The following is a 114191-nucleotide window of genomic DNA, read 5'->3' as shown; positions in this document are numbered from 1 at the left end:
TGTTCCTTCTTGCGCGAGGCCTGCTGCAGGTCGCGCCGGGTGAGGTCGATGCCGACGCCGTAGCCGTACACGCAGTCCAGCGCCCGCTCGGCGGCGATGTTGAGGCCGCCGCTCTGCAGCGCCACCACCAGCTCGACCTCGTGATGCATGTCCTTGGTGAGCGGCGGATAAGGAATCGTGACGCCGTCCGGCGCGATCATGTCGGCGTGCTTGGCGAAGAAGAACGGCGGCTGCCGTTCGTCGTTGCCCATCTCGCGGACGTGCTCGAGGTAGTTGCGCCCGACGCACCAGATCCGCCGCACCGGAAAGCCCCGGCTGTCGCCGCTGACGGCGAGGGTGGGCTGCGCGGGGGCGGGGATCACGGTGGACGATGCGGTCATGCTGGGGCTTTCGATGCGGGACAGGATCAGGCGAGCGCGACGCGATCGCCGGCGGACGACGGTGAATTACGCCGATGCAGCGATCGGCAGCACCGGCGTGGCCTCGCGGTGTTGCAGCCGGAAGAACGAGGCGTAGCGGCCGTCGCGCCGCAGCAGATCGTCGTGGCGGCCGCGTTCGACGATCTCGCCGCCCTCGATCACCAGGATGGCGTCGGCATTCATGATGGTGTGCAGCCGGTGCGCGATCACGATGGTGGTGCGGTTCTGGCACAACTTGTCGATCGCGGCCTGCACCAGCTTTTCGGATTCCGAATCCAGCGCCGCGGTGGCCTCGTCGAGCAGGATGATCGGCGCGTTCTTCACCAACGCACGGGCGATCGCGACCCGCTGGCGCTGGCCGCCGGATAGTTGGGTGCCGTGCTCGCCGACCGGGGTATCGTAGCCGAGCGGGAAGCTCATGATGAAATCATGCGCGCTGGCGGCCTTCGCGGCGGCGATGATTTCCTCGTCGGTAGCGCCGATCTTGCCGAACGCGATGTTGCCGCGAATGGTGTCGCGGAACAGATAGACGTCCTGGCCGACATAGGCGGTCTGCTGCCGCAGCGAGCGGCGCGACACCGACTGGATCGACTGGCCGTCGATCAGGATCTCGCCGCTCTGATACTCGTAGAGCCGCAGCAGCAGCGACAGCACGGTGGACTTGCCGCCGCCGGAGGGGCCGACCAGCGCGGTGACCTTGCCGGGTTCGGTGACGAAGCTCATATGCGACAGCACCGGCTCGTTGGGCCGGTAGCCGAAGTTGACGTCGCGCAGTTCGACGCGCGCTTCGCTGAGTTGCAGCGCCGGCTTGCCGCTGTCGTCGGGCTCCGAGGCCGGACTGTCGACGATTTCGAGCAGCATCTTGGCGCCGACCAGGCTCGAATTGAGCTCGATGTTGAGCCGCGCCAGCCGCTTCGCGGGCTCGTAGGCCAAAAGGAACGCGGTGAGGAACGAGAAGAACTGACCGGGCGTGGCGCCCATCGCCACCACGCGGTAGCCGCCATACATCAGCGAGGCGGCGATCGCGACGCCGCCCAGTGTTTCCATCAGCGGGCTGGAGCGGTTGGAGACCTTCGCCATCTTGTCGGCGGTGGCCTGCACCGCTGTGATGTTGGCGTCGATGCGATCGCGCATGGTCTGTTCCAGCGTGAACGCCTTGACGGTGCGGATGCCTTGCAAGCTTTCCTGCATGGTCTCCAGGATATCGGCATTGCCGGTGAACTGGTTGTGGGCGAGGCCCTTGATCCGGCGCACCAGCTTGCGGATCACCAGTAGCGCCGGCGGCGCGATCAGGAAGCCGAACAACGCCATGAACGGGTCCTGCATCACCATCACGGTGACGAGAGCGATCAGCGACAGCAGATCGCGGCCGACCGCGTTGATCAGCAGGCTCAGCACCTGGGTGACCGAATTGGCGCCGGCCGACAGCCGCGCCAGAAATTCCGAGGAATGGCGGTCGGAAAAGAAACCGACGCTCTCGCTCATCAGCTTGGCGAATAGCCGGCGCTGATTGTTGGCGAGGATGGCGTTGCTGATCTGCGACAGGATCACGGTCTGGCCGTAGGTCGCAGCGCCCTTCATGGTGAAGATCACCACGGTGATGATCGACAGCACGGCGATGTCGTGCACGTTGCGATCGACATAGGCCTTGTTGATCACCTCGCCGAGCAGGTACGCCGACAGCGCGGTGGCGGCGGCGGCGACCGCCATCATGCCGAATGCCATCAGATAGCGGCGCCAGTACACCGCGCCCTGTTCCATCACCAGGCGGCGGATCAGAATCATCGCGCCATAGGGATCGTCGGTTATCTTGCGTGGAGGTTCGGTCATCCGCGGTCCATCTGACGGCCAAGCAGCAAACGCCCGGGCGATCGCCGCGAACGCTCGCCTCCTTGCCCCCGATGGCGGGTTTTTTCAAGCCAATTCCGGGTTGTTGTCCGATGTCCGTCGGAGCCCGAGCGGACCCGTCACGAAGAAAAACGGGCTGTGGGCTCACGCCGTCACAGCCGAGGCTGCTAACGTTGTCGTGTCCCGGGCGCGATGCGGCACGCAGTGCCGCTTCGCAGAACCGGGACCGTTACGAGGGAAGGCCTCTGGATTGTCACGGTTGGATTGCTGGGAAGGCCACGTTCCGTAACGGCCCCGGCTCTGCAGCGCACCACGCCGCAAGCGCGGCGCGATGCGCTGCGTCCGGGGCACGAGCAAGTGGGAGGAGCGTTGCGCTGCGTCCGGGGCACGCCTCGCGGCAGAAAAAGCACGCGTCTCGTTGGATAGTCAGGCCGACAGTGCCTGCTGCAGCGTGCCGTGGCGGTCGCGCAGCAGCTTCTCTTCCCAGGCCAGCGCATGGGCCGCGATGGTGTCGAGATCGTCGTAGCGCGGGGTCCAGTCCAGCGTCGCACGCATCCGCGTGGTGTCGGCGACCATGGTCATGATGTCGCCGAGCCGGCGCGCGGCGGCCTGAACCGCGAAATTCCGCCCCGACACCCGCCGCACCGCGTCGATGGTCTCGAGCACGGAATAGCCGCGGCCATAGCCGCAATTCAGCGTCACCGGCGCGCCGCCCTGGCGCAGATAGGCCAAGGCCGCGCGATGCGCCTGCGCCAGATCGCTGACATGGATGAAATCGCGAATGCAGCTGCCGTCCGGGGTGGGATAGTCGGTGCCGAACACGTCGATCTTGGGGCGCTGGCCGGAGGCAGCCTCGACCGCGATCTTCAACAGGTGGGTGGCGCCGAGCGTGGCGAGGCCGATGCGGGCCTGCGGATCGGCGCCGGCGACGTTGAAATAGCGCAGCACGACGTAGCTGATGCCGTGCGCGGCGGCGGTGTCGTGCAGCATGATTTCGCTCATCAGCTTCGACGAGCCATAGGGCGACAGCGGCCGGGTCGGCGCCTGTTCGGGCACCGGCACCCGCTCGGGATTGCCGTACACCGCCGCGGTCGACGAGAAGATGAAGCGCGGCACGCCGCATTTCACCGCGACGGCGAGCAGGTTGCGGGTGGTCATGGTGTTGTTCTGATAGTAGCCGAGCGGATCGCGCATCGAGGCCGGAACCACGACGGAGCCGGCGAAATGGATGATGGCGTTGACGCCATGGGCGGCGATCACGCCCTCGACCAGGTTCTCGTCGCCGGCGTCGCCGATGAACAGCGGCACGCCCTGCGGCAGCATCGCGGAAAACCCGCTCGACAGATTGTCGATCACGACGACGTTCTCGCCGGCTTCGACCAGCGCGAGCACCATATGACTTCCGATGTAGCCGGCACCGCCGGTAACAAGCACTGTCATCAGGTTATCCCCGTGAAAATTTCAAAGCCGCGCGCCACTGCCACGCGAGGCTCAGCATAAATTCTCGCCGAACGGTGCAAGAGCGGTATATCGCTGCCAATCATGGCCGCGTTTGCCGACGAATACTTTCGGGAATCGACTTTATGGTTGCCAAACTGTAACGAGAACCGTCGCTGTTTTCGGGACTCCATCCGGTTCCGCGGCAGCATTTGTAAGTGTGTAGTTCATGGCGTCGATGACAGGCATTCTCTTGATCAAAACATCGTCACTCGGCGATGTGGTGCACCAGATGCCGGCCGTGACCGATGCCGTGCGGAACGATCCTGCCCTGCGGATCGCGTGGGTGGTGGAGGAGGCGTTTGCGCCTCTGGCCCGGCTGCATCCGGCGATTGCCGAGGTGATCCCGGTTGCAACGCGGCGCTGGCGCAAGCAGATTTTTCAGCGCTCGACCTGGCACGACGTCGCCGGCTTCGCCGCCCGCCTGCGCGAGTCGGATTTCGACAAGGTGATCGACACCCAGGGCCTGATCCGTTCGGCGCTGATGGCGCTGGTCGCCAGCGGCGAGCGCCACGGCTACGACGCCCGCAGCATTCGCGAACCGCTTGCCGCGCGGTTCTATGACGTGACTCATCCCGTAAGCCGCACGCTGCACGCGGTGATGCGCAATCGGCTGTTGACCGGGCTGGCGCTGGGTTATCAGCCGGAGGGGGCGGTCGAGTACGGCTTGCAGCGGCCGCCGCGCAACGACGCAGTGCCCTATGCGGTGCTGCTGCACGGCACCTCGCGGCTGGCGAAGGAATGGCCGGAAGCCGACTGGATCGCGCTCGGCACGGCGCTGCAGCGGCGCGGCATCGAGGCGGTGCTGCCGTGGGGCTCGGAGGCCGAGCGGCTGCGCAGCGAGCGGCTGGCCGCGGCGATTCCCGGCAGCCGGGTGCTGCCGCGACAGCCGCTCGACGGCACCGCCAAGGTGATTGCGGGGGCCGCGATCGTGGTTGGTGTCGATACCGGGCTGCTGCATCTCGCCGCGGCCTACCGCGTGCCGCTGGTGGCGATTTTCATCAGCACCGATCCCGGCCTGACCGGGCCGGTCGGCTCCGGGCCGATGACGGTGGTGGGCGGCAAGGCCGGCGCGCCGTCGGCGCCGCAGGCGATCGCCGCGGCCGAGCGGTTGCTGGATCAGCCGGCGGCGGAGGATTTGCCGAGCAGCTGAGCGACGAAGCCGTCGAGATCGCCGCCCGCGAACAGATGACCGGGGATGCCAGCGGCGTTTGCGGCCTCGATGTCGATCGCGCTGTCGCCAATCACGAACGAGCCGTCGCGGATCACCGGCCAGGACGCCATCAGGTCGAGGATCATCCCAGGCTGCGGCTTGCGGTGCTCGCTTTGCCGGCGATAGGCCGCGACCACGCCGTCCGGGTGATACGGGCAGTAGCGGATGTCGTCGATCCGGGCGTTCTGGCTGCGCAATTCGCCAAGCATCCAGCGATGCAGCGCCTCGACGTCGGCTTCGGAAAACATGCCGCGGGCGACGCCGGACTGGTTGGAGATCAGGAAAACGAAATAGCCGGCGTCGTTGAGCCGGCGGATCGCCGCGGCGACGCCGGGCATCCAGCGGAAACGCTCGCGGGTGCCGACGTAATGGTCGTTGTAATTGATGACGCCATCGCGATCGAGAAACGCCGCGGGTTTTGGCGCGACGCCATTCATGGCTGCGCCGCCGGCAGACCGGCGGCCGCGAGCGCGCGAAACGCGGCATCGGTGACGTCGCCGGCCGCAATGTCGCGCATGCACTTGTGATGCACCATGCGGCAGGTCGGCTTATGGCAGGGCCGGCACGGCACATCGGTCTTGGTTTCGATCACCGCGGTGATCGGATTGAGCGGCGCGTAATGCCAGGCGCTGGTCGGGCCGAAAATCCCGATGGTCGGCGTACCGATCGCGGCCGAGACGTGCAACAGCCCGGAATCGTTGGAGATCACCAGATCGGCGGCAGCCAAGGCGAGAATGCCGTCGCGCAGATCGGTGCCGGTGAGGTCGCGGGACTGAGGCCCAGCGGCGGCGACGATCGCCTCGGCCAGCGGCTTTTCGCCGGGACCGCCGATCACCCAGACCTCATAGCCCTGCGCGGTGAGCGCTCTCGCGGCCTCCGGATAATAGCTCCAGCGCTTGGAGGGGCCGACCGCGCCCGGCGCCAGCGCCACCACGGTGCGTTCGCCGAGCCCGCGGGCGTGCCGCCAGCGGGCGATCTCGTCGGCGGGCACCTTGAGCTGCGGCTCGGGCCAGTCCATCGGCAATTTGATACCGGCTGGCAGCGCCAGCGCGGCGCAGCGGTCGATCATCCGTGGCAGCGCGCGTTCGCCGCGGCGCCAGTCGTTCAGCAGGCCAAAGCGGACCTCACCGATGAAGCCGGTGCGTTGCGGGATGCCGGCGAGCCAGGGCGCGATGGTGGATTTGAAGGTGCGGGGCATCACCAACGAGGCGCCGTATTGCTCGGCGCTGAGGCGGGCGGCCAACGCCCGCTGCTGGGCGAGCGCGAGTTGGCCGCGCGGCAGGTCCCAGACGATGCCCTGGCGCACGCCGGGCATGTAATCGAGCAGCGGCGCGCACAGCTTGGTGGTCAGCACGTCGACCGGACGGTCCGGCCAGCGGTCCTTGAGTACCCGCACCACGGTATGGCAGCGCACGAAATCGCCGATCCACATATAGGGGACCAGCAGCACCGGGCTGGTTGCGGAACGATCCTGGGCCTGGGCCAATCCCGCTAACAATGAAGCGTAATTCATTATTTATGGATCCAGGCTCGGGCGCGCGGGAGAGGTAAGCCTGCCCGATAGCGCCTCTGCCGCCGGCCGTCCAGCCGGGATTTCGTCATGTGCCTGCCGCCGCGGGCGGCGCCGGCTCGGGTTGCCTGCGGCCGCGGACTGAGGCAAACCTGCGGCACTCAAGTTCCGAATTCACGTCAGGACAATGCATGCTGCTGGTGACCGGGGGGGCCGGTTTTATCGGATCGAATGTCGTGGCCGCGCTGAACGACGCCGGTCGCGCCGACGTCGCGGTGTGCGACGTGCTCGGCCATGACGGCAAATGGAAGAATCTGGCCAAGCGCCAGCTCGCGGATGTCGTGCCGCCCGGCGAGCTGATGGCCTGGCTGCAGGGCCGAAGGCTCGACGCCATCATCCACATGGGCGCGATCTCGGAGACCACCGCGACCGACGGCGACCTGGTGATCGAGACCAATTTCCGGCTCTCGATGCGGCTGTTGGACTGGTGCACCGCCAACCACGTGCCGCTGATCTATGCCTCGTCGGCCTCGACCTATGGCGACGGCGAGCAGGGCTTCAAGGACGACCAGTCCGTCGCCGCGCTGAAACAGCTGCGGCCGATGAATCTCTACGGCTGGAGCAAGCATCTGTTCGATCTCGCGGTGGCCGAGCGTGCCGCGCGCGGCGAACGGCTGCCGCCGCAATGGGCCGGGCTGAAGTTCTTCAACGTGTTCGGCCCCAACGAATATCACAAGGGCAGCATGATGAGCGTGCTGGCCAAGCGGTTCGACGACGTCAAATCCGGCCGCGTGGTGCAATTGTTCAAGTCGCACCGCGCCGGCATCGCAGACGGCGACCAGCGCCGCGACTTCATCTATGTCGACGACGTGGTGCGGGTGATGATCTGGCTGCTGGCGACGCCGTCGGTCAGCGGCATCTTCAACGTCGGCACCGGCCACGCCCGCAGTTTCCGCGACCTGATCCTGTCGGCCTATGCGGCGCTCGGCGCCAAGCCCAACATCGAATATATCGACATGCCGGAAAGCATTCGCGGCAGCTACCAATACTTCACCGAGAGCGAAGGCGAACGGCTGCGCGGCGCCGGCTACAATGGCGGCTTCACCGCGCTGGAAGACGCGGTGGCGCACTACGTCAAGGGTTTCCTCGACGCCGAGGACCGCTTCCGGTGACCACAACGGGATATTTGCGCTGATGCTCGACTTCGAAGCGGTGTTGCCTGCGATCGGCCGCCAGACCGTGCTGTGCGTCGGCGACCTGATGCTCGACGAATTCGTCTATGGCGAGGTGTCGCGGATCTCGCCCGAAGCGCCGGCGCCGGTGATCGCCGTGCAGCGCAGCGAGATCAACGTCGGCGGCGCCGGCAACGTCGCGCGCAATATCGCAGCGCTCGGCGCGCGCTGCATCTTCGTGGGCCTGATCGGCGACGACGACGCCGGCCGAATGCTGAGCGCGGCGCTGACCGCGGAGCCGCTGATCGAGCCGGTGCTGGTCTGCGACGAGAGCCGGCCGACCACCCGCAAGGTGCGTTTCGTGTCGGCGCATTTTTCCACCCACATGCTGCGCGCCGATTGGGAGATCGCGGCACCCGCGTCGCTCACGGTGGAGCAGGAACTAATCGATGCGATCCTGCAGCACCTGCCGGCGGCCGATATCGTGCTGCTGTCGGACTACGCCAAGGGCGTGCTGACCTCCAGGTTGATCCGCGACGTGATCGACGCCGCGCGCAAGCTCGGCAAGCGGGTGATCGTCGACCCGAAGAGCCCGAACTTCGCGCTGTATCGCGGCGCCACGCTGCTCACCCCGAACCGCAAGGAATTCGCCGAGGCGACGCGCAGCCGGGCCGACAGCCAGGCCGAAATCGCCGCGAGCGCGCGTGAGGCGATCGCGAGCGCGCAGTGCGAGGCGATCCTGGTGACGCAAAGCGAGCAGGGCATGACGCTGGTGCCGCGCGACGGCGAGGCGATCCATGTTCCGGCGCATCCGGTGAAGGTGCGCGACGTCTCCGGCGCCGGCGACACCGTGGCAGCGGTGCTGGCGGTGATGCTGGCGGCGGGCGCCGACTGGGACGTGGCGCTACGCGCCGCCAATGCCGGCGCCGCGGTGGCGGTCTCCAAGAACGGCACCGCCAGCGTCACACTCGGCGAACTGCGCCGCAAGGTGCTGCCGCCGGCTTCGCTTGCGGCTGAAGAGAAAATCATCGCCGCCGGCGGCGACCTCGGACCGCAATTGGCGGAATGGCGCGGCCAGGGGCTGCGGATCGGCTTCACCAATGGCTGCTTCGACATTCTGCATCCCGGCCACGTCAAGGTGCTGACCGCGGCGCGCGGCGCCTGTGACCGGCTGATCGTCGGGCTGAACAGCGACGCCTCCGTGAAGCGCCTGAAGGGGCCGACCCGTCCGGTGCAGGATGAACGTGCTCGCGCCGAGGTGCTGGCGGCGCTGGAGGCGGTCGATCTGGTGGTGATCTTCGAGGAAGACACGCCCTTGCAACTGATCACCCGGATCGTGCCGAGCGTGCTGGTGAAGGGCGGCGACTACACCCGTGAGCAGGTGGTGGGCCACGAGATCGTCGCGGCGCAGGGCGGCGAGGTGGTGCTGATCGACATCCTGCCCGGCCACTCGACGACCTCGCTGGTGGCGCGCGCGCAGAACGGCAAAGCGTGAGCGCATGAGCATCCTGGTCACCGGAGCTGCCGGCTTCATCGGCTTCCACGTCGCCCGCGAACTGCTCGCCGCTGGACATAACGTCGTCGGGCTCGACAGTCTCAACGATTACTACGATCCGGCGTTGAAACGTGCGCGGCTCGCGCTGTTGCAGGCCAACCCGCAGTTCGAATTTGTGCAGATCGACCTCGCCGACCGCGCGGCGACCGAGGCCCTGTTCGCGCGGGAAAAATTTCCGGTGGTGATCCATCTCGCGGCGCAGGCCGGGGTGCGCTACTCGCTCAGCCATCCGCACGCTTATGTGGACGCCAATCTGCAGGGCTTCGTCAACGTGCTGGAAGGCTGCCGGCATAATGATTGCGAACACCTGATCTATGCCTCGTCGTCGTCGGTGTACGGCGCCAACGCCAAATTGCCGTTTTCGGTCGCCGACCGCACCGATCATCCGGTCAGCCTCTATGCGGCGACCAAGAAGGCCAACGAGGTGATGGCGCACAGCTACAGCCATCTCTACCGGCTGCCGACCACCGGCTTGCGCTTCTTCACCATCTACGGGCCGTGGTATCGGCCCGACATGGCGCTGTTTCTGTTCGCCAAGGCGATCGTTGCCGGTCAGCCGATCAAGCTGTTCAATCACGGCAAGATGCGGCGCGACTTTACCTATATCGACGACGTCACCGCGGTGGTGTCGCGGCTGATCGAGCGCGTGCCGCAAGCCGGAACAGAAGCCTTCGGCACCGCGCCGGCGAAGATCTACAACGTCGGCAACCATCATCCGGAAGACTTGATGCGGGTGGTGGCGCTGCTGGAGCAGGAGCTCGGCCGCGAAGCCAAGAAGGACATGCTGCCGATGCAGCCCGGCGACGTTCCGGAAACGTTCGCCGATGTGACAGATCTGATTCGCGACGTCGGTTTCAGTCCGGCCACCGCGATTGAGGACGGCATCCGGAATTTCGTCGCCTGGTATCGGTATCACTACCAGGTGTGACGCCTGCAGGGTGAAACCCCGCACGATTGGGTTGTAATTTGCGCGGGTTCCCGCATGTAATCATTTGAATCAAAACGTGTATGATAACAATTGGGCGGCATTCGCCAGTTTCCGGGCGACGTGCTAGGACGGCGCAGGGTTCTATGGAACCGACCACATTAGTTCGAGGCTTGATATGATTTCCCGCGAATTCGACTTGGGCAAGGAACGCGCATTGCGCGTCGGCGTCGTCGGCGCTGGCGTGATGGGCACCAATCACGGCCGGGTGCTGGCCGGCTTGCCCGGTATCGTGCTGGTTGGAATCGTCGATCCGCTGCCCGATCATCGCGACCGCGCCAGTGAGCTGATCGGCTGTCCGACGTTCGCAACGCTCGATGAATTGTTGGACGCCGGCGTCGATGCCGTGACCATCGCAGCACCCACCCATCTGCATCATGATGTCGCCATCGCCTGCATCGATCGCGGCATTCACGTGCTGGTCGAGAAGCCGGTGGCTTCCACGGTGCAGGAGGGCCGCGAGATCGTCGCCGCGGCGAAGCGCGCCGGCGTGACGCTGATGGTCGGCCACGTCGAGCGCTTCAATCCGGCCGTGGCCGCGATCAAGCAGGCGATCGAAGGCGAAGATATTCTGTCGATCGGCATCACCCGGGTCGGTCCGTTTCCGCCGCGGATGTCCAATGTCGGCGTGGTGATCGATCTCGCCGTCCACGACATCGACCTGATCCGCTGGTTCACCGAATCCGAAATCATCGACGTGCAGCCGCAACTCTCCAGCGCCATCGCCGAGCGTGAGGATATCGCGCTGTTGCAGTTCCGCACCGCGTCGGGCGTGCTGGCGCATATCAACACCAACTGGCTGACCCCGTTCAAGGCGCGCAACGTCACCATCGCCACCCGCGGCAAATACGTGCAGGGCGACCTGTTGACCCGCCAGGTCACCGAATGCTTCGGCTTCCAGCCCGACGGCAGCTACTCGATGCGGCATCTGCCGGTCGGCCACGACGAGCCGTTGCGCGCCGAACTGATCGCCTTCGTCGACTCGGTTCGCAGCGGCGGGCCTGCCGCGGTGACCGGCGAGGAGGGCGTTGCCAGCCTCGAAATCGCGATCAAATGCCTGGAGTCGCGCGCCGTGCCTGCCGCGGCGACGTTCCGCAAGGCGCCGCGCCGCGCCGCCGGTTAGCGGATCGCAAGCAACGCGCGCGCCGCCGTCCTGCACACCGATGCGCCGGCGCGCGATCATTCCACACCAATCGCAGCAAGGCGCCATGAATCAGCATATCCGACCAGACCCCGTGGCTTTCATCGACATCGGCGCACAGCGCCGCCGGCTCGGCTCCGCGATCGACGAGGCGGTCGGACGGGTGCTGACGCATTGCCAGTTCGTCAGCGGCCCGGAAGTCACCAAGCTCGAGACCGAGCTCGCCGCCTACACCGGCGCCAAGCACGTCATCAGCTGCGCCAGCGGCACCGATGCGCTGCTGATGGTGCTGTTGGCGCAGGGCGTCGGCCCCGGCGACGCGGTGTTCTGCCCCTCGTTCACCTTCTGCGCCACCGGCGAGGCCGCGGCGCTGACCGGCGCATCGCCGCTGTTCGTCGACGTCGATCCGGTCACCTTCAACATGGACGCCGGCTCGCTGAAGCGCGGCATCGCCACCGCGAAACGGCTCGGTTTGACACCGAAGGCGATCATCCCGGTCGATCTGTTCGGCCAGCCCGCCGACCATGACGCGATCGCCGCGGTCGCCGCGGCCGAAGGCCTGTTCGTGCTCGACGACGCCGCGCAGGGCTTCGGCGCCACCTACCAGGGCAAGCGGATCGGCACGCTGGCGCTCGCCACCGCGACCAGCTTCTTCCCCGCCAAGCCGCTCGGCTGCTACGGCGACGGCGGCGCGATCTTCACCGACGACGACGCGCTCGCCGAGCGCTTGCGCAGCATCCGGGTGCACGGCCAGGGCTCCGACAAATACGACAACGTCCGGCTCGGTCTCACCGGCCGGCTCGACACCATCCAGGCCGCGGTGCTGCTCGAGAAGCTGAAGATCTTCGACGACGAGATCGCCGCCCGCAACAAGGTCGCCGAGCGCTACGCGCAGAGCCTCGGCAACCTCGTCACCGTGCCGCGCGTCGCCGAGGGCAATCACTCGATCTGGGCCTGCTACACCATCCGGCTCCCGAACGGCACCGACCGCGACGGCTTCGCCGCCAGCCTGAAGGCGCAGGGCGTGCCGAGCGCGGTGTATTATGTGAAATCCATGCATATGCAGACGGCTTACGCGAACTATCCGGTCGCCGACGGCGGCCTGCCGGTGTGCGAGGAACTGTCCGCCGACGTCATCAGCCTGCCGGTGCACGCCTATCTTGACGCTGCGACCCAGGACCGGGTGATCGCCGCGGTGCGCGACGCGCTGGCGTAGCTCTCTTCACCTCTCCCCGCTTGCGGGGAGAGGGAGAGCGCCCCGCGCGCTGTGGCGCACGGCGTCGCTCGGCATTCCGCCGTCATCCTCCGCGAAAGCGGAGGACCCAGTATTCCAGAGCGCTTGTGATCAAAGCGAGGCTGCGGCGTACTGGGTCGCCCGCTTTCGCGGGCGATGACAGCATTGCGTGACGATATCGCGTGCCCCATAACCAAATCCCGGTTTTGCATCCCGCGCCGATGCTGTAGAAGCGGCTGATGCTCAGGCGTATCTTCACCGTCGGCGGCTTTACCCTGTTGTCGCGGCTCACCGGCTTTGCGCGCGACATCATGCTGGCGGCGATCCTCGGCGCCGGGCCGATCGCCGACGCGTTTTTCGTGGCGCTGCGGCTGCCCAATCATTTTCGCGCGATCTTCGCCGAGGGCGCCTTTAACGCCGCTTTCGTCCCGGCCTATGCGCACGTCCGCGGCGACCATGGCGAGAGTTCGGCGCGGCTGTTCGCCGACCGCATCTTCACCCTGCTGTTCGCCTCGCAACTTGTGCTGCTCGTCATCGCTTTGTTCTTCATGCCGCAGATGATGAGCATCCTGGCGCCGGGGTTCTCCGACGATCCGGCGCAGCGTCAACTTGCGATCGAGCTGACCCGGATCACCTTTCCCTATCTGCTGCTGATCACCTTGGTGACGCTGTATGGCGGCATGCTCAACGTGATGCAGCGCTTTGCCTCCGCTGCTGCGGCATCGATCTTCCTCAACATCTCGATGATGGCGACGCTGGCGCTGGCCGCGTTCTTTCCCAGCGCCGGCCACGCCGCCGCCTGGGGCGTGCTGATCTCCGGGTTCCTGCAATATGTCCTGCTGGCCGGCGATCTGTCGCGCCATGGCGGGCTGCCGCGCTTTGCGCCGCTGAAGCTCGATCAAGACGTCCGCGGTTTCTTCCGCGCGCTGGGTCCGGCGACGCTGGGCTCGATGGGCACGCAGGTCGCGCTGTTCGCCGACACCATCATCGCCACCTTCCTGCCGGCCGGCGCGCTGTCGGCCTTGTACTACGCCGACCGGCTCAATCAGCTGCCGATCGGGGTGATCGGCATCGCGATCGGCACCGTGCTGCTGCCGGAAATGTCGCGGCAACTGACCTCGGGCGACGACGTCGCCGCCAAGGCGTCGCAGCGCCGCGCCTTCGAATTCACGCTGTTGTTCTCGGTGCCGTTCGTGGCCGCGTTCCTGACCGTGCCGGACGTCATCATGCGGGCGATGTTTGCGCGCGGCGCCTTTACCAAGGCCGACGCCGCCGAGGCCGGCGCGACGCTCGCCGCCTATGCCATTGCTCTCGTGCCGTTCGTGCTGATCCGCAGCGCGGTGGCGCCGTTCTACGCCCGCAAGGACACCGCAACGCCGATGAAGGCGGCGTTGACCGGGATCGCGGTCAACGTCGCGCTGAAGGTGGCGCTGGTCGGCGCCTTGGCGCAGGTCGGCCTCGCGCTCGCCACCGCGGTCGGCGCCTGGATCAATCTGTTGCTGGTGATCGGCTTTGCGGTGCGCGCCGGCTATCTGGAGATCGACCGCGCGCTGACGCTGGCGATCGGCAAATTCATAGCCGTCGGCGTCGTGCTCGGGGCCGCGCTGTGGGCGACCGCGCGGTATGCTGCGCCGTATCTGGCGCAGCTCAGCGCGTTGCGCGACGAGACGGCGCTGGCGCTGTTGATCGGCGTCGGCGCGCTGGTCTATGGCGCGGCGATCCTGCTGTTGTTCGGCACCCGCTGGCTGCGCGCGCTGCTGCGCGGCTGACGGATTTGGCCGCGGCTATTTCAGATTGCCGAGCACCATGGTGGCGGCGTCCATGTAGACCTTGACCACTGGGGCGACAAAGCGGTGCGCCTTGGTCTTCGACACCAGCGTGTCGTGCAGCACCAGATGATCGATCCCGGTGGTGAGGAAGCAGATCATGGCGTCGCGCGGCGTCTCGACGATCGGCTCGCCCTTGACGTTGAACGAGGTGTTGACCAGCACCGGCACGCCGGTCAGCGCCTCGAAGGCTTTCAGCAGCCGATACAGCTTCGGGTTGGTCGCCTCGGCCACGGTCTGGATCCGCGCGGTGCCGTCGACGTGGACGATCGCCGGGATCTTGTCGCGCCATTCCGGCCGCACCGATTTCGCCATCAGCATGAACGGGGAATCCCCCTTGCCCTCGAAGATCTCGTCGGCGCGTTCCTCCAGCACGATCGGCGCGAACGGCCGGAACGGCTGGCGATGCTTGACCCGGCTGTTGAGGATGTCCTTCATCTCCGGACGGCGCGGATCGGCAATCAGGCTGCGGTTGCCGAGCGCGCGCGGGCCGAATTCCGAACCGCCCTGGAACCAGCCGATCACCTTCTGCTCGGCGAGCAGTTGCGCGGTGACGGCGCAGATGTCGTCGTGGCGCACCGCCTCGGTCTGCGCCCGCACCATCACCCGCTTGGTCGCGGCTTCGATCTCGGCGTCGGGGTAGGTCTTGCCGATATAGGAGTGCTTCATCTCGAAGCTGCGCGGCTTGCCCTGCAGCGCGTGCAGGCCGTAATAGGCGCAGCCGATGGCGATGCCGTCGTCGCCGGCGGCGGGCTGGATCCAGACATTGTCGAAGCCGGCCTCGCGCGCCAGCCGGCCGTTGGCGACGCAGTTCAGCGCCACGCCGCCGGCGATCACCAGGTTCTTGGCGCCGGTGGTTTCGCGCAGCCAGCGCGCGCGTGCCAGCAGCACCTTCTCGGTGTCGTCCTGCACCCGCCAGGCGAGATCTTCCCAATGCCGCATCGACGGGCTTGCTTCCCACTTGCCGGGACGGTCCACCACATAGGGCTGGTTCAATTCGGCGGTCCAGCGCGGTACGCTCAGCACGTTGTCTTCGATCTGCAGCAGCGGCTTGACCTGATCGCGGCGGCCATAGGGCGCCAACCCCATCAGCTCGCCGCACTTGTTCCAGTCTCCGAAGATGTAGGTCGAGGCCCGGCTGTACAGCGCGCCGAGCCCCGGCATGTTGTAGAATTCGTCGCTGAAGAAGCCGCGGTCCGGCTCCATCCAGACCTTCTTGACGCAGTCGAGTTGCGTGCCGTTAAACGTGTAGTAGCTTTCCGACTCGCGCGCCAAGGGTGTGGCGATGTCCGACGCCGGAAACGGCTCCATCACGTCGGAGCGATAGCTGCCGACGCCGTCGACGATCATGATCGCGCCCTCGTCGAACGGCGACACCGCGAACGCGCTGTAGGCGTGCGCCAGATGGTGCGAGATGGTCACCACCTTGTCGGAACTGGCGCGGTACCACGGATGCGCCGCGGCCTCGGCCCGTTCGTATTCCGGCAGGAACCCCGGCATGTCCTGATAGGCGAGGCGCTCCTCCATCTCCGGAACCGGCAGGATGTAGCAGTTGCGCACCACCAAATCGATGTCGTCGCGCGTGATGCCCTCCGCGGACAGGCAATAGTCGATCGCCTCCTTATAGAAGCCGCTGGCGTGCTTTTCGCGGGTGATGCGTTCCTTGGCGATGCCGACCGCGATCTCGCCGTCGCGCAACAGGCAGGCGCTGACGTCGTGATCATAGGTGTTGAGGCCGAGGATGTAGTTGTGCTGCTTTGCCATGAACCGTCTTCTGAGAAAGAGCCGCGGCAGCCAAGTACCATATCGCTGCAGGGCAGGGGAGGGCGCGACGAACACCGCCGTCGCGTTGCTTATAGCGCGCCGGGCGCAACGCTCTAACCAATCTTTGGTTGCCAAGCTTCTTTAGTCGGTCCGGCACGCGCAAGGGTTCGCGTATCGCGAAATCTTTTCGCCGCATTCGTCATGCTGCATAGCACAGCGAGTTGCAGCGCAGCTCGTTCCACCTGTTCTCAACTGTCTGAACGAACGTTCATATCTAATCCAAGCTTGACCATCCGAGCGGCTTGATCTTAGTCTCTCGGTGAGGCCAAAGACACACCAAGGCTGATTTGGAATGCACTGACGGACGGCCTGTCTCGAGCCTTGACGTTGGGGACGACGACCACGGTTCCAGTGCTCGACCGGAGATTTTAACAATGGCTCAGAACGTCCCGCGCAGCATCCTAGCTCGCTGCCTCGCAGCGATCGCGCTCGTCGGCATTTATTGTGTCAGCATCGTCGGTACCTCGGCGGTTTTGCTGACGGCCAGCACCAGCACGGCTTCCGCCCAACGCGGCCGCGGTGGTGGTGGTCGCGGCGGCGGCGGCTTCCGCGGCGGTGGCTTCCGTGGCGGCGGCTTCCGTGGCGGTGGTCGTGGCTGGGGTCGTGGCCGAGGCTTCGGCTTCTACGGCGCGCCGATCGTCCGGCCGGGCTGTTACTTCAGCCGCCGCTGGGGCCGGGTGATCTGCCCCTATTGATGATGCTGGCCTGATCGCCGCACGGCGATCCGCCGAAAAGAGACTGTAAACGGGTGTGCCGGCGCTGCTGGCACGCCCGTTTTGCTGGGCGCTATTCGCTTGCTTGCTGGGCGCCTCTCGCTCGGCCCCGGGCTGCTCGGCGAATGCGGTTTGCGCCGCCTGCCGATCCGCTGCATGATGGATCAAAACGCCTTGCAGCGAACCGGAGGAACCATGGCTCCCATCAAATTCGGCGTCGGCCACAGCGTGCGTCGCAAGGAAGACGACGCGCTGGTGCGCGGCAAGGGCCGCTACACCGACGACCACGCGCCGCAGGCCACCGCTTATGCGCTGATGCTGCGTTCGCCGCACGCCCACGCCACCTTCACCATCGATGCCGCGCGTGCCCGCGGCCTGCCCGGCGTGCTGAGCATCCTGACCGGGGACGACGTCAAGGAGCTCGGCGGTCTGCCCTGCCTGTTCAACCTGCCGGACAATCCGTTCAAGGCGCCGGACTATCCGATCCTCGCACGCGGCGAAGTGCGCCACGTCGGCGACGCGGTCGCGTTCGTGGTCGCGGAGACGCTGCCGCAGGCCCGCGACGCGCTCGAGGCGATCGAGGTGGAGTGGACGCCGCTGCCCGCCGTGGTCGGCGTGGTCAACGCGGTGAAGTCGGACGCGCCGCAGGTCTGGCCGCAATTTCCCGGCAACGTGCTGTTCGACGTGCCGATCGGCGACAAGGCCGCGACCGACGCGGTGTTCGCCAAGGCCCATGCCATCGCCGAGATCAATATCGTCAATCCGCGCATCATCACCAACTACATGGAGACCCGCGCGGTGGTCGCCGAATACGACGCCAAGCGCGATCACCTGACGCTGACCATCGGCAGCCAGGGCAGCCATCGGCTGCGCGACATCCTGTGCCAGACCGTGCTGAAGATTCCGGTCACGCAGATGCGGGTGATCTGCCCCGACGTCGGCGGCGGCTTCGGCACCAAGCTGTTTCCGTATCGCGAATACGCGCTCGCCGCATACGCTGCGCGAAAACTGCGCCGCGGCGTGAAATGGGCCGCTGACCGCGCCGATCATTTCGTCGGCGACGCGCAGGGCCGCGACAACGTCACTAAGGCGCGGATGGCGCTTGCCGAGGACGGCAAGTTCCTCGCCATGGACGTCGACCTGATCGGCGACATGGGCGCGTATCTGTCGACCTTCGGCCCCTACATTCCATTCGGCGGCGCCGGCATGTTGCCGGGCCTCTACGACATCAAGACGTTTCACTGCCGGGTGCGTACCGTGTTCAGCAACACCGTGCCTGTCGACGCCTATCGCGGCGCCGGGCGCCCGGAGGCCGCCTATGTGATCGAGCGGCTGGTCGATGCCGCGGCGCGCAAGCTTGGCATGACCCCCGACGCCATCCGCCGCAAGAATTTCATCCCGCCGCGCGCGATGCCCTACACCACCGCGACCGGCAAGGTTTACGATTCCGGCGACTTCGCCGCGCATCTGAAGCGCGCGATGGAAGTCGGCGAGTGGAAGGAATTTCCGAAGCGCGCCAGGGCCGCCAAAAAGCAGGGGCTGGTGCGCGGCATCGGGCTCGCCTCCTATGTCGAAGTCTGCGGCACGATGGGCGAGGAGACCGCCCATCTGCGGCTCGATCCCAATGGCGACGTCACCATCCTGATCGGCACGCAATCCAGCGGGCAGGGCCACCAGACCGCCTATGCGCAGCTCGTCTCAGAGCAGTTCGGCCTGGCGCCGGAGCGCGTCCATATCGTGCAGGGCGACACCGACCAGATCGCCACCGGGCTCGGCACCGGCGGCTCGGCGTCGATTCCGTCGGGCGGCGTCGCGGTCGAACGCGCCACCGCCAAGCTCGGCGCGAACTTACGCGAGATCGCCGCCGACGCGCTGGAGGCCGGCGCCGCCGACCTCGAGATCAGCGACGGCACGGTGCGGGTCGCCGGCACTGACCGTTCGATTTCTTTCGCCGAGCTCGCGAAGCGCGAGGGCGTCGACCCGGCCAAGCTCGCCACCAGCGACAAGTTCTCCAGCGCCGACGGCACCTATCCGAACGGCACGCATCTGGTCGAGGTCGAGATCGATCCCGCCACGGGCAAGATCCAAATCGTCAACTACGTCATCGTCGACGATTTCGGCGTTACTCTCAATCCGCTGCTGCTCGCCGGCCAGGTGCATGGCGGCACCATGCAGGGCATCGGCCAGGCGTTGATGGAGCAGGCGGTGTACGATCCGCAGGACGGCCAGTTGGTCACCGGGTCGTTCATGGACTACGCGCTGCCGCGCGCCGCCGACGGCGCGCCGATCAGCTTCGAAACCCACAACGTGCCCTGCAAGACCAATCCGCTGGGCGTCAAGGGCGCGGGGGAAGCCGGCGCGATCGGTTCGTGCCCGGCGGTGGTCAATGCCATCATCGACGGGTTGTGGCGGGACTATCATATCGATTCGATCGACATGCCGGCGACCCCGGAGCGGGTGTGGATGGCGATCCGCGAACACGCGCGGCAGCATCGGCTGTAGTTCGCGGTCACGCACGATTGAACGGGCTCGTCACCACAATGGTACGATCATGGGGTGACAAGGGATGGCGCGCGCATTTCGCCGCAGCGCGGGGCGTTACGCGATGCGATAGCGTCGCGTCGGGAATTGTTCGATCGCAGATCGGACGTCAGCAGGGAGCGAATGAATGTTACGAGCCGCTATCGTGATCGGGAGCCTGGTGCTCGGCGCCAGCGTAGTCGTCGCGCAGCAGGATCTTGTCAATCAGACCCAGACGCTGATGAAGGGCAACGGCAAGAATCTCGCCACCGTGCTGGCGCCGATCGCAAAGGGCGAGAAGCCCTACGATCAGGCCGCGGTCGATGCGGCGCTGGCGCAGTTCGAAGACACCGCCAAGAAACTGCCGACGCTGTTTCCCGCCAGCGTCAAGGGCCTGAAGCCGGCCGACAGCGACTACTCGTCGTCGCCGAAGATCTGGGAGAACCGCGCCGACTTCGACGCCCATATCGCCAGCTTCGCCAAGGCGGTCGCCGACGCCAAGGCCAAGATCAAGGATCTCGACACGCTGAAGGTCTCGGTTCAGGCGCTCGGGAAGGAATGCGGCGGCTGCCACGAAACGTTCCGGCTGAAGAACACTTAAAACGTAAAACGCCTGCCCCCTCCAGGCCGTCATCGCGGGACGCCGGTTGCGTCGGCGTGATGACGGCCTGAGATCGGATTGCCGAGACGGAATGACAGTGCGGAAATCAATCGTTCGCGGCGCGCTTGCGATCGCACTCATCGGTATCGCGGCGTTCTGGTGGCTGACCATTCCGGCGACGCTGCCGGCGGACGCGTTGCCGCCACGCAGCGCTGATCTTGCCAACGGCCAGACCGTGTTCAATGCCGGCGGCTGCGCGTCGTGCCATGCCACGCCCGGCCAGCCGGATCGCAACCTGCTCGGCGGCGGGCTGGCGATCCCCTCGCCATTCGGCACCTTCCACGTGCCCAATATCTCGCCGGATCCCACCGACGGCATCGGCGGCTGGAGCGAGGCCGATTTTGCCACCGCGGTGCTGAAAGGCACCTCGCCGGCGGGCGCGCATTATTATCCGGCGTTTCCCTACGGCTCCTACCAGCGCGTCCGGCTCGACGACGTGCGCGACCTGTTCGGCTATCTGAAGACGCTGCCGGCGGTCGCCGGCAAGGCGCCGGGACATGAGCTGCCGTTCCCGTTCAACATCCGCCGCGCCGTCGGGATCTGGAAAGCGCTGTTCCTCGACGGCCAACCGTTCGCGCCGGATCCGGCGCGATCGGCGCAGTGGAATCGCGGCGCCTATCTGGTCAACGGGCTCGGCCATTGCGCCGAATGCCACAGCCCGCGGAATGTCTTGGGTGGCATCGTCGCGGCGCAGCGCTTCGCCGGCGGCCCCAATCCGGAAGGCCAGGGCTTCGTGCCGAACATCACCCAGAAGGGCCTCGCCGCGTGGAGCGACAAGGACATCGGCTATTTCCTCGAGACCGGGCAGACCCCGGAGGGCGACACCGCCGGTGGCTCGATGGCGCGCGTGATCCGCAACACCTCGCAACTGAGCGCCGAGGATCGCGCGGCGATGGCGGTCTATCTGAAATCGCTGCCGCCCGTCGACGGCCCACCGCGACCGCCGCGGACCAAGAAGGACTAAGCCGGACGAGCGCCAAGACTGAGCTTTGCCGCGCGGCTGCATGGAACGCAAAGCTCCGCCGTCATCCGCAGAGCTGCCTGAATATTCAATCGCGCTGTCTACGCCGGTGGCGTCTGGAAAATTCGCCAACCTCTCCGCGTCATGGCCGCGCTCGTCCCGGCCATCCACGCCCACGAGCGACGCGCTGGCTGTTTCCGTGAATGGCCGGGACGAGTCCGGCGATGACCTGGTGAGCGAAGTGCCCTATCGGCTTCGCGGCATTACGACTATTTCCCCCCGAACGCCTTGAAGGTGATGATGGTGTGGGTGTCCTGGATGCCGGGGATCACCTGGACCTTTTCGGCGATGAAGTGGCCGATGTCGGTGTCGCGATCGACGTAGAATTTCACCAGCAAATCGTAATCGCCCGCGGTGGAATAGATCTCCGATGCGATCTCGGCTTCGGCGAGCGCGTTGGCGACCGCATAGGATTGGCCGAGCTGGCATTTGAACTGAACAAAGAAGGGAATCATCGAGGTCTCTCCGGGGGCGTGACGCCGGCGCATCAAGCCAAAATCCGCCCGCCCTGGCAAGCGAGCTTGCCGCCGCAAAGCCGGCAGGATACGACCCGACTTGTCCTTGATGCCACAGTGTCGCAATGAGCCCACCATGACCCAGCCGATCGCCCTCACCATTGCCGGTTCCGACAGTAGCGGCGGCGCCGGCATTCAGGCCGATCTCAAGACCTTTGCGGCGCTCGGCGTCTACGGCGCCTCGGTGATCGCCGCCTTGACGGCGCAGAACACCAAGGGGGTGACCGCGGTGCACGACGTGCCGGCGGATTTCATCACCGCCCAGATCAACGCGGTGTTCGACGACCTCGACGTCAAGGCGGTGAAGATCGGCATGGTGTCGCAGCGCGCCGCGATCGAGGCGATCGTCGTCGCGCTGGCGCGCTGGTCGCCGCGCCTGGTGGTGCTCGACCCGGTGATGGTCGCGACCTCCGGCGACCACCTGCTGGCGCCGGACGCGGTCGACGCGCTGCGCAGCCTGTTGCTGCCGCGGGCGCAGATCATCACGCCGAACCTGCCGGAGGCCGCGGCGTTGCTCGGCGAGCCGGTTGCCAGCAGCGTCGGCGAGATCGAAGGCCAGGGCCGGCGCTTATTGGCGCTGGGCTGCGGCGCGGTGCTGATCAAGGGCGGCCACGGCCAGGGGCCGTCGAGCACCGATTATCTGGTGACCGCCAAAGGAACCCTGGCGCTGCCGGCGCCGCGGATCGCCACCCAGAACACCCACGGCACCGGCTGCTCGTTGTCCTCGGCGATCGCCGCGGAACTCGCCAAGGGCGCCGATCTGCACACCGCGGTGCGCACCGCCAAGGCTTGGGTGAGCGCAGCAATCGCCGCCGCCGGCCGGCTGCAGGTCGGTCACGGCCACGGCCCGATCCACCACTTCCACGCTTTCGACTAGAGGATGACGATTCTTCGAATCGTCATCCTCTAGCTTTTTGATTGAGCATGATCTTTGCCGAAAACCGGGATCCACTTTTCGGGATCATGCTCTCGGCGTTATCCACCGAATTGCTGAGCTGTCCGGCGGCGGCAACGGGCCCGGCGCCGCTCCATGTCGTCTGCGCGTCGCACTCGGCTGCTATCCCAAAAATCGTGGAAATGAACTTCGATTCGACAACAGATCTTTGGAAATGATGACTCCCGACCTCGACAAATCCATCGTTGAACACGCCTATGCCCGCTGGGCCCCGATCTATGACGCGATCTGCGGGCCGGTGATGTTGAAGGGTCGTCGCGCCGCGGCGGCCGAGGCGCGCTCACTCGGCGGCAAGATCCTGGAGGTCGGCGTCGGCACCGGGCTGTCGTTCGACGATTACGACCACACCACCGAAATTACCGGCATCGATCTGTGTGAACCGATGCTGGAAAAGGCCCGCGCCAAGATGGCGACCGGGCGATATCCGTGGGTCAAGGGCGTCCAGGTGATGGACGCGCATCGCATGGCGTTTCCCGACGCGACCTTCGATTGCGTGGTCGCGCAGTTCGTCATCACGCTGGTGGCGAACCCCGAGCAGGTGCTGTCGGAGTGCCACCGCGTGGTCAAGCCGGGCGGCCGCATCATCCTGGTCAACCATTTGTATTCCGAGGTCGGCGTCGCCGCCGCGGTGGAACGCTGGACCGCGCAGCGCACCCGCGGGCTCGGCCTGCGCCCGGAATTTCCGTTCGCCCGGCTGCAGGCCTGGGCGCAGTCCAACAAGGACGCCATTCTGGTCGAGCGGCGCAAGATCGCGCCATTCGGCATCTACACGCTGGTATGTTTTGAACGGACGCCTGCGCCGCTGGCGGCGTGAGCGTCATCCCGCTGCCGACCGCGGCAGCAGCTGCAGATGGGACGTGACGCCATGAGCGACCAGGGTCCGGAACGGCGATTTCGCACCTTATTCATCTCCGATGTCCATCTCGGCGCGCGGGGCTGCCAAGCCGCCAAACTGCTGGATTTCTTCCGGGTCCACGATGCCGACACCATCTATCTGGTCGGCGACATCGTCGACGGCTGGGCGTTGAAATCGAGCTGGTACTGGCCGCAGTCGCACAACGACTTCGTGCAGAAGTTGCTGCGCAAGGCGCGCAAGGGTGCCCGCATCATCTACGTGCCGGGCAATCACGACGAATTCCTGCGCAACTACTACGGCACGCATTTCGGCGGCATCGAGGTGGTGGAGAGCGCGGTGCACGAGGGCGCCGACGGCCGGCGCTATCTGGTGATCCACGGCGACATGTTCGACCTCGTGGTGCAGAACGCGCGCTGGCTCGCCCATCTCGGCGACAAGGCCTACGACTTCGCCATCAAGATGAACCGGCTGGTCAACGCGTTCCGGCGGTTCTTCGGAGTGCCGTATTGGTCGTTGTCGAAATGGGCCAAGCTGAAGGTCAAGAACGCCGTCAACTACATCGGCGCGTTCGAGGAGACGCTGGCCGGCGAGGCCAAGCGCCACGGCGCCGACGGCGTGATCTGCGGCCACATCCACACCGCGGCGATCCGCGACGATCACGGCGTGCGCTACATGAATTGCGGCGACTGGGTCGAAAGCTGCACCGCACTTGCGGAAAACGAAGACGGCCGTTTCGAAATCATCACTTGGACGCATGAGACCTCGACGCGGGCATTGCTCGCGCCGCCGGTCGCGGCGCGCGCCGCCTGAATGCGTATTCTGATTGCAACCGATGCCTGGCATCCGCAGGTCAACGGCGTGGTCCGCACGCTGACGATGATGGCCGAGGCGGCCAAGTCGCTCGGCGTCGAGGTTTGCTTCATCACCCCGCAATCGTTCCGCACCGTCGGGCTGCCGAGCTATCCCGATCTGCGGGTCGCCTTGCCGGGCCCGAGCAAGATCGCGCGGCTGATCGGCGAGGCGCACGCCGACTTCATCCACATCGCCACCGAAGGCCCGATCGGCATCGCGGTGCGGCGCTATTGCCGCAAGCGCGGCCTGCGCTTCACCACCAGCTTCCATACCCGTTTTCCGGAATACATCTCGGCGCGGTTTCCGATCCCGGAATCCTGGATCTGGGCCTGGCTGCGCCGCTTCCATGGATTGAGCCAAGCCGTGATGGCGGCAACGCCGGCGCTCGCCGACGAATTGCGCGGCCGCGGCTTTCGCAACGTGGTGCTGTGGCCGCGCGGCGTCGATACCAAGCTGTTCCATCCGCGCACGGTGTCCTCGGATCTGCCGCGGCCGTTGTTTCTCTGCGTCGGCCGGGTTGCGGTGGAAAAGAACCTCGAAGCGTTTCTCGATCTGAAATTGCCGGGCACCAAGGTGGTGGTCGGCGACGGTCCGGCGCGCGCGGCCTTGCAGCGCAGCTACCCCGAGGCGGTGTTTCTCGGCGCCTTGCAGGGCGAAGCTCTGGCGCAGGCCTATGCGATGGCCGACGTGTTCGTGTTTCCCAGCAAGACCGACACCTTCGGACTGGTGATCCTGGAAGCGCTGGCCAGCGGCGTGCCGGTTGCGGCGTTCCCGGTGACCGGGCCGCGCGACGTGATCGGTTCGGCGCCGGTCGGGGCGCTGAACAACGACCTGCGCGCCGCCTGCCTCTCGGCGCTGCAATTGTCGCGACAGGCCTGCCAGGAGTTCGCGTTGACGCAGACTTGGGAAGCTTCGGCCGCCGCCTTCATCGACAACGTCGCCACCGCGCAACTGATGGAGAGCAGTCGTGCGGCGCGGGCCTGGCGGCGTCCGCAGATCTCGGCGTGATGTTGCAACGCGATTGAGACTTGCTCGCGCGCGGCGCGGCGCGTTAGACAAGCCCCATGACAGATGTTCTGACGTCGCTGCCGGTCGGTTCTGCGGATATCGAGGCGGCCGCCTTGGTACTTGCGCCCTATGCGGTGCGCACCCCTCTGCTCTCGTCGCCGGCGCTCGATCAGCGCACCGGGGCGCGGGTGTTTCTGAAGCCGGAGACGCTGCAGCGGACCGGCTCGTTCAAATTTCGCGGCGCCTTCAACAAGATGTCGTCGATCCCGCGCGAAGCGCGCGGCGGCGGCGTGGTGGCGTTCTCCTCCGGCAATCATGCCCAGGGGGTCGCCGCCGCGGCGCAGATTCTCGGCATGCAGGCGACCATCGTGATGCCGGCCGACGCGCCGCTCTCGAAGATCGAACGCACCAAGGCCTACGGCGCCGAAGTGGTGCTGTACGATCGCGACCGCGAGGACCGCGAGGCGATCGCCCGCGGCATCGCCGAGAAAACCGGCGCGACGCTGGTGCCGCCCTATGACGATCCGAAGGTGATCGCAGGCCAAGGCACGGTGGGGCGAGAGATCGTTGAGGATCTGGCGGCGCTGGGGCTGGTGCCGGATATCGTCGTCGCACCCGCGTCCGGCGGCGGCCTGATGGCCGGCACCGCGGTGGCCGTCCGCGCGCGCTGTCCGCAGGCCACCATCATCTGCGCCGAACCCGAAGCCTATGACGATCACGCCCGCTCGTTGCAGGCCGGGGAGCGGCAGGCGCATGGCGCCACCGAGCGCACCATCTGCGACGCGCTGATGGCGGCGATGCCCGGGCAGTTGACGTTCTCGATCAACCAGCAGCTGCTGGCGCGCGGCGTCACCGCGTCGGACGCCGAGGTCGGCGCCGCGGTGGCGCTCCTGTTCCGGGAGTTGAAGCTGGTGGTCGAGCCGGGCGGCGCCGTGGCGCTGGCGGCGCTGTTGTCGGGCGCGATCGACGCCCGCGGCAAGACCGTGGCGATCGTGCTGTCGGGCGGCAATGTCGACGCCGATGTGTTCGCTCGGCTGATTCAGGGATAGTTGAGCACCCTGACGTCTCATTGAGAACCGTGCCCCGGACGCTGCGCAGCGCGCCGCGCTTGCGGCGTGGTGCGCTGCAGAGCCGGGGCCGTTACGAAATGCGGCGCTCGCCAAATCAACATTTGGAACGGTCCCGGCTCGCGTCGCAGCGCCAGCGCGCTGGTCGCGTCCGGGACACGGGTTCGACAGGAACAACCGTTGATTTCGTCGAAGTCGCGCGGCGCGACTTGCGATCAGGAAAAGAACGCCAGCTTCTCGGCCTGGGACATGCGCCGGATCGCCGCCAGGGGATCGACGCCGGAGCCGAGCGGTTTGCGCACCATGCCGCGCGCGATCAGCGCTTCGCCGAGCGAGGCCGGTTCGGCGGCCGACATCGTCGCTGCGGCGGGGCCGATCTGAGCCGCGTCGTCGGGGCTCGCCGCCGATATCGCCACCGCGACCGGCGGAGCCACGGGCATTTCGACCGGCTGCGACGGCAAAGCCGCCGGTGGCGCGGCCTCGAGCGTTGCCGGCTCGGCCGGCGGCAACTCGCTCGCAGCCAAATTCCTCGTTGCCACCGCGCTGGTGGGCAAGTCGCTCATCTCGGCTTCGGCCATGGCGATCTCGGCCAGCGCGGCTTCGATCTCGACCGGCTGCTCCATCGTGTCGACGGCCGTCATCGAAGCCTGCTCCCGATCGGGGGCGGCCATTTCCTGCGCGACCATGTCGAGCACGGCGATATCGTAGGCGGTCGCGGCCTCGTCGGCGATGATCTGGTCGAGCGTCGGCAGGTCGGCGTCCACGGCGCCTGAGGCAATCGGTTCGGCGGCGACCGGGTCTGCCGCCATCGGGGAAATGGCCATCGTGTTGGTGGCCATCGTGTTGGTGGCGACATCATCCGCCACGATCTCGTCGCGCGGCGCCGGGGCAGCCTGTGGCGCGGGCCTCGGCGCCTCGGGCGGCGCGGCAACCTCAGGCTCGGGCGGCGGCGCCGGCGGCACGAAGGCAACCGGCTCGGCGCGCTCCGACGTGGCAGGCGTCGGCACCGCGGGCGGGGCCGCCTCGGGGGCCGCAGCCGGCGGCGTGAAGCTCGGTTTGGCCGCGACTTGGGCCACCGGCAGCGGCGCTACGCCGACGGAAGCGACCGGCGCCGAGACGATCGGCGCGGATGCGGCCGGTGCGGTGGCGGCCGAATGGGCCTTCGGGGTTGGCTCGGCCGGCGCGGCTTCGGCGACCGGCGGACGCGAGTCGCTCATCGCATGGACGGTGGCGGAGGGCGGCGACGGCGGAGCCGGGCGCGGCGACGGCGATTTGCTCGCCGCGCTGCTGCCGAGATCGACGATCTGCTGCAACAGCTGATCAAAGGTCGCCAGCACCGCGTCGCGCGCGCCGACGCCGGCGATGTCGCGGTGGCCGGCTTCGATCGCGGCGACCTGGGCATCGAGCAGATCGCAGATTCGCCGGTCGGCGCCGCAGTCGCGCAGCGCGGAAGCCACTTCGCGGGTGACGCGCGCGCCTTCGCGGGCGCCGGCGAGGATTTCGCTGGGGTCGGGCAGCGCCTGCGCGGCGCTGGCCTTCGCTTCATTGATCAGTGCGCTGATCCGACCTAGTGATTCCACCAGGCCGCTGGCTGAGGATTTCTTCTGCGCCGCGATGGTCTGTTCAATTCGCGACACCGCTTCCAGCACCATATGGGTGTCGGCGTTGCGGTTGCGCTTGGCGTATTCACCGAGAAACCAGCGGCCCCGCGCGGTCTCCATGAAGGCTTCGCGAATCGCCTCGTAATCCGCCTCGCTGGGCAGCGACGCACGGGCGGAGATCGGCGACAGGGCGAAAGCTTCTTCGGGCATTGCCAACTCGTTGAGGCAAATTCGGACGCGTTGCGCTAACGATCACCATGAACCGCCGCGAATCGCAATTGAATTGATGCCGTCGCCGTCACAAATCCCCATCAGTTCCTACGAGGTCGCAGGGCGATTCGCAGGCCGGCTGGCGCTGTTTTACGGCATGGCGTTCGGCCTGGTCGGCACCTATCTGCCGTTCTTTCCGCTGTGGCTGCAGGCGGTCGGCATCGCGCCGTCATGGATCGGATTGATCATCGCGGTGCCGTCGCTGACCCGGTTCACGTTGTTGCCGATCATCACCAGCTTGGCCGAACGCACCCGGTCGCTGCGCGGCGCGATGATCGCCGCGGCGCTGGCGACCTTCGCCGGCTTCACGCTGCTCGGCACGCTGCAGCAGCCGGTCGCGGTGCTGATCGTGTTCGCGCTCACCTGCTGCGCCTGGACGCCGTTGGTGCCGCTCGCCGACGGCTACGCGCTGAAAGGCGTGGTGCGCTACGGCCTGAACTACGGGCCGCTGCGGCTGTGGGGCTCGGCGGCCTTCGTGGTCGGCGCGCTCGGCTGCGGGCTGCTCGCCGACCTGATCGCCGCCGACCGGCTGATCTGGGTGATCGCCGCGATGGCGGCGCTCGGCGCGCTGGCGAGCTTCGGGCTGCAGCGGCTCGACGAGCCGCCGAGCCACGCGCAGGCCTCGCCGTTCCGTGCCAGCGCCTTGCTGCGGGATTCGCGTTTTCTGGCGATCATCGGCGCGGCGGCGCTGATCCAGAGCAGCCACGCCGCCTACTACATCTTCGCCTCGATCGCCTGGCAGGGCGCCGGGCTCGACGGCACCACCATCGCCGGGCTGTGGACGCTGGGGGTGATCGCCGAGATCGTGGTGTTCGCGCTGTCGCCGCGATTCACGTTGTCGCCGGTGCTGATGATGCTGTTCGGCGGGCTTGCCGCGGTGCTGCGCTGGGTCGTCACCGCTCAGGACCCGGCCTTGCCGCTATTGGCCGGCGTGCAGCTGCTGCACGGGCTGAGCTTCGGATTGACCCAGGTCGGCACCATGATGCTGATGGTGCGGCATGTGCCGCCGCAGGTCACCGCCAGCGCGCAGGGCTATCTCACCGCAGCGGCCGGGATGGTGATGTGCGGCGCCTCGATCGGGACCGGCGCGATCTACGGCCGCATCGGCCTCGGCGTCTATTTCGGGATGGCGGCGATGGCGGGGCTCGGCACGATCGTGGTCTGGCTGGCGCGCCGCAAGCTCGAGACGCATCACCCGGGCGCTCAGCCCCAGAGCGCTGCGTCGGGCGGATAGACCGTGCTGCCGTCGTAGCGCAGCGCGTCGTCGCGGTCACCGGCCAAGAGCAGCGGCCCGTCGAGGTCGACGTAGCGCGCCTGCTGCGCCAGCAGCAGCGCCGGGGCCATCGACAGCGAGGTCGCCACCATGCAGCCGACCATGATCTCGAAGCCCTGCGCCCGCGCCGCGTCGGCCATCGCCATCGCCTCGGTCAGCCCGCCGGTCTTGTCGAGCTTGATGTTGATGGCGTCGTAGCGCTCGCGCAGGCCGTCGAGTGAGGCCAGGCCATGCACGCTCTCGTCGGCGCACACCGCCATCGGCCGCCGGATCCGGGCCAGCGCCTGATCCTGTCCGGCCGGCAGCGGCTGCTCCACCAGGGTGACGCCGAGCTCGGCGCATTCGGCGAGGTTCTGCTCCAGATTGGCGGGGGTCCAGGCCTCGTTGGCGTCGACGATCAATTCGGATTCCGGCGCTTCGCGGCGCACCGCGGCGATCCGGGCGCCATCCTCGCCGCCGCCGAGCTTGACCTTCAGCAGCGGCCGGCCCGCCGCCTTGGCGGCCGCCGCAGCCATCGCATCGGGGGTCCCGAGCGAAATCGTGTAGGCGGTGGTGCAGGGCCGCGGCGCGGCGCGGCCGAGCAGGTCCCAGACCCGCCCGCCGCTGGTCTTGGTCTCCAGATCGAGCAACGCGCAATCCAGCGCATTGCGCGCGGCGCCTGCCGGCAGCGCGGTTTGTAGCGCCCGGCGATCCATTCCTTGGCTGAGCGGCCCTGCTAACGCCGCAATCGTCGCCAATGTCGCATCTGGAGTCTCGCCATAGCGCGCGTAAGGCACGCATTCGCCCCGCCCGACGTGCCCGCCACGGCTGATCTCCGCCACCACCACCACAGCCTCGGTCTTCGAACCGCGACTAATCGTGAAAGCGCCTGCGATCGGCCATCTTTCGATCCGCGCGATCAGTTGCGGTAATTTTCTGGAAGTCATTTCAGAAGCAGACAATTTGGAATCAAAGGTTGCTCGTCGCGATCAAGTATGGCTGGTATTGGCGGTCCCCCACAAGGCACGGCTGGAAGTTAGAGTTCTTTTCCGCGGCTCGGAAAAGCCATAGGAGTTGAAATTGGACGGCAACCCGACACTTGAGCAGATCGCGAGAGGCAACGGACTGGCGCTGTGCGCCGCCGGGTCCTGGACTGCGCCGTTTGCGCCGGTGCTGGAGCGGATCGTGGCCGAGGCCGAAGCGCTGAGCGGCACCCGTCCGAATATTTCCATCGATGTCTCCGCGGTGGCCAAGCTCGACACCTTCGGCGCCTGGCTGATCGAGCGGCTGCGCCGCAGCCTGACCCAGGGCGATGCGGAAGCCACCATCGCCGGGCTGTCGGCGAATTATTCCAGCCTGGTCGACGAAGTGCGGCGGGTGAAGGATCCGGAGCCTGCCCAGGGCGGCGGGCTCGGTTTGCGGGCGCCGGTGGAGCGGCTCGGCCGCAGCGTCGCCGGCTTCGTCGACACCATCGTCGGCCTGGTGGCGATGGCCGGCGCGGTGATGGCGGCGATGCTGCGGGTGCTGTTGCACCCCGGGTCGTTCCGGCTGACCTCGACGATCCATCATCTCGAGCAGGTGTGCTGGCGCGCGGTGCCGATCGTGATGCTGATCACCTTTCTGATCGGCTGCATCGTCGCCCAGCAGGGCATCTTCCATTTCCGCAAATTCGGCGCCGACGTGTTCGTGGTCGACATGCTCGGCGTGCTGGTGCTGCGCGAACTCGGCGTGCTGTTGGTGGCGATCATGGTCGCCGGCCGCTCCGGCTCTGCCTACACCGCCGAACTCGGCTCGATGAAGATGCGCGAGGAGATCGACGCGCTGCGCACCATGGGGTTCGATCCGATCGACGTACTGATCATGCCGCGGATGATGGCGCTGGTGCTGGCGATGCCGATTCTGACCTTTCTCGGCGTGGTCGCCGCGCTGTATGGCGGCGGGCTGGTGGCGTGGCTGTATGGCGGCGTCGACCCGGACGCCTTCCTGCTGCGGCTGCGCGACGCCATCTCGATCGACCATTTCACCGTCGGCATGATCAAGGCGCCGGTGATGGCGATCGTGATCGGCATCGTCGCCTGCGTCGAAGGCCTCGCGGTCGAAGGCAGCGCCGAATCGCTCGGCCGCCACACCACCGCGTCGGTGGTGAAGGGGATCTTCTTCGTGATCGTGATGGACGGCGTGTTCGCGATCTTCTTCGCTTCGATCGGAATGTGACGATGGCGGTCGAACAGGCTGACGCGATCATCCGGGTGCGCGACGTGACGGTGCGGTTCGGCGCTACCGAAGTGCTCGACAAGCTCGATCTGGACGTCAAGCGCGGCGAGATTCTCGGCTTCGTCGGCCCCTCGGGGGCCGGCAAATCGGTGCTGACCCGCACCATCATCGGGCTGGTGCCCAAGGTCAGCGGGCAGATCGAGGTGTTCGGCGTCGATCTCGACGCCGCCAACGCCAAGGAGCGCCGCGCGGTGGAGCGGCGTTGGGGCATCCTGTTTCAGCAGGGAGCGCTGTTCTCCTCGCTGACGGTGGCGCAGAACATCCAGTTCCCGGTGCGCGAATATCTCAAGCTGTCGCAGCGCCTGCTCGACGAAATCACCATCGCCAAGCTCGGCATGGTCGGGCTCGCGCCCGAGGTGGCGGATCGGTTTCCCTCGGAACTGTCCGGCGGCATGATCAAGCGCGTGGCGCTGGCGCGGGCGCTGGCGCTCGATCCCGAGCTGGTGTTCCTCGACGAACCGACCTCCGGCCTCGATCCGATCGGCGCCGGCGACTTCGATGAGTTGGTCCGTACCCTGCAACGTACTTTGGGTCTGACCGTTTTCATGGTAACCCACGATCTCGACAGCCTTCACACCGCCTGCGATCGAATCGCCGTCCTCGGCGACGGCAAGATCATCGCCGCGGGGACGATGGCCGAGATGAAAGCCTCACAGCACCCCTGGCTACGCTCGTATTTCCACGGCAAGCGCGCCCGTGCGGTCGTCGGCTCAAATACCGGAGTAGTTTGAATGGAAACGCGGGCGAATTATTTTCTGATCGGAAGCTTCGTGCTGGCGGTGATCGTCGCCGCGCTCGGCTTCGTGCTGTGGTTCCAGAGCCTGCACACCACCAAGACGCGCAGCCCGCTGCGGATCATCTTCGAAGGTTCGGCGTCCGGCCTGCGCAACGGCGGCAACGTCAACTTCAACGGCGTGCGGATCGGCGAGGTGATCTCGGTCAAGCTCGACAATCCGCGCCGCGTGGTGGCGCTGGCGATGGTCGAGAATTCGGCGCCGATCCGCAAGGACACGTTGGTCGGGCTCGAGTTCCAGGGACTGACGGGCGTGGCGGCGATCTCGCTGAAGGGCGGCCAGGAGGCCGCGCCGCCGGTGCCGCTCGACGAGGACGGCACGCCGATGCTCACCGCCGACCCCGCGGCGCTGCAGGACGTCACCGAGGCGATCCGGGCGACGCTGAAGAACGTCAACCGCATCTTCGCCGACAATGAGGAAGCCGTGCGCACCTCGCTGCAGAGCGTGCAGACCTTCACCGCCAGCCTGGCGAGCAGCTCCGAGCACATCGACAGCATCATGAAGAAGGCCGACGCCGTGGTCACCAAGACCGACAATCTGATGCTGGGGCTCGATGCGCTGGCCGGCGGCAAGGACGGCGGCGAATTGCTGCAGGCGGTGAAGTCGTTCCGCGAACTGACCGACAATCTCGACAAGCGCGCCGGCGCGCTGATGCTGGACGGCCGCCGCACGCTCGCCGATATCAGCCGCGCGGTGAACAACCTCGACAAGAACCCGACCCGGATCCTGTTCGGGCCGAGCACCTCGGCCTCGGAGCCGGCACCGGCTCCCCAGCCCGCGGCGCAGCGGCCGGGACCGCGGCGGCGGCAGTAAGCGCTTTGCCCGTGGGCGGCTGACGGACTCGATCAGCGCAACGACCTCGGGCCGCTTCGCCGGAGTGGATTGAATTGACCGGAAGCCTGCCCCGGACGGAAGCCCAGCGCCGCACTTGGGGCGGGGTGCGCTTCCGAGCCGGGGCCGTTACGGAACGCGGCCGCCAACAAGGTCAGGACGCGTAACGGTCCCGGTTCTGCGGAGCAGCGCCAAGGGCGCTGCACCGCGCCCGGGACACCAGTAGCAAGGCTGAGAGTGCACCCGGCATCGCTTGGGCCACGGTGCAGCGAGATTCTCGTTCGCGCGTCTCGCAGGACTCAAGCATCTTCGGTTGGGATTGAAGCATCCAAGCCAAATGCAGTCGTCATTCCGGATTGCGAGTTCGAAGAACCAGCAAGCCCGGAATCCATAACCCCTGCAGGGATTATGGATTCCGGGCTCGCTCGCAGCCATAGCGCGTCGAAGACGCGCGTGAACGCGCTTCTGGCTCGCGCCCCGGAATGACGGCATGGAATCTTACCAGCGCATCAGTCGGACTCGAAAAGTCGCGCGCGCCCAGCAATGACGCAACGCTCCATTCGCCAGCTTTGACGAACCACAACGTCCAGCGCGCCTCGAACACAACGAAAAGGCGGAAGCATCGCTTCCGCCTTTTGATGTTCAGTGCTCGGCGATCCGCTTGGGACTATCCCAACCGGCCCGAGGCGTGGGCGAGCAGCGTGTAGACCAGCCCGGTTTCAGAGACCAGATGGCCGCGCAGCACCGCCGGTCCGCGCTCGTCGCGCGCCACCTCGTCGAGCAGCCGCTCGAACTCGGTGATGTAGCGGTCGACGGTCTGCTTGAAGTTGCGGTCGCTGCGATATTTGCGGCCGACTTCGTCGAACGCCTTCTGGCCGGCCGGAGTGTAGAGCCGCTTGCTGAAGGCCTTGGCCTCGCCGCGCTGATAGCGATCCCACATTTCGACGGCGAGGTTGCGATCGAGCAGCCGGCCGATGTCGAGCGACAGCGAGTCGAGCGGGTTGCTGCTCGCGGCCTGTGGCGCCGGTTGCGGCGTGCGGCCGCGCGGGGCCTCACGCTCGTTGCCGTTGTCGGCACGGCTGAGCAGGTCGGACAGCCAGCCGTCGCGGCCCTGATCGTCTGCCGCGGGGCTGACCGGCGGCGCTTCGGTGCGGCGCGGTCCGACCGGCAGGCCGAGATCCGGCGGCGGCAGGGTGGCGGCGCTGGAGTCGCGACCGCGCGGGGCCTGACGGAGCGGCGTTTCGTTGCGGCCGCCGGCGGCGGCCAGCATCGGCTCTTCCTCGCGCTGGGTGTTGCGTCCGCTGCTGACCACGTCGAGACCGCGGCCGTGGCGGGCGACGATGCGGTTCAGCTCGGCCAACGCTTCGATCTGGTCGACGATCACCTTGCGCATCTGCGCGGTGCTCTCGGCGGCTTCCTGCGGAATTTCCAGCACGCCGCGCCGCAATTCCTCCCGGGTCGATTCCAGCTCGTTGTGCATCTCCGACGCCATCTGCTTCATGCTCTGCACCATGGCGGCGAACTTGTCGGCCGACTGCTTGAACATCGCGTCGGCTTCGCGGGTGCCCTGCTGATACAGTTCGCTCATCGCCTCGGAGGTCAGCCGGCGTTCCTGTTCGGCGGAGGTGCGCACCGCCTCGAACTGCCGCGCGATGGTCGCCGATCCGGCGCCGGCGGTTTCCGCCACCACCCGCGCGATGTCGCGGGCGCGCTCTTCGGCCGCCGCCAGCGATTCATCCAACAGCCCGGTGAACCGGCTCAGCCGCTGATCGAGATCGGCGGTGCGCAGGTCGATGGTGGTGACCAGCGATTCCAGCTCGCCCTTGCGCTCGGCCACCGACGCGGTGGTGCCGCGGTTGCTCTGCTCGACCAAGGCCGCGGCCTCGACCAGGGCATTGCCGTGGGCGGCGAACTGTTCCGACAGCGCGCCGAGATCGATCAGCGCCCGGCTGGTCTTGGCGTTGAACAGCGTGAGCTGGTCTTCCAAGGCCTGGGTGGCGACGCCGTTCTGCGAGTTGACGTCGTTCATGGTGGTGACGAAGTCCGCCACCCGGGTGACCAGCGCACGCTCCAGCGAGTTGAGGTTCTCGTGGGCGCCGGTGAGCACTTCCTGCAGCAGGATGTTGCCTTCGCGCAGCCGCTCGAACAGCGCCACGGTGTCGGTGCGCAGGATCTTGCTGGTCTCCTGCATCTCGGTGACCGCCGAAATCGAGACCTGGCGCGACTGCTCGATCGCGCTGCGCGACGCCTGCTCGAGGTCCTTCAGCGACTTGCTGACGGCTCCGGTGGCGAGTTCGCTGGCGCCGTTGATGGTGCGGGCAACCTCGGTGCTGTTGGCCACGATCGAGGTCGAGAACGCCTTGCCGCGGGTTTCGATCGCCTTCAGCGCTTCGCCGGTGACGCGATCGATGTCGATGGTCAGCTGACTGGTGCGGCCGCCGATGGCTTCGACCAATTGGCCGCGCTTGCCGTCGATCATCTGCGCCAGCCGATCAGTCTGCTGCTGCACGTAGCTGACGATCTCGTCGGTCTTGCCGGTCATGGCGGAGCCGAAGCTGCCGGAGGCTGCGAACACCGAGCGTTCGATTTCGGCCGAAGTGGTCTTGATCTTGGTCGAGACCTCGTTGGAGGCGGCGACCAGCGCGGTCTGCGCGTTGGCGGCGCTGGCCTGGATGGTGTCGGTGGTGTTGGCGGTCACCGTCGCCAGGTTGCGCTCGATGTCGGCGGAGATCGCCTTCATCTGGTTGGCGGACTCCGACGTCACCGTGACCAGGGTCGCCTGCACCTCGCGGGCATTGCCGAGCAGCGAGGCCGCGGTGTCGGCGCCGACCTTGGTCAGCGTGCGTTCGACGTCGATCGCCAGCGACTTGACGTGGTTGGAGGCATCCTCGGACGCGGTGGCGAGACTGCTCTGCGCCTCGCGGGCGCCGGAGACGATCGCCTCCGCGGTGGCGATGCCGACCGCCGACAGCCGGCGTTCGACGTCTTCGGCCAGCGCATTGACCTGGCCTGCGGTCTCGGTGGAGGCGCTGAGCAGGGTGTTCTGCGCTTCCCGCGCGCCGGACAGAATGGCGGCGGCGGTCGAGGTGCCGACCGCGGTCAGCGTGCGTTCGACGTCGCCGGCGAGCGATTTGACCTGACCCGACACGTCGGTCGAGGCGCCGAGCAGCCGCTCCTGGGCTTCCCGGGCGCTGCCGAGAATCGACTCGGCGGTGGACGATCCGGCCGCCGACAGCGTGCGCTCGACGTCGATGGTCAAGGACCGGACGTGGTTGGCGGCGTCCGAGGAGGCGGTGACGAGCGCGGTCTGCGCGTCCCGCGCGCTGTTGAGGATGGTCTCGGCGGTGGCCGTTCCGGCGGCGGACAGCGTGCGTTCGACGTCGGCGGTCAGCGACTTGACGTGTTCGGAAGCATCCGACGAGGCGGTGACCAGGGCGGTCTGCGCGGCGCGGGCGCCGGTCAGCACGGAGTCCGCGGTGGCTGAGCCGGCTGCGAACAGCGTGCGCTCGATATCGGCCGACAGCGAGCGGATCTGGTTGGCGACGTCGGCCGAGGTGGCGACCAGCGTGGTCTGCGCCTCGCGGGCTCCGGAGAGCAGCGACGTGGCGGTGGAACTGCCGGCGGTGGACAGCGAGCGCTCGACATCGGCGGCCAGCGATTTGATCTGGTCGGCTGCGCCTGTCGACGCGGCGAGCAGCGTCGCCTGGGCGTCGCGGGCGCTGCTGACGATCGAACCCGCCGCATTGGTGCCGACCGCGGTGAGCGCGGTCTCGAGCTCGTTCGAGGTCAACTTGAGCTGGGCGCCGACTTCGGCGGAGGCCGACAGCAGCGATTCCTGGGCGGCGCGGGCGCCGACCTGGATGGTCTCGCTGGTGTTGACGACGAGATGGGTCAGCGCGCGCTCGGCGTCGTCGACATGGGCCTTGATGCCGAGCGACAATTCCTCGGCGCGGGCCATCAGGGTGTCGCTGGCGTTGCGTCCGCTGCTCTCGATGCGGCCGACCACGGCCTCGACGCGCGAGCCCAGCAGATCCTCGAACTGGGTGACGCGGATGTCGATGTCGTTGGCGACGGCGCCGGCGCTGGTCTCCAGCCCGTGATGGATTTCCTGGAACCGCGCGGTGACGATGTCGGCGAGCTGGCCGCTGCGGCCATCGATTGTCTCGGTGACGTCGGCGATGCGCTGGTCGATGGCGCTGACCGCCTGCGCGGTGCCGTCGGTGAGCGAGCGGGTGAGGTGGGCGAGGCGCGAGTCGATCGACTGCACCGCCTGGGTGGCGCCGTCGGTCAGCGACATCGTCAGCTGGCTGAGCCGGCTGTCGATCGCTTCGGTGGCGTTGGCGGCGCCTTCGGTCAGCGCGTGGGTCAGATGGCTGAGCCGGTTGTCGATCGCCTGCGTGGCGTTGGCGGCGCCGTCGGTCAAGGCTTGGGTGAGGCGGCTGAGCCGTGCGTCGATCGCCTCGGTGGCGGTGGCGGAGCCCTCGGTGAAGGTGACGGTGAGCCGGTTGATGCGCGCGTCGATGGCGTCGGTGGCTTCCGCGGCGCTGACGGTGAACGACGTGGTGAGCCGGCTCAGCCGGCCGTCGATCGCGTCGGTGGCGTGGGCGGCGCGCTCGGTCAGCGTCTTGGTCAATTCGCTGAGGCGGCTGTCGACGGCCTCGGTGGCGTTGGCGGCGCCGTCGGTCAGCGACTGGGTCAGCAGGCTGAGCCGCGAGTCGATGGTTTCGGCGGCGTTGGTGGCGCCGTCGGTGAGCGACTGCGTCAGATGGCTGAGCCGCGTGTCGATCGACTCGATGGCCTGCGCCGCGCCGTCGGTCAGCGACGAACTCAGGGTTTCGATGCGGCTGTCGATGGTTTCGATCACCGAATTGGCCCTGGTATCGAAGGTCAATTCCAGCGACTTCAGGTGGCCGTCGACCGCGCTGTCGAAGCTCTTGATCTTGCTGTCGAGAGAACCGTCGAGCCCCGTCACGCGGGTTTCGAAGGTGGTCTCGAACTGCAGCAGCCGCTGGTCGAGCGCGGCGCTGATGGCGCCGCTGTTGGCGGTGAGCCTGGTGTCGAAGGTGTCGACATAGGTCTTCAGCGTCTCGGAGATCTCGTGGGTGCGCTGTCCCATGCGGTCGACGATGTCGCCGCCGAAGGTCTTCACGGTGCGGTCGAATTCGGAGATGTGGCGGGTGATCAACGCGCCCAGCGTGCCGCTGTCGCGGGCGAAGCGCTCGGCGAGTTCGCTGCCTTGCTCCTTCACCAATTCGTCGAACGCGCTCATCTGCATGCTGAGCGTGTCGTGCGCGTTCTCGGTCTGGCTGACGACCTTGGCGACCAAGGTGTTGACCGTGACGTCGAGCGCTTCGCTGGCCTTGTCGCCGCTGGTCAGAACCTGGGTGGCGAGCCGGTTGCCGGCGTCGTCGATCTTGCTGACCAGATCGCCGCTGCGCAGCTCGAGCTCGAGCAACAGCGAGTCCGAGGAGTTCTTCAGCGAGTCGTGGACCTGCTCGGTGCGGTCGGAGATCGCGTCGACGATGGAGGCAGACTTCTGCTCGAATTCGCCGGTGATGCGGTCGATCCGCTCGTTCAGCATGTCGTGCACGCGATCCGCCAATTCGACGAATTCGTTGTGGACGTGGCCGGTCTTGAAATTCAGGCTGGTGGTGAGCCGCTCGCTGGCGTCGAGCACGGCGCGCGTGGTCTCCGAACTGGCTTCCTCGAAGCGGTCCAACAGATCGCCGCCGCGCTCGCCGAGGGTGAGGATCATGTGATCGCCGGCGGTGCTCAGCGCGTTGGTGATGTGCGCGCCGCGCTCTTCCAAAGCGCCGGTGATGCTCTTGGCGACTTCGTCGACGCGCGAGGCGATGGCGTCGGAAATCAACGCGATGTCATGGCGCAGATCGATCTGCACCCCGGAGATCGCGCTGCGCACCTGCTCGGCCTGGCCGACCAGATTGTCGCGCTGATGCGCGATGTCCTGCAGCAGCGCGCGAATCCGCACTTCGTTATCGGAATAGGCGCGTTCCAGCGCCGACACTTCATTGGCGACCAGGGTTTCGAGTTCGCCGGCGCGGGCGATCGCGCGCTCGATGCCGTCGCCCATCGCCGCGACCTCGCGGCGGACCGCTTGGCCGACTGTCACCATGGAATCGCTGGCGCTGCCTTCCGGCTCGGAAAAGCGGATCGCGACCTGCGCCATCGACTGCGCGATCATCCGCAATTCCTGGCCGCGCCAGGCCAGGCTGGCGAGGAAATAGAACAGCATCACCGGCGCGAAGAACAGCGCGACCAGCCCGGCCAGCGCCAGCACGCCGCCGCTGCCCTGACCGATAAAGGCCTGTAGCGACGGCAGAAAAGCGACGGTCAACAGCCCGGCGCCGACCAGCCAGATGCCGGCGAACACCGAGGCGAGCGTATAGACGTTGCGGGCCGGGCGGCCATTCTGAATGGCCTGCAGCAATTGGCCGATGGTTTCGCGGTCGTCGTTCGCCGCGCGGCGGGTGAAGCGCTGCTCCTCGGCGTCGTCGAAACCGGCGCGTGGCTCGGGCATCCGCGGCTCGAAGCCGCCGCCGACGTCGATGTCGGGGGTTTTTGGCGAAGTGTCAGTCCGCACCGAGGTCGTTTCGCCGCCGGCCGGGGGCGCGTCGCTGATGTTCAGGGCCTCCTGAATCGCAGACAGCGCAACTTCGGTGGGATCTTTGACCTTCTTGGGATTGTTCGCCATGTGCAGTCTACGCCCTTGTTCTACGCATCCGGGGACTTTGCGCGGTCACCGACCGCGGCCTGATCGCCGGCTCCGGCGGGTCGCCTGGGATAAATACCCATTGATCCCGCCAGCTTGTCCCACCACTCCGCAAACATCCTATTGTCTTGGCGATGCGAATGAAATGGTTGCCGTTAAGAACATCTTAATCATCGTTAACGCGCCGGCCGCCGCGTAGTGTTACGGGGAAAAATCCTGCGGAAATCGAGGTTTAATGGCAAACTGTCGGCAAAATCCGGGCAAACTTGCGGCAAACGCACAAAGGATCCGTTAACCACTGGCGTGGTTGGCTGGGGGTGAGATTTTTGGTCGGAATGAGCCGGCCCGGCCAATAGTGAGTGACTTGATGTTTCAACCCGGATGGATCGCCTGGATGCCGTCGCCTTCGATCGTGCCTGAGGCAGCTCCCATCGACCATCAGCATCTGCAGCGGATGACGCTCGGCGACGAGGCGCTGGAGCGCGAGGTGCTGGCGCTGTTCATCGCGCAGGCCAAAGGCCTGATCGCCCGCCTCACCGAGTGGCCGGACGACGCCGCGGCGCTGGCGCATAAGTTAAAGGGTTCGGCGCGCGGCATCGGCGCCTTCACGGTGGCGGATGCGGCCTCCGAACTCGAGACCGTGCTGACTCATGGCGGCGACGCCTCGCTGGCGTTGTGGGCGCTCGATCTTGCGGTGAAAGCCGCGAGCGAGGCGATCGGCGAGCGGCTGAAGCGCTGCTGATGCCGGATTGCTGAGCGCAACTGCCTGGTTTTTGCGCGAGGTGCTGGCGGAAACGGGATCGACCCGCTATAGGGACGGCCCCGAACTTTTCTATGCAGCAGCACGAGCAATCATGGCCAAGATTAATTTTGTCGATCACTCCGGCGAAACCCGCACCGTCGAGGTCGAGGAGGGCGCCACCGTGATGGAGGCCGCCATCCGCAACGCCGTGCCGGGCATCGAAGCCGAGTGCGGCGGCGCCTGCGCCTGCGCCACCTGCCACGTCTATGTCGACGAGGCCTGGCGCGACAAGACCGGCGCGCCGACCCCGATGGAAGAAGACATGCTGGACTTCGGCTTCGACGTGCGGCCGAATTCGCGGCTGTCGTGCCAGATCAAGGTCACCGAGGAACTCGACGGCCTGGTCGTCACCGTGCCGGAACGCCAGGCTTAAACAGCCTCACGCGGCCTGCCGCCGGCACGTCGACCGCGCGTCGCCGGCGTGCGGATTGCGATCGCGATCGCCGAGCCGCACACCATCCGAAAGTCGAAATACAGGGATGCCGGGGCCGTTGGGCCAGCGGCCGCGGCTGCCGCATGGCCGCGGCCCGTCCTTGGAGCAGTTCTTGAGATAGGACAAGGTCGCCCCGCGCCGCCCGACCTAATTATGACTTTCCTCTCCTGGCCGCTTTGGCTAGACACGCCGCCAAAGCCAGCCTGCCGCAACCCAACCGAAAAGATGGAACGATGAGCGAAGCGATCAAAACCGATGTCCTGATTGTTGGCGCGGGCCCCTGCGGACTGTTCGCCGTGTTCGAACTGGGCCTGCTCGACGTCAAGGTGCACCTGGTCGACATTCTCGACAAGATCGGCGGCCAATGCGCCGAGCTGTATCCGGAAAAGCCGATCTACGACATTCCCGGCATTCCGATGATCACCGGCCACGGCCTCACCGAATCCCTGCTCGAGCAGATCAAGCCGTTCAACCCGACCTTCCATCTCAACGAGATGATCGAGACCGTGGAGAAGATCGGCGACCCCGGCTTCCGCGTCACCACCGACGCCGGCAAGGTGTTCGAGTGCAAGGTCTTGGTGGTGGCCGCCGGCGGCGGCTCGTTCCAGCCGAAGCGTCCGCCGGTGCCGGGCATCGAGGCTTACGAGGGCGGCTCGGTGCACTACGCGGTGCGCAAGATGGAAGAATTCCGCGACAAGGATCTGATGATCGTCGGCGGCGGCGATAGCGCGCTCGACTGGGTGCTCAACCTGCACCCGCTCGCCAAGCGCATCACGCTGGTGCATCGCCGCGACGATTTTCGTGCCGCGCCGCACAGCGTCGAGCAGATGCGCGCGCTGGTCGCCTCCGGCCAGATGGATCTCTTGATCGGCCAGGTCACCGCGCTGGAAGGCGAGGGCAACGTGCTCTCCGCCGCCACCGTGAAGGGCAATGACGGAACCGTCACCAAGGTCGCCTGCAACGCCATGCTGCCGTTCTTCGGGCTCACCATGAAGCTCGGCCCGGTGGCGAACTGGGGCCTGCATCTGGAGAACAACCTGATCCCGGTCGACACCGGCACCTTCGAGACCAACGTCCCCGGCATCTTCGCGATCGGCGACATCAACACCTATCCGGGCAAGCTGAAGCTGATCCTCTCTGGCTTCCACGAGGGCGCGCTGATGGCGCAGAAGGCCGTCAAATACGTCTATCCGGACAAGCGCGTCGTGTTCCAGTACACCACCTCGTCGTCGAGCCTGCAGAAGAAGCTCGGCGTCAACTAAGCGGTTGTTTGTCGCGCGACGCCGGCCAAACGGCGCGACGCCGCGCAGGCGCCTGCTACTTGATTAGCGGAAAGCCGGATCGCGAAAGCGGTCCGGCTTTTTGCTGGGGTGATCATGACCCGCACTGCCGGCCACGCTGACGGCGCCTCCGACAAATCGCTGCGCTCTCCGCGTCATGGCCGGGCTTGTCCCGGCCATCCACGAACTCGATCGTCTCGCTCGCCGGCGTGGATGCCCGGGACAAGCCCGGCATGACGGGGTGAGGTTGCCGCAAGATTTTTGCGTTTTCTGTGTACCGACGAAAAGCGAACTTTCGCGGATTTTTGCGGGACCGCAAAATAGGCGTCAGCTGGTTGATTTGACTTCAAAAATGACGCTGAGCGGCAATCCCGCTCGCGGCCGCTGATCTTGCGGCAAAGCCAAGGCAGCGATTTTCCGTGCCACATTCCTTGCGGCCAAAGCGCGGCAATTTGGTGAAATCGGACTTTCGCGCGAGGCGCCGAAATAAGGCAAATCCGCCGCGAAAATAACGCTATCCCCGGGGGTGGGAGAGGCGCCGAATCGGCGGCGCCGCGACGGCGTGTCGCGGGGGATAGGTGTGCACGGGGGCGCAGCGGGACGGCGAGCGGCAGCGCGGCGATTCCCTCCCCCTTGCGGGGAGGGTCGGCCGAGCGGCGGTCGGCGCCCCGCGCCGGTCGTCAGCGGAGGCGCTTACGGGCTAGCGAGCCAAACCACCCTAACGGTCGCCTGCTAGCTCTTAGGCTTAGGATAGAGGTAATGCTTGGGTCGATAGCATGGACAGCGAAGCGATTTTATTGGCTATTCCTAATTCTCGATGGGATTATAATTGGACGATGGGCGATCGCGTCTTAGCGCCCTTGGCGTCGGTGTTCGACGCATTGAAATGCGCGCGAACGATAATTGCGATTGAGAAAATGATTGAACCTAGCGTTATGGTCGGAAAAAGCGAGAATGCCGATGGTGAAGAGTTGCCGTTGGACGGAAACTTCATCGAGCAGGCCGAGTATATCCAGGAGGATTCATTCAACGCTCTAAGTGCTGAGCATCCCGACGAGGATAGCATAGTTCGTCGACTATCAGTTGGTGGAGCAAAGCTATTGGTCGGGCCGCGTGGTTGCGGCAAAACGACTCTTATGCTGAAGGCTTATTACTCCTTGTTAAGGAGTTCTCAGCCAACAACATTGCCTGTGTATGTGAATTTCAAGCTGTCTCTTAAGCTCGAGCCGCTATATGCCAAGACGCCAAACGCCACTTTTTGGTTTCGTCAATGGCTGACACTGAAGATCTATGAAGGTCTATTAGACGCAATTAAGAATTCTAATCGGTTTATGTCCCCGCCGGAGCTTCCATCTCAGGGCGATTTAGAGAAGGCAATGATAAGCTTGGAGACAGGCAGCGCGTTGTCGGGAGAAAGCGCAACTACCTATACAATGGAGGGCTTGTCGAAGGCGATAGTTCGAGTTCTGGCAGGAAATGACCTCGTGCGATGTGTGCTCTTGATGGATGATGCGGCGCATGCATTTTCGCCGCGCCAGCAAGAGGACTTTTTTGAGTTCTTCAGAGAGATCAAGAGTCGTGAGATTTCACCTAAGGCGGCTGTGTACCCTGGGATAACTACACATTCTCCGACGTTCCACGTTGGGCATGATGCCGAGCAGATAGATGTGTGGATTAGGCCCGATGGGCAGGGTTATTTGGGCTTCATGCGAACATTGGCGGAGCGGAGGTTTGGCGGTGAGCTTCCCATCGCACTCAGGGCCACGCCAGAAGCGATTGAATTTCTTGCGTATGCCTCGTTTGGTATCCCCCGATCCTTCTTAAATATGCTGCGCACCATCTATCATGATGGCGGAGCGGCCCTATCAAGTACGGGCGGTGTGGATCGTCGGCGCCTATTTGACATCGCCAAGCAAAGCAAAGAGTTGTCTCACGGAGTCTACGAATCTTTGGCAATTAAGATACCTGCTTACAGCGTATTTGTTGAGACGGGGCAGGGCATATACCAGAAGATAATCGAGATCATCAAATCCCTGAATAGGGACCGGCCGGACGACAATCAGGCTTTGGAGTTTGGACTTAAAAAGCCCGTTCCGCCGGAAATAGAGAAGGTATTGAGCTTTTTTCAGTACGCGGGCCTCGTTATGCCCGTTGGAGAAAATAGTCGCGGCGTGAAAGGTGTTTTCGAGCTCTACACGGTTCACTATGGCGACCTAATCACTCAGAATGCGCTGATAGGTAGGCGTACGAAGACCGTAAGTTCGTTCGTCGCCGCCTTTAAAGCCCCAACGCACCAGGCGTGGCCCCGAATATCGCCGGACACTCTTGTGGAAAAGGGGTTGTTCGCGAAGCTGTTTCGTTTGACGCTACCGCATTGCCAATCGTGCGGAGCGGAACGAGCGAGCGAGAATGCTCGTTTCTGTCAGAATTGCGGTTCCCAACTGAAGACGAGCTCGCTGTATGATGAACTAGTAAATAAGGACATCAGCGTTCTTCCGCTTAGCAATCGGCTTGTGAAGCGAATCAAGGCGGAATCGACGATTAGGACTGTTAAAGACATTCTGATGGATGTCGATCGTTCGAGAATCCGGTCGGTCAAATACATTGGCCCCGTGCGCACAGAGCAGATTGTTACTTATGCCGAGGAATACATTGCGTGACGGTTGCTCTTGTTGATTTTGTTAATGAGGCGCCTCCGGTGTCCAAACTTGGAGCCGTTCCACAGTATCTGAGGCCTTGTGTGGGTGGCAGCGCTATCGATGTGTTTTTGCGACGTGTGCGGGAAACTCTCAGTTATGGAAGCTCGACAACGTTGATTAGTAACGATTTTATAGGTCGTCTTCTCGTGCTCGGAGTTGTGGCTGCGTCGGAGGCCTATTTTCGTGAAGTTCTGTCGCAATCGATGACGCTCTGTCCAGTGGCAAGGTCAGCAGCAGCTGCTAAGACAATCAATTTGGGGGGATTGCTTTGGCACGGGCGCGAGGGGTTTAGTCGAAGTGCGTTCGACAATTCCTCGTTTTCGTCAGCTAAGGAACTTAAGTCTGCGGCGCAGGAGTATATTGGTTTCAAATTGGCTGAAAGCTCGTTTGGGGCTTTGTTGCAAGAGTTCGATAAGGTTTGTCAGATCCGTCACGGAATCGTGCATGGGGATGGAGTGCTGCCAGGCAAAAACGCGGTCCAACTGGATGTGCCTCCGCAGCAAACGCCGGTCATGATTGTCGTGCGCTTCGATCAACTCCAAGAAGTGGCGTCCGTCGTTACAACGTTGGTGGTTACCTTCAACAGAGAGTTGTTTGCGCTGATGTGTCAACGCTGGGCCATTGAATGGCGTAAGCGCGACGATTGGCGCCCAGACTTGGAGGGGATTCTCTTTTCACGGATTTGGAAGGTGTTCCTATCAGAGGAGGAGCGGAAGGTGCGAAAGGGCAAATCGAAGCTCACAAAGCAGGCATGTATGGCGGCAACAAGAAACCAGTTTGGTATATAGATTGGATATTTACAGAAGTGTGCTCCACAGGCAGGAGCATGGCGGGCGTCGCGGTTACCTGCAACTCGAAACTACTGCTTCTGCCCCTTTTCCTCCCAGGCGCATCCGGAGCTAACTATTAGCGTCTGTTCCCCCTGAACCCAAACCCTCGCCCGTATCGACCTACCTCTGGGGATCGAGCAGGGAGCTTGTCATGGTTGCGATCGCCAGAGCTGTGTCGCGTGCGTTCACCTCGACAGAGCGATCGCCCGAGCTCGAAGGCCTCGAGCAGATCGTGCTGCTATGCGGCGTGGGGCTGTTGGTCTCGGTGCTGCTGATGAGCGACGGCGTCGATCTCAGCCCGGGGCTGTTCTGACGATCGGCGCGCGTCGCGCCAGCGCCGTCATTTCGGTGCGGGCGGCCGGTGGGTTACGGCGCAAGGGCGCCTAACCCACCCTAGAAGCGTCCCACCCCCATCACCCCTGGCCGCCGCCGGTCTTGGTGGTCAGCCGCAACACCTTGCCGCAGCGCGGGCATTGGAATTCGCGCAGCTCGAAGCCCGGTGCGAGCGCCGAGACTCGCACCAGTTCGCGCGGTACCGCGCATTTGAAGCACATCAAGGGACGTGAGGGCATGCGGCAATCCCGTTGGACCGCGCGCAGCCTAGGGGAACCCGCCGCGGGCGCGGTGGGACTATGCTACCTGCTTGAAATTTTCGTTCGGCTGCGGCTCCGGCAGCCGCACCACCGGCTCGAAACACTCCAGATTGGCGATCAGCGCCGAGAAGATCACCCGGTGCTCGATGGTCTCGGCCTCGCTCAGCGCCTTGCGGTAGCGCTTCAGATTCTCGTCACGGACATAGGGCTGCATGGCGATCTCCTGGTTGTATTACCAGCCTAGGGAGCGAAATCCGCCCCGCCAATTCCGGTACATTACGCAGGTGGCGCGGCCGGGGCCGTTCATACCGCCAGCCGGACGGTCTCGGGGGCGGCGGGCGCGCGGTGGATCACGCCGTCGTCGAGCAGCGGCCGCAGCGCCTCGACCGCGACCGGGCGGCTGAAATAATAGCCCTGCACGTTGCGGCAGCCGGCGCTGAGCAGGAAGGCGAGCTGCTCCGGGGTCTCGACGCCCTCGGCGATGGCGTCCATGCCGAGTTCGCGCGCCAGCACGAGGGCGGCGCGCACGATCGCGGCGTCGCCGGATTCGATCGCCACCTCGGTCATGAATTGCTGCGGGATCTTCAGCCGGTTGACCCGGTAGGTACGAAGGTATTCCAGCGACGAATAGCCGGTGCCGAAATCGTCGATCGCCACGCTGATGCCGAGCTCGCGCACCCGTCGGATGGTGTCGCTGTTGGCTTTGGTGGATTCTAGCAGCGCGAATTCGGTGAGCTCGATCTCGATCAGCGCGGGATCGACGTCGTAGCGCGCCAGCGTCTCGCGCAATTGCTGATCGAGCGGGGCGGCGCCTTTGAACTGCGCCGCCGAGATGTTGACGGCGACCCGCGGCGGATCGATGCCCTCGGCCTGCCAGCGCTTGATCTGCCGGCAGGCTTCCTCCAGCACGAAGCGGCCGATCCCGACGATCGCCCCGGTGGTCTCGGCGATCGGGATGAAGGCGCCGGGATACAGCAGGCCGCGGCGCGGGTGATTCCAGCGCACCAAGGCTTCGAGGCCGTTGATGCGGCCGGACGGCACCTCGACCTGCGGCTGGTAGTGCAGCGTCAATTCGCCGTTGCGCAGCGCCGCCTGCAATTCGTCGTTGACCCGGACCCGCTCGCGCACCGCGCGGTCGAGCTCGGCGCAATGGAACACGTAGCCGTTGCGGCCCTCGCTCTTGGCGCGGTACAGCGCCAGGTCGGCCTCGATCATCATCGCCTCGGCCGAGGCGGTGTCCGGCCCGTACACCGAAATGCCGAGGCTGGCGGAGATGTGCGCCTCGTTGCCGTCGAGGTCGTAGCGCTCGCCGAGCCCCTCGATCAGCCGGCCGGCGATGGCGGCGACGGTGTCGCGGTCGGCGACGCCGGCGAGCAGGACGGCGAATTCGTCGCCGCCGAGCCGGGCGATCAGGTCGGTCGCCTTCAGCATCCCGGAGAGCCGCCGCGCCGCGATCTGCAAAAGCCGGTCGCCGATCGGATGGCCGAGCGTGTCGTTGACGTCCTTGAAATGATCGAGGTCGAGGCAGATCACCGCGAAGCGGCCGTCGTCACGCCGCGCGTCGGCGAAGCTCGCCGACAATTGCCCGAGGAAGCTCGCGCGGTTGGCGAGCCCGGTCATGGCGTCGAGGCTGGCGAGCTTGGTGACCTTGGCGCTTTCGCGCTGCAGCTCCGCGGTGGCGCCGCGCAGGCTGGTGGTGAGAAATTCCAGCCGCAGCGTCCGCTGCAGCGAGCGCAGCAGATAGCTGACGATCGCCGCGGTCAGCATCAGGCCGGCGATCAGCACCGCCAGCGCCATCCAGTTCGAACTGGCGATGGCGCCTTCGCCGGCCGGGGCGAACAGCGCGTCCCAGTGCTGGTCGGCGATCTTGATGGTGCCGGTGGTGTGCAGCCCGGCGCGCATCGCGGCCTCGTCCGGCGCCGCCGCCGGCGTGGTGCGGGTGTGCGACGGATGCCACAGGATGTTGCGGCCGGCGCCGGTCTCGTCGGGATCGAACAGATAGACGTCGAGGCCGGGCGGCAGCGGCTTGGCGCGCAGGATGCCCTCGATCATCGGCGCGATGTCGAAGATGGCGCACAGGTATCCCAAGGGAGGCCGCGCCGTCTCCGGCTGCGGCGCATTCTTGTCATAGACCGGCATGAACACGATGAAGCCGCCGGGCTCCGGCTTGGTCAGCATGTCGAGCGGCGGCGTCGCCGCCATCCGCCCCGAGGCCCGCGCCCGCGCGATCGCCGCGGCGCGGAGCGGCCGCGACATCATGTCGAAGCCGAGCACCTGCCTGGTGTATTCCTCGGCATACAGCACCGGGAAATACTCGTCGCGCTGCGGCGCGCGGACCCGGTTGCCGGCCGCGTCGCGCTGCCAGATCTCGAAATCCGGAAAGCCGTGGTCGCTGACGAACTGCTCGAACCGCTCGCGCTGTGCGCGGTCGACGCGCGGCATCCAGCCGGCGTTGCGCAGCCCGCTCACGCGCCCGCGCAGATCGCGGGCGAAGGTCTGGAATTCGTGGCGGCTGACCGTGTCGCTGTTGTCGAAATAAGCCCGCAGCGGGTACAGCACGTCGGTGGCGCGTTCCAGATCCGAGTTCAGCACCTGCAGGTAGTTGCCGGCGATCTCGCGCAGCTTGAGATCGGCGATCCGCTGTTCCCATCGCGAGATCGCCACGAAGGCGGCGATCGACACCAGCGTGCCGACCAGGGCGGCGAGCACGGTCACCAGATAGCGGCGGGCGCTGGCGCCGACAGCGAGATTTTGCGACATGTTCACGGCAATGGTCCGAGGCGGGAATTGCGACGTTGCGGTTGCCATCGCGGGCGCGATTGCGGATAACGAGTGTGGAGGCCAAGTTCCCAACAAAAGCTCTCCAAAGCCCCTTTGCCGAGCGTGTTCTGCGGTCAGGCCGAACGATCACTTAAGAAAACCGCGCAACCCGTCTGGATTGTTTTAATCATCGGGCGGCGAGCCGACGCGGCGGGGGGGCACGACTTGCAATCGACGGTTGCAGAGGCTAATTGCTGATGGCGGCGCGGATCGCACGGCCTGCGGCCCCGCGGCGCCAAACCATCAAAATGCCATGTCCAGAGGCTGTGATCGTGGCCAGTATCAACTCAGTTCGGCGGCAAAATGAAAATGCATAAACCCGGTGGCGCGATGTGGACGTTTGGATTGGGAGTTCGACGGCTGGTAGCGGTCGGTGCCGCATTGGCGGTTCTGGTCGGCTCCGCCATGGCGGCCGGCCCGGAACCCAGCGCGGTCGGGCTGTGGCAGCGCAGCGAGGACGGCAAGCCGGTGGTCTGGCTGTTGATGCTCGACCGCGGCAACGGGATGTATGAGGGCGTGGTGGCGAAGACCTTCGCGAAGCCCGGCGCGCCCGCCAACGCGATCTGCGACGAATGCGAGGACGACCGCAAGGACGCGCCGATCCTCGGCATTTCGCTGATCCGCGACATGAAGCGCAAGGGGCTGGAATATCTCGGCGGCAACATCCTCGACCCGCGCAACGGCGACATCTGGAAGGCGCAGCTCAAGGTCAGCCCGGACGGCCAGGCGCTGACGCTGCGCGGCTATCTGATGACGCCGATGCTGGGCAAGGACGAGACCTGGCAGCGGCTGCCCGACACCGCGGTGTCGCAGCTCGACCCGGCGATCGTCGCCAAGTTCCTGCCGGCCCAGGCCGCGCAGGCCACTCCGGCGGCGACCACCGCGGCTGCAGCCGGCGCGCCGAAGGCGCCAGCGCCCGCCAAGCCGAAGGCCGCCCCGGCTCCGGCTCCGGCGGCGAAATGAGGGCTTGAGGTCGTCGTTGTGAGGAGCTCTTGCGACGAAGCAATCCAGGGCTACGCGTGAGGCCCCTGGATTGCTTCGCTGTTCGGCCGGCGCTGCGCCGGCCTCGGCTCGCAATGACGTTCACTGTTAGTGCATTTTCGGTTGCCGTCATTCCGGGCCACGAGCAGCTTCAGCTGCGCGTGAGCCCGGAATCCATGACCCCTGCAGGGGTCATGGATTCCGGACTTGCTCGGGCTTGCTCGTTGTTGCGAACTCGCAATCCGAATGACGACGGATTCTGGTTGCGCCGCTCAGACCACGCCGCCATTGGCGCGGAGGATCTGGCCGTTGATCCAGCCGCCGTCCGGCCCGACCAGCAAGGCGACGACGCCGGCGATGTCGTCGACCTCGCCGAGACGGCCGAGCGGGTTCATCTGGGTGATGCGATCGAGCGTCGCCTGATCCTTGCCTGACAGAAACAGCTCGGTGGCGACCGGCCCCGGCGCCACCGCGTTGACGGTGATGCCGCGGGGTCCCAGCTCCTTGGCGAGGATATGCGTCAGCGCCTCGACCGCCGCCTTGCTGGCGGCATAGACGCCGTAGCCCGGCTGGTACAGCCCGACCACGCTCGACGAAAAATTGACGATGCGGCCGCCGTCGCGCAGCCGCTTCGCCGCCTCGCGCAGGCCGTTGAAGGTGCCTTTGAGGTTGACCGCGATGGTCTGGTCGAAGCTCGCGTCGTCGGCTTGCGCGAGCGGCGCCAGGTTCATGATGCCGGCATTGTTGACCAGCACGTCGACGCCGCCATAGGCGGCCTCGGCGGCATCGAACATCCGCCGCACCGCCTGCGGATCGCCGACGTCGGCCTGGCAGGAGATGGCGCGACCGCCCGACCGCTCGATCTCGTCGACCAGCCTGGCGGCGGCGTCGGCGCTGCCGGCATAATTGACGATCACGGTGAGGCCGTCGTGCGCCAGCCGCCGCGCGATCGCGGCGCCGATGCCGCGCGACGCTCCGGTGACGATCGCAACCCTGTTGGTTGGTGTCATTGTCGCTGCTCCTTTGTGTGTGGCTGCCGGCTCAAACCTGGGCTGAGGAATAAATCTGGCCGCCAACAGATACAGTCGTCATTCCGGATTGCGAGTCGTCGAGTCGGACGCAAAAGCAGCCGCCACATCAGCGGTTTTGTCATTGCGAGCCGAGGCCGGCGCGCAGCGCTGGCCGAAGTGCGAAGCAATCCAGGGGCCTCATGTGTGGCCCTGGATTGCTTCGTCGCAAGAGCTCCTCACAATGACGCGTTGAACGACTGATTCCATCGATAGCTTTTTCGGAGACTCTAGAACGAGCGAGCCCGGAATCCATATCCTCTGCAGGGGCTAGGGATTCCGGGCTGGCTCGCAGCTAAAGCTGCTCGCGGCCCGGAATGACCACGGCAAGTGGGGTGATGCTTCGGACTGAACTGAACCCGACCGAAAACCCCGCTCCAAAACCCCTCTACCCCGCGACCACGCAATTGCGGCCGGCGCGTTTGGCGGCGTAGAGCGCGGTGTCGACGCGGCGCATGAAGGCGTCGCGGCTCTCCGCCTTGGCCATCGTGGCGACGCCGAAGCTGGCGGTGGGGCGGATCGGCATCGAGGCGATCGACAAGGCCTGCAGCGCGGCGCGGATCCGTTCCGCGGTCAGCAGCGCTTCCTTGAGCCTGGTGTGCGGCAGCAGCACGACGAATTCCTCGCCGCCGATCCGCGCCGCGACTTCGGTGGCGCGGGTCTGCGCGCGTAGCAGCGCGCCGAACGCCGCCAGCACCTTGTCGCCGACGTCGTGGCCGTAGCTGTCGTTGATGCTCTTGAAGTGATCGAGGTCGGCCATGAAGGCGCTGAGCGGCTCGCCGGTGCGCTCGAAGCGCTTGATCTCGGTGGCGAGCTCCTGCTCCAGCCGGCGGTGATTGCCGACCCCGGTCAGCGAGTCGGTCAGCGTCAGGGCGAGGATCTCGGCCTCGCGCTGCTGCAGCTTGATATTGGTCTGCGCCAGCTCGAACTGCGCCTCGGCGTAGTCGCGGTTGAGTTCGAGCATCTTGGCATTGAGCCGCTCCAGCTCGTCGATGTCGTATTCGGCCAAGACCTGCAGCACGCGGTCGCGGTGCCAGACCCGGCCGCGCAGCGTCCGCGTCGCCGCCATCGGATCGCCCATGGTCAACAGGCCGTGGTGGATCTCGCCGTCGGCGTCGGGCACGACGCGCAGCAGCGCGGCGAACGTCGGTTGGACGAAAGCGCGCGCCACCGAGGCGTTGGCCGGCTGTTGCGCGGGCAGCCGGGCGACGCGCAGGAAGCCGGCATTGGCTTCGATCAGCGTGCCGTCGTCAGCCAGCGTCGCTGCCACCACGGCGGAGAGCTGCTTCAGTTCGGGCGTGATCCACGACACCGGCTGTCCTTATCGTTGACGAGGCGTTCGGCCGCCGCGACGGCGTGCTGCGCGTCGGCGCCGGAGCCGTCCGCGCCGACCATATTGACCAGCCAGTCGAAGTGATTGATCGCCATCCCGCCGATCAGCACCGGCGGCCGCGCCGCTCCGAAACGCTGGTTGATCTGCACGATAGCATCCTTGACCGCGCCGATCTGCTGGGTAAACGACACCGCGAGCCCGACAATGTGCGGAGACCAGCCTGCGATCTGCTCGATCAGCGCGCCGGTCGGCACGTCGGCGCCGAGATATTGCACCTCCCAGCCGGAGAGCTGGAACGCGTCCGCAACCATGCGCAGCCCGACGCTGTGCTGGTTGCCGGCGACGCAGGCCAACAGCACGCGCTTGCCGTTCAGCGCCGGCGGTTTGGCGCGCAGCAGCGCCACGGTCATGATCGAATGCACGATCGCGGTGGCGAGATGTTCCTGCGCGACGCTGACTTCGTTGGCCTGCCAGGCCTCGCCGATGCCGTACAGCGCCGGCTGGATCAGTTCGAGTTCGACATCGGTCAGCTTGCGGCCGTGGTCGAGACAGCGATTGACGATCGCCAGCGCGGTGCGTTGATCGCCGTCGAGCAACGCAGCCTGAAACGCCGCGACCTCGACGTTCGGCTTAGACGGCGCGACCGCGCTCGCCGGATCGCTGGTGGCGATGAAATCGTCGCGCGCCGCCAGCAGCGCCGCGTTCACCACCTCGGCGTCGCTGCAATCCATCCGCGCGGAGAAATACTCCGCGAGCCACTGCAGCGATTGTTCCAGGCTGTCGGGCGGCACATTGCGGGCGGTCAGCACGCTATCGAGCCAGTGCAGATACTTCGTCATCGGTGCCAATGTTCCGAATTGCAGCACCGGCTTCAGGAATTCCAGATGATGGATCAGATATTCGCGGCACTCGTCCTGGCGCTGGAACTGATTGGGAATAGGACGCGAGTCGGGAAAGAACCGCTCGGTGACGGTCCTTGCAGCATCGAATTCAAGGCTTTGAAACTGCCGCAGCGCGGCCGGTCCCAGCGTCTTCAGTTCAGCCTGCATGGCTCGCTCCTTGAGTCCGGCCGTCGGAAACACCTATTGGCCGGAATCGCATTGCGGTTCCGGGTGGCGCCCTGTCGTGTCTCGTGCGTTCCTGCAGTTCCTTGCGCGGCCGGTTTTGTTGTTCCGTCCTGCGCGTCGCAACTGATCCGCCGTCGTGCGGTGCCGCTGAGCGTGAGTAATGCACGCGGTCGGCCGGCGGAAGCGTCGAACGTGGTCATAATGTCGGCGGGTTAACATAGTTTGGGCGAGGCGCTTAAGATTATAGCTGCGCCGCGGCCGCGCGAATTGCTACGCACCTGCAACCCGGCGTCAGCGCTCCGAACGATTCTCCGGAGCCGCGTTCGGCGGCGGCAACGGCTCTTGCACCACCTCGGCGGGATCGGCGGCGTCGAGATGCAGCACGCTGGCTGCGGCCGGCAGCGCCGCGTCCGCCATCGCGGCGTGGCCTTCGGCGGAGGGATGCACCGCGCCGCCATACACCGCCGAGACGATGCCCCAGGTGGCGTCGTGGATGTCCGCTGGCTGGATCGCCGCCGGCAGCCCCTGCGGATAGGTCATCGCGGCGAAATAGCTGTCATTGGCGTCGCGGATCCAGCGCGCCCGCGGCAGATAGGGGCGGTAATTGCTGGCGCCGAAGCCGCACGACATCGGCTGCGACGCCGCCGAAACGATATCGGGATCGAAGCTGTCGCCCTTCGGCAAGAAGCACTGCCGATCGAATTCCGGATCGCTCGTGGCGCGGGCGCAGAAGCCGTGATTGGCGAACACCTGCTGATGCGAATCCACGAAGGTCATCTGGTCGGCGGCGGGATCGCGGCACAGCACGCCGCCGCGGCATAGCGCCAGATTCTTCAGTTGCGGCAAAAATTCCTGCTGCACGAAGCCGGCGACGGCGGCGAGCCGCGCCGGATCGGCGTTGAACGACGGATGAATGTCGAAGCCGCCGCGGCCGCCGGGGCAGGGCGCGTCATTGTCGAGTGCCGGATTGGCGTAGGCGGTGTAGACCACGCGCGCCAGCTCGCCGCCGACCAACGGCTTCAAGGCTTCGCGCAGCTTGGCGAAGGATTGCGGCAGCTCGCGCGCCAGCGCCGCGCGGGATTCGTCCACCGAGCCGATCACCCCGGAGCGGCGAAACAGCGTGCGCTCGGTGGAATTGTCGACGATGACGTCGGCGACCAGACCGGAGAAGTTGATGTCGTTGGCGCCGATCGACAGCAGCAGCAGATCAAGGCCGCGGCCGGGCTGCCGCTTCTTCGCAGCGCTCAGCGCCTCGCGCAATTCGGCGAGCTGGGCGGCGACGTTGCTCTGGCAGCTGGCGCCGGATTTGCCCGGCAGGCATTCGCGGGCGCGCTGGCTGCCGAACAGCCCGTCGGGGATGGTGGCGCCGGTGCAGGCCAGCGGCAGATAGGTCACCGCGATGTGCGGATAGCGCGCGGCGAGCCCGATCGCGGTGCGGGTCTGGTAGGAATACAGCGAGCGGTGGCAGGCCGCATTGAACCACAGCGCGCTCTGCCGCTGCCACACCTGCAGCGTTTCCGGCGCCTCGCAGGCCCGGCCGCCTTTGTAGCCGGCGCGGCTCGGCCGGTAGAACTGGCCGGGGCCGCCGAGATAGGAGCGGAAGCAGAAGCCGTCGTCGGAGAGGTTGATCGGGCGGTCCGGATTGCCTTCGCCCGACGCGATGGAATCCCCCAGCCCGGCGATCAGGATGTCGCGCACCAACACTTGGCCGGTGACGTGCTGCGCCGGATCGGCGCCGCTCGACACATCGACGCTGACCGCGGTCGGGCGGCCGTAGCGGGCGCGGAAATTGATCGGCTCGACGCAGTCCTGGGTCGAGGTGCGCGGCGGGCCTTCGCCTTCGTCGAACGACCAGGCGCAGGTGGCGCCGACCGGGATCGCGCCGGACAGCCGCACCGTCACCGGATGCTCGGTCGGCGTCAGATAGCTTTCCTTGACGTTGTCGCGGGTGCAGGGCTCGCTGACCCGGCCGGCGAGGTCGATGCACAGCCGGTTGACGGTGTTGCGGGCCCAGCCGCGGCCGTCGCTCTGTACGCCCAGCGCCTGCTCGGAGGCGAGCACGCTGCCGGCGCGCAGGGTTTCGACGTGGCCGAGGAAATCGCGCTCCTCGCGGAACAGCCGGAATCGGTTGCGCACCTCCCAGCTGATCTGCAGCCCGCCAGCGCCGGCCAGCGGCGCCGGCTGGGCCAGCGGCGCCGGCTGGGCGGCCAGCGGTTGGGCGGCGGACAGCGCCAGCCCGATCAGGATCAGGCCGAGCTTGATGGGGTGACGCAGCGCAATATTTTCGGTCATGGCGCCTTCAACGCCACGGATGGGGCGAAAGTATGGGACATGCGGCGGGAGGCCTGCACGCCGCCGCCTCAGCCCTTGGAGTGCCGTTTGGCGGCCTGCGTCGGCTGCACCGGCGGCGGTAGCCGTTTCGGGATGCCGGGGCGCTGCGCGATCGCGGCGATCGGCGGATGGCCGTGGCCATTGAGCCGTCGCGCCCGCCACGGCTGCACCACATTGAGCCACAATTCGCGGGTGCCCATGATGGTGATCGAGATTCCGAACGGGATCACGAAATACAGCAGCCGGAAGATCACCAGCGTGGCGACCAGTTCCTCGCGGGCGAATTGCGGCAGTGCCAGCAGCATCGCGGCGTCGAACACCCCGAGGCTGCCCGGCGCGTGGCTGGCGAAGCCGAGCAGGGTGGCGAGGATGAACACCACCGCCAGCGAGACGAAATCGATCCCCGGCTGCGCCGGCATCAGAAGATACATCGCCAGCGCGCAGAAGCCGAGATCGACCACGCCGATCAGCACCTGCAGCAGCGTCAGCTTGGCCGACGGCAGCACCACCTTCCAGCCGTTCTGGCCGAGTTCGCGGCGCCGCTTGCCCATCGCGATCCAGGTCAGATAGCCGGCGATGCCGGCGAGGCAGCCGAGCCCGATCAGCCGGTTGACGGATTCCGGCAACAGATCCATCGAGCTCGCCGCCGCCGGATGCCAGGCCATGCCGATGCCGAGCACGAACAGATTGCCGAGCCAGAACGTCAGTCCGGAGATGAAGCAGATCTTGGCGACGTCGATCGCGGTGAGGCCGTAGTCGGAATAGATCCGGAACCGGATCGCGCCGCCGGTGAACACCGTGGCGCCGATGTTGTGGCCGATGGTGTAGGAGGTGAAGCCGGTCAGCGCGGCGATGCGATAGGGGATGTGGCGCTTGCCGATGGTTCGCAGCGCGAAGAAATCATAAAACGTCAGCGTGCAGAACGCGCCGATCACGCACAACGCCGCGAGTGCGATCTGACCGGAGGATTTCGCGGTCAACGCAACAAGTATGACGCCGCTGTCGACGCCCTTCAGCGTCTTGACCAGCGAGTGGATCGCGAAACCGATGATGAGGAGACTTGCAACGATCCCGAGCCGCTTCCAGCCCACTCGCTCCTTGAAACCACGCCGCAGCGCGGTCAACACTCGATGCATTCATCCTCCGGGCGGGGCAACGCGTTGAACGCCGATCGAGGTGAAAACAGGCGAGCGGCTGCCAAACAACACATACGCGCAATTCCTTAAGGCAAAAACGGCTCGCTGCGCAATCGGCGCCGCCGAAACGACGCCGCCTATCCATGCGAGCGTCACCAGCAAATGCCCTTGATATAGCGCAAACCATATCGGCAATGCGACACGCGAACGCGGCGTTTCGCCGCTTCCACCATATAGGGGCGTCGTCGCCGGCGCCATCGGCGCGGTCCCGGTCGATTTGGTCGCAGCAGGGAACGGAGCCCAGCCTCGCCGGTTAACACAGGTCTCCACAACGAACATCCAGCGGGAACGCACATGCTGCGGATGTTGCAACCATGAGGAACCGCGAGATGGGACTTTTTACCAAAGACATCAAGACCATGGATGACCTGTTCGTGCATCAGCTGCAGGACATCTATTACGCCGAGAAACAGCTCGTGAAGGCGATTCCGAAGATGGCCGACAAGGCCACCGACGCGACCCTGAAGCAGGGCTTCATGACCCATCTCGCCGAGACCAAAGTTCACGTGCAGCGCCTGGAACAGGTGTTCGAAATGCACGGCGCCGCGGTGAAGGCGGTGGATTGTCCCGCGATCGACGGCATCATCGAAGAAGCCGAGGAAGTGGCCGGCGAGGTCGACGACAAGTCGGTGCTCGACGCCGCATTGATCAACGCCGCGCAGGCCGTCGAGCACTACGAGATCACCCGCTACGGCAGCCTGGTCGCCTGGGCCAAGCAGCTCGGCCGCAACGATTGCGCCGCGGTGCTGCAGAAGACCCTCGACGAGGAAAAGGCCACCGACAAGAAGCTGACCACCTTGGCCGAGAGCAAGATCAACCTGCGCGCCGCCGGCTGATTTTCTGAGCCGGGCGTTTTGCGCAAACCCCGTCGCGCCGCGCTGGACAGCCCAGCGCGGCGTTTTGCTGCGTGCACGGCTCTCAGGCTTTGCTGAGCGCGAAGTGCACGCCGCAGAACGCCATCACCGCGCCGAGGCCGAGTGCCGCGAGCCCCGCCAGCACGCCGTTGACGGTCGGGATCGCACTCGGCTCCGAGGCGGCCTGGCCCGCCGCCGCCAGCACCAGCACGCCGACCGCGATCAGGAACTGGCGCATCCTGGGCGGGATCTCGCCCGACACCGCGCTGTGCATCAGCACCGCGGTGAAGTAACCGCCGGCGAAACCCGCGGTGGCGATCAGCCACCACGCCAGCGCGGCGCCGGCCGGCATGAAGTCGTTGATGTCGGAGCGCCACAGCCCGGAGAGGTCGAGCCCGAAGCGCTGGCCGATCATGTGCAGCGCCAGCGCCAGCAACACACCGGAAATCAGCGCCGCGGCGAAGATCAGCCGGCGCGGGAAGTAAGCGGTCTCGGGCATCGAGGTCTCGCGCTCTGGGTCTCGCGCCGCGCCTGCCGCGCGGCAAGATGCGGGCTTGTCGGACGGCTGCGGTTGTAGGACAAAGCCGCGGGCCAGGCAACGCGGCGCGACGGGGAGGGGCTCGTGTCCCGGGCAAGGAGCCGCGCGCTTCGCGCGGCTCCGCAGAACCGGGACCGTTACGAACAAGGCCGTGGTCCGTAACGGCCCCGGCTCTCGGCGCACCACGTCGCAAGCGACGTGATGCGCTCTCGTCCGGGGCACGGTGTTGGTTATGGTCTGCTATTCGATCGAGGAAACCCTGTGACCCAACCGGCAGCCGCCACGCCAGCCACGCCCGGCACGCGCTACGCCTACCGCGCCTCGCTGATCGGCGGCGGCCAGAGTTTCGAACTCGCCGACGACGGCCTGGTGTGGAGCATCGGCGGCAAGTCGGGGCTGTGGCGCTACGACACCATCGCCAGCGTGCGGCTGAGCTATCGGCCGGTGTCGATGCAGTCGCGGCGGTTTCGCGCCGACATCGAATATGGCAGCGGCGAGCGGATCCGCATCCTGTCGACCTCGTGGCAGACCGTGGCGCTGATGGCGCCGCAGGACGTCGACTACCGCGCCTTCGTCACGCTGCTGCACCAGCGGATGCAACAGGCCGGCAGCCGCGCCGCGCTGATCGGCGGCTTGAAGCCGTGGATCTACAACATCGGCCTGGTGGTGCTCGCGCTGCTCGGCGTGGCGATGGCCGGCCTGTTGGCGCGCGCGGTGGCGACCGGCGAATGGGCCGGCATCGTCTTCATCCTCGGCTTCGCCGCGTTGTTCGGCTGGCAGATCGGCGGCTTCATCCGCCGCAACAAGCCGCGCAACTACACGTTCGAGGATTTGCCGAAGGAGCTGATACCGTAATGGCCGTTGCCCCGGGGGCATTCGACGACTGCGCTGATGCGCTTGAATAGTCCCGGGCCGTCATCCCGGGCATGAGCAGCGAAGCTGCGAGTGAACCCGGGATCCAGTAATCACCGCCCTAGGATACTGGATTCCGGACTTGCTCGTTCTGACGAACTCGCAATCCGGAATGACGACCGTATTTGGCTCGGCTTCTTTGAGCCCAACCGAAAAACTGCCTCAGTGCCGCACCACCAGCACCGAGCAGGTGGCGTAGCGCACCACGTGGCCGGCGTTGGAGCCCAAGAAGTAGGTGCGCATCGCCGGGCGGTGCGAGGTCATCACGATCAGGTCGGCGCCCACCGAAGTCGCCTCGTCCAGCACCTCGTGATAGACGCCGCCCTGCCGCACCACGGTGGAAATCTTCGCAGCATCGATGCCGGATTCCTTGGCGATGATGGCGAGCGCCTGTTCGGAGGATTGCCGCTGCTGGATGTCGAAATCCGCCGGCACGTATTCGGCCAGCATCACCGGGGTCATCTGCAGCACGTTGATCAGCCGCACGGTGGCGTCGTAGGTTTTGGCGAGCGTCGCTGCGGTATCCAGCGCGGGCTTGGTCAGGTCGGTGTCGGACAGGTCGATCGGCACCAGAATGGATTTGAACATCTCCGCCTCCATGGCCGGGATCGCGCAACCGGCGCGATCCCGCACCGCGGTGTATCACAGCCTGGCCGGAAATTCCTTGATCGGGACGGCAGCGCTCAAACTTGAAAATCAGCCGTTCAACGGCCCCGGACGCAGTGCAGCGCGCCGCTTAGGCGGCGTGGTGCGCTGCAGATCCGGGCCGTTACGGAGGCAGTCTTTGCAACGGTCCCGGGTCTGCGGAGCAGCGCCAAGGGCGCTGCGTCCTCGCCCGGGACCCGATGCCGCAAGCGTCAGCACCTCAATGGCCGTGCGGTGCCTTCAACAGCTTCGGCGTCATGTATTGGCAGAGCCGGCCGCCGCCGAACGCGACGTCGTCCCACTTCTTGACGGCGAAATCGATCACCGCCACCGCGGCGGTCGGCATGTTGCCGGGCAGCGGCTTGTGCTCGCTGCCGCCATTGCTGCAGCTCAAGCCCAGCGCCAGTTCGTGCAGCCCGGGATTATGCCCGATCAGCAGCACCATATGCGGATGGCTGGGGGCCTGGCGCAGCAGGGCGAGCATCGTGGCCGGGCTCGCCGAATACAGCTCGTCGAGATGCACGGCGCGCGGCTGGGTGGCGTCGGCCGGGATCTGGTCGGCGACGATCGCCCAGGTCTGCTGCGCGCGCACCGCGCGCGACACCATCGCGAGCTCCGGCAGCAGCTTCTGCGCCACCAGCCAGCCGCCGATCGCGGCGGCGTCCTCGCGGCCGCGGTCGTCGAGCCTCCGGTCGTAGTCCTTGCCGCTCGGCGCGTCGGACTCGGTCTTGGCGTGACGCAGCAGGATCAATCGGCGCATGGCGGTCTCGAAGGTGCGGGAAACGTCATTTCAGACCTGCGGATTAATCGAGAAGCGGGCACAGGACAAGGTGACAAGGCGTCGGCGGGTCCGTAAGTAAATCGGATGACCAGCGAGACCGCGACCGTTCCCGGCCCGATCGATGCGCAGGCCGCCGCCCCGGCCGCCGAAGAGCTGACGCTCCCGGATCTGCCGCCGCGGCCGCGGCTCGGCCTCGATCTCGACGTCGACGTCTGCGTGATCGGCGCCGGCCTCGCCGGGCTGACGGTGGCGCGCGAGGCGGCGCTGGGCGGACTCAGCGTCGCCGTGCTGGAAGGCCGCCAGGTCGGCTGGAACGCCTCGGGGCATCAGCTCGGCACGGTGATGCCGGGGTTCGGCCATCCGATCGGCGAACTGATCGCGCGGATCGGCTTCGAGCCGACCCGCGAATTGTGGGCGCTGTCGAAGGACGGCGCCGACTATGTCCGCGCCACCGCGGCGCAGATCCTCGGGCTGCCGCTGACCGAGGGCGCGCTCGAGGTCTCCAATGTGGAGATCGGCGACAAGCTGATCAGCCGGCTGCAGATGCTCGGCGAGGATTTCGGCACCGAGGTGCAGGGCTGGCAGGTCGACCAGGTGCGCCAGGTGCTGCAGACCAAGCGCTATTTCCACGCGGTGCACTACCCGACCGCGTTCCAGCTCGACGGCCGGCGCTATCTGCGCGGGCTCGCCGACCTCGCGGTCGAAGCCGGCGCCCGGATCTACGAGGACACCCCGGCGATCAGCATCGATCCGGCCGGCATCCGCAAGCGCATCTTCACGCCGCAGGCGCGGTTGCGCGCCTCGCATATCGTGCTGGCCGGCAACGTCCATCTCGGCGCGCCGCTGCAGCGGCTGTCCGATACGCTGCTGCCGATCTGGCGCTATGCGGCGCTGACCGCGCCGCTCGGCGCCAAGCTCGCCGCGGCGATCAGCTTTGCCGGCTCGGTGGCCGACACCGACAGCATCGATCACTACCGTATCGTCGGCGGCGACCGGCTGCTGTGGTCGAACCCGGAGACCACCTTCGCGGTCGACCCGGCGCGCTTCAAGGGCACCATCGCGCGACGCATCCGCAGCGTGTTCCCGCAGCTCGGCGAGGTGGCGATCGACCGCGTCTGGAGCGGCACGGTGGGGCTCACCGTGCACGGCATGCCACAGATCGGGCAATTGCGCCCCGGGCTGTGGGTGGCGAGCGGCTTCGGCCGCCAGGGCCTCAACACCACCGCGATGGCCGGGCAACTGATCGCCCAGGGCCTATTGACCGGCGACGAGCGCTGGAAGGCGTTCTCGCCGTTCGAACTGGTGTGGGCGGGCGGCCGGATCGGCCGCGTCGCCGGGCAATTGATCGGCGACGCGGTGCGCGGCAATGCCGCGGTGCAGGGCGTTTTGGCGCGGCGCCGCGAGCGGGCGCGGGCGCGGGCGTTGCTCAACGAGGTCCGCCGCCAGATGGCCCGCAGCGCCGCGCTGAAGGCGCGCCAGGAACCGCGGCTGCCGGACGGCGGCGGCGGGCCGGGGTAGGCTACGCTGCGAACTCAGCGGCGAAAGTGACGGCAGCGGCGCGGCATCGGCCCCTCGCCCCGCTTGCGGGGAGAGGGTGGCGTGACACGCGTAGCGTGTCGCGCCGGGTGAGGGGGCGCCGCGTTATGCCGAGACGCCCCCTCACCCGACCCGGCTTCGCTCGCGCTCCGCCGGGTCGACCTCTCCCCGCACGCGGGGAGAGGTGAAGCCGTGCACGCGGCGGAGCACCATGCTTCTCGCGACAATGTGAGCGCCGGGCGGTGAGGCGCGTGTAACGTTGGCGGTTCGGCGACGTATCTGCAGCAAGGGCCGCGCGGCGCCGCCGCGGCGACCCCCTTGCGAAACGGAGACATCATGATGGACCGGCGTTTATTGCTGGCTTCGGTGGCCGGCCTGGCCGCGCTGTTCGGGTTCCGCTGGCTGCGCGGCGACGAGGCGCGCGCCGCGGAAAAATTCGAGATCGAAAAGACCCCGGAGCAGTGGAAGCAGCAGCTCACCCCGATGCAGTACCATATCCTGCGCGAGGAGGGCACCGAGCGCCCGGGCTCCAGCCCGCTCTTGAAGGAACACCGCAAGGGCACCTTCGCCTGCGCCGGCTGCGACCTGCCGCTGTTCGCCTCCGAGACCAAGTTCGAAAGCGGCACCGGCTGGCCGAGCTTCTATCAACCGCTCCCGAATGCGGTCGGCGAGCGCAAGGATTCTACGCTGGGCATGACGCGGACCGAGATCCATTGCCGGCGCTGCGGCGGCCATCTCGGCCACGTGTTCGACGACGGCCCGAAGCCGACCGGCCTGCGCTACTGCATGGACGGCTTTGCACTGGTGTTCCACCCGGCGACGCCGAGCGCGAGCTGAGACGAATAGACCGGGCGCCGGGTCAGCGACTGCCAGTGCTCGGTGGCCTGCACCGCCAGGCTCCACAGCCGGTCCGCCGGCTGGCCGCGGTGCAGCGCCTTGGCATAGCCGCACACCGCCATGAAGGCGGCCGACCGCGCCTCGTCGACCTCGAGCGGATGCCGGCAGCCGTCGCCGCCGACCAGACGGGTCAGCCGCTTCAGCATCGGCAACGCGGTCTGCGGCGCCTCGCGGGCCGCCTGCCGCAGGCACGACAACACCTGTTGCGCGATCTCGAACTCACTCATGACGGCTCGCTCCGGTCGGACGACGACTGCAATGTCACGCTTTTCGGGGCGACGCCGTGATTTCGCTCAAACAAACGCGCAATTTGCCGCCGCCCTTCGACCCAGGTTCCAGCGCCGCAGCAGGGCGAGGCGACCCGGTTATCCCGGCAAATATTACCCGGCTCGGCAATTCCGGACCTGTGCCTGGCCCCCCGGCGGATTTGTAACACTCTGAAACAACTCGGAAAGACGAGTTGGCACGGGCCTTGCGACGTCTGCTTTCGATGCGGCCCCCCCTTCGGGCATGACCGGCGGCCGCCCGGATCGAAGTTGGAGACGATGTAATGGGTATCTTCGGCGCTCTCACCACCTCCGTTGCGGGGCTCAGGACCCAGTCCTATGCGCTGGAGAACATTTCCGGCAACATCGCCAATTCGCAGACCACCGCCTTCAAGCGGATCGACACCTCGTTCCTCGACCTGATCCCGCAGACCGGCAACGACCAGCAGCTCGCCGGCTCGGTCACCGCGAAATCGCGCAGCACCAACACCATCCAGGGCTCGGTGCAATCGGCCGCGGTCTCGACCTATATGGCGATCAACGGCGACGGCTTTTTCGCGGTGCAGAAGCCGGGCTCGTTCTCCGACAACAACCCGATCTTCACCGGCGTCAACAACTACACAAGGCGCGGCGACTTCTCGCTCGACAAGAACGGCTATCTGGTCAACGGCGCCGGCTACTATCTGCAAGGCGTGTCGATCGACCCCAGCACCGGCAACCCGTCCGGCGGCGCGCCGGCGATCCTGAAATTCCAGAACGACTTCCTGCCGTCGCAGCAGACCACCAAGATCAGCTACCGCGCCAACCTGGCGAGCTACCCGTTGACCACCAAGCACGACACCTCGGTGCCGGGCTCGGAATTGCTGCGGCCGGCGGATTTCACCGTCAACCCGCAGGTCAACGGCACCCAGCCGCCGCCGTTCGGCGACAACACCAAGACCGGCTTGCAGGTCAACAACAAGACCGGCGTGGCGATCACCGGCGCCACCACGTTGAGCGGCGCCTCGGCGACCGACTCGCTCGGCGTCAACTTCGCGGTCGGCGACATCGTCAAGGTCAACGGCACCGATCTCATCGTGACGGCGTCGGGCGGCGTCAATGACGGCACCCACATCCCGGTCGACAGCTCGATCACCACGCTGCTCGGCAAGATCGATGCGCTGACCGGCAACACCGGCACGCCGTCCACCGTCACCAACGGCGCGATCGTGCTGCACACCGGCGCCGCGGCCGACCTGTCGCTGGTCTCGACCAGCGCCGGCTTCGCTTCGCTCGGCCTCACCAGCCCGGTCACCGTGGTGCGCACCGGCGGCGGCTCGGTCGGCACCGGCAAGGTGATCGGCAGCGACAACCAGACCTTCCTCGACGAGTCGATCTCCGGCGGCGCCACCACCGCCTATGACGGCAACGGCGCGCCGGTGAACGTGCAGCTGCGCTGGGCCAAGACCGACTCCGCGTCGCTCGGCACCGGCCACAACGACACCTGGAACCTGTTCTATCAGACCAATCCCGCGGCCACCGGCACCAACACCAGCTGGGTCAACGTCGGCACCAATTTCACCTTCGGCTCGAACGGCGAAATGAACCCGGTGATCGGCGCCATCACGCTGACCGACCTGACGGTGAGCGGCGTCTCGCTCGGCAACGTCACGATGTCGTTCGGCACCGGCGGCCTGACCCAGTTCGCCGACACCAACGGCAACGTCCAGGTCAACCAGCTGCAGCAGGACGGCTACGCCGCCGGGCAGTTGACCAGCGTCTCGGTGAGCAACGAGGGCCGCGTGGTCGGCGCCTATTCCAACGGCCGCAACATCGACCTCGCGGAAGTCAGCATCGCCACCTTCAACGGCGCCAACTTCCTCAAACGCCTCGACGGCGGCGCGTTCGAGGTCACCAACGAATCCGGCGCGGCGCTGTTCGGCAAGGGCGGCAGCATCTCCGGCTCGTCGCTGGAGGCCTCCAACACCGACATCGCCGACGAATTCACCAAGCTGATCGTCACCCAGCAGGCCTATTCGGCCAACACCAAGGTGATCACCACGGCCAATACCATGGTCTCGGACCTGTTGAACGTGATCCGCTAAGGCGCGGCGGTCGATTTTTGAACGGTAGTCAGTCATGAGTCTCGGTGACGCACTCTCCATCGCAATGGCCGGGCTTCGCGCCAATCAGGCGGCGATGTCGCTGGTGTCGTCGAATGTCGCCAACGCGGAAACGCCGGGCTACGTCCGCAAGACCGTCGACCAGGTCACCACCAACACCGGCTCGACGGGGTCGGGCGTCAACATCAACGGCATCAACCGCGAGCTCGACGAGTTCGTGCAGACCCAGCTGCGCACCGAGACCTCGGGCGCCGGCTACGCGTCGCTGAAGTCGGACTTCCTGCAGCAGCTGCAGGGCCTGTACGGCAACCCGGATTCCTCGGGCACCCTGGAGGACAGTTTCAACGCGCTGACCGCGGCGGTACAAGCGCTCGGCACCAGTCCGGACAGCCAGTCGGCGCGGATCGGCGTCATCAACGCGGCGCAGACCATCGCCGGCCAGCTCAACGCGATGTCGAACGGCATCCAGACGCTGCGCGGCGCCGCCGAAACCGGCATCAAGGACGCGGTCGCCAACGCCAACACGTTGATGAAGCAGATCGCCGACATCAACAACAAGCTGCAGACCAATCCGCTCGGCGGCACCTCGACGGATTCCTCGACCGCGGCCTTGCTCGACCAGCGCGACCGCTACGTCACCCAGCTGTCGCAGCTGATGGACATCCGCGTCACCACCAACAGCGTCAACCAGATCACGGTGTTCACCGGCGCCGGCGTGCAGCTGGTCGGCAACGAGGCGGCGACGCTGTCGTTCAACGCCCAGGGCACGGTGACGCCGAGCACCACCTGGAATTCGCAGTCCTCGCTGAGCTCGCTCGGCTCGATCAAGGTCAGCTACTCCAACGGCGGCTCGATCGATCTCACCTCGACGATCAAGTCCGGCGAGATCGCCGCCTATGTGGAGGCTCGCGACAAGACCCTGGTCGAGGCGCAGAACCAGATCGATCAGTTCGCCGCGACGCTGGCGAGCTCGTTGTCCGACAAGACCACCGCCGGAACCCCGGTGACGGTCGGGACGCAAGCGGGACAGACCATCGACACCGCCGGCATGATGACCGGCAACGTGATGCACGTCACGGTGACCGACGCCACCACCGGCACCCAGCGCAACATCTCGATCGTGCGGGTCGACGATCCGTCGGTGCTGCCGCTGCCGAATTCCGCCACCAACGATCCCAACGACGTCGTGGTGGGGATCGACTTCTCGCAGCCCGGCACGGTGATCGCGCAGCTCAACGCCGCGCTGAACCCGTCGAACCTGTATTTCACCGGCACGAGCAGTTCGATCAACGTGCTCAACAATCCGGGCTTCTCCACCGTCACCGCGGCGTCGGTGACCACCACGCTGTCGCCGACCAACCTGACCAGCGGCGGGCCGGAAGTGGCGCTGTTCACCGACAACGGCGCCGCCTACAGCGGCGCGATCGGCGGCTCGGGCAGTCAGATCACCGGACTGGCGCAGCGGCTCAGCGTCAACAACGGTCTGGTTGCCGATCCGTCGCGGCTCGTGGTGTTCAGCACCTCGCCGTTGACCGCGTCCGGCGACAGCACCCGCGCCGATTTCATCACCAGGCAGCTCACCAAATCGACCTACAGCTATTCGCCGCAGACCGGGGTCGGCTCCTCCAGCGCGCCGTTCAAGGGCACGCTGCTGAGCTACATGCAGCAATTCACCGCGCAGCAGGGCGCCGCGGCGCAATCCGCCGCCCAGGTCGCCGACGGCCAGACCGTGGTGCTGAATACCTTGGAGAAGAAATTCTCCGACGTCTCGGGCGTCAACATGGACGAGGAGATGGCGCATCTGTTGTCGCTGCAGAACGCTTACTCCGCCAATGCGCGGGTGATGTCGACGGTGAACCAGATGTATCAGACCCTGATGCAGGCTTTTTGAGGTAGACCATGTCAATCGATGGCGTCAGCGGACGAACGTCCTACATCGGCTCCGGCATCCTCAATCTGCGCAGTCAGCTGGATTCGCTGACCGAGCAATTGGCCAGCGGCAAGATCGCCACAACTTACGCAGGGCAGGGCTCCGGCCGCAGCCTGGCGCTCGGCATCCGCGCCCAGCTCAACGCCTACAGCAGCTACGCCGACACCGCGACCAATGTGAACACCCGCATCAACGTCGCCAACCTGTCGCTGCAGCGGCTGGTGGCGATCAATTCCGACGTCAAGGGCGCCGCCGTCAGCGCCGGCAGCACCATCGACAACACCGGGCAGACCGCCGGGCAGAAGACCGCCAACCTGGATTTCTTCGACTCGGTCGACATGCTCAACGCGCAGTCCGGCGACCGCTATCTGTTCGGCGGCCGCATCACCGACGCGGCGCCGGTGGCGGCGGCCGATCAGATCCTCAACGGCAATGGTGCGGCGATCGCCGGGCTGAAGCAGGTGATCTCCGAGCGCAAGCTGGCCGATCTCGGCGTCAACGCCAACGGCCGGGTCGGCAGCGCGGTCGGCGTGCTGCCGGCGGCGCCGCCGACCAGCGTGTCGGTCACCGAGGAAGAGCTGACCGCGCCTGCGCCGGCGACGGCGCAGCCGTTCGGCATGAAGGTGTCGGCGGTCTCCACCAACATCGTCGGCGCCACGGTGACGCAGCCCTCGGTGCCGGTGTCGCCGGCGCCCGCGGCGCAAAAGGCGATGTCGGTCGATCTCGGCGCCACGCTGCCGAAGGAGGGCGACACCATCAAGTTCACCTTCAAGATGCCGGACGGCACCTCGGAGGACATCGTGATGACCGCGACCACGACGTTGAAGACGCCGATGGACGCCAACACCTTCCTGATCGGCGCCGACACCGCCGCCACCGCCGCCAACCTCAACACCGAGCTCGGCAAGTCGATGACCCAGCTCGCCAACGGCGCGATGGCCGCGGCCTCGGCGGTGCAGGCCGGGCAGAATTTCTTCGACGATCCGCCGCAGCGGGTCGGCGGCGCGCCGAATTTCGGCGCCTCGACCACGCTGGTCGACGGTTCGGCGGCCGACACCGTGATCTGGTACACCGGCGAGACGGAAGCGCCGCCGCCGGCGCCGGCGGATCCGGCGCGCGGCACCGCGGTGGCGCGGATCGATGACGCCATCACGGTGCGCTACGGCGCCCGCGCCAACGAGCAGGCGCTGCGCACCCAGCTGCAGAACGTCGCGGTGTTCGCCGCGGTGACCACCAACGTCAGCGACGTCAACGCCAACGGCAAGATCGCCGCGCTCAACCAGCGCATCGCGCAGAACCTGGCGGTGATCCCCGGCACCCAGACCATCCAGGACATCCAGGCGGATTTCGCCGGCGCGCAGTCCTCGATCAAGGCCACCACCGACCGCCAGGCGCAGAGCAAGGTGATCTCGCAGACCATGCTGGACTCGATCGAGGGCATCAACAACGACGAGGTCGCCACCAAGATCCTGGCGCTGCAGACCGCGCTGCAGGCCTCGTATCAGACCACCTCGGACCTCTATAAGATGAGCCTGGTCAAGTTCCTGTAGGCCGCTCCGTCATTGCGAGCCAACGCCGCCCGCCGTCGGCCGTCCGGATATTGCTCACTCCCCGCGTCATCCTGAGCCGCATCCTTCGAGGCCCTCGCGAAGACGCTCGGGCGCCTCAGAGCCTGACCGAAAAAGTAGCGCGCAAAACCAGGGGTTTTGTCATTGCGAGCCGAGGGCGGCGCGCAGCGCCGGCCGAACAGCGAAGCAATCCAGGGGCCTCCGCGTAGCCCTGGATTGCTTCGTCAGAAGAGCTCCTCGCAATGACGGATTTAATGCCTGATTCCATTGATCGCTTTTTGAGTCAGACTCTCAGGATGACGGCGCCCGAGATGGGGCGGGCGCCATGCTGAGATCGTTAACCCAACCTCGTAACGACCCGAGTGGCCGGCTGCGCTTGCGCGGCCCCGGCCGCGGCAGGAGGAGGCTTGCCGCCGCCCCGGCAGGCTCGATCTCGTCAGCAAGCCGCTGTTTCACATCAGAAATCGTCTGAAGCCACGGTGCGGCCGGCGGGGTGCGGCCGGGTCGCTATGCACGCCATATGGCAGAACTTCATCGTAAATGTACCCGGGTAGTTTTACGCTTTGTTAGATGTTCGGGGCCAGGGTTCCAGCGCGATCTGAATGATCGTGATTTTAGCTGAACCAGGAAGGTCTCAAGCAAATGTCCGGCATCACACTCTCGTCCTCCGTCCGTCAGAACCTGCTCTCGCTGCAGTCCACCGCGGACCTGCTCGCCACCACCCAGAGCCGCCTCTCCACCGGCAAGAAGGTGAACACGGCGCTCGACAACCCGACCAACTTCTTCACCGCCTCCTCGCTCGACGCCCGGTCCAGCGACATCAACAATCTGTTGGACGGCATCGGCAACGGTGTGCAGATCCTGCAGGCCGCCAACACCGGCATCACCTCATTGCAGAAGTTGGTGGACTCCGCGAAGTCCATCGCCAACCAGGCGCTGCAGACCGTCGCCGGCTATTCCAGCAAGTCCAGCGTCACGACCACGATCGCCGGCGCCACCGCCGACGATCTGCGCGGCACCTCGACCTATTCCAACGGCTCGGCGCAGAGCCTCGGCCTGCAGGACGGTCAAGCCACTCCCGGCGTGATTTCCGGCGCGACCCTGCTCGGCGGTACCGCTGGGACGAACAAGGGGGCGGCAGTTGCGGCTATCGCAACCGACGGTGCTGCCACTTTGCTGAGCGCTCTCGGCGCCAACAAGCCGGTGGCCGGCAACACCCTGACGGTGAATGGCCACACGATCACCTTTGCAAACGGCGACGCGCCGGCCGCGACCACTTTGCCGGCCGGTTCGGGCGTCAACAATCAGCTGGTCACCGACGGCAAGGGTAATTCCACCGTCTATCTGAACAGCGGCAAGCTTCAAGACGTGATGAACGCCATCGATGTTGCGAGCGGCGTGAAGTCGGCGTCGATCGTCGGCGGCGGCGCGACCCTCACGACCAACACCGGTGCTACCGCAGCCTCAGTTGGAGCCGGTGCCGATGCTAACAAGCTGATCTTCAGCACCTCGACTGGCTCCGACCTGTCGATCTCCGGCAACAACACCCTGCTCTCGGCGTTCGGACTGAATTCGGGAGCGACCGGCGTCGGCAGCTTCGCGGCCGACCGAACCGCCGCGACGAGCGCAGGAACCAGCGTCAGCCGCGCCGGCATGGTGCAGGCGGGCTCGACGCTGACCGTGAACGGCAAGACCATCACCTTCGCGGATGCGGCGCTTCCCGCCGATGCGGACTACGGTTCGGGCAAAGTGACCGGCAAGAACGTCATCACCGACGGCAGCGGCAATTCGACCGTCTACCTGCAGGGCGGCACGATGGACGATGTGCTCACCGCCATCGACATCGCCAGCGGCGCCCAGGTTGCTCCGGTCAGCAACGGTGCCGCCACGTTGGCGGTGGCCGCGGGGAGCGAGGCGTCCAAGGTGCTCTCCGGTGGTCAATTGCAGATCAGCTCGGGCCTGGCAGGCGATCTGAAGATCTCCGGCACCGGCAACGCGCTGTCGGCATTGGGTCTGGCCGGCGCCCAGGGAACCGGGACCAGCTTCAACGTGGCCCGCACGGCATCCGCCGGCGGCATCAGCGGCAAGACGCTGTCCTTCGAGTCGTTCAGCGGCGGCACTGCGGTCAACATCACGATCGGCGACGGCACCAACGGCACCGTCAAGTCGCTCAGCGACCTGAATACGGCGCTGAAGGCCAACAACATGCAGGCCTCGATCGACACCACCGGCAAGCTCACGATCTCGGCGGCGAACGACTACGCCTCCTCGACGCTTGGCTCCACGCTGTCGGGCGGCAAGATCGGCGGCACCGCGGCGTCGTTCTTCTCGACGCCGACCGATCCGGTTGCCGACCTGGTTGCGCAGACCACCCGTAGCAATCTGGTCAAGCAGTACAACGACGTCATGGACCAGATCAAAACCACGGCCCAGGACGCTTCGTTCAACGGCGTCAACCTGTTGAACGGTGACGAGTTGAAGCTGGTGTTCAACGAAACCGGCAAGTCCACCCTGAACATCAAGGGTGTCACCTTCGACCCGAATGGCCTCGGCCTGTCGAGCCTGCAGTCCGGCACCGACTTCATCGACAACGCCGCGACCAACAAGACCTTGGCGACCCTGACCACCGCCGCGACCACGCTGCGGTCGCAGGCCTCGGCTTTGGGTTCCAACCTGTCGATCGTGCAGACCCGTCAGGACTTCTCGAAGAGCCTGATCAACGTGCTGCAGACCGGCTCGTCGAACCTGACGCTGGCCGACACCAACGAGGAAGCGGCCAACAGCCAGGCGCTGTCGACCCGCCAGTCGATCGCGGTGTCCGCGCTGTCGTTGGCCAACACCTCGCAGCAGAGCGTGCTTCAGCTGTTGCGCTGATCGCTCTCTCGAGCACCAATCGGAAGACGGCGGGGGCAACCCCGCCGTTTTTTTGTGTTGAGAAACATGGTTGATAGCTGGTTAACGGCGAAAAATGCGGCTCCGGGCGAATCCGAAAACGCCTGCAGCGCAGCGCTAACTTTGTTGTTTTGGGGGTATTTATACTAGGGGTGGTATTTATACCGACAACGGCGGTTCACAGGTACTATTCCTAGCCCCTAAATTAATACCTCGTTACGACGCCCGGACAGAGTGTGCCGCGGCTGATCAAGAAGATCAGTTGTTGCTTATACCAGGAAGGTATTCACCATGTCCGTTATCCTCTCCTCAGCCGTGCGTCAGAACCTGCTCTCGCTGCAGTCCACTGCCGACTTGCTTGCGACCACTCAGAGCCGCCTGTCGACCGGCAAGAAGGTCAACACCGCGCTCGACAACCCGACCAACTTCTTCACCGCCTCCTCCCTCGACAGCCGCGCCAGCGACATCAACAATTTGCTCGATGGCATCGGCAACGGCGTGCAGATCCTGCAGGCCGCCAACACCGGCATCACCTCGCTCAACAAACTCGTTGACTCCGCGAAGTCGATCGCCAACCAGGCGCTGCAGACCGTCTCGGGCTACACCACCAAGTCGAACGTCTCGACCACGATCGCCGGCGCCACCGCCGACGACATCCGCGGCACCACCACCTACGCCAACGCGTTCGCGGTCAGCGGCGTCGTCACCGACGGCACCTCCGGCGGCGCTTCGCCGATCACGACGGCCACCACCCTCGGCGGCGTCGCTGGAGCTCTGGTTGGAACTGCGGCCACCGCGGGCGACGGCTCCACCGCTCTGTCCGGCACCGTCACGCTGGCAGCCGGTGCCACTGCGACCACTCTGTTGGCCGCCGCGGCTCCGAAAGACGGCGACGTTCTGGTCGTCAACGGCAAGTCCATCACCTTCAAGGGCGGGGCGGCTCCCGCGGCGGCCGGCGTTGCGACTGGCTCGGGCGTCAGCGGCAACATCGTCACCGATGGATCCGGTAACTCGCAGATCTATCTGACCGGCGGCACCGTTGCCGACGTTCTCAAGGCCGTCGATCTGGCCAGCGGCGTTGCCAAGACCGTGAATACCGCGGGCGCGGCGACGATCACCGGCTCGACCGCGGCGTTCGCAGCCGGCGTGCTGACGGTCAACTCCTCGACCGGCGCCGACCTCAGCATCACCGGCAAGGCCGATCTGCTCAATGCCCTCGGCCTGACCACCTCGATCGGGTCCGGCAACGTCGGGGTCGGCGTCGCTCGCACCACTGCTGCGACCACCACCTCGAACCTGATCCAAGACGGCTCGACCCTGAATGTGAACGGCAAGACGATCACCTTCTCGAACGCTTACCAGCCGCTTCCGGCGAACGTTCCGTCCGGTTCCGGCATCGAGGCCGGCAGTCATCTGCAGACCGATGGCAAGGGCAACTCGATCGTCTATCTGCAGGGTGCGACCATCGCTGACACGTTGAAAGCGATCGACCTTGCGACCGGCGTGCAGACCGCCACCATTGCCGCCGGCGTCTCGACCCTGGCGACTGCCAGCGGCGTCTCGGCGTCCACCGTGGCGGCGAACGGCACACTGAAGCTCAGCACCGGCACGGTGTCCGACCTCAGCATCGCCGGCGGCGTCGGCAATGCCTTGTCGGCACTCGGTCTCGACGGCCCGACCCACACCAGCAGCACGTTCACTGCGACGCGTGCGGCCGGCGCCGGCGGCATCGACGGCAAGACCCTGACCTTCTCTTCCTTCAACGGCGGAAGCGCGGTCAATGTCACGCTCGGCGATGGCACCAACGGAACCGTCAAGACGCTGGCCCAGCTCAAGACTGCGCTGCAAGCCAACAACCTCGACGCCACCGTGGATGCGTCCGGCAAGCTGACGATCTCGGCGGGCAACGACTACGCGTCTTCGACGCTCGGTTCGGCCCTGTCCGGCGGCGCGATCGGCGGAACCTTGACCACCTCGACCACCTTCACCACCGCGGCGGCGCCGGTTGCCGACACGGTGGCGCAGACCACCCGCGCCAATCTCGTGACGCAGTACAACAACATCCTGAACCAGATCAACACCACGGCGCAGGATGCCTCGTTCAACGGCGTCAACCTGTTGAACGGCGACAACCTCAAGCTGACCTTCAACGAAACCGGCAAGTCGACGCTGAACGTGCAGGGCGTGACCTTCAACGCAGCAGGCCTCGGCCTGTCGAACCTGACCGGCGGCACCGACTTCATCGACAACTCGAACACCAACAAGACCTTGGCAACTCTGACGACCGCCAGCACCGCGCTGCGTTCGCAGGCCTCGGCCTTGGGTTCGAACCTGTCGATCGTGCAGTTGCGTCAGGACTTCTCCAAGAGCCTGATCAACGTGCTGCAGACCGGCGCGTCGAACCTGACGCTGGCCGACACCAACGAGGAAGCGGCCAACAGCCAGGCGCTGTCGACCCGCCAGTCGATCGCGGTGTCAGCCTTGTCGCTGGCCAACACCTCGCAGCAGAGCGTGTTGCAGCTGCTGCGCTAAACGACCCGACCTAACGGACCCATCAGACGACGGCGGCGGGGGAAACCCCGCCGTCTTTTTGCGTTCCGGGCCGGCCGCCGGAATTATTTCGCCGCCCCCCGGGCCGCGGCGGAATCCTTTAAGGGGCTGTTAACCATATCTTAAAACGTCATGGTTAATGATTGGGATAAGTAGGAATGAGGTAGGCCGAGAATCGGCCGCGTTGACCCGGTTGCCACACGCAAAATGTGGTTCGAGGTCCCTCACCAGAAGGCGTCAGGCACTACCGTAAAGCGTCACGGCGAGATTGCGTTCGCCCGGGACGTTCCCATGCGTCGCTCGACCTGAAGGTCGGCCTCCAGCACGGAACAGGAAGGTTACACTATGTCAAACGTCGTTCTCTCGGCATCAGTTCGTCAGAACCTGCTCTCGCTCCAATCGACGGCGGACCTCCTGTCAACCACGCAGAACCGGCTTGCCAGCGGCAAGAAGGTCAACACGGCGCTCGACAATCCGACCAATTTCTTCACCGCGGCGGGGCTCGACAGCCGCGCCTCCGACATCAACAATCTGTTGGACGGCATCGGCAACGGCGTGCAGATCCTGCAGGCCGCCAACACCGGCATCACCTCGTTGCAAAAGCTGATCGACACCGCGAAGTCGATCGCCAACCAGGCGCTGCAGTCCAACGTCGGCTATTCCACCAAATCCAACGTCTCGACCCAAATCACCGGCGCGACCCCGGACGATCTGCGCGGCACCACCAGCTACACCAGCGCCAATGCGGTCTCCAAGGTGGTGGTCGATGGCACGGCGGGCGGCGCTCACCCGATTACGTCAACGACGACGCTCGGCGCCACCTCGACCTCGCTGGCGGGTGTTGCGGCCCCGAACGGCGCCGGCACCGCCGCCTCACTGGCGCCGGGCCTGACGCTGATCGGGACGCCTGGTGCCACGACCATCCAGGGCAGCTCGGCGCCGGTCGATGGCGACACCCTGATGGTCAACGGCAAGACCATCACCTTCCGCGCCGGAACCGCGCAAACCGCGGTGCTGCCCGCGGGGTCCGGAATCAACAACGCGGGTGCCGGAAATCTGATCACCGACGGCAACGGCAATACCACGGTCTATCTCGGATCGACCGGCACGCCGAAGGCGACCGTCCAGGATCTCACCGACGCGATCGATCTGGCGAGCGGCGTCAAGAAAGCGCTGATCAGCAACGGCCAGGCGGCGGTCTCGCACTCCTCCGGCACCGACGCCGGGATCATCGGCGGCGTTCTCACGCTCACCACCGGCACCGGTTCGGATCTCAGCATCACCGGCCACGCCGATCTGCTCAACGGCCTTGGTTTGACGAGTTCGCTGGGCTCCGGGGACGTCACCGTCACCCAGCCGCGCCAGATTACGGCGGGTTCGCTCGGCACCCTGATCGAAGACGGCTCGACCTTGAACGTCAACGGCAAGACCATCACCTTCAAGAACAGCGCGCCGCCGCTCGCCGCCAATGTGGCGAGCGGGTCCGGCGTGCTCAACGGCGTCGTCGCCGACGCCAACGGCAATTCCACCGTCTATCTGCAGGGTGGGACGATGGCCGATGTGCTGACCGCGATCGACATCGCCACCGGCGCGCAGGGCAAGAGCATTTCGGCCGGCGGCGCGCTGTCGCTGACCCCCGGTACCGGGGTCGCGTCCCAGGTCGTCGCCGGGGCGCTGAAGATCTCCACCGGCACCAGCTCCGACCTCACGATCTCCGCCACCGGCAACGCGCTGGTGGCGCTCGGGCTGGCCGGCAACACCGGCACCAACACCACCTTTACGGCGACGCGCTCGGCCGGCATCGGTGGCGTCAGCGGCAAGACCTTGAGCTTCAGCTCGTTCAAGGGCGGCACCCCGGTCAACGTCACCTTCGGCGACGGCACCAACGGCACCGTCAAGACCCTGGCGCAGCTCAACGTGGCTCTGAAAGCCAACAATATGAGCGCCTCGCTCGACGCCACCGGAACATTGGTGATCGCCGCCGGCAACGACTACGCGTCATCGACGCTGGGCTCGACGCTCGACGGCGGCGCGATCGGCGGCACGATTACCTCGGCGCTGACTTTCACCGTGCCGAATCCGCCGGTCGAAGATCTCACCTCGCAGGCGGCCCGCGCCAACCTGGTTCGGCAGTACAACAACGTGATTGAGCAGATCACCACCACCTCGCAGGACGCCTCGTTCAACGGCGTCAATCTTCTCGCCGGCGACACCCTGAAGCTGGTGTTCAACGAAACCGGAAAATCCACCCTCAACATCGTCGGCACGGCGCTGACCCCGGCCGGGCTCGGCGTGCCGACGCTGACCATCGGCACCGATTTCATCGACAACGCCGCGACCAACAAGACCATGGCCGCGCTCAACGTCGCCTCCACCACGCTGCGCTCGCAGGCCTCCTCGCTCGGCTCCAACCTGTCGATCGTGCAGATCCGCCAGGAGTTCGCCAAGAACCTGATCAACGTGCTGCAGACCGGCTCGTCCAACCTGACGCTGGCCGACACCAACGAAGAGGCCGCCAACAGCCAGGCGCTGTCGACCCGGCAGTCGATCGCCGTCTCGGCGCTGGCCTTGGCCAACCAGTCGCAGCAGAGCGTGCTGAAGCTGCTGCAATAACCGCGATTTCGCCACGCTCGACGACGAAAGCGGCGCGGGCAACCACGCCGCTTTCGTCGTTTGAGGGGGCGGGAGCCCTCGGGTAAGCTTCGCTCGCGGCAACTGTCGTCAGTTGCGACAGTTCTATATGCTGGGTGGATGGCAGAGGTCCGCGCAGCATGTGATTCGGGCCGCCGGGGCCGTCGGCGTTTTGACGGCCGCAGCACGCACCCAGAAGGAGAGTGGTATGCCTTTGCGAGTTGAGCTGAAGCCGTTCGAGCGGATCATCATCGGTCAAAGCGTCATCACCAATTCGGATTCCCGAACCGCGTTTCTGATCGACGGCGACGCGCCGATTTTGCGCGAGAAGGATATTCTCACATCGGAGACCGCCAACACGCCGGCCAAGCGCATCTATCTGTGCGTGCAGATGATGTATCTGGAGAACGACATTCCGGCGTATCAGGATCTCTATCTCGGCTTCATCAAGGAATTGATCGAAGCTGTGCCGAGTTTTAGGGAGCAGATCGAGGCCGCGAGTAATCTAATTTTAAGCGGCAATCTTTACAAAGCTCTCAGGGAATTGCGGTCGCTGATCAAGCGTGAAGAAGAATTGTTGAGGTCGTAAATGTCTGTCGGTGCCCAGGCCTATGCTCGCACAGCGCAGCAGATCGCATCTCCCCGGGACATCGAAGCGCAGGCCCTGCTCAAGGCGGCCCGACAGCTGCAGGACGCCGTCACCAATTGGAACGAGTCGGATTCCGGGCTCTCGGCCGCGCTGATCTTCAACCGCAAGCTCTGGTCGATCTTCGTCAGCGATGCGTTGAGCGACGCCAACCCGGAAGCCATCGCGATCCGGCAGAACATCGCCAATATCGGCATCTTCGTGCTGACGCATTGCGCCGCGCTGCAGCTCAAGCCGGAGCGCGAACGGCTGCAGGTGCTGATCGACATCAACCGCAACATCGCCACCGGGCTCAGCGGCCGGGCGTAAATCCCAGGCGATGCGCCGCGCCGCGTCGTTCAAAGCGCTCGGCAAAATCCACCCACGACAAAGCGCCGCGCGGCAGCAGCCGGCGGGCATCGCAACGAACTGCGGCAGGCCGTTGCGCTAGGCCGTGCGGTCGGTCGGCAGGGTCTTTTGGTCGAGCTTGGCGTTGTCCTGCGCGCGGATATAGGCCCGCGCCCGCAACCGCGACGCTTCCGGATACTGATTGACGACGAGATTGGTGGTGGTGTCGACGGTGACATAGACCACCTGCGCGGCGGCGCGATCGACGATCACCTGATGCGCGACCTGGTCGGTTGCGGCCATCAGATCGTAGCTCGCCGACGACGTCGTCGCCGATGATTTGTCCGATGCCGCGACGCTCTTCTCGGTTGGTAGTTCGGTCGCTACAGCCGTCCGCGCCGCTTCGGGCGCGGGTCGAATGAACTGTGCCGCGACCGGCGACCCAACCGGCTTGATGTTGAAATCGGCTCCCATGGCAGCCTCCTGGCCTCCACAAAGTCTAATCCCAACCCGTCCCAGCATGGACGATGCGCCGAATGTCTAAATTCGTAGCTACGTAACGCGTGATGATTTGATTCAAATGCCAATGGCTGATGCGGCCGGCGCGACCCGCGCCGCCGACCGTGCCGGTTCGCCGCGTGCATTGCGATGGCGAACTCGATCGCGCGCATCAATGCTGGGGAATCTACGGGGTTGCAAGCGGAGTCTGCGGCGAAACACCCGCCGCTGCGCGGCATGGTTTTCGCAATTCTTCCGGATTGCCGACGGATTGAGTCGATCGAAGCAGAAATATGCGGGCGGTTTTGCGAGCAGATATTTCTCTGCGGCAGCGTGCCATCGCGCGCGCGGCACGGGCCGGCGCCGCGACCACAAGCGCTCAACCCGTCATTGCGAGGAGCTCTTGCGACCAAGCAATCCAGGGGCTCCGGGCTCGGCGCTTCTGGATTGCTTCGCTGTTCGGCCGGCGCTGCGCGCCGTCCTCGGCTCGCGATGACGCCGCGGCTGCTTTGAATGTGACCGCGCGCGGTACGGCCCCTGGTGAGGCGCCGCGTGCGGCCGCAAAGCGCCGCCGGGCGCCGCGTTACATCGAGCGGCTGATCGCGATCGGCGTCATGTTGCGCGGGCCGGGGGCGGCGCGCTGGCCGCTCGCGGTGTAGGTGTTGGGGATGTTGCGGCGCTGCATCTGCGCGTTGACGCCGCGCACGATGCCCTCGGAGACCGCGTGCGCGGTCGCCAGCACCGTGAGGTTGACCTGCAGCATGGCGCGGAACACCTCGTGATGGCGGTGCAGCGCGGCGAGCAAGTCGGGCGTGGTCAGCGCGAAATATTGCTGGCTGGCCTTCACCCGCAGGATGGTGCTGACATAGCGCCGCGACAGCTCGGTCTTGCTCGGCTCGAGCTGGATCGCCTCGCCGACCTGGCCGGCGCGCACCAGCTCGGTTTCCTTTTCGATCACCCCGAGCAGGTTGGTCATCACGTCCATCAGGCCTTCGGCCAGTTGCCGCGCCTCGGCGGCGGTGGAAATCGGCGGCAACGCCGACGGCGCCGGCATGGATTGAGCTCGCTGCTGCTGCATGATGCGTCCTTTGCGCTTAGCTGGCGCGGCTGGCTTGCTGAAGAATGAGCTGGCGGAACACGTCGGCGGAAACCCCGACGCCGCCGGCCTTGGCGAAAGATTTGGAATATTGGTCGGTCAGCATCGAGCGCCACACGCCGGTGCCGACGGTGTCGCCGAACGGGCCTTCGCCCTTCACGCTGCTGGTCATCTGCGAAAACATCGAATTCAGGAACATCGCCTCGAAATCGGTGGCCTGGGTCTGCGCCTTGGCCTGCATCTGCGGCGACACCTTCTTCAGCGCCTCGGCGAGCTGGATGTCGGGGCGGCCGTTGATGGTCGGCATCGCGGCGGCGGAGTAACCGTGGGCGGCGCTGGCGATCATCACATCACCTCGATGTCGGCCTGGATCGCGCCGGCGGCCTTGATCGCCTGCAGGATGCCGATCAGGTCGCGCGGGCCGATGCCGAGCCCGTTGAGGCCGTCGACCAGCTGCTGCAGCGAGACGCCGTCCTTGACCAGCGCCAGCTTCTTGCCATCCTCGGTGACGCCGATCTTGGTATTGGGCGTCACCACGGTGCGGCCGCGCGCCAGCGGATTGGGCTGGCTGACCTGCGGACTTTCGGAAATCGTCACGGTGAGGTTGCCCTGCGCCACCGCCACGGTGGCGACGCGGACGTCGCGGCCCATGACGATGATACCGCTGCGCTCGTCGATCACGATCTTGGCGGCGAGATCCGGCTCGACCTGCAACTGCTCGATCTCGGTCAGGAAGGCGACCACGTTGCCCTTGAACTCGGCCGGAATGCTGAGCTGCACCGTCGACGGATCGATCGGCTCAGCGCTCTTGGCGCCGACGAAATCGTTGATCGCCGCGGCGATCCGCTTGGCGGTGGTGAAGTCGGGATTGCGCAACGCCAGCCGGGCGTTGGGCAGCCGGTTCAGCGCGAATTCGATCTCGCGCTCGATGATGGCGCCGTTGGCGATCCGCCCGACCGTCGGCACGCCGCGGGTGATGCTGGCGGCCGCCCCCTCGGCCTGGAAGCCGTTGATCGCGACCGAGCCCTGGGCGACGGCGTAGACGTTGCCGTCAGCGCCGAGCAGCGGGGTGACCAGCAGGGTGCCGCCGGTCAGGTTCTTGGCGTCGCCGAGCGCCGACACCGTGACGTCCATCCGGGTGCCCTGGGTGCCGAACGGCGGCAGGTTGCCGGTGACCATGACGGCGGCGACGTTGCCGGTGCGGATGGTGGCGCCGCGGATGTTGACGCCCATGCGCTCCAGCATCGCCTGCAGCGACTGCTTGGTGAAAGGGATGTTGTTGAGGGTGTCGCCGGTGCCGTTGAGGCCGACCACCAGGCCGTAGCCGATCAGCTGGTTCTGCCGCACGCCTTCGATATTGGCGAGGTCCTTGATCCGCGACGTGGCGCCCGCGCCGGTGCAGGACAGCGTCATCGCCACGCCGGCCGCAACGGCCGCCCGGCAAATCAGCTGCAGCAGTTTCGGCAAACCCACGCTTGGCATCTCGGCTCCCCGCTGAGGTCGATCCGGATCCGCCAGCTCCCGATGGCGATCCTGCTATCTCTATGCCAGCGCCATGCCATCGCTTTCGTTACCGTTAGACCTCTGTTTTGATTTGATAAAATGCGACGGAGCGGGGCCGGGCAGGGGGGCCTTGCGCGGCGAAACTGCCGTGCCCGGCAGATTCTGCCGGGCCGTTTACCTGGCGTTAACCATAACCGGCGAGGTTTGCCGGGAAGGCCTTGTCGTTCACGGATGGGCAAACAGCGCCGGCGTTCCCTCCGTATGACGGACCCAGGTGGAAAAACCCACGATGCGCATTTACGGACCGAACGGCACCACACTCGGCACTCCCTCCAGCGCGCCACGGCGCAGCGGCGGCAGCAGCTTTGCGCTGCCCGAGGCCACCACCGCCCCGGAGGCCCGGCCGCTCTCGGCGCCGAAGCCGACCGCCAACATCGACGCGCTGCTGGCGATGCAGGGCATCGAGGACCCGGTGGAACGCCGCCGCCGCTCGGTGGCGCGCGGCAGGGGCGCGCTCGACGTGCTCGACGAATTGAAGATGGGATTGCTGTCAGGCTCGTTTGACAATGCCACCGTGGCGCGGCTGCGCGCCGCCGCCGCCGACCTCAAGAGCTCGTCGGGCGACCCCGGGCTCGACGCCGTGCTGTCGGAGATCGAGCTGCGGGTCGAGGTCGAACTCGCCAAGGCCGGGCAGTTCTAACGGCTAGTTCCAAGGCAGCGCTGCCGTTGATTTCATCGCCCGCAGAAGGGTGGAAAACCTCCGCTGTTCGTCTCGCGGACGATATTGTCTGTCACAAGCCGTCGCTATATAAGCGGCGGCGCGACCGGGTCACAACCGGCTCCCTCGGACAGATGGATTGGCCTTGGATAAGTTGAAAAGCTACCGCCCCTCCGAAAAAGAGCCTTTCATGAACGATCGGCAGCGCGATTACTTTCGCGCAAAGCTGCTAGCCTGGAAGGACGAGATCCTGCGGGAATCCAGGATCACCCTACAAACCCTGCAAGAAGAAAACGTCAACCACCCCGATCTGGCGGACCGTGCCGCCTCGGAAACCGACCGCGCCATCGAACTGCGCGCCCGCGACCGCCAGCGCAAACTGATCTCCAAGATCGACGCCGCGCTGCAGCGCATCGAAGACAACACCTACGGCTACTGCGAAGAAACCGGCGAGCCGATCTCGCTGAAGCGGCTCGAGGCGCGCCCGATCGCCACGCTCTCGGTGGAAGCGCAGGAACGCCACGAAAAGCGCGAGAAGGTGTATCGCGACGAGTAGTTGGCGCTGCCGCCCGTGATTAGTTCGCCGGCCGGAATTTTCGGGCGGCGAGGGGAGAGGCTGCGCATTGTCGGCTGCGTATCGTCGCGCGGATAAAGGCGGCGGTCAGCCGGTTATCCGCCCGCGCCAGAATCAAGGTTGCGGCTTAGCCGCATAGCGGGCCCTGATCGCAGCCGCGGAAAATTTCAATCCGCTTTGCGTCCACATGACGAAATCCGCGGGATGCACGACGATCAGCGATTTGCCGTCTGGCCGCTGGCGTATCAAGCAATACAATTCACGGACCGATCCGTCTGCCATCCGAGCGACCGAGGTGACGTACCCCTCGGCGTCTTGTCCTGCGAAATCCTTCAGATTGTCGGTGATCACGACGTTGGCATGCGCGGCATAGGCGGTCGAAAGAACCCCTCCGTCTTCGATATCCCGCAACGATGGGTCGGGGGTGCCGCCGAGCACCAGATAAGGATCGAAGCCGGCTGGGCCGTAGCGCATCAGCTCGATCAAGCTTTGGGCGGACTGCTCGGCGGCGTCGCGATCGTAACCCTTTTGGAGCAGTACGCCGCGATAGGTGTCGATCATCTTAAACGACATCGCAAGCTGGACCGGTTCGCCATTGAGCGTTCCGGAAATGAGCTGACGCACTACCTTCTGGCTGATGGTCGATGATCGCCCGGCGCGGTCCGCGTTGGCCCGGGCGACTAGCACGTTGACGTCCGGAACGATAATCAGCATCGCGCCGCCTCAGCGGGCGGACCGGCGGGGTAACGGTTCGACGCTCACCTCGTCCGCAGTCAGCAACTCATCGTCGATGTCTGCTGATGAGCGCGCCAGCTTCGCCGCGGCGGCTTCGAAACGATCACGCGCCAAGGCGAACATGATGCGGCGGCTGAGATCTTCCAGCCGCAAGCGGCCCTCGGTTTCGTCAGCGGAGGTTTCGATCAGCAGCGCGCGGAGCTCCGGCGGCATCGATGTGAAGACGCGAACCGCGTTCTCCAGTACATTGGCCGGCGTGCGATTTTCTCGCAAGGCGATGCTGCGGACCTTAAGATCGAGCGACTCGGGCAACGACGTCGAACTGGATTTGGCCTTCACCATCAGGGCCTCCTACAAGAACCATTATCATGAACTGACTAATTTTGGGAGAACAACTCCGCCATACGGGAGACACGTCCCCGTCATCGCGGCGATTCCCCCCCAAAACGAGCACGGCCCCCGTCAGGGGAGCTGACGGAGGCCGCGTAGGACACCGCGTCGCGCCTAGGTTCGCGATGCGGTGTGGGAGCTCGGGAGAGCGGCGTCTGGCGAAGTCGGGGAGAGCCGGACGCCGGCTGGGAGAGCGCGGGGCGCGGTTGGGAGAACCGGCGCGCCGCGGTCAGTTCAGGACGTGTCCTCCTGCGCTGGAGTGGTGGGGAGCATGACCCGAAATCCGCGATGCATTTTTCGCGATCATGCGTGAGCTTTCGGAGATCATGCCTGAGCGGATCGGCGTCAGAACGGCAGCAGCACGTCCATCACCTGCTGGCCGTAACGCGGCTGTTGCACGTCGGTGATCTGGCCGCGGCCGCCATAGGCGATGCGGGCCTGGGCGATCTTGGCCGAGTCGATGGTGTTGTCGCTCTGGATGTCCTCCGGCCGCACGATGCCGGCGACGATCAGTTCGCGGATTTCGAAATTGACCCGGATCTCCTGCTTGCCCTCGACCACCAGATTGCCGTTCGGCAGCAATTGCGTGACCACCGCGGCGACGCTGGTCTGCAGGTTTTCCTGGCGCACCACGGTGCCCTTGCCGTCGCTGGACGAGGTGGAATCCGCGCTGAGAATCCGGCCCGGCATGATCTTCGAAGCGTTGCCGCCGATCACCTGGCTGCCGGCGAAATCGGTGATGCCGGAATCCTCGGAATTGGTGCGGCTGCGGGTGGTCTCGTTGGCGATGTTGGCTTTGTCGGTGAAGTTCACCGTGATGGTGAGGATGTCACCGACCTGATGCGCGCGCTGGTCGCGGAAGAACGCCCGCGAGCCGTTGCGCCACAGAGAATTGGCGTTGTAGGAGGCCGCCTCCGGCTTCGGCATCGGCATCTGCACCGGCTTGTAGCCGGGCTGCGCGGTGGGATTTTCGATCGCCGCGAGCTTCGGTTGTTCGCCGATCTGCGACAGCCGATCGATCGATGAACAGCCGCCCGCGAGGCCGCCGGTGGCCATAAGGAGGCCGGCGAGGACGATGCGGTTGAACGTCGGTGACTGGGACATGTCGATTACTCAGGTTGACGAGAGGCGGGAGTCTTGACGGCGGTTGGCGCCGCCACGGGAGCTTCGATCGGAGCGGCCGAGGCCACCATGCGGGGGGCGGCGACCTGCACCGCGACCTGGCCGCGGCCGATCACGGTGCCGGCGACGGTGCGCTTGGATTGCAGATTCATCACGTTGACGACGTCGCCCTCGGTGCCGCTTTCGACCGCCTTGCCGCGCACGGTGAGGTACAGCCCGGTCGACTCGTAGATCAGCGTGACGGCCTGATCGCGCGACACCAGATCGGGCTTGGCGAGGTCGGCGATCCGCAGCGCCTGGCCGGCGCGCAACTGCCGCCGCGCCTGCATGCCGACCGCGGCGTCGCGGCTGGCGACGTCGTTGCCGACCTCGGTCTTCGGCCGGCGTTCGACCACCACGTCGGAGGATTTCAGCACCTCGTTGCGCTCGACGCCGCGCACCAGCACCGCGGCTTCCACGGTCTCGATCGCGGTGCCGGTGAAGCGCAGCTTGGTCGGCTGAGCAGCGCCGTCACGCGGGATCTCGAAGGTGACGTCGAAGCGGCCGCTGCGCGGGTCGTGCCGGACCGCGACCGGCTCCATGGCGCCGCTGTTCGACGGGTCGAGCTGCAGGGTCTGCGGTTCGCGGTCGAACCTGATCTCGAAATTGCCGGCCTCGGCGCGGCCGTTGGCCTGCGCCAAGGCGCGCGCCACCTGGGTTTCGATCTCGCTGCCCGCCACCGTGCGGGCGAGCCGCGTCACGCTCACTTCGCGGATGTCGCGGGTCTCGACGCCGATCACCTGATGCGCGCGCAACGCCGCCAGCAGTTTGGCGGTCGGCAGCGCGCCGGTGGTGCCGAGATCGGGGGCGCGATAGATCGCAATCTTGCCGGCGCTGCCGGCATTGTCGATGACGTCGCCGATCAGCACCAGGTCGCTGGTCACGGTGACGCTGGCGCGCAGCACCGGGGGCGCGATGACGTCGTCGCGGGTCGGGGCGGGGCTCTGGTCCGGCGTTTGGTTGAGACTCTGATTGAGACTCTGATTGAGATTCTGATTGAGATTCTGACTGAGGCTTGGGCCGGCGCCGGCGAAGGCGATGGCGAGGCCGATGAGCAGCGAAGGGGCGCGCATCATTTAAGTCCTCAGCGGAACATGTTGGAGGTGGATTGCAGCATCTGGTCGGCGGCGCTGACCACCTTGGCGTTCATCTCGTAGGCGCGCTGCGCGGCGATCAGGTCGGAAATCTCGGTGACCACTTCGACGTTGGCCTGCTCCAGCGTCTGCTGCTGGATGTCGCCGTAGCCGTCGGCATTGGCGATGCCGTCCTGCGGCGGGCCGGAGGCGCCGGTCTCAATGAACAGGTTGTCGCCCTGCGGCTGCAGCCCGGCCTTGTTGATGAAGCGGGTCAGGCTGATCTGGCCGATCACGGTCGGCGTGGTCGAGCCGGTGACGGTGACCGAGACCTGGCCGTTGCTGGCGATGGTGAGACCGCTGGCGCCGGTCGGGATGGTGATGGTGGGCTGCAGCGGATTGCCGTTCGCCGTCACCACGCGGCCGGTGTTGTCGGTGGTGAACGAGCCGTCGCGCGTGTAGGAGTAGGTGCCGTCCGGCATCTGGATCTTGAAGAAGCCTTCGCCGCGCACCGCGATGTCGAGGTCGTTGCCGGTCGGCGACAGCGTGCCCTGCGTCATCATGCGCGGCGTGCCGACGGTCTTGACGCCGCCGCCGATGTCGACGCCGACCGGCACGATGGTGCCCTGATCGGACGCCTGGGCGCCGACCCGGCGGACGTGGTCGTAGATTAGATCCTGGAATGCCGCGCGCTGCTTCTTGAAGCCGGTGGTGCGCATGTTGGCGATGTTGTTCGAGATCACCTGGACGTTGAGCTCCTGGGCCGCCATCCCGGTCGCCGCGGTGTAAAGTGCGCGCATGGGTTCGTCTCCAAAAAGCCGTTACGCCGGAACGTCGGCGAGTTTCTCGAGCGCGGTTTTGCGCAAGTCACCCTGCTGCTGCAGCATCGACGACAGCTGGGTGTAGGCGCGGGTCACTTCGATCATCCGGCTCATCTCCGCCACCGCGTTGACGTTGGATTTCTCGATGTAGCCCTGGTGCACCCGGGCGGTCGGCGCCGGCTGCGCCGCGGCGCCGTTGCCGGCATAGAGGTTGGAGCCTTCTTTCAGCAGCCGCTGGGCGTCGGCGAAACTGACCAGGCGGAGCTTGCCGCGCAGCGAATCCACCGCCGAGGAGCCCTCCAGCACGGTGACGTTGCCGTCGTCGGCGATGGTGATGTCCTTGTCGGTGGGCTGGAACACGATCGGGCCGTTGGTGCCGAGCACCTGATAGCCCGACGCATTGACCAATTGACCCTGGGTGTTGATCTGCAGCCCGCCGTCGCGGGTGTAGCGCTCGCCGGCCGGGGTCTGCACCGCCAGGAAGGCGTTGCCGTCGATCGCGACGTCGAGCGGGTTCTTGGTCTGCTCCAGCGGACCGGAGGAGAAATCGTGGAAGGTGGCGCGGTCCTGCACGTAGCTGACGCGGCGGTCGCGGCCGACGAAGTTGTCCTCATGGGCGCCCGGCGACAGATATTCCTCGAACAGCGACTTGTCGGCCTTGAAGCCGGTGGTGTTGACGTTCGCGACGTTGTTGGCGACGACATCCATCTGTCGTTCCAACGTCATCTGCCGCGTCAGTCCGATGAGAAGGGCATTCTCCATCGGTCGATCTCCCCTTTGGCTGTCCCGCGCACGCCCCTCTCCCAAAGGCCGTCCGTGGTTGCTGCGAAGCGCTAAGGCTCTCCCAAGCCGCGCTTCAGCCAACAGCAAAGCGAATCCTGTGCCACAGCGAATTTACAAGCAATTACAATCAATTGCGTAGATTCACGGGGGGCACAAAAGGCGGCAAAAACGGTTTGTTGACCATAATTGCCGGCAAAATCTTCCTAGCTGGCGGGCGAAAGAAAGGTTCCATTAACCATTGCGACATAAGTTTTTAACCGGGCGCTTGGGCGTCTCGGGCATCGATTTCGGGCATTCGGACGGCAAGCCATGGCAGAGACCGAAGTCGAAGAAGGCAAGGACGGCGAAGCCGCTCCGAAGAGCAAGCGCAAGCTGTTCATCATCATCGGCGCGGTGGTCGGCCTGCTGGCGATCGGCGGCGGCACCTGGTTCATGTTCTTCCGCGGCCACGGCGCCGAAGAGACCCACAAGGTCGAGGTCGTGAAGCCGGTGTTCATCGACGTGCCGGAAATGACCATCAACCTCGCCGGCATGCCCGGCGAGCGGATCCAGTATCTGCGGGTCAAGGCGGTGCTCGAGGTCAAGGACGAGAAGGTGGTCGAGCAGATCAAGCCGGCGATGCCGCGCGTCACCGACATCTTCCAGACCTATCTGCGCGAACTGCGCTCCAGCGACATTTCCGGCTCCGCCGGGCTGTTCCGGCTCAAGGAAGAGATGCTGCGCCGGGTCAACCTCGCGGTGGCCCCGGCCGTGGTCAACGTGGTCCTGTTCAAGGAAATCGTGATCCAATGAGCGGGCGGACATCCCATGGCGGGTAACGACCAGGTCGATCAGGACGCCATCGCTGCGCAATGGGAAGCGCAGATGGCGTCGGAGGATCCCGAAGAGGCCGCCAAGAACGCCGCCGCCAACGAACTCACCGGCGCGATGGCCGACCAGTGGGCGGCGATGGTCGAGGACGGCAGCCGCGACCTCGGTAGCGGCGGCGGCGGCAGCAGCAGCGGCAAGAGCGGCGGCGAGCGCGTGCTGTCGCAGGAGGAAATCGACAACCTACTCGGCTTCTCGATCGGCGAGATCAATCTCGACGATCACTCCGGCATTCGGGCGATCATCGATTCGGCGATGGTCTCCTACGAACGTCTGCCGATGCTGGAAATCGTGTTCGACCGCCTGGTGCGGTTGATGACCACGTCCTTGCGCAACTTCACCTCCGACAACGTCGAAGTCTCGCTCGACCGCATCACCTCGGTGCGGTTCTCCGACTACATGAGCTCGATCCCGCTGCCCGCGGTGCTGAGCGTGTTCAAGGCCGAGGAATGGGAGAATTTCGGCCTGGCGACGGTGGATTCGGCGCTGATCTATTCGATGATCGACGTGCTGCTCGGCGGCCGCCGCGGCCAGCCCTCGATGCGGGTCGAAGGCCGGCCCTACACCACGATCGAGACCAACCTGGTGAAGCGGCTGGTCGAAGTGGTGCTGGCCGACGCCGAACAGGCGTTCCGGCCGCTGTCGCCGGTGACCTTCAAGATCGACCGGCTGGAAACCAATCCGCGCTTCGCCGCGATCACCCGGCCGGCCAACGCCGCGATCCTGGTGCGGCTGCATATCGACATGGAAGACCGCGGCGGCAACATCGAATTGCTGCTGCCCTACGCCACGATCGAGCCGATCCGCGCCGTGCTCATGCAGATGTTCATGGGCGAAAAATTCGGCCGCGATCCGATCTGGGAAGGCCATCTGTCGACCGAGATCGCGCAGGCCGAGATTTCGGTCGACGCCGTGCTGTACGAAGCCGAGATCCCGCTGAAGCAGCTGATGCGGCTGAAAGTCGGCGACACCCTGCCGCTGGAATTGCGCGCCGACGCGCTGGTCGCGGTGCGCTGCGGCAACGTCACCTTGACCGAAGGGCGGATGGGCCGGGTGGCGGACCGCGTCGCGATCCGCGTCACCAAGCAGCTGCGCAAGCCGAACACCACCTACGCGATGTTTGAAAAGGCCGACGAGCAAACCAAACTAATGGAGACACAATGAGCCATTCATTAGGAATCGTCATCGAAAGCCTGGTCGCCGTGCTGCTGGTGCTGACCATCGCCTACTGCATGCTGCTCAACAAGCGGTTGAAGTGCCTGAAGGCCGACGAGCATTCGCTGAAGGCGACGATCGGCGAACTGATCACCGCCACCGAAATCGCCGAGCGCGCGATCGGCGGGCTGAAGATGACGGTGCGCGAGGTCAACGAGAACCTGCGCAACCAGATCTCGGCCGCCGGCAGCCTGTCGGAACAGCTTGAAAAACAGCTCGCCGAGGGCGACAACGTGTTGCGCCGGCTGTCGCGGATCGCCAGCGCGGCGCGGGCCCCCGTCGCCGAGCCGGCGCCGCACGCGCCGACGCAATTGTCGCCCGCCAAGGCGGTCGCCGCCGCGGCGCAGGCTTTCGCCGAACGCAGAAGGGCCGATGGCATCGCCGCATGAAGCTGTTCCGGGATATCCGTGTCATCCCCCTGGTGCTGGTCGCGATCTTCGCCCTCGCGGTGCTGAAGGTCGCAGGCTTGGTGCTGGAGGGCGGCTATGTGTTCGACTACCAGCCCAACGCCGCCAAGCGGTCGTGGGCGGAGGAGAACCTGAATTTCCCGACCGGGCGCAGCTACGATGAGGATATCACCGGCTCGACCGCGGCGAAGAAAGACGACAAGCCGGCGGTCGCCGCCCCCGAAATCTCCACCTCGACCGAACCGCCGGTGATCAACGAGCCGCCGCCGCAGGTGTCGCCGGCCGAGCGCGCGCTCTTGGAGCGGCTGCAGTCGCGCCGCCAGGAGCTCGACGCCCGCGCCCGCGAAGTCGAAATCCGCGAGAGCCTGCTGAAGGCGGCGGAGAAGCGCATCGAATCCAAGGTCGAGGAACTCAAGGGCGTGGAGTCGCGGATCGCCGCCACCAGCGGCCAGAAGACCGAGACCGAGGCCAGCCGCTTCAAGGGCATCATCACGATGTACGAGGGCATGAAGCCGAAGGACGCCGCCAAGGTGTTCGACCGGCTGGAAATGCCGGTGCTGTTCGAAATCGCCTCGCAGATCGCGCCGCGCAAGATGTCCGACATTCTCGGGCTGATGGCGCCGGAAGCCGCCGAGCGGCTGACCGTCGAACTGGCGCGCCGCGCCGGCGGCGGCGGCGACCGGGCGGCGATCGCGGTCGAACTGCCGAAGATCGAAGGCAAACCGGCGCAGCAAAATCGCAACTAATCAGGATATTTAACAACTCCTTAAATCGCGAAATCTAGATTCCGAGGCGTCGGCTCGCTGCATCAGCGAGCCCCGGCGCGCTCGAGAAACGACGTCATGGCACGAACGGCTGCGAAGCTTGGTTGGTCGCGCGCCTGCGAAATCTCGCGGGCGGCGCGGCGTTGGCTTGCCGCCGGGCTCGGTTTCGTCGCCGGCGCCATGCTGATCGCGACCGCGGTGCCGGCGCTCGCGCAGGCGCAGCTGGTCAAAGGCGAGGCGACGCTGTCGGCGGGCGGCGGCTATGCCCGGCTGGTGCTGAAGCTCGACGAGGACGTGGAATCCGACGTCGTGGTCGCCGGCAGCGTGCTGGTGATCCGCTTCAAGCGGCCGGTCTATGTGCCGATCGACAAATTGGCCGACGCGGTGCCGGACTATGTCGGCTCGGCGCGCCGCGATCCCGACGGCGGCGCGATCCGGCTGGCGCTGCAGCGCAAGGTCACGGTCAATTCGATGGCCGCCGGCGAGCGGCTCTACGTCGACCTGTTGCCGGACGATTGGAAAGGCGCGCCGCCGGGATTGCCGCAGGACGTGCTGAAGGAATTGTCCGATCGCGCCCGCGCCGCCGAAAAGGCGCTGCGGGCGCAGCGCGCCGCCTTGGCCGGCAAGGCTCGGCCGCCGGTGCGGGTGCGCGCCGCGGTGCAGCCGACCTTCGTGCGCTACGTGTTCGAAATGCCCGACGGCGTCACCGTCAATTCGACGCTGAGCGACCAGAAACTCTCTTTGCTGTTTACCGCGCCTTTGAGCTTCGACCTCGCCGATGCCAAGCTCGCGGCGCCGCCGAACATTTCCTCGATCGGCCAGACCAATGACGCCGACCGCTCGGCGGTCGAGATCGGGCTGATCGGCAATGTCGACGTGCATTCGTTCCGCGAAGAGAAGAACTACATCGTCGATATCGGCTTCCAGCAGCCCGAGCCGGCGCAATCCCTGCCGGCGGCGATAGCCCGGCTGCAAAGCGCGGTCCGCGCCTCGCCGCCCGGCGAGATCACGCCGCCAAACTCGGAGCAGATCGCGCAGCAGATGAAGGCCGACGCCAAGGCGGCGGCGAAGGTCGAGGCGGCGAAGATCGAGGCGAAGGTCGACCCCAAGGTCGAACCCAAGCTTGAAGCCAAGCCGGAGCCGAAGGCTGAAGCGGCGCTAAAAGCCGCGGAGCCCATCGTCGAGCCGCAGCCTGCTGCCAAGCCGGAGGCGGCGCGCGTCGAACAGCCGGCCGCCAAGCCGGAGAGCGCCGTCGCCGCCAAGCCGGCGCCCGAAAAACCCGCCACGCCGGTCGCCGCTGCGCCCGCCGCCGCCGCCACCGAGCCCGGCATGGCGGTCGACATCCGCCGCACCAATGCCGGCTTGCGGCTGCAGTTTCCGTTCGCCACGCCGGTCGCCGCGGCGCTGTTCAACCGCGCCGACACGCTGTGGCTGGTGTTCGATTCCCCGAAGCTCGTCGATCTCGAGCCGGTGCGCCGCCAGGGCGGCTCCAACATCGCCGAAATCTCCGGCCTCGCGCTGCCGACCGGGCAGGCGGTCCGCATCCGGCTCAGCCGGCCGCAGCTGGCGTCCTTGACCGGCGACGCGCAGGGCTGGACGCTGACCTTTGCCGACGCGGTGCAGTCGCCGTCATTGCCGCTGAAGGCGGTGCGCAACATCTCCGATCCGGCGCGCGCCAATGTCGCGGTGCCGCTCACCACGGCGGGAGCGCTGCATCGCATCGTCGACCCCGACGCCGGCGATACGCTGCTGGTGGTCACCGCGGCGCCGCCGGCGCGCGGCATCATCAAGCGCCAGGACTTCGTCGAGTTCGCGCTGCTGGAATCGCTGCACGGCGTCGTGGTGCAGCCGTATTCCGACGACGTCACCGCGACGGTGGCCGACGACAAGGTGGTGGTGAGCCGGCCCGGCGGGCTGACGCTGTCGTCGGCTTCGTTCGGCGGCAGCGATCGCGACACCGCGCGGACCCGGCCGATCTTCGACGTCAACGAGTGGCAGAAGAACCAGCAGGGCAGTTTCGCCGACAAGCAGGACGAACTGATCAACGCCTCGGCCAAAGCCAGCGGCGAGGCGCGCACCATGGCGCGCTACGAGCTGGCACGGTTCTACATGGCGCGCGGCATGTATGCCGAGGCCAAGGGCGTCATCGACCTGGTGCTCGGCGACCTGAAATCCGGCCAGGACGATCCGATCGCGCTGATCATCCGCGCCGCCTGCAGCGTGATGATCGGCCACCCCGAGGAGGCGCTGAAGGACCTCCGCCATCCGGCGATCGGCGCCAATTTCGACGCCCAGCTTTGGCGGGCACTGGCGGTGGCCAAGCAGGGCAAATGGCCGGAAGCCCGCGAGAAGCTGAAGAACGTCGAATTCATCACCAACGGACTGCCGCTCGACATGCAGCGCGTGGTGCTCAGCGAGGCGATGCGCGCCTCGCTGGAGGTCAAGGACTATGCCGGCGCCACCAACCTCTCCAGCGAACTCGACCATGTCGGCGTGCCGGCCGAGTTGCAGCCGGCGGTGGCGGTGTTGCGCGGCCGGCTCGACCAGGCGCTGGGCCGCGACGGCGACGCGCTGGTGAAATATCGCGACGCCATCGTCTCGCCGAACCGGGCGGCGTCGACCGAAGCCAAACTGCTCGACCTGATGCTGCGGCAGCAGCGCGGCGAGATTCAGCCTGCCGACATGCTGCCCGAGCTGGAGCGGCTGGCGCTGACCTGGCGCGGCGACGAGATCGAGGTCCGCGCCCAGCAGATGATGGCGAAGATGTATGCCGATCTCGGCCGCTATCGGGAAGCGCTGGCGGCGGCGCGGCTCGCCACCGAATTGTTGCCGAATTCGCAGAGCGCGCGGCAGGCGCAGGACGACGCCTCGGCGCTGTTCGCGCAGGTGTTTCTCAGTCCGAAGGGCGACGACATGCCGCCGATCGACGCTTTGGCGATGTTCTACGACTACCGCGGGCTGACGCCGATCGGCCGCCGCGGCGACGAAATGATCCGCCGGCTGGCGGATCGGCTGGTCGCGGTCGATCTGCTCGATCAGGCCGCCGAACTCTTGCAGTATCAGGTCGATCGCCGCATGGAGGGCGCCGCGCGCGCCCAGGTCGCGGCCCGGCTCGCCATGGTCTATCTGATGAACCGCAAGCCGGACCGCGCCATCACCGCGTTGCGCTCGACCCGGATCGCCGATCTGTCCGGCGAATTGCGCAGCCAGCGGTTGTTGCTGGAGGCGCGCGCGCAGAGCGACATCGGCCGCCACGACCTGGCGCTCGACATCATCGCCAACATCTCCGGCCGCGAAGCGATCCGGTTGCGCGCCGACATCTACTGGGCGAGCCGGCGCTGGCGCGAGGCCTCCGAACAGATCGAACTCTATCTCGGCGACCGCTGGCGCGACTTCAAGCCGCTCGACGCCGCCGAAAAGAGCGACGTGATCCGCGCCGTGGTCGGCTACGCGCTGGCCGAGGACGCGCTCGGGCTCGGCCGGTTTCGCGAGAAATTCGCCCCGCTGATGCCGGGCGGCGCCGACAAGATCGCGTTCGACATCGCCTCGACGCCGTCCTCCGGCAGCAACGCCGAATTCAGCGCGATCGCCAAGATGGCCGCCAGCGTCGATACGCTGGACGGCTTCCTGCGCGAAATGAAGGCCCGCTTCCCGGACGCCAGCGCCCGGGCGATCCTGCCGCAGCAGAAGCCGTCCGACACCGAGACCACGGGCGCGCTGCCGGAGATCGCGGTGAGGAAGATCCCGCTGACGAGGTAGTTGGCGCCGTAGTCCGTACCAACGTCGTCGGCAATCCTTGGTTGCGTTCAAGAGGCTTTGCGATATTCTGACCCGAGGGGGAAGAATGTTGGACGACACACATCAGCCACCGCATGTACCCGCTCCGGAGCTGTTTACGATCCCGACAGCTCTGGTCGAACAATGGAACGAAATCCCGCAAACTGAGCGTGTCGTCATTCCGCTGACGCGTCAGGACGTCGATCATCTTCTGTTGGGTTTGCTACGCGCGTTGGAGTCGCAGTCGACGCTTGAAAGGGTGATGATCGATTGGTCGAATGGACGGTTGGACGCTGCCAACCAATCGCTGGCCGAGTTTCGGCGCCAGAATGCGGACGCGCAAAACAATATTCGACAATTAGCCGCCGCGCTGATGGCATCTGCGCTTCGCGAGCGAAAACATGGCTGAACAGGGCGCCGGCTATTCACCGTCGCTGATCAATGCGGCTGACCGGTTCGGCGGATCGAAGCCTCCGGGGCCCCCCTTGCAGCCGCCCGACGGAGGGGGCACATTTGACGGTATGGGACCCCGGATCGCCAAACTCGAAGCCGCCGTTGAGCATATTCAACGCGATATCGGCGATATCAAAACCGATCTGCGGACGCTACGCGACAATGCGCGTGGCGATTTCCGCCTCCTGTTCGGCGCGATCATCAGCGTCGCGGTCGGTATGGCCGGGCTGATGGCCAAGGGATTTCATTGGTTTTGAATACGGCGCTTAACTCGGCCCGTAACTCTGCACCAAGCTCCCCGCGACCAGCGACCAGCCGTCGACCAGCACGAAGAAGATCAGCTTGAACGGCAGTGACACCACCACCGGCGGCAGCATCATCATGCCCATCGACATCAGCACCGACGCGACGACGAGGTCGATGATCAGGAACGGCAGGAACAGCAGGAAGCCGATCTCGAAGGCGCGCTTCAGTTCGGAGATCATGAAGGCCGGCACCAGGATGCGCAGCGACAGGTCGTCGGGCGTCGCCGGGATCGGTTCGTTGGACAGGTCCATGAACAGCTTCAAGTCCTTTTCGCGGACGTTCTTCTGCATGAAGCCGCGCAGCGGCACCACCGCGCGCTGCAGCGCTTCCTCGACGGTGATCTGGTTGGCGATCAGCGGCTTGATGCCGTCGTCGTAGGATTTCTGCAGCACCGGCCCCATCACGAAGGCGGTGAGAAACAGCGCCAACGCCAGGATCACCGAATTCGGCGGCGCGGTCGCGGTGCCGAGCGCGGTGCGCAGCAGCGACAGCACCACCACGATGCGGGTGAACGACGTCATCATGATCAGGATCGACGGCGCGATCGACAGCACCGTCAATAGCGCGATCAGCTGGATCGCGCGTTCGGTGACGCCGCCGCCGCCCGGGCCGCCGCCGAGATTGATGCTGATATCCTGCGCCAACGCCGGATCGGCGAGCGATCCGGCGGCGATCAATGTGAGGAGAAATGCAACAACTCTACGCGGGGTGGTCGGCGATCTCACGTAGGGTTCTTCGGACGACCGAGCAGCGAGGCCATCTCGTCCTCGAGATTTTCGAAGCCGGTCTTGATCGAGGGGGCCGCGGCCGGCGGCTCGCCGGCGGGCGCGGCGTTGCCGCCCGAGGTGTCGCTGGAGGCGCGCGGCTGCGGCCTATTCGGCGGCTCCGGCGCCACCGGCGGCGAGGCTTCGCGATGCTCGCCGATCGGGCGGCGCAGCGCGGCTTCGAGCCGCTGCGCCATGTCGGCGAGGTTCTGGTCGGCGGCCGACAGGTTCGAGGCCGGCGGCATCGCCGGCGCGGCGGGCGGCGGCGGTGGTGCGGCGCGCTCGGTGCGCGGCAGCTTCATCGCGGGCTCGCGCATCGGGCGCGGCATGGCCGGCTCGGCGCGCTGCGGACGCTGCGGCGCCGGCTCCATGCGGGGTTCGGGACGCGGCTCCGGCCGCGGATCGGGTCGGGGGTCAGGGCGCGGTTCGGGACGGCTGACCGGCGGTTCGGCGCGGATCACCGGCTCGGGACGGGGCTCCGGACGCAGCTGCGGTTCGGGGCGCGGCTCCGGCCGGCTCAGCGAATCGAGGCCGCCCAAGAGATCGTTGCCGCCGCGACGTTCGGGCAGCGGCGGCGGCGTCCGCCGCGGCTCCTCGGCATAGGCCGGACGCTGCGGGCGCGGCGGCAGCTCCGGCATGACCGGCTCCGGCGGCTCGGTCGCTTCGGGCTCCCAATTGGCGCTCTCCAGCGGCGAAATCCGCGGCGGCGGCTCGGTGCCGACCGCCGGACGCTGCGGCATCGGCTCGCGCGCCAGATTGGCCCGCACGATATTGGGTTCGACGACGAGGTCGGTCGGGCCGCCGATCATCAACAGATGCTCGACATTGTCGCGGCGCACCAGCACCAGCCGGCGCCGCCCGTCGACCGCCGCAGCATCGATCACCGCCAGCCGCGGCATCCGGCCGCGATTCGTGCTGGCGCCGAGCCGGCTGCCGGCGAATCGGCGGACCAGCCAGGCCGCGATGCCGATCAGGGCCAGGACGGCCACGAATGCGAAAAAGAAAACAACTGGCGACTGCATGCTTTATCCCCGGCAACTCACGTTGTTGTCCGCCGCGTTACACCGCCGGCGCGCTGGCCGCACCGATGCAACGGACTACGAACAAATCCTGGTCTTGCCCATCTCTTAAATCTGGCCGGCAAGAGTTGCCGTGCAAGCTCTTACATAGCCTAGGAATCGGTCGAGCGAAAACGACTTCTGACGTCAAATCGCCATCAGATGGATCGGTTAGCGCACCATCTGGGGCGAAAATGCGCCGACGCGATGACACCGCCGCATTCTGCACAGGTAACGCATCAGGCGGCCGAGATATCTGCCTTTCGCGAAATTAACTGGCTGTTAACCATGAGGGCGGCAAAATCTGCCCACCTACCGGTCTGCGCCGCGGAACCGGAGAGGCGGAGCCAGCGATGCCCATCAACGATCTTCCCGTGCTGTCGGCGCTGCGCACCAAGATGCAATGGCATCAGGAGCGCCAGAAGGTGCTGGCCGACAACATCGCCAATTCCGACACCCCCGGCTTCAAGCCGCGCGAACTGATCGAGCCGAAATTCGCTCCGACCGGGCAGCTCGCCCCCTGGGGCCCGATGGGCTCGCTGCCGATGCTGCGCACCAGCGCCAGCCACCTCGCCGCCGCCGGCGGGGCGGAGAGCTTCGCGCAGAACCGCAACTCCGGCTTCCAGACCCGCCCGGCCGGCAACGCCGTCAACCTGGAGGACGAGATGATGAAGACCTCGGCCAACCAGATGGATTACGCCGCCGCCACCTCGCTTTACAGCCGCAGCCTGAGCCTGTTGAAAACCGCAATCGGCAAGCGCTGAGCCGCGTTAGGGACACCCCGCCATGGCCGACGATTCGATGGACTTCTCCCGCGCGATGGGGATCGCGACCTCGGGCCTGCGGGCGCAGGCCGGGCGGATGCGGGTGATCTCGGAAAACATCGCCAATGCCGAATCCACCGCGCAGACCGCGGGCGGCGACCCGTATCGCCGCAAGGTGCCGACCTTCACCTCGGCGCTGGACCGCGCGCTCGACGCCAAGGTGGTGACGCTCGGTCGCATCAAGCCGGACAATTCCTCGTTCCGGGTCAAATACGAGCCCGGCAACCCGGCCGCCGACGCCGCCGGCAACGTCAAATATCCCAACGTCAATCCGCTGGTCGAAATGACCGACATGCGCGATGCGCAGCGATCCTACGAGGCCAACCTCAACATCATCAGCGCCACGCGGCGGATGATTCAACGCACCCTCGACATCCTCAAGGCGTGATCAGGAGCTGACCCATGGCAACCCCCACCGTCGCCGCCAATGCCTATGCGAGCCTGGCCCGGATCATGGATTCCGCCGGCGGCGCCGGCGCCAAGCCGACCGATCTCGGCGGCGGCCAGTCGTTCGGCGACGTGCTGAAGAACGCGGTCGGCAGCGTGCTGGACTCCGGCCGCAAGTCCGACGCCCAGACCGTGGCGATGGCGTCGGGCAAATCCAACGTGATGGACGTGGTCACCGCGGTGGCGGAGACCGACGTCGCGGTGTCGACGCTGGTCTCGGTGCGCGACCGCATGATCCAGTCCTACGAAGACATCATGAAGATGTCGATCTGATGCGGGGCGTCAGCCTTCGCCGCAACGGATCCTAGAAAGTAATCGATGCGCCACGTTGCGCCCGAACGCTCGTTCCGAGCACCGACTTCACCTCTCCCCGCCTGCGGGGAGAGGTCGACCCGGCGAAGCGTCAGCGAAGCCGGGTCGGGTGAGGGGGCGTCTCGACATAACGCGGCGCCCCCTCACCCGACTCGAACGCGCTGCGCGCATTCGAGCCACCCTCTCCCCGCAAGCGGGGCGAGGGGAAAAGATGCCGCAACGCTCCTATCAAACTCGACACGACCAAAGGACTTGAAATGACCGGCATGGAAACCCTCGACGTCGCGCGCGACGCGATCTGGACCATCGTCATCGTGTCGTCGCCGCTGATGGTGGTGGGCCTCGTGGTCGGCGTGGTGGTGTCGCTGGTGCAGGCGCTGACCCAGATCCAGGAACAGACCCTGGTCTTCGTGCCGAAAATCATCGCCATCTTCGTCACTTTGATTTTGGCGCTGCCGTTCATGGCCGACGCGCTGCACAGCCACATGATGCGGATTTCGTCGCGAATCATGGGGGGCTAGGGCATGATCGGGTCGGGCAGCGCCGCATCGCCGGGGCCGGCCCGACACCGTCACACCTGCTTGCGACGCGACAGCCTCGCGCAAGGCGGCCATGCGCATCGACATCTCATTCCTGCCCGCGCTCGCCGCCGCCTTCATGCTGGTGTTTGCCCGCATCGCCGCGATGGTGATGCTGATGCCGGGTTTTGGCGAGACCAACATCCCGACGCGCATCAAGCTCGCCATCGCGCTGGTGCTGACGCTGGTGATCCTGCCGCTGCACCGCAGCGACTACAACGTCGACATGACCTCGCTGACGCCGCTGATCGTCTTGATGCTGCACGAGATCGTCATCGGCATCGTGCTCGGCGCCACCGCGCGGGTGACGCTGTCGGCGCTGCAGGTCGCGGGTTCGGTGATCGCCCAGCAACTCGGGCTCGGCTTCGTCACCTCGGTCGATCCGACCCAGGGCCAGCAGGGCGCGGTGATCGGCAATTTCCTGACGCTGCTCGGGCTGACGCTGTTGTTCGCCACCGACACCCATCATTTGGTGATCGCGGCGCTCAACGACAGCTACCGGATCTTTTCGCCCGGCGAATTCATGTCGAGCGGCGACGTCGCATCCTTGGCCACCCAGGCGTTCGCCGCCGCCTTCAAGATCGGCATGCAGCTGTCGGCGCCGTTCCTGGTGTTCGGCCTGGTGTTCAATATCGGGCTCGGCGTCTTGGCGCGGCTGATGCCGCAGATGCAGGTGTATTTCGTCGGCGTGCCGCTGTCGATTTTCGCCGGCTTCCTGATCTTCGGCGCCGTGCTGGCGACGATGATGACCACGTTCCTGAACTACTTCACCGGCGTGCTGCATCAGCTGATCCCCGGACTGTGAGGGGCTGAGCCATGTCCGACGAAGATTCCTCGGAAAAAACCCAAGACCCTACACAAAAGCGTCTCGACGACGCTCACCAACGCGGCGACGTCGCCAAAAGCCAGGAGGTCAACACCTGGTTCATGATCGCCGGCGCCACCTTGGTGCTGTCGTCGTTCTCGACCTCGGTCGGCAACGGGCTGCAGAACCCGCTGCGCAACCTGATCGAAAATTCCTGGATGATCCGCACCGACGGCGCAGGATTGATGGCGCTGACCCAGAGCCTGCTCTACGCCACCATCGCCGCGATGGGCGTGCCGTTCCTGATGCTGATCATCGCAGCTTTGGCCGGCAATATGTTGCAGCACCGTTTGGTGTTTTCCGCGGAGGGGCTGAAGCCGAAATTCAGCAAGATCTCGCCGATGGCCGGCGCCAAGCGGCTGTTCGGCAAGCAGGCGGCGGCGAATTTCCTCAAGGGCCTGTTCAAGGTGATCGCGCTCGGCGCGGTGATGGTGGCGATCCTGTGGCCGGAGCGGCATCGGCTCGATGCCATGATCCGGCTCGACATCGGCGCCATCATGGGGCTGACCATCGCGCTGACGCTGAAGCTGATGGCCGCCGTGGTGGCGATGCTGGCCGCGGTGGCGATCGCCGACTTCTTCTTCCAGTACCGCACCTGGTACGAAAAGCAGAAGATGTCGCTGCAGGAGGTCAAGGAAGAGCACAAGCAGTCGGAAGGCGATCCCCACATCAAGGGCCGGATCCGGCAGATCCGCCAGCAGCGGATGCGCAAGCGGATGATGGCCGCGGTGCCGAAGGCCTCGGTGGTGATCACCAACCCGACCCACTATTCGGTGGCGCTGTCCTACGAAAGCGGCATGGCGGCGCCGGTCTGCGTCGCCAAGGGCGTCGATTCGGTGGCGTTCAAGATCCGCGAAGTCGCCAAGGCCAACGACGTGCCGATCATCGAAAACGTGCCGCTGGCGCGCGCGCTGTACGCCACGGTGAAGATCGACGAGGAGATCCCGGTCGAGCACTATCACGCGGTCGCCGAGATTATCGGCTATGTGATGGGCCTGAAGCGCGGCTTGTCGGGCCGGCGGCGGTGAAGCCGAGCGTCGCCTTGTCAGCTCAAGCCGCGCGTCGATACTGTTCTGCTGAAGCCTCGGCGGGCAAAATCCTGGATGTCCGGCCCAGAACCAGAAGACGGGGCGTCTTGTCAGGGTTGGTTACAACCGCAATCCTCTTCGGAGCGATTTCTTCCCCAAGATCCATTACATCCAAAAACTTAGTAACGGCGCTATTCACCGAATTGGCGTAGGGCGTGACAATTTCGAAGAGCGCCAACTTGCCCTCCATTTGAAGCCCAGCATCGAAGTCCCAGCTTTCGGAAGAGCCCTGGAAGCGCACCGGCTCGCGCGCAATCGCAGCGGCGCCGTAGGCCGTTTGCAGCTTATCCCAGAGGTAGGCTCGATGATCCGCGTGCTCCGTGGTTGCAAGATGCAGCGCTGCATTTTCGACCGCGGTCTTGGCTGCGTTTGCGACCGCGATCACCGCCGGGACCAGATGAACTTCGGCAACATCGAGATCGAACATCATATGATGATCAAACCGAATGCCAAACCGCTGTGCGACGTCCAGTGCAATGCGCTGGAACGAGCGCTCCGCCCCCATGAGTCCTGCTTCGCGACGAGCTCCGCCGGCGTCGGACACTAGAAATCCATCCCGCAGGCGCGAGACTTCAACCCCGACCATCGCTCCGCCGGGATACAGCAGCGGCAGCGACAGCCGCACCGTATCCTCGTAGGTGGAAATCCTCACCAGAGCCTGAGCGACCTCGATGGCGATCTTTTCAATCGAAAGGGCGGATTGCTTCACAATCACAGGATCACCTGCCAACTGGGAGGACTTGGAAAATCCCCTAAGCCCTCGACATTGAATTCTAGCATGACAGAGCGCAGAAAATCGCGGAATCTGGGCGATGACGGGGCTTCAGGCGGATTTGCTCATGTCCTCTAGAGTTAGTACGATTGGATGAATGCTAGGCGCGCAGTCTTTCGGCCTAACTAGAAGCATTTGAAATCTATCCGTCACTCCAATGTCGTCCATAAACGAAAAGGTCACACGCTCTTTGCCGAACATGAAGCACGGAAGAGCGCCATTTTCTTTGTCGTTCTGTGGGTCAATCAAACTCCACAACCAGCCCCTCAATTGTGGGGGCGCTTCTTTTGGCCCGCTCTTCATGACGTCGACGGAAAACTTAAGATTTTCTGCGACTAGCTTTACCCGCCCTAGATAGTACCGCTCTCCATATGGCCAGCCGAGTTCATCCAATCGACTGCCTGAGTTATGATGGGCTACATCCGCGAATATACGAACCACTTTGCCGCCGATTTTCGGAGTGATTACAAGGCACATTTTATCACCGGATGGGACAAGTTGTACCCCTGAAATAATGCTGTTTTTGTGCTTTTTAGGTTCAAGCGCCTTCATCCGATTAATTTCAGATTCGATTTCGTGGAGTAATTTTTCCGGAGCGAGGATCAGCCGGACGATGAAAATCGGAACCCAGGTTGATGCTAGGAATGCTAAGGTAATCAGAAGGGCGTAGCCATCGAGCTTATCTGAAAGGGGCAATGTCTCCCCCCGATAATAGAGAATTCCGAACAGGATGAATGGCCCCCAAAGGCCATTCCATGCGTTCGCGATGCTAAACGATCCCTTCCACGCCTCGACAAGGCACCGCAGGTAAAATCTGAAAATTCGGAAAAATTTGCTTCGCATATCGGCAGAAAGCCCACCCTAACGCTATGGATTTCAGAAGTGACGGCCAAAGCCGCGCGCCCTGCCAAGGCGCCTGTCATGGCTCCCTCCACAGTAGAATTGGTTACAAGACAAAGCTCCAAAGCTATTGCCGGCTGGTCGCGGACGCCGCACCCAACCAATCCGTGCCGCGGGACGATCTGCCGCCAAGCGTCGGGCAAAGCCGAGATGTGAGCCCTTGCTCATCGAAGTTTCACCTCCAAGGCGGGGTAGCTTGACTGCAGCGAGGGATCTTCACAAGAGCAGCGAGGGACCTTCACAAGACCAGTGCCGACGTGTCGAAGCACCTCTCTTCAAGACGAGATTCTTCGTTCACTGTCCCTGAGATGCCGCACGACCCGCAAAATACCTGCATTATGGGCATGATCCGCTTGCGCGGACGGCTCCGATTCAGGCACTCAAGGCCAGGCGCGCGCGGCTTTTGCGCCGCCATCGACGGGATGTGCACAGTCTCATGACCACCGACGCCACCAACGATCCGTCCGGCGATCCCTTGGGCAACCCGGAGCCGCCGCGGCGCAGCGGTAGCATCGTGCTAGTGCTGTTGATCGCCGGCGCCATCGTCGCCGCCGCGGTGGCGTTCATGACGCTCGGCCGCGCCGCGGCGCAGCCCTACATCATGGGCTCGCTGGCGCTGCTGGCGATGGTCGGGCTGTTCACGCTGTTCGCCTTCGCCGCCGGCATCGTGCGCTTCGCCGATCGGGTGGCGGACGATCCGATCATGCGGCCGATGGCCGACCACGCCTTCGACGGCGTCGCGGTGACCGATCCGCGCGGCCATGTGGTCTATGCCAACCACAATTATCTCAACCTCACCGGCGCGGCGACGCTGCAGGACGTGCGGCCGGTCGAGCGGGTGTTCATCGGCAATCCCGACGTCTCCGAGGCGGTGTTTCGGCTGCTCAAAGCGTCGCGCGAAGCCAAGCGCCACACCGAGGAGGTGCGGGTCGCCGGCACCGAGGGCGCGCCGGGCCGCTGGCTGCGGATGCGGGTGCGGCCGCTCGGGCTCACCAAGCGCGAGGCCAAGTTCACGGTGTGGTCGCTCGCCGACATCACCCGCGACCGCGAGCGCCAGGAAGACGTGTTCCAGGAGCTGCAGCACGCCATTGAATATCTCGACCACGCCCCCGCCGGCTTCTTCTCGGTCGATGCCGCGGGCGACCTGGTCTATGTCAACGCCACGCTGGCGGACTGGCTCGGCCATGATCTGGCGGAAATCGGCTCCGGCGGGCTGAAGCTCAACGACATCATGTCGGGCGATGGCGCCTCGCTGCTGACCTCGATCTCGGCGGTGCCGGGCGAAGTCAAAACCGAAGTGTTCGACGTCGACCTGCGGATGCGCAACGGCAAGACCATGCCGGCGCGGCTGTTCCACAAGCTGGCGTTCGGCGCCGACGGCAAGCCGGGTCCGTCGCGCACTTTGGTGATCAGCCGGGCGCGGGACGAGCGCGCCGATCCGCAGCGCACCGCCGAAGTGCGCTTCATGCGGTTCTTCGACCACACTCCGATGGCGATCGCCACCGTCGACAAGACCGGCGCGGTGGTGCGCGGCAATGCCCGCTTCGCCAAACTGGCGCAGAGCCTCAATCCCGGCGGCGCCGTCAACAAGTCGGTGCTGGCCGCGGTCAGCGACCGCGAGCGCGGCCAACTTAGCGACGCCATCAACCTCGCCGCGCAGGGCCAGGGCGACATCCCGCCGGTCGAGGCGATGCTCGACAGCACCCGCGAACGCTGGGCGCAGTTCTTCGTCACCGCGATCGAGGAGGACGAGCGCGATACCGAGGCCGCGATCGTCTACATGCTGGAGACCACCGAGCGCCGCACGCTGGAAAACCAGATCAATCAGTCGCAGAAGATGGACATGGTCGGCCAGCTCGCCGGTGGCATCGCGCACGATTTCAACAACGTGCTCTCCGCCATCATGATGGCCAACGACTTCCTGCTGAACGCCCACAAGCCGACCGATCCGTCGTTCCAGGACATCATGCAGATCAAGCAGAACGCCACGCGCGCTGCGACCTTGGTGCGGCAGCTGCTGGCGTTCTCGCGGCGGCAGACGCTGCGGCCGCAGGTGCTGCATCTCGGCGACGCTTTGAGCGACCTCACCATGCTGCTGCGCCGGCTGATCGGCGAGAAGGTCAAGCTTGATCTGGTGCACGGCCGCGACCTGTGGCCGGTCAAGGTCGACGTCTCGCAATTCGAGCAGGTGATCGTCAATCTGGCTGTGAATGCGCGCGATGCGATGCCGAGCGGCGGCAAGCTCACGGTGCGCACCGCCAACGTCTCGGCGCAGGAGGCCGAGCGGCTGTCCTACAAGGGCATGCCGCCCGCCGATTACGTCCGGATCGACGTCACCGACACCGGCACCGGGATTCCCGCCGACATCGTCGACAAGATCTTCGAGCCGTTCTTCTCAACTAAAGAAGTCGGCAAGGGCACCGGGCTCGGGCTGTCGACGGTGTACGGCATCGTCAAGCAGACCGGGGGCTTCATCTATGTCGCCTCCGAAGCCGACAAGGGCACCACCTTCCACATCTTCCTGCCGCGCTACAACGCCGAGAAGGACGTCCAGCCGGAGCCTTCCGCCGTCGCCGGCGCCGGCCCGGTCGCGGCAGTGGCGGCCGAGCCGAAGCCGGAGGCCAAGCCGCGCGCCGCGGATCTCACCGGGCAGGGTACCATCCTGCTGGTCGAGGACGAGGAAGGGCTGCGCTCGCTGAACGCCCGCGGCCTGCGCTCGCGCGGCTACAGCGTGATCGAGGCCGGCAACGGGCTCGAGGCGATCGACGCCATCGAGGCGCAGAACGGCGCCATCGACCTCGTGGTCTCCGACGTGGTGATGCCGGAAATGGACGGCCCGACGCTGCTGAAGGAAATGCGGGTCCGCAATCCGAAGCTGAAGATCATCTTCGTTTCCGGCTATGCCGAGGATGCATTCGAAAAGAGCCTGCCGGAAAACCAGCAATTCGCCTTCCTGCCGAAGCCGTTCACGCTGAGCCAGCTGGTGGCGGCGGTGAAGGAGACGATGGCGGCGGTCTGATCGCCCGGATTAAGACCGCCTTCACCTTGGGACCGCGCCGCGACGCAGCGCCGCAGCCCTGAGACATAATGACAGCTTCACATCTATGCATCTCTGCCCATCTAAGTGGCGTCGTCCCCCTATCGGGGAAGTGAGGGAAAGACCATGAAATTTGTGCAACGCACCCGCGGCTTCGTCGGTGCCATCGCCGTTGTGATGTCGCTGGCGTTGCCGGCCATGCTGGTCGTCGCCTCGTCGGCCGACGCCCGCGTCGGCGGCGGCTCGAGCTCCGGTTCGCGCGGCTCGCGGACCTTCTCGGCGCCGCCGTCGACCTCGACGGCGCCCAGCGCCGCGCAGCCGTTCAACCGCACCATGACCCAGCCCGGCAGCCCCGGCATGGCCGCGCCGGCCGCCGGCGCCGCCGCCAAGGGCGGCTTCTTCAACCGGCCCGGCATGGGTATGCTCGGCGGCCTCGCCGCAGGCTTCCTCGGCGCCGGCCTGCTCGGCATGCTGTTCGGCGGCGGACTGTTCTCGGGCCTCGGCGGCATCTCGTCGATCATCGGCCTGATCCTGCAGATCGGCCTAATCATCATCGTGGTGCGGCTGGCGATGTCGTGGTGGCAGCGCCGCAACGCCGCCGCTCCGGCGTCGGCTTCGGCCTCCGCCTATGCGGCCCCGGGCGCCGGCCCTGACGTCGGGCCCGGCGCGCAGCAGAACTATCGCACCGGCTCGGGCTTCGGCCTCGGCGGCTCCACCGCGCCGCTGGAAATCGGCCCGGCCGACTATGAGGCGTTCGAGAAGTTGCTCGGCGAGGTCCAGACCACCTGGTCGAACGGCGACATCGGTCACCTGCACACGCTGGCGACCCCCGAAATGGTGTCGTATTTCAGCGGCGACCTCGAAGCCAACAAGGCCCGCGGCGTCGAGAACAAGGTGTCCGACGTCAAGCTGTTGCAGGGCGACCTCGCCGAAGCCTGGCGCGAAGGCGAGACCGATTACGCCAGCGTGGCGATGCGCTTCTCGCTGGTCGACAAGACGCTCGACCGCGCCACCGGCAAGATCGTCGAGGGCAGCGAGCAGCCGACCGAAGCCACCGAGGTGTGGACCTTCGCCCGCCGCCGCGGCTCGGAGTGGGAATTGTCGGCGATCCAGCAGACCTGAGCGCTGGCGCCATGATTTGAGACAGGGCGTCGCGGGAAACCGCGGCGCCTTTTTCCTGTCCGACGCCGGGCGCAACGTTGCTATCCTGCTTGCGACAGCTGCGCGGCCCGGTTCGCGGCGTCGCGGCGAGGAACTCGGAGACAACCATGACGGCGAAGTTCAGGACGATTCAAACGGCGAGGATGTGGGGCGGTCTCGCGCTGACCGCGGCGTTGCTGGCGAGCGCGACCGCCCAGGCGCAGACCGCGCCGCAGACCCGCTTCTTCGTAACCAGCGTTTCGATCGGCAACGGCGGCAATCTCGGCGGGCTGGCCGGCGCCGACAATCATTGCCAGGAATTGGCGCAGGCGGCCGGCATCGGCGTTACAGCCGCCGGCGTGCGCTCCTGGCACGCTTATCTCTCGACCCAGCAGGCCGACGGCAAGCCGGCGATCAACGCCCGCGACCGCATCGGCAACGGGCCGTGGCAGAACGCCAAGGGCGTGGTGATCGCCAAGGACATCGCCGAACTGCACGGCGGCAATGCCATCACCAAGCAGACCGCGCTCAGCGAGAAGGGCGAGGTGATCAACGGCTTCGGCGATCAGCCGAACCGCCACGACATTCTCACCGGCAGCCAGCCCGACGGCACCGCGTTTGCGCCCGGCACCGACCGGACCTGTCAGAACTGGAGCAGCAGCGTGCAGGGCGCGGCGATGCTCGGGCATTCCGATGTCACCGGCCCGGCCGCTAACCCGACCGCGAAATCCTGGAACGCGGCACATCCGTCGCGCGGACCGGACGGCGGCTGCTCGCAAGCCGACCTCAAATCGACCGGCGGCGAGGGGCTGCTGTATTGCTTTGCGGTGAACTGATTTTCACAGCGCGCGTTGGGACGTTCTGAGCGCGTGAGCCAGATGCGCAACGAAAGCAGGCGTTTGAGTTCGTCTTTGCGAGGAGCACTTGCGACGAAGCAATCCGGGGCCACGCACGAGGCCCCTGGATTGCTTCGCTGTTCGGCCGGCGCTATGCGCCGCCCTCGGTTCGCAATGCCGAAGAGTCCACGTTTTTTCTGGCAACGTTGTCTGTCGGGCTGTGAGCGGGCCGCCGCAAGGAGAAAGCGCGATGCGTTATGAGTTGTACTACTGGCCGAGCATCCAGGGCCGCGGCGAATACGTGCGCCTCGCGCTGGAGGAGGCCGGCGCCGACTATCGCGACGTCGCCCGCGAGGGCGGCGGCATGGCGGCGATGAACCAACTGCTGGAGAGCGGCGACACCCCGCCGTTCGCGCCGCCGTTTCTGAAAGCCGGCTCGCTCGTGATCGGCCAGGTCGCCAACATCCTGCTCTATCTCGGGCCGCGCCATGGGCTGGCGCCGAAATCCGAAGCCGGCCGGCTGTGGCTGCATCAGCTGCAGCTCACCATCGCCGACCTCGTGGTGGAGATCCACGACACCCATCATCCGCTCGGCGTGACGTTGTATTACGAAGATCAGCGCACGGCGGCGAAGAAGCGCACCGAGGAGTTCTGGACAGAGCGGGTGCCGAAATTTCTCGGCTATTTCGAGAAGCTCTTGGGCGACGGCAACTATCTCAGCGGGCGGCGGGTCAGCTATGTCGACCTCTCGCTGTTCCAGATCGTCGACGGCCTGCGCTACGCGTTTCCGCAGCGAATGAAACGGTTCGAGCGCAAGGTGCCGCGCCTCGTCGCGCTGCACGACCGCGTCGCGGCACGGCCGAACATCGCGGCCTATCTCGCGAGCCCACGCCGCATCGCCTTCAACGAGGACGGCATCTTCCGGCACTACAAGGCGCTGGATCGGTAACGCGCCGCTCCCTTGCACGCGCTGTTCAATGCTCGACCTAAACGTCGCTATTTGGGGGGCTCCCTTGCCACATCGGCAGCGAGCTCCCTCGCCCCGCTTGCGGGGAGAGGGTCGGGGTGAGGGGGCGTCGCTCTTGTGTGAAGCGCTCCCCCCGCAGCGGCGCCCCCTCACCCGACCGGCTTCGCTGCGCTCGCCGATCGACCTCTCCCCGCAAGCGGGGAGAGGTGAACGCTTGGCCATGCAAACTTCATGTCTTGCTGCCGAACCCGGCTAACGGCTAAGGGCAGAAAACGCCAAAGCCCCGCGCGGGCGGGGCTTGACCATCACAACGCGCCGGCTCAGGCGATGATGTCGACGCGGGTGCCTTGGCCCGGCGGCAGCGGCGGGGGCGGCGGCGGCGCGGAGCGGGAATTGTCCTTGTCGTTGTCGTTTTCCGGCTCCGAGGCTTTGGCCTCGACCGGCTGCGCAACCGGCCTGGCTTCGACCGGCGGCGGCGGGGGCGGCGGCGGTGACGCCGTGACGCTGGAAATACTCATCGGCTGTCCTTTCGATGGATTGTTCGTGGACTCTGTGCCGCCGGCGCCAACGAGTGGTGAATCCATTTTTACAATTGGACACAATCCGACGCATCGCCTCACAGTGGTGAACGATGCGCGACCGGATTAGCTCAAATGCGATGCTTTGCGCGAAAACTACTCGTCGCGGCCCCGCGCGATGGTGATGGTCGCCGCGGTCTTGGTCCGGCTGCAATGCATGTCGAGCCGGCGATAGCGGGTCTTGATGTCGTCGCCGCGCAACAGCCCGAGCCGGCCGAGGCAGCGGCTGGCGCCGCGCAGCGTATCGGCTTTCGGGATGGTGAAGATCACCGCCGCCGCGCCGGCGACGAATTGCAGGAACGCCGCGGACGGCTTGCGGCCCTCGGCGGTGGCCGACAATTCGTTGCTGACATTGCGGCTGGCGCAGCCGAGCCTGACCTGCTTCGCCGCCGGATGGCTGAGATAGATCGCATTGGCGATGGTCCTGCCGATCACCACGCCGTCGATCTGGCTCTTCAAATGCAGGGCGATGTCGTCGCAGCGATCGGCGCGCGCGGCGGTGGATGATAGCAGCAGCGCCGCCAGCAAGGCAGCGGGCAACAGGGCGGCGGCCGGCATCCGGCCGGGCGAGCGTTTCGATAGCATCACGCGGTCTCCTCAGTCCCGCGCAGAGTGAAGCGCGACGCAACGCGTTAGGCAAGCGGGGGGAGGGGGGCAAGGGTCGTTGCCGGCGCGGCTCGGCGGCTTCGCGGCGGCGGCAGATTGTGCTAGGATTGCAGCATGAGCAGCGAAGACGTCAAAGCCATTCTCGACCGCGTGCTGACCTGGCCGCCCGAGCGCCAGCAGGACGCCGTTGAGATGCTGCTGATGATGGAAGCCTCGGATGCGAGCGCCTATCGGTTGACCCACGACCAGATCGCCGAAGTCCGGCGGCGGCGCGATGATCCAGACGCCGAGACGCTGACGCTTGAGGAGTTCACCGCGCGGCTGCAGCAACGCATCGCGGCTCGGCCCCAAGAGATGATGTAGCCCGGATGAGCGAAGCGAAATCCGGGAATGAAGGTCAAGCCGATGAAGAAGCCGATGGTTAAATAAAGCAAAGGCGAGATCGGTCGGGTCAGGATCGTCGAGGACTTTCTGCCGCCGCCGGACATGCTCGTGCTGCGCGTTGGACGGTGAAGCTCCGCTCCCCCGGATTTTGCTACGCTCATCCGGGCTACAACGACTACCGTGGCGTGCTGCGCCCTGCGCCGCCGCTCCACTGATTCGGGCTGCGGTCAGACAAAGCGTCCAACACGATGGGCGCGCGGGCTGATTTTTCATTCTAAGAGAAGTTGCCTCCGATCGTCTGAATGATCATTCCAACATTCACGCGGTTCTTGGATTGGTAGGCATCGTCGAATTCACGAAGCGCGGCGATGACCTTGGCGGTATCTTGCAGTAGGTAGATGTTGATAACGATCGTATCGGCGCGCACGTTCACGTACGGCGGAACGCTTTCCTGGCCCGGATCAGCCGGCACGCGAAGCACGATCTTGTTGTAATAGACATAGTAATCGGAAACCTCGGAGCTCTTGATCTGGATCTGGCGCGCCCGGTTTCGGATCGTCAGCATTCCCGGCGTGGCATCGATCTCGAAATATCGATGCTCAAGATAGGCCCAGCCAAAAACCAGCACGTTCCTTGAAACGTATAGCGCGCCGAGCGCGAACATCCCGCTGATCACGGCGTTCGAAACCGCGTCTACCCCTACAAATGCGATGGCGGAGAGGCAGAGCGCTAGGACAAGGATATTCAGAGTTGCGACGAATATCAGATAGGGGCGGCTCGCAGGTGTAACGCGCAAGAAACCCTCCTCGGCGCGTCGGGGATCGCCGATCCAGACGAATCGCCGTCCGTGCCCCGAAATGCCCGATGGCCTGGTACTTAAAGCAAACTATCAAATTTAATGCCCCGCCTCAAGCCGCCGCCGCAATCTTGCGCGGGCGGTGTGCTGCGCGGTTGTGCCTGGCTTTGACGTCGGCAATCTGCTGCAGCATGTCGTCGAGCGCGTCGATCGCCTTGCGCTCGTCGGGTGTCAGCCTGGTATCGGCGGGCAGATGCGCCAGCAGCACGATCAGCGCGTCGCCGATCCGGCCGAGCTGCTTGCCGTAGCTGCCGATGTCGTTCAGCACCTCCTGCTCGACCTGCGGCGCGCTGGATTGCCCGAGCGTGATGTTGATCAGCCCGAACTGGTTGCCGATCGGGCTGAGGAAGGCGGTCCACGGGCTGATGGTCTGCACGACGTCGCCGGATAGCGGCAGTTTGAAGGTGGGCATGCGCAGGCTCCTCATACGGTCGAAGACACGGCAGATCCCGCCGCGCGGTGCCGACGGCGGCTGAGGAGAGGTCTGTCGAAAGGCCTTTGAGGTTCACCCCTGAGCGAGGCAGGGCACGCGCCGCCGATTTTGAACGCTTCAAAATCCCGGCAAAACCGCCTAGACAGGGTGCCAAATTTCCCCTCGAGGCCCAGTCCATGAACGCACCCACGCCGATCCCGTCCGCCGCCACCCCGGTTCCGCCGTACAAGCACACCCCGTTGTTCCCGCTCGGCCCAGACGAGACGCCGTACCGCAAGATCACGTCCGACGGCGTGCGGGTCGAGACCGTGCTGGGGCGCGAGATGCTGGTGGTGCAGCGCGAGGCGCTGCGGGCGCTGGCCGAGGCCGCGTTCGGCGACATCAACCATTATCTGCGGCCGCAGCATCTGCAGCAGCTGCGCAACATCCTCGACGACAAGGACGCCAGCCCGAACGACAAATTCGTCGCCTTGGACTTTCTGAAGAACGCCAATATCGCCGCCGGCGGCGTGCTGCCGATGTGCCAGGACACCGGCACCGCGATCATCATGGGCAAGAAGGGCTTTAACGTCATCACCGACGGCAGCGACGAGGCCGCCTTGAGCGAAGGCGCGCGCGACGCCTATCTGCGCCGCAATCTGCGCTATTCGCAGGTGGCGCCGCTGTCGATGTACGAGGAGAAGAACACCGCCAACAACATGCCGGCGCAGTGCGAGATCTACGCCGAGGGCGATGACGCCTACAAGTTCATGTTCATGGCCAAGGGCGGCGGCAGCGCCAACAAGAGTTTTCTGTTCCAGGCAACGCCGTCGGTTCTCACGAAAGACCGGCTGCTGGCGTTCCTGAAGGAAAAGGTGCTGACGCTCGGCACCGCGGCATGCCCGCCCTATCATCTGGCGATCGTGATCGGCGGCACTTCGGCCGAACTCTGCATGAAGACGGTGAAGCTGGCGTCAGCGAAATATCTCGACGCGCTGCCGACCCATGGCTCGGCAGACGGCAACGGGTTTCGCGACCTGGAGATGGAGCAAGAGATCCTGAAGATGACGCAGTCGCTCGGCGTCGGCGCGCAGTTCGGCGGAAAATATTTCTGCCACGACGTCCGGGTGATCCGGCTGCCGCGCCACGGCGCCTCGCTGCCGATCGGGCTTGGCGTGTCGTGCTCGGCGGACCGCCAGGTGCTCGGCAAGATCACCAGGGACGGCGTCTATCTGGAAGAACTCGAGCACAACCCGGCGCGGTTCCTGCCCGAGGTCGAGCAGGCGCTCGGCGGCGAGGTGGTGCAGATCGACCTCAACCAGCCGATGCAAGATATTCTGGCCACCTTGAAGAACTACCCGATCAAGACCCGGCTGTCGCTGACCGGCACCATGATCGTCGCCCGCGATTCCGCGCACGCCAAGCTGCGCGCGCGGCTCGACAACGGCGAGCCGCTGCCGGACTACTTCAAGAACCATCCGGTGTATTACGCCGGCCCGGCGAAGACGCCCGAGGGCTACGCCTCCGGCGCGTTCGGCCCGACCACCGCGGGACGGATGGATTCCTTCGTCGATCAGTTCCAGGCCGCCGGCGGCTCGATGGTGATGGTCGCCAAGGGCAATCGCGCGGTCGCGGTGCGCGAGGCCTGCAAGACACACGGCGGGTTCTATCTCGGCTCGATCGGCGGCGCCGCGGCGAACTTGGCCGAGCACTGCATCAAGAAGGTCGAGCTGGTGGAATATCCCGAGCTCGGCATGGAGGCGATCTGGAAGATCGAGGTGCAGGATTTCCCCGCCTTCATCATCATCGACGACAAGGGCAACGACTTTTTCAAGGAGTTGAATCTGGGCTAAGGGCGGCTCGCTACCGCGCAATCCACCGCCGTCATCCTGAGAGCCTGTGAAGCTATTCGATTGGCGGCTCTCGGCGATATGATGTGTCGCGATCGCTGCGCAGGAGTGCGGTTGGAGGAGTG

General features: G+C 65.8%; 101 protein-coding genes (1 of these 101 running past the window's edge). 61 read left to right on the top strand and 40 right to left on the bottom strand.

All coding sequences use genetic code 11. The features are described 5' to 3' along the window. The 3 genes from HNR60_RS11660 to galE all read right to left on the bottom strand — a co-directional run. On the bottom strand, window positions 1-380 hold the 5' portion of the coding sequence (locus HNR60_RS11660; protein ID WP_184257582.1) for a fumarylacetoacetate hydrolase family protein. Its footprint begins 322 nt before the window's first position; only the first 380 of its 702 coding nucleotides appear in the window; it begins with the start codon at window positions 378-380; the stop codon falls past the left edge of the window. 66 nt (window positions 381-446) lie between these two features. Next, a complete protein-coding gene (locus HNR60_RS11655; RefSeq protein ID WP_184257580.1) occupies window positions 447-2249 on the bottom strand; it encodes an ABC transporter ATP-binding protein in 1803 nt (600 codons plus the stop codon). A gap of 444 nt (window positions 2250-2693) precedes the next feature. After that, complete coding sequence (gene galE / locus HNR60_RS11650) at window positions 2694-3707, bottom strand: UDP-glucose 4-epimerase GalE (protein WP_184257578.1); 1014 nt, start codon at window positions 3705-3707, stop codon at window positions 2694-2696. 235 nt (window positions 3708-3942) lie between these two features. Between galE and waaC the strand changes: the two genes are divergently transcribed. Continuing rightward, window positions 3943-4917, top strand: a complete 975-nt coding sequence (waaC, locus tag HNR60_RS11645) for a lipopolysaccharide heptosyltransferase I (RefSeq protein WP_184257610.1) — start codon at window positions 3943-3945, stop codon at window positions 4915-4917. Here waaC and HNR60_RS11640 read toward each other — a convergent pair. Both HNR60_RS11640 and waaF read right to left on the bottom strand, forming a co-directional pair. Next, the gene (locus HNR60_RS11640; protein ID WP_184257576.1) at window positions 4884-5414 is read right to left on the bottom strand and encodes a D-glycero-alpha-D-manno-heptose-1,7-bisphosphate 7-phosphatase; all 531 of its coding nucleotides are present in this window, start codon (window positions 5412-5414) and stop codon (window positions 4884-4886) included. The genes waaC and HNR60_RS11640 overlap by 34 nt on opposite strands. Continuing rightward, window positions 5411-6490, bottom strand: a complete 1080-nt coding sequence (waaF, locus tag HNR60_RS11635; RefSeq protein ID WP_184257574.1) for a lipopolysaccharide heptosyltransferase II — start codon at window positions 6488-6490, stop codon at window positions 5411-5413. Before waaF ends, HNR60_RS11640 begins: the two co-directional genes overlap by 4 nt. Window positions 6491-6678: 188 nt before the next feature. On the opposite strand from waaF, the gene rfaD reads away from it, so the two are divergent. The 6 genes from rfaD to murJ all read left to right on the top strand — a co-directional run bounded on the left by rfaD (window position 6679) and on the right by murJ (window position 14343). Next, window positions 6679-7659, top strand: coding sequence for an ADP-glyceromanno-heptose 6-epimerase (gene rfaD, locus HNR60_RS11630; protein WP_184257572.1), 981 nt, complete (start codon window positions 6679-6681; stop codon window positions 7657-7659). A gap of 22 nt (window positions 7660-7681) precedes the next feature. Then, window positions 7682-9154 (top strand): D-glycero-beta-D-manno-heptose-7-phosphate kinase, encoded by a 1473-nt coding sequence (rfaE1, locus tag HNR60_RS11625; protein ID WP_184257570.1) that lies wholly within the window; start codon window positions 7682-7684, stop codon window positions 9152-9154. A gap of 4 nt (window positions 9155-9158) precedes the next feature. Next, window positions 9159-10142 (top strand): NAD-dependent epimerase, encoded by a 984-nt coding sequence (locus HNR60_RS11620; RefSeq protein WP_184257568.1) that lies wholly within the window; start codon window positions 9159-9161, stop codon window positions 10140-10142. A 175-nt stretch (window positions 10143-10317) separates the two neighbouring features. Continuing rightward, window positions 10318-11322 (top strand): Gfo/Idh/MocA family protein, encoded by a 1005-nt coding sequence (locus tag HNR60_RS11615; RefSeq protein WP_184257566.1) that lies wholly within the window; start codon window positions 10318-10320, stop codon window positions 11320-11322. Between the two features lie 85 nt (window positions 11323-11407). Next, window positions 11408-12556, top strand: coding sequence for a DegT/DnrJ/EryC1/StrS family aminotransferase (locus HNR60_RS11610; RefSeq protein ID WP_184257564.1), 1149 nt, complete (start codon window positions 11408-11410; stop codon window positions 12554-12556). 257 nt (window positions 12557-12813) lie between these two features. Beyond that, window positions 12814-14343 carry a murein biosynthesis integral membrane protein MurJ gene (murJ, locus tag HNR60_RS11605; RefSeq protein WP_184257562.1) on the top strand — a complete coding sequence of 510 codons (1530 nt, stop codon included), beginning with the start codon at window positions 12814-12816 and terminating at the stop codon, window positions 14341-14343. A 15-nt stretch (window positions 14344-14358) separates the two neighbouring features. Here the strand turns inward: murJ and HNR60_RS11600 are convergent, their stop codons facing one another. Further along, window positions 14359-16164: a carbamoyltransferase family protein gene (locus tag HNR60_RS11600; RefSeq protein WP_184257560.1), complete on the bottom strand. Its 1806-nt coding sequence runs from the start codon at window positions 16162-16164 to the stop codon at window positions 14359-14361. Window positions 16165-16598: 434 nt separating this feature from the next. Between HNR60_RS11600 and HNR60_RS11595 the strand changes: the two genes are divergently transcribed. The 4 genes from HNR60_RS11595 (at window position 16599) to HNR60_RS11580 (ending at window position 21082) form a co-directional block, all read left to right on the top strand. Then, window positions 16599-16919 carry a hypothetical protein gene (locus HNR60_RS11595; RefSeq protein WP_184257558.1) on the top strand — a complete coding sequence of 107 codons (321 nt, stop codon included), beginning with the start codon at window positions 16599-16601 and terminating at the stop codon, window positions 16917-16919. Window positions 16920-17132: 213 nt separating this feature from the next. Next, the gene (locus tag HNR60_RS11590) at window positions 17133-19439 is read left to right on the top strand and encodes a xanthine dehydrogenase family protein molybdopterin-binding subunit (RefSeq protein WP_184257556.1); all 2307 of its coding nucleotides are present in this window, start codon (window positions 17133-17135) and stop codon (window positions 19437-19439) included. Between the two features lie 166 nt (window positions 19440-19605). Continuing rightward, entirely contained in the window at window positions 19606-20058 is a 453-nt protein-coding gene (locus tag HNR60_RS11585) for a c-type cytochrome (protein ID WP_184257554.1), read from the top strand. 91 nt (window positions 20059-20149) lie between these two features. After that, window positions 20150-21082, top strand: coding sequence for a cytochrome c (locus HNR60_RS11580; protein WP_184257553.1), 933 nt, complete (start codon window positions 20150-20152; stop codon window positions 21080-21082). Window positions 21083-21348: 266 nt separating this feature from the next. Here HNR60_RS11580 and HNR60_RS11575 read toward each other — a convergent pair whose 3' ends face one another. After that, entirely contained in the window at window positions 21349-21594 is a 246-nt protein-coding gene (locus HNR60_RS11575; RefSeq protein WP_184257551.1) for an Lrp/AsnC ligand binding domain-containing protein, read from the bottom strand. 136 nt (window positions 21595-21730) lie between these two features. Here HNR60_RS11575 and thiD point away from each other — a divergent pair, with 136 nt between their 5' ends. Genes thiD through HNR60_RS11545 form a run of 6 tightly spaced genes read left to right on the top strand, consistent with a single transcriptional unit; the run spans window position 21731 to window position 26374 of the window. After that, a complete protein-coding gene (gene thiD / locus HNR60_RS11570; protein ID WP_184257549.1) occupies window positions 21731-22531 on the top strand; it encodes a bifunctional hydroxymethylpyrimidine kinase/phosphomethylpyrimidine kinase in 801 nt (266 codons plus the stop codon). Window positions 22532-22578: 47 nt separating this feature from the next. Beyond that, on the top strand, window positions 22579-22767 hold the full coding sequence (locus HNR60_RS11565; RefSeq protein WP_184257547.1) for a hypothetical protein: 189 nt from the start codon (window positions 22579-22581) through the stop codon (window positions 22765-22767). Continuing rightward, the gene (locus HNR60_RS11560; protein WP_184257609.1) at window positions 22767-23423 is read left to right on the top strand and encodes a class I SAM-dependent methyltransferase; all 657 of its coding nucleotides are present in this window, start codon (window positions 22767-22769) and stop codon (window positions 23421-23423) included. The genes HNR60_RS11565 and HNR60_RS11560 overlap by 1 nt, the downstream gene beginning before the upstream one ends. Before the next feature lie 51 nt (window positions 23424-23474). Further along, entirely contained in the window at window positions 23475-24275 is an 801-nt protein-coding gene (locus HNR60_RS11555; RefSeq protein WP_184257607.1) for a UDP-2,3-diacylglucosamine diphosphatase, read from the top strand. Further along, window positions 24276-25325: a glycosyltransferase family 4 protein gene (locus tag HNR60_RS11550; RefSeq protein ID WP_184257545.1), complete on the top strand. Its 1050-nt coding sequence runs from the start codon at window positions 24276-24278 to the stop codon at window positions 25323-25325. Between the two features lie 56 nt (window positions 25326-25381). Then, the gene (locus HNR60_RS11545; protein ID WP_184257543.1) at window positions 25382-26374 is read left to right on the top strand and encodes a threonine ammonia-lyase; all 993 of its coding nucleotides are present in this window, start codon (window positions 25382-25384) and stop codon (window positions 26372-26374) included. Window positions 26375-26607: 233 nt separating this feature from the next. Here HNR60_RS11545 and HNR60_RS11540 read toward each other — a convergent pair whose 3' ends face one another. Further along, entirely contained in the window at window positions 26608-28203 is a 1596-nt protein-coding gene (locus HNR60_RS11540) for a hypothetical protein (RefSeq protein ID WP_184257541.1), read from the bottom strand. Window positions 28204-28279: 76 nt separating this feature from the next. On the opposite strand from HNR60_RS11540, the gene HNR60_RS11535 reads away from it, so the two are divergent. Next, window positions 28280-29497: an MFS transporter gene (locus HNR60_RS11535; RefSeq protein WP_184257539.1), complete on the top strand. Its 1218-nt coding sequence runs from the start codon at window positions 28280-28282 to the stop codon at window positions 29495-29497. On the opposite strand, the gene dgcA is transcribed toward HNR60_RS11535, so the two are convergent. Then, window positions 29467-30462 (bottom strand): N-acetyl-D-Glu racemase DgcA, encoded by a 996-nt coding sequence (gene dgcA / locus HNR60_RS11530; protein WP_184257537.1) that lies wholly within the window; start codon window positions 30460-30462, stop codon window positions 29467-29469. The two genes, HNR60_RS11535 and dgcA, sit on opposite strands and share 31 nt — an antisense overlap. A 133-nt stretch (window positions 30463-30595) precedes the next feature. Here dgcA and HNR60_RS11525 point away from each other — a divergent pair, with 133 nt between their 5' ends. The 3 genes from HNR60_RS11525 to HNR60_RS11515 are packed head-to-tail and all read left to right on the top strand — an operon-like array spanning window position 30596 to window position 33396. Beyond that, on the top strand, window positions 30596-31729 hold the full coding sequence (locus HNR60_RS11525; RefSeq protein WP_184257535.1) for an MlaE family ABC transporter permease: 1134 nt from the start codon (window positions 30596-30598) through the stop codon (window positions 31727-31729). 2 nt (window positions 31730-31731) lie between these two features. Further along, the gene (locus HNR60_RS11520; protein ID WP_184257533.1) at window positions 31732-32520 is read left to right on the top strand and encodes an ABC transporter ATP-binding protein; all 789 of its coding nucleotides are present in this window, start codon (window positions 31732-31734) and stop codon (window positions 32518-32520) included. Further along, window positions 32521-33396, top strand: coding sequence for an MlaD family protein (locus HNR60_RS11515; protein ID WP_184257530.1), 876 nt, complete (start codon window positions 32521-32523; stop codon window positions 33394-33396). It abuts the gene before it with no gap. A 685-nt stretch (window positions 33397-34081) separates the two neighbouring features. Here the strand turns inward: HNR60_RS11515 and HNR60_RS11510 are convergent. Then, a complete protein-coding gene (locus HNR60_RS11510) occupies window positions 34082-40126 on the bottom strand; it encodes an apolipoprotein A-IV repeat region-like domain-containing protein (protein ID WP_184257528.1) in 6045 nt (2014 codons plus the stop codon). 412 nt (window positions 40127-40538) lie between these two features. On the opposite strand from HNR60_RS11510, the gene HNR60_RS11505 reads away from it, so the two are divergent. The 6 genes from HNR60_RS11505 (at window position 40539) to HNR60_RS11480 (ending at window position 46501) form a co-directional block, all read left to right on the top strand. Continuing rightward, window positions 40539-40886 (top strand): Hpt domain-containing protein, encoded by a 348-nt coding sequence (locus HNR60_RS11505; RefSeq protein WP_246432910.1) that lies wholly within the window; start codon window positions 40539-40541, stop codon window positions 40884-40886. 112 nt (window positions 40887-40998) lie between these two features. After that, window positions 40999-41319: a 2Fe-2S iron-sulfur cluster-binding protein gene (locus HNR60_RS11500; protein WP_184257524.1), complete on the top strand. Its 321-nt coding sequence runs from the start codon at window positions 40999-41001 to the stop codon at window positions 41317-41319. 293 nt (window positions 41320-41612) lie between these two features. Further along, on the top strand, window positions 41613-42641 hold the full coding sequence (locus HNR60_RS11495) for an NAD(P)/FAD-dependent oxidoreductase (protein ID WP_184257522.1): 1029 nt from the start codon (window positions 41613-41615) through the stop codon (window positions 42639-42641). Between the two features lie 794 nt (window positions 42642-43435). After that, a complete protein-coding gene (locus HNR60_RS11490) occupies window positions 43436-45319 on the top strand; it encodes a hypothetical protein (protein WP_184257520.1) in 1884 nt (627 codons plus the stop codon). Continuing rightward, the gene (locus tag HNR60_RS11485) at window positions 45316-46146 is read left to right on the top strand and encodes a hypothetical protein (protein ID WP_184257518.1); all 831 of its coding nucleotides are present in this window, start codon (window positions 45316-45318) and stop codon (window positions 46144-46146) included. Before HNR60_RS11490 ends, HNR60_RS11485 begins: the two co-directional genes overlap by 4 nt. Before the next feature lie 193 nt (window positions 46147-46339). Then, window positions 46340-46501: a hypothetical protein gene (locus tag HNR60_RS11480; RefSeq protein ID WP_184257516.1), complete on the top strand. Its 162-nt coding sequence runs from the start codon at window positions 46340-46342 to the stop codon at window positions 46499-46501. A gap of 100 nt (window positions 46502-46601) precedes the next feature. Here the strand turns inward: HNR60_RS11480 and HNR60_RS11475 are convergent, their stop codons facing one another. The 3 genes from HNR60_RS11475 to HNR60_RS11465 form a co-directional block, all read right to left on the bottom strand. Continuing rightward, window positions 46602-46760: a hypothetical protein gene (locus HNR60_RS11475; protein WP_184257514.1), complete on the bottom strand. Its 159-nt coding sequence runs from the start codon at window positions 46758-46760 to the stop codon at window positions 46602-46604. 58 nt (window positions 46761-46818) lie between these two features. Next, window positions 46819-46995, bottom strand: coding sequence for a hypothetical protein (locus HNR60_RS11470; protein ID WP_184257512.1), 177 nt, complete (start codon window positions 46993-46995; stop codon window positions 46819-46821). 89 nt (window positions 46996-47084) lie between these two features. Further along, window positions 47085-49541 carry a bifunctional diguanylate cyclase/phosphodiesterase gene (locus HNR60_RS11465; RefSeq protein WP_246432913.1) on the bottom strand — a complete coding sequence of 819 codons (2457 nt, stop codon included), beginning with the start codon at window positions 49539-49541 and terminating at the stop codon, window positions 47085-47087. 369 nt (window positions 49542-49910) lie between these two features. Between HNR60_RS11465 and HNR60_RS11460 the strand changes: the two genes are divergently transcribed. Then, window positions 49911-50564 carry a DUF2147 domain-containing protein gene (locus tag HNR60_RS11460; RefSeq protein ID WP_430694917.1) on the top strand — a complete coding sequence of 218 codons (654 nt, stop codon included), beginning with the start codon at window positions 49911-49913 and terminating at the stop codon, window positions 50562-50564. 290 nt (window positions 50565-50854) lie between these two features. On the opposite strand, the gene HNR60_RS11455 is transcribed toward HNR60_RS11460, so the two are convergent. The 5 genes from HNR60_RS11455 to HNR60_RS11435 all read right to left on the bottom strand — a co-directional run bounded on the left by HNR60_RS11455 (window position 50855) and on the right by HNR60_RS11435 (window position 57516). Beyond that, window positions 50855-51592: an SDR family oxidoreductase gene (locus tag HNR60_RS11455; protein WP_184257508.1), complete on the bottom strand. Its 738-nt coding sequence runs from the start codon at window positions 51590-51592 to the stop codon at window positions 50855-50857. A gap of 445 nt (window positions 51593-52037) precedes the next feature. After that, window positions 52038-52961 (bottom strand): diguanylate cyclase, encoded by a 924-nt coding sequence (locus HNR60_RS11450; RefSeq protein WP_184257506.1) that lies wholly within the window; start codon window positions 52959-52961, stop codon window positions 52038-52040. Further along, window positions 52937-54031 (bottom strand): cobalamin B12-binding domain-containing protein, encoded by a 1095-nt coding sequence (locus HNR60_RS11445; protein ID WP_184257504.1) that lies wholly within the window; start codon window positions 54029-54031, stop codon window positions 52937-52939. Before HNR60_RS11445 ends, HNR60_RS11450 begins: the two co-directional genes overlap by 25 nt. Window positions 54032-54340: 309 nt before the next feature. Continuing rightward, the gene (locus HNR60_RS11440; RefSeq protein WP_184257502.1) at window positions 54341-56341 is read right to left on the bottom strand and encodes an SGNH/GDSL hydrolase family protein; all 2001 of its coding nucleotides are present in this window, start codon (window positions 56339-56341) and stop codon (window positions 54341-54343) included. Window positions 56342-56409: 68 nt separating this feature from the next. Further along, window positions 56410-57516: a lysylphosphatidylglycerol synthase transmembrane domain-containing protein gene (locus HNR60_RS11435; RefSeq protein WP_184257500.1), complete on the bottom strand. Its 1107-nt coding sequence runs from the start codon at window positions 57514-57516 to the stop codon at window positions 56410-56412. Window positions 57517-57905: 389 nt separating this feature from the next. On the opposite strand from HNR60_RS11435, the gene HNR60_RS11430 reads away from it, so the two are divergent. Beyond that, window positions 57906-58412 (top strand): YciE/YciF ferroxidase family protein, encoded by a 507-nt coding sequence (locus HNR60_RS11430; RefSeq protein ID WP_184257498.1) that lies wholly within the window; start codon window positions 57906-57908, stop codon window positions 58410-58412. An 82-nt stretch (window positions 58413-58494) separates the two neighbouring features. Here HNR60_RS11430 and HNR60_RS11425 read toward each other — a convergent pair whose 3' ends face one another. Beyond that, complete coding sequence (locus tag HNR60_RS11425; protein WP_184257496.1) at window positions 58495-58929, bottom strand: hypothetical protein; 435 nt, start codon at window positions 58927-58929, stop codon at window positions 58495-58497. A gap of 300 nt (window positions 58930-59229) precedes the next feature. Between HNR60_RS11425 and HNR60_RS11420 the strand changes: the two genes are divergently transcribed. Next, the gene (locus tag HNR60_RS11420) at window positions 59230-59823 is read left to right on the top strand and encodes a hypothetical protein (protein WP_184257494.1); all 594 of its coding nucleotides are present in this window, start codon (window positions 59230-59232) and stop codon (window positions 59821-59823) included. A 219-nt stretch (window positions 59824-60042) separates the two neighbouring features. Here the strand turns inward: HNR60_RS11420 and HNR60_RS11415 are convergent, their stop codons facing one another. Further along, complete coding sequence (locus HNR60_RS11415; RefSeq protein WP_184257492.1) at window positions 60043-60468, bottom strand: universal stress protein; 426 nt, start codon at window positions 60466-60468, stop codon at window positions 60043-60045. Window positions 60469-60745: 277 nt separating this feature from the next. Then, a complete protein-coding gene (locus tag HNR60_RS11410) occupies window positions 60746-61285 on the bottom strand; it encodes a SixA phosphatase family protein (RefSeq protein WP_184257491.1) in 540 nt (179 codons plus the stop codon). A 105-nt stretch (window positions 61286-61390) separates the two neighbouring features. Between HNR60_RS11410 and HNR60_RS11405 the strand changes: the two genes are divergently transcribed. After that, window positions 61391-62824 carry an NAD(P)/FAD-dependent oxidoreductase gene (locus HNR60_RS11405; RefSeq protein ID WP_184257489.1) on the top strand — a complete coding sequence of 478 codons (1434 nt, stop codon included), beginning with the start codon at window positions 61391-61393 and terminating at the stop codon, window positions 62822-62824. Window positions 62825-63178: 354 nt separating this feature from the next. Beyond that, complete coding sequence (msrB, locus tag HNR60_RS11400) at window positions 63179-63679, top strand: peptide-methionine (R)-S-oxide reductase MsrB (protein WP_184257487.1); 501 nt, start codon at window positions 63179-63181, stop codon at window positions 63677-63679. Here msrB and HNR60_RS11395 read toward each other — a convergent pair. Further along, window positions 63622-63966, bottom strand: a complete 345-nt coding sequence (locus HNR60_RS11395; RefSeq protein ID WP_184257485.1) for a cytochrome P450 family protein — start codon at window positions 63964-63966, stop codon at window positions 63622-63624. The genes msrB and HNR60_RS11395 overlap by 58 nt on opposite strands. 323 nt (window positions 63967-64289) lie before the next feature. Between HNR60_RS11395 and HNR60_RS11390 the strand changes: the two genes are divergently transcribed. The 8 genes from HNR60_RS11390 to flaF all read left to right on the top strand — a co-directional run bounded on the left by HNR60_RS11390 (window position 64290) and on the right by flaF (window position 78633). Continuing rightward, window positions 64290-66089, top strand: a complete 1800-nt coding sequence (locus tag HNR60_RS11390) for a flagellar hook-basal body complex protein (protein WP_184257483.1) — start codon at window positions 64290-64292, stop codon at window positions 66087-66089. 34 nt (window positions 66090-66123) lie between these two features. Next, a complete protein-coding gene (flgK, locus tag HNR60_RS11385) occupies window positions 66124-67998 on the top strand; it encodes a flagellar hook-associated protein FlgK (protein WP_184257481.1) in 1875 nt (624 codons plus the stop codon). Between the two features lie 8 nt (window positions 67999-68006). Beyond that, complete coding sequence (locus HNR60_RS11380) at window positions 68007-69587, top strand: flagellar biosynthesis protein FlgL (RefSeq protein ID WP_184257479.1); 1581 nt, start codon at window positions 68007-68009, stop codon at window positions 69585-69587. Window positions 69588-70247: 660 nt separating this feature from the next. Continuing rightward, window positions 70248-72479 (top strand): DUF1522 domain-containing protein, encoded by a 2232-nt coding sequence (locus HNR60_RS11375; protein ID WP_184257477.1) that lies wholly within the window; start codon window positions 70248-70250, stop codon window positions 72477-72479. Between the two features lie 309 nt (window positions 72480-72788). Further along, window positions 72789-75029: a DUF1522 domain-containing protein gene (locus tag HNR60_RS11370; protein WP_184257475.1), complete on the top strand. Its 2241-nt coding sequence runs from the start codon at window positions 72789-72791 to the stop codon at window positions 75027-75029. A gap of 363 nt (window positions 75030-75392) precedes the next feature. Further along, the gene (locus HNR60_RS11365) at window positions 75393-77660 is read left to right on the top strand and encodes a DUF1522 domain-containing protein (protein ID WP_184257473.1); all 2268 of its coding nucleotides are present in this window, start codon (window positions 75393-75395) and stop codon (window positions 77658-77660) included. Window positions 77661-77886: 226 nt separating this feature from the next. After that, window positions 77887-78267, top strand: coding sequence for a flagellar biosynthesis repressor FlbT (gene flbT / locus HNR60_RS11360; RefSeq protein ID WP_184257471.1), 381 nt, complete (start codon window positions 77887-77889; stop codon window positions 78265-78267). Continuing rightward, on the top strand, window positions 78268-78633 hold the full coding sequence (flaF, locus tag HNR60_RS11355) for a flagellar biosynthesis regulator FlaF (protein WP_184257469.1): 366 nt from the start codon (window positions 78268-78270) through the stop codon (window positions 78631-78633). A 117-nt stretch (window positions 78634-78750) separates the two neighbouring features. On the opposite strand, the gene HNR60_RS11350 is transcribed toward flaF, so the two are convergent. From HNR60_RS11350 to HNR60_RS11335, 4 genes are all read right to left on the bottom strand, one after another. Beyond that, on the bottom strand, window positions 78751-79125 hold the full coding sequence (locus HNR60_RS11350) for a hypothetical protein (protein ID WP_184257467.1): 375 nt from the start codon (window positions 79123-79125) through the stop codon (window positions 78751-78753). Between the two features lie 607 nt (window positions 79126-79732). After that, window positions 79733-80227, bottom strand: coding sequence for a hypothetical protein (locus HNR60_RS11345; RefSeq protein ID WP_184257465.1), 495 nt, complete (start codon window positions 80225-80227; stop codon window positions 79733-79735). Window positions 80228-80243: 16 nt separating this feature from the next. After that, a complete protein-coding gene (gene flgJ, locus HNR60_RS11340) occupies window positions 80244-80591 on the bottom strand; it encodes a flagellar assembly peptidoglycan hydrolase FlgJ (protein WP_184257463.1) in 348 nt (115 codons plus the stop codon). After that, the gene (locus HNR60_RS11335) at window positions 80591-81727 is read right to left on the bottom strand and encodes a flagellar basal body P-ring protein FlgI (protein WP_430694916.1); all 1137 of its coding nucleotides are present in this window, start codon (window positions 81725-81727) and stop codon (window positions 80591-80593) included. Before HNR60_RS11335 ends, flgJ begins: the two co-directional genes overlap by 1 nt. Window positions 81728-82037: 310 nt before the next feature. Between HNR60_RS11335 and HNR60_RS11330 the strand changes: the two genes are divergently transcribed. Together HNR60_RS11330 and dksA are read left to right on the top strand one after the other, a co-directional pair. After that, window positions 82038-82448: a flagellar assembly protein FliX gene (locus tag HNR60_RS11330; RefSeq protein ID WP_184257461.1), complete on the top strand. Its 411-nt coding sequence runs from the start codon at window positions 82038-82040 to the stop codon at window positions 82446-82448. Between the two features lie 163 nt (window positions 82449-82611). Next, on the top strand, window positions 82612-83022 hold the full coding sequence (gene dksA / locus HNR60_RS11325; protein ID WP_184257459.1) for an RNA polymerase-binding protein DksA: 411 nt from the start codon (window positions 82612-82614) through the stop codon (window positions 83020-83022). A gap of 132 nt (window positions 83023-83154) precedes the next feature. On the opposite strand, the gene HNR60_RS11320 is transcribed toward dksA, so the two are convergent. The 6 genes from HNR60_RS11320 to flgF all read right to left on the bottom strand — a co-directional run bounded on the left by HNR60_RS11320 (window position 83155) and on the right by flgF (window position 87982). Beyond that, window positions 83155-83754: a PIN domain-containing protein gene (locus HNR60_RS11320; RefSeq protein WP_184257457.1), complete on the bottom strand. Its 600-nt coding sequence runs from the start codon at window positions 83752-83754 to the stop codon at window positions 83155-83157. Window positions 83755-83763: 9 nt separating this feature from the next. Then, window positions 83764-84117: a hypothetical protein gene (locus HNR60_RS11315; RefSeq protein ID WP_184257455.1), complete on the bottom strand. Its 354-nt coding sequence runs from the start codon at window positions 84115-84117 to the stop codon at window positions 83764-83766. Window positions 84118-84510: 393 nt separating this feature from the next. Beyond that, window positions 84511-85269: a flagellar basal body L-ring protein FlgH gene (gene flgH / locus HNR60_RS11310; RefSeq protein ID WP_184257453.1), complete on the bottom strand. Its 759-nt coding sequence runs from the start codon at window positions 85267-85269 to the stop codon at window positions 84511-84513. 5 nt (window positions 85270-85274) lie between these two features. After that, complete coding sequence (gene flgA, locus HNR60_RS11305) at window positions 85275-86402, bottom strand: flagellar basal body P-ring formation chaperone FlgA (protein ID WP_184257451.1); 1128 nt, start codon at window positions 86400-86402, stop codon at window positions 85275-85277. A gap of 8 nt (window positions 86403-86410) precedes the next feature. After that, window positions 86411-87199, bottom strand: a complete 789-nt coding sequence (gene flgG / locus HNR60_RS11300) for a flagellar basal-body rod protein FlgG (RefSeq protein WP_184257449.1) — start codon at window positions 87197-87199, stop codon at window positions 86411-86413. Window positions 87200-87220: 21 nt separating this feature from the next. Next, window positions 87221-87982 carry a flagellar basal-body rod protein FlgF gene (gene flgF / locus HNR60_RS11295; protein ID WP_184257447.1) on the bottom strand — a complete coding sequence of 254 codons (762 nt, stop codon included), beginning with the start codon at window positions 87980-87982 and terminating at the stop codon, window positions 87221-87223. Window positions 87983-88312: 330 nt separating this feature from the next. Between flgF and fliL the strand changes: the two genes are divergently transcribed. The 7 genes from fliL to HNR60_RS23980 all read left to right on the top strand — a co-directional run bounded on the left by fliL (window position 88313) and on the right by HNR60_RS23980 (window position 95743). Further along, window positions 88313-88795: a flagellar basal body-associated protein FliL gene (gene fliL / locus HNR60_RS11290; protein ID WP_184257445.1), complete on the top strand. Its 483-nt coding sequence runs from the start codon at window positions 88313-88315 to the stop codon at window positions 88793-88795. Window positions 88796-88810: 15 nt separating this feature from the next. Then, window positions 88811-90034 carry a flagellar motor switch protein FliM gene (gene fliM / locus HNR60_RS11285; protein ID WP_184257443.1) on the top strand — a complete coding sequence of 408 codons (1224 nt, stop codon included), beginning with the start codon at window positions 88811-88813 and terminating at the stop codon, window positions 90032-90034. Then, the gene (locus HNR60_RS11280) at window positions 90031-90474 is read left to right on the top strand and encodes a DUF6468 domain-containing protein (protein WP_184257441.1); all 444 of its coding nucleotides are present in this window, start codon (window positions 90031-90033) and stop codon (window positions 90472-90474) included. Before fliM ends, HNR60_RS11280 begins: the two co-directional genes overlap by 4 nt. Then, window positions 90471-91238 carry a MotE family protein gene (locus HNR60_RS11275; RefSeq protein ID WP_184257439.1) on the top strand — a complete coding sequence of 256 codons (768 nt, stop codon included), beginning with the start codon at window positions 90471-90473 and terminating at the stop codon, window positions 91236-91238. The genes HNR60_RS11280 and HNR60_RS11275 overlap by 4 nt, the downstream gene beginning before the upstream one ends. A gap of 96 nt (window positions 91239-91334) precedes the next feature. Further along, window positions 91335-95015: a tetratricopeptide repeat protein gene (locus HNR60_RS11270; protein WP_184257437.1), complete on the top strand. Its 3681-nt coding sequence runs from the start codon at window positions 91335-91337 to the stop codon at window positions 95013-95015. An 85-nt stretch (window positions 95016-95100) separates the two neighbouring features. Continuing rightward, a complete protein-coding gene (locus tag HNR60_RS11265; RefSeq protein ID WP_184257435.1) occupies window positions 95101-95442 on the top strand; it encodes a hypothetical protein in 342 nt (113 codons plus the stop codon). Continuing rightward, complete coding sequence (locus HNR60_RS23980) at window positions 95435-95743, top strand: hypothetical protein (protein ID WP_210313460.1); 309 nt, start codon at window positions 95435-95437, stop codon at window positions 95741-95743. Before HNR60_RS11265 ends, HNR60_RS23980 begins: the two co-directional genes overlap by 8 nt. A gap of 9 nt (window positions 95744-95752) precedes the next feature. On the opposite strand, the gene fliP is transcribed toward HNR60_RS23980, so the two are convergent. Both fliP and HNR60_RS11250 read right to left on the bottom strand, forming a co-directional pair. Next, window positions 95753-96517, bottom strand: a complete 765-nt coding sequence (fliP, locus tag HNR60_RS11255) for a flagellar type III secretion system pore protein FliP (protein ID WP_184257433.1) — start codon at window positions 96515-96517, stop codon at window positions 95753-95755. Continuing rightward, on the bottom strand, window positions 96514-97578 hold the full coding sequence (locus tag HNR60_RS11250; protein WP_184257431.1) for a flagellar biosynthetic protein FliO: 1065 nt from the start codon (window positions 97576-97578) through the stop codon (window positions 96514-96516). The genes fliP and HNR60_RS11250 overlap by 4 nt, the downstream gene beginning before the upstream one ends. A gap of 389 nt (window positions 97579-97967) precedes the next feature. Between HNR60_RS11250 and flgB the strand changes: the two genes are divergently transcribed. The 6 genes from flgB (at window position 97968) to flhB (ending at window position 101668) form a co-directional block, all read left to right on the top strand. Next, the gene (gene flgB, locus HNR60_RS11245) at window positions 97968-98378 is read left to right on the top strand and encodes a flagellar basal body rod protein FlgB (protein WP_184257429.1); all 411 of its coding nucleotides are present in this window, start codon (window positions 97968-97970) and stop codon (window positions 98376-98378) included. Between the two features lie 22 nt (window positions 98379-98400). Next, on the top strand, window positions 98401-98826 hold the full coding sequence (flgC, locus tag HNR60_RS11240; protein WP_184257427.1) for a flagellar basal body rod protein FlgC: 426 nt from the start codon (window positions 98401-98403) through the stop codon (window positions 98824-98826). Between the two features lie 14 nt (window positions 98827-98840). After that, complete coding sequence (gene fliE, locus HNR60_RS11235; protein WP_184257425.1) at window positions 98841-99158, top strand: flagellar hook-basal body complex protein FliE; 318 nt, start codon at window positions 98841-98843, stop codon at window positions 99156-99158. Between the two features lie 296 nt (window positions 99159-99454). Next, window positions 99455-99718 (top strand): flagellar biosynthesis protein FliQ, encoded by a 264-nt coding sequence (gene fliQ / locus HNR60_RS11230; RefSeq protein WP_184257423.1) that lies wholly within the window; start codon window positions 99455-99457, stop codon window positions 99716-99718. A gap of 91 nt (window positions 99719-99809) precedes the next feature. Then, complete coding sequence (gene fliR / locus HNR60_RS11225) at window positions 99810-100580, top strand: flagellar biosynthetic protein FliR (protein ID WP_184257421.1); 771 nt, start codon at window positions 99810-99812, stop codon at window positions 100578-100580. A gap of 11 nt (window positions 100581-100591) precedes the next feature. Then, window positions 100592-101668 (top strand): flagellar biosynthesis protein FlhB, encoded by a 1077-nt coding sequence (gene flhB, locus HNR60_RS11220; RefSeq protein ID WP_184257419.1) that lies wholly within the window; start codon window positions 100592-100594, stop codon window positions 101666-101668. A 22-nt stretch (window positions 101669-101690) separates the two neighbouring features. On the opposite strand, the gene HNR60_RS11215 is transcribed toward flhB, so the two are convergent. Together HNR60_RS11215 and HNR60_RS11210 are read right to left on the bottom strand one after the other, a co-directional pair. Next, window positions 101691-102443 (bottom strand): hypothetical protein, encoded by a 753-nt coding sequence (locus tag HNR60_RS11215; RefSeq protein WP_184257417.1) that lies wholly within the window; start codon window positions 102441-102443, stop codon window positions 101691-101693. Window positions 102444-102551: 108 nt separating this feature from the next. Beyond that, window positions 102552-103196 carry a hypothetical protein gene (locus tag HNR60_RS11210; protein ID WP_184257415.1) on the bottom strand — a complete coding sequence of 215 codons (645 nt, stop codon included), beginning with the start codon at window positions 103194-103196 and terminating at the stop codon, window positions 102552-102554. 640 nt (window positions 103197-103836) lie between these two features. On the opposite strand from HNR60_RS11210, the gene cckA reads away from it, so the two are divergent. The 4 genes from cckA to HNR60_RS11190 all read left to right on the top strand — a co-directional run bounded on the left by cckA (window position 103837) and on the right by HNR60_RS11190 (window position 109362). Further along, on the top strand, window positions 103837-106419 hold the full coding sequence (gene cckA, locus HNR60_RS11205; protein WP_184257413.1) for a cell cycle histidine kinase CckA: 2583 nt from the start codon (window positions 103837-103839) through the stop codon (window positions 106417-106419). Between the two features lie 144 nt (window positions 106420-106563). Then, window positions 106564-107559, top strand: coding sequence for a Tim44 domain-containing protein (locus HNR60_RS11200; RefSeq protein WP_184257411.1), 996 nt, complete (start codon window positions 106564-106566; stop codon window positions 107557-107559). A 146-nt stretch (window positions 107560-107705) separates the two neighbouring features. After that, the gene (locus HNR60_RS11195) at window positions 107706-108413 is read left to right on the top strand and encodes a lectin (RefSeq protein WP_430694914.1); all 708 of its coding nucleotides are present in this window, start codon (window positions 107706-107708) and stop codon (window positions 108411-108413) included. 250 nt (window positions 108414-108663) lie between these two features. Then, complete coding sequence (locus tag HNR60_RS11190; RefSeq protein WP_184257409.1) at window positions 108664-109362, top strand: glutathione S-transferase; 699 nt, start codon at window positions 108664-108666, stop codon at window positions 109360-109362. Between the two features lie 338 nt (window positions 109363-109700). On the opposite strand, the gene HNR60_RS11185 is transcribed toward HNR60_RS11190, so the two are convergent. Then, entirely contained in the window at window positions 109701-109898 is a 198-nt protein-coding gene (locus tag HNR60_RS11185) for a hypothetical protein (RefSeq protein ID WP_184257407.1), read from the bottom strand. A 156-nt stretch (window positions 109899-110054) separates the two neighbouring features. Continuing rightward, window positions 110055-110543, bottom strand: a complete 489-nt coding sequence (locus tag HNR60_RS11180; protein WP_184257405.1) for a hypothetical protein — start codon at window positions 110541-110543, stop codon at window positions 110055-110057. A gap of 135 nt (window positions 110544-110678) precedes the next feature. Between HNR60_RS11180 and HNR60_RS11175 the strand changes: the two genes are divergently transcribed. Beyond that, on the top strand, window positions 110679-110927 hold the full coding sequence (locus tag HNR60_RS11175) for a hypothetical protein (RefSeq protein WP_184257403.1): 249 nt from the start codon (window positions 110679-110681) through the stop codon (window positions 110925-110927). Between the two features lie 295 nt (window positions 110928-111222). Here the strand turns inward: HNR60_RS11175 and HNR60_RS11170 are convergent, their stop codons facing one another. Both HNR60_RS11170 and HNR60_RS11165 read right to left on the bottom strand, forming a co-directional pair. Beyond that, a complete protein-coding gene (locus tag HNR60_RS11170) occupies window positions 111223-111744 on the bottom strand; it encodes a hypothetical protein (protein ID WP_184257400.1) in 522 nt (173 codons plus the stop codon). 112 nt (window positions 111745-111856) lie between these two features. Then, window positions 111857-112216: a hypothetical protein gene (locus HNR60_RS11165; protein ID WP_184257398.1), complete on the bottom strand. Its 360-nt coding sequence runs from the start codon at window positions 112214-112216 to the stop codon at window positions 111857-111859. A 197-nt stretch (window positions 112217-112413) separates the two neighbouring features. Here HNR60_RS11165 and HNR60_RS11160 point away from each other — a divergent pair, with 197 nt between their 5' ends. Beyond that, window positions 112414-114069, top strand: a complete 1656-nt coding sequence (locus HNR60_RS11160) for a fumarate hydratase (RefSeq protein ID WP_184257396.1) — start codon at window positions 112414-112416, stop codon at window positions 114067-114069. The last annotated feature ends 122 nt before the right edge of the window (window positions 114070-114191 follow it).

Source organism: Rhodopseudomonas rhenobacensis, assembly GCF_014203125.1.
GTDB classification, from domain to species: Bacteria; Pseudomonadota; Alphaproteobacteria; order Rhizobiales; family Xanthobacteraceae; genus Rhodopseudomonas_A; species Rhodopseudomonas_A rhenobacensis.
Note: the sequence above shows the minus strand (reverse complement) of the source record. Positions and strands in the feature narration are given on the sequence as shown.

Excerpts from the sequence above, each read along its gene's own strand:
- HNR60_RS11655 (WP_184257580.1), bottom strand. The coding sequence starts at position 2,249 with ATGACCGAACCTCCACGCAAGATAACCGACGATCCCTATGGCGCGATG.
- galE (WP_184257578.1), bottom strand. The coding sequence starts at position 3,707 with ATGACAGTGCTTGTTACCGGCGGTGCCGGCTACATCGGAAGTCATATG.
- waaC (WP_184257610.1), top strand. The coding sequence starts at position 3,943 with ATGACAGGCATTCTCTTGATCAAAACATCGTCACTCGGCGATGTGGTG.
- HNR60_RS11640 (WP_184257576.1), bottom strand. The coding sequence starts at position 5,414 with ATGAATGGCGTCGCGCCAAAACCCGCGGCGTTTCTCGATCGCGATGGC.
- waaF (WP_184257574.1), bottom strand. The coding sequence starts at position 6,490 with ATGAATTACGCTTCATTGTTAGCGGGATTGGCCCAGGCCCAGGATCGT.
- rfaD (WP_184257572.1), top strand. The coding sequence starts at position 6,679 with ATGCTGCTGGTGACCGGGGGGGCCGGTTTTATCGGATCGAATGTCGTG.
- rfaE1 (WP_184257570.1), top strand. The coding sequence starts at position 7,682 with ATGCTCGACTTCGAAGCGGTGTTGCCTGCGATCGGCCGCCAGACCGTG.
- HNR60_RS11620 (WP_184257568.1), top strand. The coding sequence starts at position 9,159 with ATGAGCATCCTGGTCACCGGAGCTGCCGGCTTCATCGGCTTCCACGTC.
- HNR60_RS11615 (WP_184257566.1), top strand. The coding sequence starts at position 10,318 with ATGATTTCCCGCGAATTCGACTTGGGCAAGGAACGCGCATTGCGCGTC.
- HNR60_RS11610 (WP_184257564.1), top strand. The coding sequence starts at position 11,408 with ATGAATCAGCATATCCGACCAGACCCCGTGGCTTTCATCGACATCGGC.
- murJ (WP_184257562.1), top strand. The coding sequence starts at position 12,814 with ATGCTCAGGCGTATCTTCACCGTCGGCGGCTTTACCCTGTTGTCGCGG.
- HNR60_RS11600 (WP_184257560.1), bottom strand. The coding sequence starts at position 16,164 with ATGGCAAAGCAGCACAACTACATCCTCGGCCTCAACACCTATGATCAC.
- HNR60_RS11595 (WP_184257558.1), top strand. The coding sequence starts at position 16,599 with ATGGCTCAGAACGTCCCGCGCAGCATCCTAGCTCGCTGCCTCGCAGCG.
- HNR60_RS11590 (WP_184257556.1), top strand. The coding sequence starts at position 17,133 with ATGGCTCCCATCAAATTCGGCGTCGGCCACAGCGTGCGTCGCAAGGAA.
- HNR60_RS11585 (WP_184257554.1), top strand. The coding sequence starts at position 19,606 with ATGTTACGAGCCGCTATCGTGATCGGGAGCCTGGTGCTCGGCGCCAGC.
- HNR60_RS11580 (WP_184257553.1), top strand. The coding sequence starts at position 20,150 with ATGACAGTGCGGAAATCAATCGTTCGCGGCGCGCTTGCGATCGCACTC.
- HNR60_RS11575 (WP_184257551.1), bottom strand. The coding sequence starts at position 21,594 with ATGATTCCCTTCTTTGTTCAGTTCAAATGCCAGCTCGGCCAATCCTAT.
- thiD (WP_184257549.1), top strand. The coding sequence starts at position 21,731 with ATGACCCAGCCGATCGCCCTCACCATTGCCGGTTCCGACAGTAGCGGC.
- HNR60_RS11565 (WP_184257547.1), top strand. The coding sequence starts at position 22,579 with ATGATCTTTGCCGAAAACCGGGATCCACTTTTCGGGATCATGCTCTCG.
- HNR60_RS11560 (WP_184257609.1), top strand. The coding sequence starts at position 22,767 with ATGACTCCCGACCTCGACAAATCCATCGTTGAACACGCCTATGCCCGC.
- HNR60_RS11555 (WP_184257607.1), top strand. The coding sequence starts at position 23,475 with ATGAGCGACCAGGGTCCGGAACGGCGATTTCGCACCTTATTCATCTCC.
- HNR60_RS11550 (WP_184257545.1), top strand. The coding sequence starts at position 24,276 with ATGCGTATTCTGATTGCAACCGATGCCTGGCATCCGCAGGTCAACGGC.
- HNR60_RS11545 (WP_184257543.1), top strand. The coding sequence starts at position 25,382 with ATGACAGATGTTCTGACGTCGCTGCCGGTCGGTTCTGCGGATATCGAG.
- HNR60_RS11540 (WP_184257541.1), bottom strand. The coding sequence starts at position 28,203 with ATGCCCGAAGAAGCTTTCGCCCTGTCGCCGATCTCCGCCCGTGCGTCG.
- HNR60_RS11535 (WP_184257539.1), top strand. The coding sequence starts at position 28,280 with ATGCCGTCGCCGTCACAAATCCCCATCAGTTCCTACGAGGTCGCAGGG.
- dgcA (WP_184257537.1), bottom strand. The coding sequence starts at position 30,462 with ATGACTTCCAGAAAATTACCGCAACTGATCGCGCGGATCGAAAGATGG.
- HNR60_RS11520 (WP_184257533.1), top strand. The coding sequence starts at position 31,732 with ATGGCGGTCGAACAGGCTGACGCGATCATCCGGGTGCGCGACGTGACG.
- HNR60_RS11515 (WP_184257530.1), top strand. The coding sequence starts at position 32,521 with ATGGAAACGCGGGCGAATTATTTTCTGATCGGAAGCTTCGTGCTGGCG.
- HNR60_RS11510 (WP_184257528.1), bottom strand. The coding sequence starts at position 40,126 with ATGGCGAACAATCCCAAGAAGGTCAAAGATCCCACCGAAGTTGCGCTG.
- HNR60_RS11505 (WP_246432910.1), top strand. The coding sequence starts at position 40,539 with ATGCCGTCGCCTTCGATCGTGCCTGAGGCAGCTCCCATCGACCATCAG.
- HNR60_RS11500 (WP_184257524.1), top strand. The coding sequence starts at position 40,999 with ATGGCCAAGATTAATTTTGTCGATCACTCCGGCGAAACCCGCACCGTC.
- HNR60_RS11495 (WP_184257522.1), top strand. The coding sequence starts at position 41,613 with ATGAGCGAAGCGATCAAAACCGATGTCCTGATTGTTGGCGCGGGCCCC.
- HNR60_RS11490 (WP_184257520.1), top strand. The coding sequence starts at position 43,436 with ATGGACAGCGAAGCGATTTTATTGGCTATTCCTAATTCTCGATGGGAT.
- HNR60_RS11480 (WP_184257516.1), top strand. The coding sequence starts at position 46,340 with ATGGTTGCGATCGCCAGAGCTGTGTCGCGTGCGTTCACCTCGACAGAG.
- HNR60_RS11475 (WP_184257514.1), bottom strand. The coding sequence starts at position 46,760 with ATGCCCTCACGTCCCTTGATGTGCTTCAAATGCGCGGTACCGCGCGAA.
- HNR60_RS11470 (WP_184257512.1), bottom strand. The coding sequence starts at position 46,995 with ATGCAGCCCTATGTCCGTGACGAGAATCTGAAGCGCTACCGCAAGGCG.
- HNR60_RS11465 (WP_246432913.1), bottom strand. The coding sequence starts at position 49,541 with ATGTCGCAAAATCTCGCTGTCGGCGCCAGCGCCCGCCGCTATCTGGTG.
- HNR60_RS11460 (WP_430694917.1), top strand. The coding sequence starts at position 49,911 with ATGCATAAACCCGGTGGCGCGATGTGGACGTTTGGATTGGGAGTTCGA.
- HNR60_RS11455 (WP_184257508.1), bottom strand. The coding sequence starts at position 51,592 with ATGACACCAACCAACAGGGTTGCGATCGTCACCGGAGCGTCGCGCGGC.
- HNR60_RS11445 (WP_184257504.1), bottom strand. The coding sequence starts at position 54,031 with ATGCAGGCTGAACTGAAGACGCTGGGACCGGCCGCGCTGCGGCAGTTT.
- HNR60_RS11440 (WP_184257502.1), bottom strand. The coding sequence starts at position 56,341 with ATGACCGAAAATATTGCGCTGCGTCACCCCATCAAGCTCGGCCTGATC.
- HNR60_RS11435 (WP_184257500.1), bottom strand. The coding sequence starts at position 57,516 with ATGCATCGAGTGTTGACCGCGCTGCGGCGTGGTTTCAAGGAGCGAGTG.
- HNR60_RS11430 (WP_184257498.1), top strand. The coding sequence starts at position 57,906 with ATGGGACTTTTTACCAAAGACATCAAGACCATGGATGACCTGTTCGTG.
- HNR60_RS11425 (WP_184257496.1), bottom strand. The coding sequence starts at position 58,929 with ATGCCCGAGACCGCTTACTTCCCGCGCCGGCTGATCTTCGCCGCGGCG.
- HNR60_RS11415 (WP_184257492.1), bottom strand. The coding sequence starts at position 60,468 with ATGTTCAAATCCATTCTGGTGCCGATCGACCTGTCCGACACCGACCTG.
- HNR60_RS11410 (WP_184257491.1), bottom strand. The coding sequence starts at position 61,285 with ATGCGCCGATTGATCCTGCTGCGTCACGCCAAGACCGAGTCCGACGCG.
- HNR60_RS11405 (WP_184257489.1), top strand. The coding sequence starts at position 61,391 with ATGACCAGCGAGACCGCGACCGTTCCCGGCCCGATCGATGCGCAGGCC.
- msrB (WP_184257487.1), top strand. The coding sequence starts at position 63,179 with ATGATGGACCGGCGTTTATTGCTGGCTTCGGTGGCCGGCCTGGCCGCG.
- HNR60_RS11395 (WP_184257485.1), bottom strand. The coding sequence starts at position 63,966 with ATGAGTGAGTTCGAGATCGCGCAACAGGTGTTGTCGTGCCTGCGGCAG.
- HNR60_RS11390 (WP_184257483.1), top strand. The coding sequence starts at position 64,290 with ATGGGTATCTTCGGCGCTCTCACCACCTCCGTTGCGGGGCTCAGGACC.
- flgK (WP_184257481.1), top strand. The coding sequence starts at position 66,124 with ATGAGTCTCGGTGACGCACTCTCCATCGCAATGGCCGGGCTTCGCGCC.
- HNR60_RS11380 (WP_184257479.1), top strand. The coding sequence starts at position 68,007 with ATGTCAATCGATGGCGTCAGCGGACGAACGTCCTACATCGGCTCCGGC.
- HNR60_RS11375 (WP_184257477.1), top strand. The coding sequence starts at position 70,248 with ATGTCCGGCATCACACTCTCGTCCTCCGTCCGTCAGAACCTGCTCTCG.
- HNR60_RS11370 (WP_184257475.1), top strand. The coding sequence starts at position 72,789 with ATGTCCGTTATCCTCTCCTCAGCCGTGCGTCAGAACCTGCTCTCGCTG.
- HNR60_RS11365 (WP_184257473.1), top strand. The coding sequence starts at position 75,393 with ATGTCAAACGTCGTTCTCTCGGCATCAGTTCGTCAGAACCTGCTCTCG.
- flbT (WP_184257471.1), top strand. The coding sequence starts at position 77,887 with ATGCCTTTGCGAGTTGAGCTGAAGCCGTTCGAGCGGATCATCATCGGT.
- flaF (WP_184257469.1), top strand. The coding sequence starts at position 78,268 with ATGTCTGTCGGTGCCCAGGCCTATGCTCGCACAGCGCAGCAGATCGCA.
- HNR60_RS11350 (WP_184257467.1), bottom strand. The coding sequence starts at position 79,125 with ATGGGAGCCGATTTCAACATCAAGCCGGTTGGGTCGCCGGTCGCGGCA.
- HNR60_RS11345 (WP_184257465.1), bottom strand. The coding sequence starts at position 80,227 with ATGCAGCAGCAGCGAGCTCAATCCATGCCGGCGCCGTCGGCGTTGCCG.
- flgJ (WP_184257463.1), bottom strand. The coding sequence starts at position 80,591 with ATGATCGCCAGCGCCGCCCACGGTTACTCCGCCGCCGCGATGCCGACC.
- HNR60_RS11335 (WP_430694916.1), bottom strand. The coding sequence starts at position 81,727 with ATGCCAAGCGTGGGTTTGCCGAAACTGCTGCAGCTGATTTGCCGGGCG.
- HNR60_RS11330 (WP_184257461.1), top strand. The coding sequence starts at position 82,038 with ATGCGCATTTACGGACCGAACGGCACCACACTCGGCACTCCCTCCAGC.
- HNR60_RS11320 (WP_184257457.1), bottom strand. The coding sequence starts at position 83,754 with ATGCTGATTATCGTTCCGGACGTCAACGTGCTAGTCGCCCGGGCCAAC.
- HNR60_RS11315 (WP_184257455.1), bottom strand. The coding sequence starts at position 84,117 with ATGGTGAAGGCCAAATCCAGTTCGACGTCGTTGCCCGAGTCGCTCGAT.
- flgH (WP_184257453.1), bottom strand. The coding sequence starts at position 85,269 with ATGTCCCAGTCACCGACGTTCAACCGCATCGTCCTCGCCGGCCTCCTT.
- flgA (WP_184257451.1), bottom strand. The coding sequence starts at position 86,402 with ATGATGCGCGCCCCTTCGCTGCTCATCGGCCTCGCCATCGCCTTCGCC.
- flgG (WP_184257449.1), bottom strand. The coding sequence starts at position 87,199 with ATGCGCGCACTTTACACCGCGGCGACCGGGATGGCGGCCCAGGAGCTC.
- flgF (WP_184257447.1), bottom strand. The coding sequence starts at position 87,982 with ATGGAGAATGCCCTTCTCATCGGACTGACGCGGCAGATGACGTTGGAA.
- fliL (WP_184257445.1), top strand. The coding sequence starts at position 88,313 with ATGGCAGAGACCGAAGTCGAAGAAGGCAAGGACGGCGAAGCCGCTCCG.
- fliM (WP_184257443.1), top strand. The coding sequence starts at position 88,811 with ATGGCGGGTAACGACCAGGTCGATCAGGACGCCATCGCTGCGCAATGG.
- HNR60_RS11280 (WP_184257441.1), top strand. The coding sequence starts at position 90,031 with ATGAGCCATTCATTAGGAATCGTCATCGAAAGCCTGGTCGCCGTGCTG.
- HNR60_RS11275 (WP_184257439.1), top strand. The coding sequence starts at position 90,471 with ATGAAGCTGTTCCGGGATATCCGTGTCATCCCCCTGGTGCTGGTCGCG.
- HNR60_RS11270 (WP_184257437.1), top strand. The coding sequence starts at position 91,335 with ATGGCACGAACGGCTGCGAAGCTTGGTTGGTCGCGCGCCTGCGAAATC.
- HNR60_RS11265 (WP_184257435.1), top strand. The coding sequence starts at position 95,101 with ATGTTGGACGACACACATCAGCCACCGCATGTACCCGCTCCGGAGCTG.
- HNR60_RS23980 (WP_210313460.1), top strand. The coding sequence starts at position 95,435 with ATGGCTGAACAGGGCGCCGGCTATTCACCGTCGCTGATCAATGCGGCT.
- HNR60_RS11250 (WP_184257431.1), bottom strand. The coding sequence starts at position 97,578 with ATGCAGTCGCCAGTTGTTTTCTTTTTCGCATTCGTGGCCGTCCTGGCC.
- flgB (WP_184257429.1), top strand. The coding sequence starts at position 97,968 with ATGCCCATCAACGATCTTCCCGTGCTGTCGGCGCTGCGCACCAAGATG.
- flgC (WP_184257427.1), top strand. The coding sequence starts at position 98,401 with ATGGCCGACGATTCGATGGACTTCTCCCGCGCGATGGGGATCGCGACC.
- fliE (WP_184257425.1), top strand. The coding sequence starts at position 98,841 with ATGGCAACCCCCACCGTCGCCGCCAATGCCTATGCGAGCCTGGCCCGG.
- fliQ (WP_184257423.1), top strand. The coding sequence starts at position 99,455 with ATGACCGGCATGGAAACCCTCGACGTCGCGCGCGACGCGATCTGGACC.
- fliR (WP_184257421.1), top strand. The coding sequence starts at position 99,810 with ATGCGCATCGACATCTCATTCCTGCCCGCGCTCGCCGCCGCCTTCATG.
- flhB (WP_184257419.1), top strand. The coding sequence starts at position 100,592 with ATGTCCGACGAAGATTCCTCGGAAAAAACCCAAGACCCTACACAAAAG.
- cckA (WP_184257413.1), top strand. The coding sequence starts at position 103,837 with ATGACCACCGACGCCACCAACGATCCGTCCGGCGATCCCTTGGGCAAC.
- HNR60_RS11200 (WP_184257411.1), top strand. The coding sequence starts at position 106,564 with ATGAAATTTGTGCAACGCACCCGCGGCTTCGTCGGTGCCATCGCCGTT.
- HNR60_RS11195 (WP_430694914.1), top strand. The coding sequence starts at position 107,706 with ATGACGGCGAAGTTCAGGACGATTCAAACGGCGAGGATGTGGGGCGGT.
- HNR60_RS11190 (WP_184257409.1), top strand. The coding sequence starts at position 108,664 with ATGCGTTATGAGTTGTACTACTGGCCGAGCATCCAGGGCCGCGGCGAA.
- HNR60_RS11185 (WP_184257407.1), bottom strand. The coding sequence starts at position 109,898 with ATGAGTATTTCCAGCGTCACGGCGTCACCGCCGCCGCCCCCGCCGCCG.
- HNR60_RS11180 (WP_184257405.1), bottom strand. The coding sequence starts at position 110,543 with ATGCTATCGAAACGCTCGCCCGGCCGGATGCCGGCCGCCGCCCTGTTG.
- HNR60_RS11175 (WP_184257403.1), top strand. The coding sequence starts at position 110,679 with ATGAGCAGCGAAGACGTCAAAGCCATTCTCGACCGCGTGCTGACCTGG.
- HNR60_RS11165 (WP_184257398.1), bottom strand. The coding sequence starts at position 112,216 with ATGCCCACCTTCAAACTGCCGCTATCCGGCGACGTCGTGCAGACCATC.
- HNR60_RS11160 (WP_184257396.1), top strand. The coding sequence starts at position 112,414 with ATGAACGCACCCACGCCGATCCCGTCCGCCGCCACCCCGGTTCCGCCG.